The sequence below is a fragment of the Flavobacterium sp. genome (assembly GCF_027531705.1).
In the GTDB taxonomy this organism is placed as follows: Bacteria; Bacteroidota; Bacteroidia; order Flavobacteriales; family Flavobacteriaceae; genus Flavobacterium.
In genome coordinates this window covers 1-88172 of sequence record NZ_JAPZSP010000017.1, presented here as the reverse complement: position 1 = coordinate 88172, position 88172 = coordinate 1, and the positions used below count along the sequence as shown (strand labels likewise).

Annotated in this window: 74 protein-coding genes, 1 other RNA gene and 1 pseudogene; 36 read left to right on the top strand and 40 right to left on the bottom strand. The window is 31.1% G+C overall.

Annotated features, from left to right (window positions below; genetic code table 11):
* From O9267_RS05730 to uvrA, 5 genes and pseudogenes are all read right to left on the bottom strand, one after another.
* Window positions 1-1438, bottom strand: a pseudogene (locus tag O9267_RS05730) (aminopeptidase); the annotation flags it as partial.
* Between the two features lie 18 nt (window positions 1439-1456).
* Entirely contained in the window at window positions 1457-2182 is a 726-nt protein-coding gene (locus tag O9267_RS05725; protein WP_298177046.1) for a TIGR00730 family Rossman fold protein, read from the bottom strand.
* A 91-nt stretch (window positions 2183-2273) separates the two neighbouring features.
* Complete coding sequence (locus tag O9267_RS05720) at window positions 2274-2495, bottom strand: hypothetical protein (RefSeq protein WP_298177045.1); 222 nt, start codon at window positions 2493-2495, stop codon at window positions 2274-2276.
* A gap of 31 nt (window positions 2496-2526) precedes the next feature.
* On the bottom strand, window positions 2527-3042 hold the full coding sequence (locus O9267_RS05715; protein ID WP_298177050.1) for a BRO family protein: 516 nt from the start codon (window positions 3040-3042) through the stop codon (window positions 2527-2529).
* Between the two features lie 67 nt (window positions 3043-3109).
* Window positions 3110-5944, bottom strand: coding sequence for an excinuclease ABC subunit UvrA (uvrA, locus tag O9267_RS05710; RefSeq protein WP_298177043.1), 2835 nt, complete (start codon window positions 5942-5944; stop codon window positions 3110-3112).
* Between the two features lie 112 nt (window positions 5945-6056).
* Between uvrA and O9267_RS05705 the strand changes: the two genes are divergently transcribed.
* A complete protein-coding gene (locus O9267_RS05705; protein WP_298177041.1) occupies window positions 6057-6578 on the top strand; it encodes a hypothetical protein in 522 nt (173 codons plus the stop codon).
* A 110-nt stretch (window positions 6579-6688) separates the two neighbouring features.
* Here the strand turns inward: O9267_RS05705 and O9267_RS05700 are convergent, their stop codons facing one another.
* The 3 genes from O9267_RS05700 to O9267_RS05690 form a co-directional block, all read right to left on the bottom strand.
* Entirely contained in the window at window positions 6689-7675 is a 987-nt protein-coding gene (locus O9267_RS05700; RefSeq protein WP_298177039.1) for a tetratricopeptide repeat protein, read from the bottom strand.
* Between the two features lie 58 nt (window positions 7676-7733).
* Window positions 7734-9554 (bottom strand): chloride channel protein, encoded by a 1821-nt coding sequence (locus tag O9267_RS05695; protein WP_298177037.1) that lies wholly within the window; start codon window positions 9552-9554, stop codon window positions 7734-7736.
* Window positions 9555-9662: 108 nt separating this feature from the next.
* Entirely contained in the window at window positions 9663-10670 is a 1008-nt protein-coding gene (locus O9267_RS05690; protein ID WP_298177035.1) for an SIMPL domain-containing protein, read from the bottom strand.
* A 174-nt stretch (window positions 10671-10844) separates the two neighbouring features.
* Here O9267_RS05690 and O9267_RS05685 point away from each other — a divergent pair, with 174 nt between their 5' ends.
* Both O9267_RS05685 and O9267_RS05680 read left to right on the top strand, forming a co-directional pair.
* Window positions 10845-11768: a hypothetical protein gene (locus O9267_RS05685; RefSeq protein ID WP_298177033.1), complete on the top strand. Its 924-nt coding sequence runs from the start codon at window positions 10845-10847 to the stop codon at window positions 11766-11768.
* A gap of 1 nt (window position 11769) precedes the next feature.
* Entirely contained in the window at window positions 11770-12333 is a 564-nt protein-coding gene (locus tag O9267_RS05680) for a hypothetical protein (RefSeq protein WP_298177031.1), read from the top strand.
* A gap of 211 nt (window positions 12334-12544) precedes the next feature.
* Here O9267_RS05680 and O9267_RS05675 read toward each other — a convergent pair whose 3' ends face one another.
* Window positions 12545-13213, bottom strand: a complete 669-nt coding sequence (locus O9267_RS05675; protein ID WP_298177028.1) for a DNA alkylation repair protein — start codon at window positions 13211-13213, stop codon at window positions 12545-12547.
* Window positions 13210-13797, bottom strand: coding sequence for an acyl carrier protein phosphodiesterase (locus tag O9267_RS05670; protein WP_298177026.1), 588 nt, complete (start codon window positions 13795-13797; stop codon window positions 13210-13212). Before O9267_RS05670 ends, O9267_RS05675 begins: the two co-directional genes overlap by 4 nt.
* Window positions 13798-13973: 176 nt before the next feature.
* Between O9267_RS05670 and glmM the strand changes: the two genes are divergently transcribed.
* The gene (gene glmM, locus O9267_RS05665) at window positions 13974-15362 is read left to right on the top strand and encodes a phosphoglucosamine mutase (RefSeq protein WP_298177024.1); all 1389 of its coding nucleotides are present in this window, start codon (window positions 13974-13976) and stop codon (window positions 15360-15362) included.
* 125 nt (window positions 15363-15487) lie between these two features.
* Window positions 15488-17077 carry a S41 family peptidase gene (locus O9267_RS05660; RefSeq protein ID WP_298177022.1) on the top strand — a complete coding sequence of 530 codons (1590 nt, stop codon included), beginning with the start codon at window positions 15488-15490 and terminating at the stop codon, window positions 17075-17077.
* 33 nt (window positions 17078-17110) lie between these two features.
* Here O9267_RS05660 and O9267_RS05655 read toward each other — a convergent pair whose 3' ends face one another.
* Both O9267_RS05655 and O9267_RS05650 read right to left on the bottom strand, forming a co-directional pair.
* Window positions 17111-18361 carry a DEAD/DEAH box helicase gene (locus O9267_RS05655; protein WP_298177020.1) on the bottom strand — a complete coding sequence of 417 codons (1251 nt, stop codon included), beginning with the start codon at window positions 18359-18361 and terminating at the stop codon, window positions 17111-17113.
* Between the two features lie 64 nt (window positions 18362-18425).
* Complete coding sequence (locus tag O9267_RS05650; protein WP_298177018.1) at window positions 18426-19475, bottom strand: formimidoylglutamase; 1050 nt, start codon at window positions 19473-19475, stop codon at window positions 18426-18428.
* A gap of 95 nt (window positions 19476-19570) precedes the next feature.
* Here O9267_RS05650 and O9267_RS05645 point away from each other — a divergent pair, with 95 nt between their 5' ends.
* Window positions 19571-20455 (top strand): hypothetical protein, encoded by an 885-nt coding sequence (locus O9267_RS05645; protein WP_298177016.1) that lies wholly within the window; start codon window positions 19571-19573, stop codon window positions 20453-20455.
* A gap of 62 nt (window positions 20456-20517) precedes the next feature.
* Here O9267_RS05645 and hutI read toward each other — a convergent pair whose 3' ends face one another.
* Window positions 20518-21756 (bottom strand): imidazolonepropionase, encoded by a 1239-nt coding sequence (hutI, locus tag O9267_RS05640; protein ID WP_298177014.1) that lies wholly within the window; start codon window positions 21754-21756, stop codon window positions 20518-20520.
* A gap of 70 nt (window positions 21757-21826) precedes the next feature.
* Here hutI and corA point away from each other — a divergent pair, with 70 nt between their 5' ends.
* The gene (gene corA / locus O9267_RS05635) at window positions 21827-22897 is read left to right on the top strand and encodes a magnesium/cobalt transporter CorA (protein ID WP_298177012.1); all 1071 of its coding nucleotides are present in this window, start codon (window positions 21827-21829) and stop codon (window positions 22895-22897) included.
* A 65-nt stretch (window positions 22898-22962) separates the two neighbouring features.
* Here the strand turns inward: corA and fumC are convergent, their stop codons facing one another.
* On the bottom strand, window positions 22963-24354 hold the full coding sequence (gene fumC, locus O9267_RS05630; RefSeq protein WP_298177010.1) for a class II fumarate hydratase: 1392 nt from the start codon (window positions 24352-24354) through the stop codon (window positions 22963-22965).
* A 249-nt stretch (window positions 24355-24603) separates the two neighbouring features.
* On the opposite strand from fumC, the gene O9267_RS05625 reads away from it, so the two are divergent.
* Window positions 24604-24771 carry a hypothetical protein gene (locus O9267_RS05625; protein WP_298177008.1) on the top strand — a complete coding sequence of 56 codons (168 nt, stop codon included), beginning with the start codon at window positions 24604-24606 and terminating at the stop codon, window positions 24769-24771.
* 217 nt (window positions 24772-24988) lie between these two features.
* On the opposite strand, the gene O9267_RS05620 is transcribed toward O9267_RS05625, so the two are convergent.
* Both O9267_RS05620 and arsC read right to left on the bottom strand, forming a co-directional pair.
* Window positions 24989-27439, bottom strand: coding sequence for a TonB-dependent receptor (locus O9267_RS05620; RefSeq protein WP_298177006.1), 2451 nt, complete (start codon window positions 27437-27439; stop codon window positions 24989-24991).
* A gap of 79 nt (window positions 27440-27518) precedes the next feature.
* Complete coding sequence (gene arsC / locus O9267_RS05615) at window positions 27519-27860, bottom strand: arsenate reductase (glutaredoxin) (protein WP_298177004.1); 342 nt, start codon at window positions 27858-27860, stop codon at window positions 27519-27521.
* A gap of 118 nt (window positions 27861-27978) precedes the next feature.
* Between arsC and O9267_RS05610 the strand changes: the two genes are divergently transcribed.
* Together O9267_RS05610 and O9267_RS05605 are read left to right on the top strand one after the other, a co-directional pair.
* The gene (locus tag O9267_RS05610; RefSeq protein ID WP_298177003.1) at window positions 27979-28941 is read left to right on the top strand and encodes a CPBP family intramembrane glutamic endopeptidase; all 963 of its coding nucleotides are present in this window, start codon (window positions 27979-27981) and stop codon (window positions 28939-28941) included.
* On the top strand, window positions 28934-29974 hold the full coding sequence (locus tag O9267_RS05605) for an AMP-binding protein (protein ID WP_298177001.1): 1041 nt from the start codon (window positions 28934-28936) through the stop codon (window positions 29972-29974). The genes O9267_RS05610 and O9267_RS05605 overlap by 8 nt, the downstream gene beginning before the upstream one ends.
* 180 nt (window positions 29975-30154) lie before the next feature.
* On the opposite strand, the gene O9267_RS05600 is transcribed toward O9267_RS05605, so the two are convergent.
* Window positions 30155-30781, bottom strand: coding sequence for a hypothetical protein (locus tag O9267_RS05600; protein WP_298176999.1), 627 nt, complete (start codon window positions 30779-30781; stop codon window positions 30155-30157).
* 367 nt (window positions 30782-31148) lie between these two features.
* Here O9267_RS05600 and O9267_RS05595 point away from each other — a divergent pair, with 367 nt between their 5' ends.
* From O9267_RS05595 to O9267_RS05585, 3 genes are read left to right on the top strand one after another with little or no spacing between them, the layout of a single operon-like run.
* On the top strand, window positions 31149-31379 hold the full coding sequence (locus O9267_RS05595) for a hypothetical protein (RefSeq protein WP_298176997.1): 231 nt from the start codon (window positions 31149-31151) through the stop codon (window positions 31377-31379).
* An 11-nt stretch (window positions 31380-31390) separates the two neighbouring features.
* On the top strand, window positions 31391-31804 hold the full coding sequence (locus O9267_RS05590; protein WP_298176995.1) for a protein-export chaperone SecB: 414 nt from the start codon (window positions 31391-31393) through the stop codon (window positions 31802-31804).
* Window positions 31805-31811: 7 nt separating this feature from the next.
* Window positions 31812-32378: a hypothetical protein gene (locus tag O9267_RS05585; RefSeq protein WP_298176993.1), complete on the top strand. Its 567-nt coding sequence runs from the start codon at window positions 31812-31814 to the stop codon at window positions 32376-32378.
* 86 nt (window positions 32379-32464) lie between these two features.
* Here O9267_RS05585 and O9267_RS05580 read toward each other — a convergent pair whose 3' ends face one another.
* Both O9267_RS05580 and O9267_RS05575 read right to left on the bottom strand, forming a co-directional pair.
* Window positions 32465-34084: a M1 family metallopeptidase gene (locus O9267_RS05580; RefSeq protein WP_298176991.1), complete on the bottom strand. Its 1620-nt coding sequence runs from the start codon at window positions 34082-34084 to the stop codon at window positions 32465-32467.
* A gap of 47 nt (window positions 34085-34131) precedes the next feature.
* Entirely contained in the window at window positions 34132-35760 is a 1629-nt protein-coding gene (locus tag O9267_RS05575; RefSeq protein ID WP_298176989.1) for a carboxyl transferase domain-containing protein, read from the bottom strand.
* A gap of 149 nt (window positions 35761-35909) precedes the next feature.
* On the opposite strand from O9267_RS05575, the gene O9267_RS05570 reads away from it, so the two are divergent.
* From O9267_RS05570 to O9267_RS05550, 5 genes are all read left to right on the top strand, one after another.
* The gene (locus tag O9267_RS05570) at window positions 35910-36554 is read left to right on the top strand and encodes a DUF47 family protein (RefSeq protein ID WP_298177048.1); all 645 of its coding nucleotides are present in this window, start codon (window positions 35910-35912) and stop codon (window positions 36552-36554) included.
* 25 nt (window positions 36555-36579) lie between these two features.
* Window positions 36580-37908, top strand: a complete 1329-nt coding sequence (locus O9267_RS05565) for an inorganic phosphate transporter (protein WP_298176987.1) — start codon at window positions 36580-36582, stop codon at window positions 37906-37908.
* Window positions 37909-37994: 86 nt separating this feature from the next.
* Window positions 37995-39218, top strand: coding sequence for a porin (locus O9267_RS05560; RefSeq protein WP_298176985.1), 1224 nt, complete (start codon window positions 37995-37997; stop codon window positions 39216-39218).
* Between the two features lie 147 nt (window positions 39219-39365).
* Entirely contained in the window at window positions 39366-39875 is a 510-nt protein-coding gene (locus tag O9267_RS05555) for a hypothetical protein (protein ID WP_298176983.1), read from the top strand.
* Between the two features lie 151 nt (window positions 39876-40026).
* A complete protein-coding gene (locus O9267_RS05550) occupies window positions 40027-40374 on the top strand; it encodes a membrane-binding protein (protein ID WP_298176981.1) in 348 nt (115 codons plus the stop codon).
* A gap of 70 nt (window positions 40375-40444) precedes the next feature.
* Here the strand turns inward: O9267_RS05550 and O9267_RS05545 are convergent, their stop codons facing one another.
* Both O9267_RS05545 and O9267_RS05540 read right to left on the bottom strand, forming a co-directional pair.
* Complete coding sequence (locus O9267_RS05545; protein WP_298176978.1) at window positions 40445-41572, bottom strand: hypothetical protein; 1128 nt, start codon at window positions 41570-41572, stop codon at window positions 40445-40447.
* A 154-nt stretch (window positions 41573-41726) separates the two neighbouring features.
* On the bottom strand, window positions 41727-44474 hold the full coding sequence (locus O9267_RS05540; RefSeq protein ID WP_298176976.1) for a TonB-dependent receptor: 2748 nt from the start codon (window positions 44472-44474) through the stop codon (window positions 41727-41729).
* 342 nt (window positions 44475-44816) lie between these two features.
* On the opposite strand from O9267_RS05540, the gene O9267_RS05535 reads away from it, so the two are divergent.
* A complete protein-coding gene (locus O9267_RS05535) occupies window positions 44817-46352 on the top strand; it encodes a YifB family Mg chelatase-like AAA ATPase (protein WP_298176974.1) in 1536 nt (511 codons plus the stop codon).
* A gap of 59 nt (window positions 46353-46411) precedes the next feature.
* On the opposite strand, the gene O9267_RS05530 is transcribed toward O9267_RS05535, so the two are convergent.
* The 6 genes from O9267_RS05530 to panB form a co-directional block, all read right to left on the bottom strand.
* Entirely contained in the window at window positions 46412-47269 is an 858-nt protein-coding gene (locus O9267_RS05530) for a neutral zinc metallopeptidase (protein WP_298176972.1), read from the bottom strand.
* Between the two features lie 35 nt (window positions 47270-47304).
* On the bottom strand, window positions 47305-51267 hold the full coding sequence (locus tag O9267_RS05525) for a PAS domain S-box protein (protein ID WP_298176970.1): 3963 nt from the start codon (window positions 51265-51267) through the stop codon (window positions 47305-47307).
* Between the two features lie 69 nt (window positions 51268-51336).
* Window positions 51337-52122, bottom strand: a complete 786-nt coding sequence (locus O9267_RS05520; RefSeq protein ID WP_298176968.1) for a hypothetical protein — start codon at window positions 52120-52122, stop codon at window positions 51337-51339.
* Window positions 52123-52149: 27 nt separating this feature from the next.
* Entirely contained in the window at window positions 52150-53529 is a 1380-nt protein-coding gene (locus tag O9267_RS05515) for a hypothetical protein (RefSeq protein WP_298176966.1), read from the bottom strand.
* 88 nt (window positions 53530-53617) lie between these two features.
* Window positions 53618-54313 (bottom strand): RluA family pseudouridine synthase, encoded by a 696-nt coding sequence (locus O9267_RS05510; RefSeq protein ID WP_298176963.1) that lies wholly within the window; start codon window positions 54311-54313, stop codon window positions 53618-53620.
* A 33-nt stretch (window positions 54314-54346) separates the two neighbouring features.
* Window positions 54347-55165, bottom strand: coding sequence for a 3-methyl-2-oxobutanoate hydroxymethyltransferase (gene panB / locus O9267_RS05505; RefSeq protein ID WP_298176962.1), 819 nt, complete (start codon window positions 55163-55165; stop codon window positions 54347-54349).
* A gap of 156 nt (window positions 55166-55321) precedes the next feature.
* Here panB and O9267_RS05500 point away from each other — a divergent pair, with 156 nt between their 5' ends.
* The 7 genes from O9267_RS05500 to O9267_RS05470 all read left to right on the top strand — a co-directional run bounded on the left by O9267_RS05500 (window position 55322) and on the right by O9267_RS05470 (window position 62790).
* On the top strand, window positions 55322-56068 hold the full coding sequence (locus tag O9267_RS05500; protein WP_298176961.1) for an NUDIX domain-containing protein: 747 nt from the start codon (window positions 55322-55324) through the stop codon (window positions 56066-56068).
* 85 nt (window positions 56069-56153) lie between these two features.
* Window positions 56154-57263, top strand: coding sequence for an ATP-binding protein (locus tag O9267_RS05495; RefSeq protein WP_298176959.1), 1110 nt, complete (start codon window positions 56154-56156; stop codon window positions 57261-57263).
* Window positions 57256-57942 (top strand): response regulator transcription factor, encoded by a 687-nt coding sequence (locus O9267_RS05490; RefSeq protein WP_298176956.1) that lies wholly within the window; start codon window positions 57256-57258, stop codon window positions 57940-57942. Before O9267_RS05495 ends, O9267_RS05490 begins: the two co-directional genes overlap by 8 nt.
* A gap of 101 nt (window positions 57943-58043) precedes the next feature.
* Window positions 58044-59981: a KUP/HAK/KT family potassium transporter gene (locus tag O9267_RS05485; protein WP_298176954.1), complete on the top strand. Its 1938-nt coding sequence runs from the start codon at window positions 58044-58046 to the stop codon at window positions 59979-59981.
* A gap of 12 nt (window positions 59982-59993) precedes the next feature.
* The gene (locus O9267_RS05480; RefSeq protein WP_298176951.1) at window positions 59994-61052 is read left to right on the top strand and encodes a porin; all 1059 of its coding nucleotides are present in this window, start codon (window positions 59994-59996) and stop codon (window positions 61050-61052) included.
* A 114-nt stretch (window positions 61053-61166) separates the two neighbouring features.
* Complete coding sequence (locus O9267_RS05475) at window positions 61167-61490, top strand: hypothetical protein (protein WP_298176949.1); 324 nt, start codon at window positions 61167-61169, stop codon at window positions 61488-61490.
* Window positions 61491-61731: 241 nt separating this feature from the next.
* Window positions 61732-62790: a DUF389 domain-containing protein gene (locus tag O9267_RS05470; RefSeq protein ID WP_298176947.1), complete on the top strand. Its 1059-nt coding sequence runs from the start codon at window positions 61732-61734 to the stop codon at window positions 62788-62790.
* Between the two features lie 9 nt (window positions 62791-62799).
* Here O9267_RS05470 and O9267_RS05465 read toward each other — a convergent pair whose 3' ends face one another.
* Complete coding sequence (locus tag O9267_RS05465) at window positions 62800-64401, bottom strand: T9SS type A sorting domain-containing protein (RefSeq protein ID WP_298176945.1); 1602 nt, start codon at window positions 64399-64401, stop codon at window positions 62800-62802.
* Window positions 64402-64642: 241 nt separating this feature from the next.
* Between O9267_RS05465 and O9267_RS05460 the strand changes: the two genes are divergently transcribed.
* Window positions 64643-65065 (top strand): lipocalin family protein, encoded by a 423-nt coding sequence (locus O9267_RS05460; protein WP_298176943.1) that lies wholly within the window; start codon window positions 64643-64645, stop codon window positions 65063-65065.
* 61 nt (window positions 65066-65126) lie between these two features.
* Here O9267_RS05460 and O9267_RS05455 read toward each other — a convergent pair whose 3' ends face one another.
* Entirely contained in the window at window positions 65127-66551 is a 1425-nt protein-coding gene (locus tag O9267_RS05455; RefSeq protein ID WP_298176941.1) for an L-serine ammonia-lyase, read from the bottom strand.
* Window positions 66552-66821: 270 nt separating this feature from the next.
* On the opposite strand from O9267_RS05455, the gene dnaK reads away from it, so the two are divergent.
* Window positions 66822-68711 (top strand): molecular chaperone DnaK, encoded by a 1890-nt coding sequence (gene dnaK, locus O9267_RS05450; protein ID WP_298176939.1) that lies wholly within the window; start codon window positions 66822-66824, stop codon window positions 68709-68711.
* 136 nt (window positions 68712-68847) lie between these two features.
* Window positions 68848-69432: a hypothetical protein gene (locus O9267_RS05445; protein WP_298176937.1), complete on the top strand. Its 585-nt coding sequence runs from the start codon at window positions 68848-68850 to the stop codon at window positions 69430-69432.
* A 64-nt stretch (window positions 69433-69496) separates the two neighbouring features.
* Here the strand turns inward: O9267_RS05445 and O9267_RS05440 are convergent, their stop codons facing one another.
* Window positions 69497-70198 carry a carboxypeptidase-like regulatory domain-containing protein gene (locus O9267_RS05440; protein ID WP_298176935.1) on the bottom strand — a complete coding sequence of 234 codons (702 nt, stop codon included), beginning with the start codon at window positions 70196-70198 and terminating at the stop codon, window positions 69497-69499.
* 7 nt (window positions 70199-70205) lie between these two features.
* Complete coding sequence (locus tag O9267_RS05435) at window positions 70206-71273, bottom strand: glutaminyl-peptide cyclotransferase (RefSeq protein WP_298176933.1); 1068 nt, start codon at window positions 71271-71273, stop codon at window positions 70206-70208.
* Window positions 71274-71358: 85 nt separating this feature from the next.
* On the opposite strand from O9267_RS05435, the gene ffs reads away from it, so the two are divergent.
* The 4 genes from ffs (at window position 71359) to fsa (ending at window position 74256) form a co-directional block, all read left to right on the top strand.
* An RNA gene (ffs, locus tag O9267_RS05430) (signal recognition particle sRNA small type) lies at window positions 71359-71457 on the top strand.
* Between the two features lie 65 nt (window positions 71458-71522).
* On the top strand, window positions 71523-72521 hold the full coding sequence (locus O9267_RS05425; RefSeq protein ID WP_298176930.1) for an enolase C-terminal domain-like protein: 999 nt from the start codon (window positions 71523-71525) through the stop codon (window positions 72519-72521).
* 139 nt (window positions 72522-72660) lie between these two features.
* Complete coding sequence (locus O9267_RS05420) at window positions 72661-73464, top strand: SDR family oxidoreductase (RefSeq protein WP_298176928.1); 804 nt, start codon at window positions 72661-72663, stop codon at window positions 73462-73464.
* A gap of 135 nt (window positions 73465-73599) precedes the next feature.
* Window positions 73600-74256, top strand: coding sequence for a fructose-6-phosphate aldolase (gene fsa, locus O9267_RS05415; protein ID WP_298176926.1), 657 nt, complete (start codon window positions 73600-73602; stop codon window positions 74254-74256).
* A gap of 102 nt (window positions 74257-74358) precedes the next feature.
* On the opposite strand, the gene O9267_RS05410 is transcribed toward fsa, so the two are convergent.
* From O9267_RS05410 to O9267_RS05390, 5 genes are all read right to left on the bottom strand, one after another.
* Entirely contained in the window at window positions 74359-75771 is a 1413-nt protein-coding gene (locus O9267_RS05410; protein ID WP_298176924.1) for a thioredoxin-like domain-containing protein, read from the bottom strand.
* A 129-nt stretch (window positions 75772-75900) separates the two neighbouring features.
* On the bottom strand, window positions 75901-77451 hold the full coding sequence (locus O9267_RS05405; protein WP_298176922.1) for a SulP family inorganic anion transporter: 1551 nt from the start codon (window positions 77449-77451) through the stop codon (window positions 75901-75903).
* Window positions 77452-77512: 61 nt separating this feature from the next.
* Window positions 77513-77725 carry a hypothetical protein gene (locus tag O9267_RS05400; protein ID WP_298176920.1) on the bottom strand — a complete coding sequence of 71 codons (213 nt, stop codon included), beginning with the start codon at window positions 77723-77725 and terminating at the stop codon, window positions 77513-77515.
* Between the two features lie 10 nt (window positions 77726-77735).
* The gene (locus O9267_RS05395) at window positions 77736-79136 is read right to left on the bottom strand and encodes a radical SAM protein (RefSeq protein WP_298176918.1); all 1401 of its coding nucleotides are present in this window, start codon (window positions 79134-79136) and stop codon (window positions 77736-77738) included.
* The gene (locus O9267_RS05390; RefSeq protein ID WP_298176916.1) at window positions 79126-79863 is read right to left on the bottom strand and encodes a prolipoprotein diacylglyceryl transferase family protein; all 738 of its coding nucleotides are present in this window, start codon (window positions 79861-79863) and stop codon (window positions 79126-79128) included. The genes O9267_RS05395 and O9267_RS05390 overlap by 11 nt, the downstream gene beginning before the upstream one ends.
* 293 nt (window positions 79864-80156) lie before the next feature.
* On the opposite strand from O9267_RS05390, the gene O9267_RS05385 reads away from it, so the two are divergent.
* Window positions 80157-81773 (top strand): ABC-F family ATP-binding cassette domain-containing protein, encoded by a 1617-nt coding sequence (locus O9267_RS05385; RefSeq protein ID WP_298176914.1) that lies wholly within the window; start codon window positions 80157-80159, stop codon window positions 81771-81773.
* Window positions 81774-81868: 95 nt separating this feature from the next.
* On the opposite strand, the gene O9267_RS05380 is transcribed toward O9267_RS05385, so the two are convergent.
* The 3 genes from O9267_RS05380 to O9267_RS05370 are packed head-to-tail and all read right to left on the bottom strand — an operon-like array spanning window position 81869 to window position 84641.
* Window positions 81869-82903, bottom strand: a complete 1035-nt coding sequence (locus O9267_RS05380) for a M28 family metallopeptidase (RefSeq protein WP_298176912.1) — start codon at window positions 82901-82903, stop codon at window positions 81869-81871.
* 1 nt (window position 82904) lies between these two features.
* Complete coding sequence (locus O9267_RS05375) at window positions 82905-84104, bottom strand: DUF3667 domain-containing protein (protein WP_298176910.1); 1200 nt, start codon at window positions 84102-84104, stop codon at window positions 82905-82907.
* Between the two features lie 12 nt (window positions 84105-84116).
* Window positions 84117-84641 (bottom strand): hypothetical protein, encoded by a 525-nt coding sequence (locus tag O9267_RS05370; RefSeq protein ID WP_298176908.1) that lies wholly within the window; start codon window positions 84639-84641, stop codon window positions 84117-84119.
* Window positions 84642-84750: 109 nt separating this feature from the next.
* On the opposite strand from O9267_RS05370, the gene O9267_RS05365 reads away from it, so the two are divergent.
* Complete coding sequence (locus tag O9267_RS05365) at window positions 84751-87072, top strand: UvrD-helicase domain-containing protein (RefSeq protein WP_298176906.1); 2322 nt, start codon at window positions 84751-84753, stop codon at window positions 87070-87072.
* Here the strand turns inward: O9267_RS05365 and O9267_RS05360 are convergent.
* A complete protein-coding gene (locus O9267_RS05360; RefSeq protein ID WP_298176904.1) occupies window positions 87069-87899 on the bottom strand; it encodes an alpha/beta hydrolase in 831 nt (276 codons plus the stop codon). The two genes, O9267_RS05365 and O9267_RS05360, sit on opposite strands and share 4 nt — an antisense overlap.
* 62 nt (window positions 87900-87961) lie before the next feature.
* On the opposite strand from O9267_RS05360, the gene O9267_RS05355 reads away from it, so the two are divergent.
* The coding region (locus tag O9267_RS05355) for a Sua5/YciO/YrdC/YwlC family protein (RefSeq protein ID WP_298176902.1) at window positions 87962-88172 on the top strand (211 nt) is incomplete at its 3' end.

Genomic DNA, 88172 nt, shown 5'->3' with positions numbered 1-88172 from the left:
ATTTTAAAATGGTTTCAAAATCTGATCTAGATGATTGTTTTGTAGAACTTAACGCATAAAATTCTTTGATGGAAGTTGGAATAATGTTCTGTTCTAAATAACTGTCTAAATAGTTAAAACTTAAACCTGCTTTATATTTAGAAGCAATTCTTTCGTTGAATCTTATTAACTTATCTTTTGGTTCATTTAATGCTTGATCCAAGTTTTTTCTAACCATTAATAGATAATAGTAGCTGTATTGCTGGTTAAAATCAAGATTAACAAGATTGAAACTTTTCAGAATTTTGAATCTTGCAATGCTGCCCATCATTTTGCTTTGCGGATGAAATTCGTCCATGTATTTCATCATCATATAAACCTGAATTCCGTCGCTAATCCAGTAATCGTTTCTTTGATTTAAGTTTACAGAACTTCTTAAAAAGTTGTTTATGTAGGTTTTTAGAAATTTTAATTCGTATAAAAATTCATTTGAAAATGGACTTAAAAATGAAGGTAATTGGTTTAATCCGTAAAAAGGATTTCTATCGTAATCAGCTTGGGAAACTGTAATTTTTTGATACGGATAATTTCCAATATTATCATTTATAAAACTAACAATTCGGTCAATTACAATTGCTTTTTTTATATCGTCTAATTTGCTGTCATCAATGTTAGTAAGTACTTCTATTGTACCATTGCTATAACTGAAATAATTTGATTTTTTACCCAAAAGAAAACTAAAACTTTGTCTGTTTTTTCCTGAAAGCGTATAAGAATTTGTAACAGGATTTTCTATGTAACTATCTTGATTTAAATCAGTTGTTAGTTCAAGACCTTTTGGAATTGATACTTCCAATTCATAATCAGAAAGCGAATTGGCAACATCATCAATATTGGCATTACTATTGGTTACAAAAGCTCCATTTTCATAACGAGCTGGAGTCAAAAAAAAGTCTTTCAGGTAAAAACTATTTTTTTTACCAAATCCATAACCTGTAAACGAATCATTTGGAATTTTAAGTGAGTAAATAAGAATTAATTTTACCGACTGATTTGGAGCTAATTTATTCTCTAATCGAATTCTGATTAAATCAATTTTATTTTCAATTCGACACCAATCTAAAGTTGATTTGTTTTGATCTAAAATGATGACATTATTAGTAAAGCCTTTGTCTTCATCCTTTGCCAGTAGAAAACTGCGTTCAAATTCGTCAGAAAAACGTTTTCCTAAAATTGAATTTTTATCAGAATAAGCATTATTCCAATCGTTTAGAATAATAGTATCTAAAGTGTCATTAGTTTGATTATTGAAAGTCAATTCTTGGTAAACACTTACTAATTTTTTTTCAGCATCAAGAGCAACAGTCATTTTGGAATGATGTTGTGCACTTAAATTTGAAATTACTAAAACTAGTAAAAATGATATATGTTTGAAATTCAATACTTTAATTGTTTGCAAAATGAGATAAATTTCTATTTAGAAATTCGGACTCAAATTGTATTTTTTATAGAAATTATCCAATGCTTCAACCACTTCATCTTCGGTATCAACCACTTTTATTAGGTTCATATCATTAGGATTGGCATTTTTTTGTTTGTCAATCATAACGGTTTTAATCCAATCTAAAAGTCCAGACCAAAATTCAGTTCCAACCAAAATAATTGGAAATTTACCAATCTTTTTTGTTTGAATTAAAGTAACAGCTTCAAATAATTCGTCCAATGTACCAAAACCACCTGGCATTACGACAAAACCTTGTGAATATTTTACAAACATTACTTTGCGAACAAAGAAATAATCAAAGTTTAAGTTTTTATCTTTATCTATATATGGATTGAAATGTTGTTCAAAAGGCAATTCTATGTTTAAACCAACCGAAGTTCCTTCGCCACGATGAGCGCCTTTATTCCCAGCTTCCATTATTCCCGGACCACCACCAGTAATGACGCCATAACCAGCTTTACTGATTTTGTAGGCAATACTTTCGGCTAGCAAATAATATTTATCATCTGGTTTTGTTCTTGCCGAACCAAAAATAGAAACGCAAGGTCCAATTCTAGCCATTGATTCATAGCCATTTACAAACTCGGACATAATTTTAAAAATCGCCCATGAGTCGTTGGTTCTAATTTCGTTCCAAGTTTTTTGTTTTAATTTATCTTGTATTTTTTCGTCTTCGTTTTCGTAATTGTTAAATGACATTTTTATTCTATTTTTTTATTTTTATTAAATACTAAAGTAGTTCTTTTTTTAAAAACTGCCCAGTATAGCTTAGTTTTTTAATAAAAAGAAGTTATTTTATTTTATTATCTTTTTTAGGTGCTAAAAAATTCTCACCTGTTACAACACTTTTCCCAGTATTTTGTTCTAATTCTATACGTGCATTTTTTGCAACTGCACCACCTTTTTTGCTAGCTTTTGCGTTGTCAATCAATCCTTTTGCTTCTTCTTTTTCTGCGATTTGCCTTGTTGATAATTCGGCTAATGCTGTAAAAATTAACTCCGCTTCACTCATGTGATCACGAAGATTTTGTGATTTTAAGTTTTTACTTCTTTATGTTTTTAACACTCAATCCTGTCCATTCTTGATGAATAATATTGGTTAAAATTGCAAAATCTTTTTTCTCATCAATTCCAGCCTCTTTCCAATAATCAGTTAATTTATTGCGGGTTTCTTGTCCCATCATTCGTTGCTGAATCCATTTTTCACTTCTTCCGTGTTGTTTCCAGTTTTCTCTTGCTCTGTCTATACTTTGAGCTGGATCTTGAATTTCTTGAATTCGTTCATATCCAACTTTTGCCAACCATTTCTTGAAAGGTTCAGCCTTTGGAGAAGGAATAGATTGTACAATCCGTAAAACATTTTTTACATTGCCTGCTAGAGTTTTACGATTTTTTCCATTTATTAGCATTGCTACCTGGGGACAATTTGTCCCTATGTAGTTTCCAAGTTCTAAATCTCTTTTTCTAATTTTTTTTAAATAATCTGTGGGATTTACTGAATCGGTAAGTGCCTCAATAATATCAACTAATGAAAAATACCACGTTTCAGTTTCTTCTATGTAACTTCTTCTTATTTGTTTACTCTCAAAAATGGCTAAAGAATTTTTGTTTTACATTTTAATAAAATTAATTTTTCAACTCTTTTTTCAAAAATTGAGCCGTATAGCTCTTTTTATTCTTTATAATTTCTTCAGGAGTCCCTTTACAAAGTATTTCTCCACCAGCTTTTCCGCCTTCCATACCAACGTCAATAATGTAATCGGCAAGTTTAATTACATCTAAATTATGCTCAATAATTAGCACCGAATTTCCTTTATCTACCAATTTATTTATAACATCCATTAATACTCGAATATCTTCAAAATGCAAACCAGTTGTTGGTTCGTCCATGATGTAGAAGGTATTTCCAGTATCTTTTTTAGACAATTCTGTTGCTAATTTTATTCGTTGTGCTTCACCACCAGAAAGTGTTGTACTTTGTTGACCAAGAGTAATGTAACCTAATCCAACATCTTGAATAGTTTTAACTTTTCTATGAATTTTAGGAATTAATTCAAAGAAATCTACAGCTTCATCAACTGTCATATTCAATACATCAGAAATTGATTTTCCTTTGTAACGAATTTCTAAAGTTTCTCTGTTGAAACGTTTACCCATGCAGGTTTCACATTCTACATAAACATCTGGCAAGAAACTCATTTCGATAGTTCTAACACCCGAACCTTCGCAGGTTTCGCATCTTCCGCCAGCCACATTGAAACTGAATCTTCCTGCTTTATAACCACGAATCATCGCTTCTGGCGTCATGGTAAACAAACTTCTAATCTCTGAAAAAACATCTGTATAGGTCGCAGGATTACTTCTTGGCGTTCTACCAATCGGACTTTGGTCAATATCGATTACTTTGTCAATATGTTCTAAACCTTCAATTCTCTTGTAAGGCATTGGTTTTTTGACACCATTAAAAATATGAGCGTTCAAAATAGGGTAGAGCGTTTCGTTAATCAAGGTTGATTTTCCACTACCAGAAACACCCGTTACGCAAATTAGTTTTCCTAATGGAAATTCTACCGTAACATTTTTAAGATTATTTCCGTTGGCACCAGTTAATTTTATTGATTTTCCGTTACCTTCTCGACGTTTTTTTGGAACTTCAATCTGCATTTTACCATTGAGATATTGCGCTGTAATTGTATTTTCTTTCAGCAATTCTTTTGGTGTTCCTTTACTGATAATATTTCCACCAAATTTTCCAGCTTTTGGACCAATATCAATTACATAATCGGCACATTCAATCATGTCTTTGTCGTGTTCTACAACTAGGACAGAATTTCCAATATCACGAAGATTTTTCAAAGAATTAATCAATCGTTCGTTATCGCGTTGGTGTAAACCGATACTTGGTTCGTCCAAAATATAAAGTACGCCAACCAATTGCGAACCAATTTGTGTTGCCAAACGAATACGTTGCGCTTCACCACCAGAAAGTGATTTGGAACTTCTACTTAATGATAAATAATTCAAACCAACATCCATTAAAAACTTCAATCGGTCGTTGATTTCTTTTAGAATTTCTGTTGCAATTGTTTTTTGTTTTTCGGTTAGAACTTTTGGTAAATTTTCAAACCAAACTGTCAATTCTGAAATATCCATTAATGATAATTCAGCTATGTTTTTATCGTTTATTTTGAAGAAAAGTGATTCTTTTTTCAATCTAGAACCATTGCATTCCGGACAATTAATTTCGTCCATAAAGTCTTTTGCCCAACGTTTTATAGTAGTTGAACCACTTTCATCATGCTGATTTTTAATAAATTTAGCAATTCCTTCAAAATCAATTTTGTATTCTTTAGTTACACCAGCTGCTTTTGAAACTACTGAAAATTTTTCATTTCCACCATTCAAAATCATTTCCATTGCTTCATCTGAAATAGTTTCGATGGCATCAGTCAATTTGAAGTTATATTTTTCACCAATAATCTCTAATTGCTTGAACATCCAAGAACTTTTGTACTCACCAAGTGGCGCAAATCCTCCTTTTTGAATAGATAATTTTGGATTGGGAATGATTTTATTTTTATTAATTTCATTTACAGTTCCCAAACCATTGCAATGTTCACAAGCACCTTTTGGAGAATTGAACGAAAATAAATTGGGTTCTGGATTTTGATATGAAATTCCAGTTGTTGGACACATCAAAGTTCTACTAAAAAAACGAACTTCTTTGCTATCATGTTCAATCACCATCATGATATCATCGCCGTGATGCATTGCCGTTTTGATGCTTTCTACTAATCGTTTATCAGTATTCTCATCTTTCTCGATTTGCATTCTATCAATCACAATTTCAATATCATGCGTTTTGTAACGATCAAGTTTCATACCAGGAACGATGTCTTGAATTTCGCCATTTACACGAACTTTTAGGAAGCCCTGCTTCCCAATTTGTTGAAAGAGTTCAGCATAATGACCTTTTCTGGCACGAATTACTGGCGCTAAAATATTAATACGTTTACCAATGAAATTTTCGGTAATCAATTCTTTGATTTGCTCATCTGAATATGAAACCATTTTTTCGCCCGTATTGTAGCTATATGCATCAGCAGCACGAGCAAAAAGCAAACGCAGGAAGTCATAAATTTCGGTAATGGTTCCAACTGTCGAACGAGGCGATTTACTTGTAGTTTTTTGTTCAATAGCAATTACTGGCGAAAGTCCGTCGATTTTATCTACATCTGGACGCTCCAAACCACCAAGAAATTGACGAGCATATGCAGAAAAAGTTTCTATGTAACGGCGTTGACCTTCAGCATAAATAGTGTCAAAAGCCAATGATGATTTTCCCGAACCCGAAAGTCCAGTAATCACCACTAATTGCTCACGTGGAATGTTGATATCAATGTTCTTAAGATTGTGAACTCTTGCACCTATAACTTCAATAAAATCGTTTGTGTCTTGCATAATTTTTGGCAAAACGCAAAAATACAATTTTATGAGCAAATTTCAGTTAGTCGGTTAAGAAGAATTTGTTAAAGATTTTTATATTTGGCAAAAACAATATTTATTTAAAACTATGAAAATTTTAGGAATAGGATCACGCATTAAACATTCAGAATTTGGATTGGGAGTTGTAACCAATGTGACTTCTAAACATTATTGGGTAACTTTTATCGAAAATGGATTGGAAACCATTGATGTTGATAGTGAATTTGAAGTAATAGAAGCAGTTGAAGACGAAGTAGATTCAGTAAGTTTTTATGAAGTTGAAAAAACGTTGAAAAATATTCTTCAGAAATGGAGTGATGTTACTCAAATTGTTCCCATTGCAGACAAATGGAAAGGTGGGAAATTAATCATGGAACCAGGAACACCAACTCAAAATAAAGAAGTGCCAGTTGATACTTTTTTCAATAAGATAATTATGGTTAGAGATCGACTTCGTGTGATGGAGCAAAAAATTAATTCAAGTAATTTAGATAATGCTGAAAAAGTGGAATTACAACAATACATTACAAGATGTCACGGAAGTTTGACGACTTTTAACGTCTTGTTTAAAAGTACCAATGATTATTTTGTTGGTGAAAAGACGAAATAAAAAAGTCTCAGTTTGCAGTCGCAGTAATCAGATAGTTCTGAAAACTGAGACTGCAACTGAAAACTAAAGAACTTTTTTCAAGTTTTATACTTTAAAAGTTTTTTAATGTTTTAATTTTGAGAAATATTGTTTTTTTCAAGGATTTCATTAAAAACATTCTCTTTACCTTGTTTTTTTAATTCACGATAAACATTTTGGATTAAAGTTTCTGCGTCTGTTCTATAAGGTGATTTTTGTTTCACATAAATATTATAAGCTTTGCATAAATTATCAAGAGCTTTTTCATAATCAAAAAGATAACTATTGTAAATTAAGCCAATCCCATAATATACCTCTGGATTTTCTTTATCTAATTTAGCTAGGTTTTCATATGCTTTAACAGCTTTTTTGAATTCTTTTTTGTATTGGTAAGCAACGGCAATATTTTGTAAGGGCATAGTTCCGTTTGGATCAATTTTCAAAGACTTTTCATAGGCATCAATAGCTTCATCATATTTGTTTAATCTTCTATAACATATTCCCATATTGTCATAAGCGAAGGCGAAGTTTTTATCAAAAACAACAGCTTTTTTATAATATTCTATTGCTTTGTCAAAGTTTTCATTTTTAGATTCATCAAGCCCTAATTGATAGTATTTCATAGCTTCATGATTGCGTGATAATGATTTTTCTCCGACAATATCATTTGAAGCAATTTTATTCTTTATAGCTGGACAATTTTCTACTAAATAGCGCTCCATTTCATAATAATACTCTTTGTATTCTTTAGAATCTTTATTAATGTTGATAGAAATATTAAATTCTTTTTTTACATCAGATTCTTTAGAATTTTCATCATATATTGGAATATTAGAAAGTTTTGCAACCATTTGATAGGCTCCAACTTTATCGTCAATACAAGCATGGATTTCTGAAGAAATACTATCATTTGTTTTATATCCAGTCTCAATTGAATCAATGCATTTACATGCTTTTTCAGATAACTCTGCAAGAATTTTCTTTTTGTCAAATTTAAAATCAGTTTTTGTTTCATCAACTTGTGAGTTTAAAACATTTGAAAACAAAATTAATAACAATAGAGAAGTGATTTTTTTCATTTTGTAAGGAATTAGTCCCAAATATAAATAAAATTAGTTGAATATTGAGAATTTTATTTTATTCAATAACCATTTCCTTCAATTGCTCACGATAGGCTTCAAGAATGGTAATTTTAGAAATTAATCCAAAGAATTTTCCGTTTTTGGTAACAGGAATCAGATTTTGATTGGAAGTTTCAAATTTTTCCATAATAGTTTCCATTCCATCGTCATGGTATATGATTTCTTGAGGTTGCGAAAGGATTTCTTTAATTTCAGTGAATTTTATTCGATATGGATTAAAGACGATAGAACGTATATTTTCAAAATCAACAATTCCAAGTAGTTTGTGTTTTTCGTCTAAAACAGGAATTATTTGCTGATTTACATTTGACAAATGTTCAATAAGATTTTCCAACGATTTTTCTAAAGTAATTGTTTTAACATCAGTTTCAACCAATTCAAGAAAATCAATACTTTGCAAGATATTTTTATCTTTATCACTTGTAAAAACGTCACCTTTATCAGCCAATGCTTTAACATCCATTGAATGTGGTTCCATTTGTTTGGAAACGGCAAAACTTATTGAAGAAACAATCATCAATGGAACCATCAAATCATAACCGCCAGTAATTTCACCAATTAAAAATATGGCTGTTAATGGTGCATGAAATAAACCACTTAAAATTCCAGCCATTCCTACAATGGTAAAATTTGTTATAGGAAGATGCGAATTGATATTGGTCAAATCCATAAATTTTGCTACAAAAAAGCCAAGGTACGAACCCACAAATAGAGAAGGAGCGAAGTTACCTCCATTTCCGCCAGAACCTAAAGTTAAACCAGTTGCGAAAGATTTTAATAAGACAATTAAACCAACAAAACCTAATAAAATCCATTCATTACTTTTATGATTTTCTAATAAAGTATTTTCTAGTAAACTTTCAGGATGAGCTGTTGAAAGTGTTTTCATGCTTTCGTAACCTTCACCAAAAAGTGTTGGAAAAAAGAATATTAAAACAGCTAAAATAGTCGCACCAAATAAAGCTTTTTTATAAGTATTACTTTTAAATCGACTAAAAAAATGTTCTACTTTTCTGAAATTTCGAGCATGGTAAACAGACACAAATCCAGCTAAAAGTCCAAGTAGAATGTAGTAAGGCGTGTTGTGAAAGTCAAAATTTTGTTCTTGTTCAAAACTCAGCAAAATATCTTGACTTAATAATACTTTAGAAACCAATGCACCTGTTGCAGCAGAAATCATGATGGGTATAAATGCCGAAATGGCAACATCGGTCAAAACAACTTCTATTGCAAACAAAACTCCAGCGATTGGAGCATTAAAAGCCGCACCAATTCCAGCAGCAACTCCACAAGCTAATAGTAAAATCCTATCCTTTTGAGAAAGTTTATATTTTTGAGCAAAGTTAGAACCAAAAGCAGCTCCAGTAATTGTAATCGGACTTTCCAATCCAGCAGAACCACCAAGTCCAACGGTTAAGGAACTTGTTATAATTTGGGCATACATTTGTTTTTTTGGAATAATTCCACCTTTTTTGGCAACAGCGTAAAGAATTCGCGAGCTACCTTTTTCTATTGAACCATCAAGGAATTTTTTGATAACAAAAACAGTCAGCAAAATACCTATAATTGGAAAAATACTATTGGCATAAGGTAGCTTTAAATATTTATTAGCATAATTGGCAAAAATGAAAACATTATGCGCAAAACTTTTAAGAATAATAACAGCCAAAGCACATGAAATAGCAACAGCAACAGCCGATAAGTATATAAAATTACGTTCAGACAAAATTGTTTTTGCCAAGAAGAATAAAGATTCTAAGCGGCGAGCAATTTTTCTGAAAAATAATTGAAATATGGCTGACTTTCTGTTTGGCATTTTGATTTATTCACTGCGAAAGACAAAAGTAGTGTTTTAAAATTTTACATTAAAAAAATCCGATGAAGGTTATTTTCATCGGATTTTTTATCTTTTAAATGTTTTTTTTTATAAAGCCAAAGGTTTAACATCTCCAGCTGCGGTGATGATATAGTATCTATTGTTTCTGATAATAGTGTTTTTAGGCAATTGGTCTTCTTTAAGTTTGATTCGAATTGTGATATCGTAAAACGCTTGAATAGTTGGTTCAGTAATATCAGGATTCATAACAAAATTGTGATCTTTCACTAAAGCTTGGTTGTAATATTGTGTTGTGTTTTTCTTAATATTATGAATTTCTCCTTTTGGGTCAAAATTGGCATCAGCTTGAGAATACGCCTGATAGCTTCTATAGCTTTCCATTGGATAGGTTACATTAAAACCTTCTTGAAGTATTTTTTCTTTTTTATTCAAATCGGTATTCATAATAAGTGAATAATTTGCCATTTGGTCTTTAAAAACTTCCAAAGCTTTTCTTTGCATTGAGCTTCTAACTTGGTCAAAATTGGTAGTTACATAATCTACTTTTGCGATATCATAAATTTCATTTTTACCACAAATTGATAAAATTTTATCAAAGTCATTGTTATTTCTAAATTTGATTAAGATGTTCTTTTTCAATTCAAATCCAGATGGTTTTTCGTTATACGTTTTTGGATTAAAAATCTTTTTATCAACTGCATAATCATAAGTTGGAACAAATGAAATCATATCGGTTTCAACTACAATTTCTTTATTGAATAATGCTAATTCTTTCATAACATTTCCAATTCTTTCATCAATTAAGTTGGTGGCTTCTTCGGCAGTTTTTCCTAGTTGAAGCACTGCAAATGTTGCAATTTGAGCTGTTGCACGTTCGTTATAAATTCCTTTAATCGTTAAAACCATTTCGTCTTGACTGCTTGAAGTGGTTTGAATTGTGTTTACTCTATTAATAGTATAACCACCATTTCCGTAAGCGCCATTTCCATAATCGGCGTTTCCTTTTTTCTCGTATTGAGCATTTCCCATATCTTGCGCATTCGCAAAATTTAAAGCCATTGTAAGTGCGATTGTTGTAATTAAATTTGTCTTCATTTTTTTAAGTTTTTAAAATTAATGATGCAATGATAGGCTCGTTTTTCAAAGTTGGTTTGGTAAAACTACTTTCAACTAACTGTAAAGTTTTTTAATTACATTTACAGCACTTTTACAGTTGGTTTTCAGTAGAAATATCGAATTGTAGCTTTACTTTTGAATCGAATAATTAGAATGACAGAACTTGAAAAATTTCAGGAATTGAAACAAAAAGTGCTTTTGAAATATCAAGAGCATCATCCTTTTTTTCAAGGAACTTGGAAGACATTTAGTTCGCAGGATATTCAAAATTTGATTGGTTTAATCGAAGAAAAGTGTAAGCAAACGATTAGTGAAAAATGGATTTACACGCATTTAAAACCCGAAACCAACAACAAGATTCCACGAAAAGATATGCTGAATATTCTATCGGAATTTGTAGGTTTTTCAGGTTGGGATGAGTTTACATTTGAAGAAAAAAGTGTTCATACAATTCAAGGAAGTCAATCAGAAAAATCGAAAATATCTAAAAAATGGCTTTTACTATTGTTTATTCCATTGGCTTTGGTTGTTGTATTTTTTAGCAAAAAAGAAGAGTCAAAACCTAAAACAATTCAATTAAACAATGAATATACGAATGAAAAAGTCAATGCAGAAGAAGTTAAGGTTTTTGAAGTTAAAGATTCAGTCAAACAAGAATTAGAAATAAAAGAAGGTAAAGTTCAAGTTTCAAATAATGGTAATGAGAAATCAAAATTGGTCATTCAAAGTCCGTTTTACTTGCCAAAGACAATAGTAATTAATCCAAATGGAACAACAACAGAACCTCCAAAACGAATTGATTTAAAACCAGATGATTATGCAATGATGCTTAAGGCTTTTATGTTATCAGATATTAAAGATTGGCAAACAAGAAAAGAGCAATTGAATAAAATATTATCAGATAATTTGGAAGTAATTGTAATGTTAAAAGACGATTTGGGAGCCGAATATTTCAATAAAAGCGAGTTTTCTCAAAAGTTGATTGTACCAACGGCTTCGTTAAAAAAGATGAAGATTGTTGAAATTAAAAACGATGCTACTGATAAAATTCAGTTCATTAGAATTAAACAAGAATAGAATGAATAAGAAATTTTTATTTATAGTTATTTTATTATGCAACTTTTTTGTTAATGCTCAAGATGTTATGAAAGAAAGTGTTTCAGAAAAGAAAGCCGCTTCAACAATGTCTTTAAATAAAAGATTTTCAGCCAAAGTTTTGAATGTTTATCAAGAAAATTCTAAAACCAAAGTGGAAGATTTGTTTTCTTATTTTCAGATGCTTACTGATGTTACATTGAATGATGATTTGAAGAAAGAAGTTGTAAAAAACATTAATTTGTTGTTTCTAAATCCCAATACAATGGTGGTTGATTTTACTTCGGATTCTTTTGATAAAATCACGTTACAACAGTTTATTCAAAAGCTTTTAATTTCTGAACCCATTTTATTTTCAGTTTCGGATGAAAGCAGATATGATTCTGTTGAATATCAAAGTTGGAAAACTGGATATACTGTTTCAAGAACAAAATCGGGCATAGTTTTAAAAACTAAAATTGTTCAAAAAGTGTATTTTTTCGAAACTCCAAAAATGTTTGGTGAAGAAACTAAAGTGGTTTTTTCTACACTTCTAGGTGAAATGTAATTGTTCAATTAGATTTTGAAATAACTGTTTTTATAAGATTTGACACGAATTGCACAAATTGACACGAATTTTAATTTTACTTTATATATTTCACGAATCATTATCTGATTTATCAGATTCCATTAGTGTAATTTTCCATTTTCAATTTGTGTAAATTTGTGCAATTCGTGTAAAAGATGATTGTTTATTTGGCTTTAATATTTAACTCACGTTACTTTATATTTCTCAATGCTTCACGCTGACTTAAAGGTTTTAAATTGGTTGAATTTACATATTCTGAAACTCCACTTGGATTAAAACGACTGTAATCTCTCAAAGCCCAACCAATTGCTTTTTGAATAAAAAACTCTTTAGATTCTTTATGTTTTTCACATTCTGATTTTAGTAAATCGAAATTGGTTTTTTCTTTATAACTCAACTGAAAAATAATGGCACTTCGATTCAACCACATATTATTGGAATTCGAAAAGCGTTCAATTACTTCATAAGTTTCATTTGGAAATTGTTGTAAATAGCCACCGAGCAAATATTTGGCAACAACATCAACTGAATCCCACCAAGAGTTTGTAATAATTAGATTTTCAATTAATTTAATATCCTCTAAAACATAGTTTTTCTTGAATTCCTTAACCAATAAATCGATAGCACATTGATGAAATTCGCGTTCTTTTTTCTTGAATAATTCCCAAGCAATAGTTTTGAAATTTGCTTTTATTTCAGATTTGGATTTTTCGTAATTCTCTTTAAAAATTGCTCTTCTTTCTTCGGTTTTTATTCCTAAGAAAGAGAAATTATTTTTCATATAATTCTCCATCGGAATGGCTAGTTCTCGATTGGCTTTTCGATGTAAATTTTGTCCTAAATTTCGTATAAAATTCATTCTAATTCTTTTAATTTCTCTTCGCAATGATTACGTAATTCTTCAAAAAACAAAGTAAATTCTTCTTCAAATTCGGAATAAAACTCTTGAACTTCAACAATCGATTCTTGCATATTGGCGCGATGTTTAGTTCGATAATCCATTTGGAACAAAATCATTTCTAAGCCAGCTAATGACGCATAACTTACTAACCAATTTCGAGCAATCATATAAGGTAACATTCCTTTTGTTTTTTCTGTTAGAATGTCGTAATTATCTTGAAGTAATTTGTAGAATTCATCTGCATAATCTTCTAATTTTTCATCAGAGTAGTTGTTCCAATTTTTAGCTAAAAAATGGTCATAAACAATATCCATAATCACACCAGAATAATGTCCGTATTTTTCGTGTAAACGATGTTTGCTTTTACGGTAAATAGGATGCGCGTCTGTAAAAGTATCAATATAACGATGCAAAAGAATACCTTTTCGAATTTCATCAGGATAATCCAAATAATGGTGCCCACGAACACTATCAGCCATAAAATTTCCAATTTTAAGCAAATCGTTGTTTCCAGAAAGATATATGTGAGCTAGGAAATTCATTATAGGTTGTGGGTTGTAGGTTTTGGGTTTTAGGTTTTTTTTGGTTTAGTAGTTTGTAACTAGGTAAATGTACTAAATTAATTCAAATTTTTTTATTGCTTTCAACTTGTTATATTTGTATAAATTTAAAAGTAGGTAACCTAAAACCTACAACCCATAACCTAAAACCTTTACAAATGACTTTAATCAAATCAATATCAGGAATTCGTGGAACTATCGGTGGAAAAGTAGGTGATAATTTAACTCCAGTTGATGCTGTAAAATTTGCTTCTGCTTATGGAACGTTTCTGAAAAATAATAGTTCAAAAGAAAAACTAACCGTTGTAATTGGTCGTGATGCCAGAATTTCAGGTTCTATGATTCAAAACTTAGTGCAAAACACTTTACTTGGATTAGGTATAAATGTTATCGATTTAGGACTTTCTACAACACCAACTGTTGAAGTAGCAGTTCCATTGGAAAAAGCTGATGGTGGAATTATTTTAACAGCTTCGCATAATCCAAAACAATGGAATGCACTTAAATTATTGAATGAAAAAGGTGAGTTTTTGAATGGTGATGATGGTGCAAAAATTTTAGAAATTGCAGAAGCAGAAGCTTTTGATTTTGTTGATGTTGATTCGTTAGGCGAAATCACTACCAACGATTCTTATATGGATATTCACATTGATGAAGTACTAGAGTTACCTTTAGTGGATGCTGATTTGGTAAAAACCAAGAAATATAAAGTAGTAGTAGATGCTGTAAATTCTACAGGTGGAATTGTAATTCCGAATTTATTAGAACAAATGGGAGTTGAAGTAGTAAAATTATATTGCGAACCAAACGGTCATTTTCCTCACAATCCAGAACCTTTGAAAGAACATTTGGGCGATATTTGTAAATTGGTTGTAGAAGAAAAAGCCGATTTCGGAATCGTGGTCGATCCAGATGTTGACAGATTGGCTTTTATATCGAATGATGGCGAAATGTTTGGCGAAGAATATACTTTGGTAGCGATTGCTGATTATGTTTTGAGTAAAACTCCAGGAAATACGGTTTCTAATATGAGTTCATCTCGTGCATTGAGAGATATTACGAATAAACATAATGGAAGTTATCAAGCAAGTGCTGTTGGTGAAGTGAATGTAGTAGAATTGATGAAAGCTACAAATGCTATAATCGGTGGTGAAGGAAACGGCGGAATCATTTATCCTGAATTACATTACGGAAGAGATAGTTTGGTAGGAGTAGCGTTATTCTTAACTTATTTGGCAAACCAAGACAAAACAGTTGCCGAACTTCGTGCAAGTTATCCGCAATATTATATGAGTAAAAATAAAATTGAATTGACACCTCAAATTGATGTAGATGCCATATTAGTTGCGATGACTGAAAAATATAAAAATGAGGAAATCAACACAATTGATGGTGTGAAAATTGATTTCGCTACGGAATGGGTTCATTTAAGAAAATCAAATACGGAACCAATTATCAGAATTTATACCGAAGCTCCAACTCAAGCCGAAGCTGATAAATTAGCTTTTAGAATTATTGATGAAATAAAAGCAGTTGCTGGAATATAGAAAAATAAAAAATTTAAGAATACCTTCATCCTTGATTTGTTTCAGTTTGAAGGTTTTTTTTGTATACTATTTTGATGTCATTTATAAAAGAAATTTTATATTTGAAAATCTAAAACCTATAACTTATGCTGAATTTTATAAAATCTCCATTTAAAATCATATTTATTTTTGCAATAACTTTATTGTTGATGAATTGTTCTTCTGCAGATAAGTTCAATCAAAAAATGGCACAACCTATTCCTGTAGCCAAATTGCAAAATGATATTGATTACGTTCAACATAAATTAGATAGATATTATCCTAGTATCGATTTGTATATTCCTAAACAACAATTAGACGCAAAATTTGATAGTTTGCGAAATGCTGTAAAACAACCAATGACTAGTAAAGAATTTTATTTTGCTATAAGTCCAATAATTGCGTCGGTCCGTCAAGGTCATATGACAATGGCTCAAGTTCCTTATAAACTTTCTAAAAAAGAAGCCAAGCGAATCAAAAAAGCTGGTGATGGACCATTATCACAATTTGCCTACGAATGGCTTGATAATAAGCTATATGTAATTAAAAATAAATCTAAAAATGATAAAATAAAAGTTGGAACAGAGGTTGTTTCGGTCAATAAAATAACACCTCAAGAACTTCATTCAAAGTATAGAAAAACATTTACTTCTGATGGTTTTAATACTACATTTTTACCAAAAATATTTTCAAAGCGATATGCAACTTTTATGACTTATGAATTAGGAGTAAATGATAGTTTGACCTTTGTCTTAAAACAAAAAGATTCATTATTTTCTCAAGTAATTTCAAGAAAAAAGCCAACTGAAAAAGTAAAAAAGAAAGTTGCTGATTCGGTAAAAGTTGCCACAAAACCTATAGTTGATAAAGCCAAGCTTAAAGCTGATAAAAGGTTTAAAAAAGTTTATGGGTTTGATGAAAAAGAGAAGGAGTATACTAAAGAATTTAAGATTCTTCCAGCTGATAGTTCTGTGGCGGTTTTAAAAATTAGAAATTTTTCAAAAGGTTATTATGATGAAATTTATGAAGAAGTTTTTGATTCAATAAAAAAAGCAGAAATAAAAACATTAATTATTGATCTTCGCGATAATCCAGGTGGGCGAATGGCTGAGATACAAAATCTGTATTCGTATTTAACGAATGAAAAGTACCAATTGACAAAACCATCAGTTGTAACTTCTAGAACTAGTTTGTGGCGACCAGGTGTTGTGAAAAAACTTCCAATTTATACTTATCCATTCGTAGCGGTCGGGTATCCTTTTTATATGGGACTTACTTATTTTAAAGCCAATAAAGTTGCCGATAGAGTCTTTACTTATAAATCAAAATTTAAAAAGCCTAATAAAAATAATTTTTCTGGAAAAACATACGTATTAATTAACGGAATGAGTTTTTCTGCTTCATGTGTTTTATCAGCAGCTTTACAGCAAAATTCAAATGTGACTTTTGTTGGAGAAGAAACTGGTGGCGCATTAAAAGGAACAGTTGCAGGATTTATGCCAGTTGTAAAGCTTCCAAATTCAAAACTTTCGTTACGATTGGGGTTAATTGATATTCAATCTGTAAACCAAAGTGGTCCTGATGGAAGAGGAGTTTTTCCTAATGTAGAAATAAAACAAACTATCCAAGATAAAGTTGAGAAAAAAGATCCTGAAATGGAATGGGTTATGAAACAGTTGGGAGTTAAGAGTTTGTAGTTTGCAAACTTCCAACTCCCAGCTTATTACCTATTAATACCAACGTTTTTTATTCTGTTTAGAAGTCGCCGATTTTCTCGATTTTACTTTTTCACCACTTCGGTTTGAATTGCTTTGCGGTTTTGCAGCTATTTCAGGACTTCCAGCATGCCAAGGATAGGGATGTTCTGAAACTGTTTTTACATCAACTTTTATCAATTTCTGAATGTCTTTCCAATACGGATGTTCGTCTTTGCTACAAAATGAAATTGCAATTCCGCCATTTCCAGCACGACCAGTTCTACCAATTCGATGAACATACGTTTCTGGAATATTTGGTAAATCGAAATTGATAACATAAGGTAATTGATCAATGTCAATTCCACGAGCGGCAATATCGGTTGCTACCAAAACACCCACTTCTTTATTTTTGAAAGCATCCAAAACACGTTGTCTAGCCGATTGTGATTTGTCACCATGAATGGCTTCGGCAGCAACTCCATGTTTACGAAGTGCTTTTACAATATTATCAGCTCCATGTTTGGTTCTTGAAAAAACTAATAAATCTGATAAATGTTCATTGCGAATTAAATGATATAACAAAGCGCGTTTGTCTGTTTTTTCGACAAAATAAACACGTTGTTCTACATTTTCAGCCGTTGATGAAACTGGAGAAACTTCAACTTGCGCAGGACTTTTCAAAAACATTTCTGCTAATTCTCTAATAGCCAATGGCATTGTTGCAGAAAACAAAAGTGTTTGTCTGTTGTTTGGAGTTAATTTTACAATTTTCTTCACATCGTTTACAAATCCCATGTCAAGCATTTGATCGGCTTCATCTAAAACCAAAACGTGTAAGTGATCTAAATCGATATAACCTTGTTTGTGCAAATCAAGTAATCTTCCTGGTGTTGCGATTAAAATGTCAACACCTTTTCGCAATTGATCAACTTGTGGAATTTGAGAAACACCACCAAAAATAGTAAGTTGAGTTAGATTGGTATATTTTCCGTAATCGTCAAAATTTTGTCCAATTTGAACAGCCAATTCACGAGTTGGCGTAATGACAAGTGCACGAATTTGTTTCGACTTTTTAGACGAACCAACAATTCGGTGCAACTGATGTATAATTGGAATAGCAAAAGCAGCTGTTTTTCCGGTTCCTGTTTGAGCACAACCTATTAAGTCGCTTCCAGCTAAAACGATTGGAATGGCTTGTTCCTGAATTGGAGTAGGTTGGGTATAACCTATTTCATAAATAGCTTTTTGAATGCTTTTGGATAATGATAAATCTTCGAATAACATAAATAAAATAGCTTAATCGATTAATTTTAGTGATTAAGACGCTGCAAAGATAGTTTATTTAGTTTTAATCAATTTTTTGGTGAAACGAACTATTTCCTTTGATAAAATCTGTTATCATGTAGCCAATTAATTTTCCGATCAGATGTTTGTTTTTTTCCTCGCCAAGTTCTGGTGCGCCTTCGCAAATATGAAGGTAAGAGACATTTTTACTTTTGGCAAAATGATAAATAAACTGACGCACTTGTTCTACAGAAAAACCACTTGGTCCCATAGCGCTACTAGCAATATTCGGAATAGCATCTAAGTCAATTTCTAATCCGTAAAAATCATTGTTTACAAATTGAAATGCTTTGTAAAGCTCATTTTCAAATGTTTTTTCTTTTCTAATTGCTATTTCATCGTAAGTATTGTAGGTTACTCTATCATCAATATTTTTTAGAATATGTAAAACGTTTTTGGAAGTATAATTTTCATGTAAACCAAAAATGAAATATTTTTTCAAAAAACCTTCTTCATAAGCATAGTTAAATCCATTGCCACTGTGTCTTCCTTCCAAAATTCTGAAATCGGAATGTGCATCTAGATTAATTGCATTGATTGGTTTTCCTTTTGCAAGTGCTGTGCCTTTTATATTTCCGTAGGCGTTGTTATGTCCGCCACCAATGACGATTGGCGTTTTACCAGATTTGACGATAGTAGAAATAATGTGAACAACTTCTTTATCAATTTTTTCAACCAAATCGCTAAATTTTTTTCTGTGTTCAATATTGGTAAAGTCCAACTCTTTCACAGCTTCCATTTCATCACTTACATCCAATTTTCCTAGTACAATGATTTGACTTCCTTTGCAAAAACGATTATGCTGAATATTTGCAATGCTTGCAATAGCACAATCCCAAGCGGAAGCTGCTCCTGGACGACCAAAATTAGCTCTAACACCAATGTCTTCGGGAATTCCAAATAAAACATATTGTGCTTCACTTTCCTTTAGAAACAAACTTATTTCCTTATCTTTGGGCAACGTAATCATTTTCTCGCCAAACTTTATTTCGCCATTACGATGATGGGTTACTTTTGCTAAGTCATTGATTGTGAAAGGAATTAATTTTTCCATTGTTATAAATTTGTTTTTTCAAAAATATACTTTTTTGCTAATATTTACGTTATATAATCTAAATCATGTTTCACTTAACCTAAAAATAAAAAAATATGGAAAATTCACAGAGTAATTCAAAGTTAAAAGCCGTCATCTTAGTACTGGCTTTATTGTTAGTTGGAAGTTTGGGATATATCTACAAATTGACTTCTGATGTAAAATCAACTCAAGCTCTTTTAACTACTACTAAAACTGAAAAAGAGACAGTCGTAGAAAATTTGGAAGCTTTAAAAGCTAAATATGATGAAGCTATTGCTGAAAACACAACAATTTCGGATGATTTAGTTGCCGAAAGAGAAAAAGTGGTTGGATTATTAGCAGAAGTAAAAAAATCAAAAGGTGATGCTTCAGCTATGGCAAAGTATAAAAACCAATATTTTGCACTAGAATCTAAAATGAAAACATTAATTCAAGAAAATGAAGTGCTGAAAAACGACAATCAAAAATTGGTAACACAACGAGATAGTACTACAACGGTACTTGGAGAAGCTCGTAAAACCAACGAAGATTTATTGGCAATGAATGACGGCTTGACTAAAACTGTTGAAAAAGCTGCTAAACTGAAGGTTTTAAATACAAAAGGAGTTGCCTTTAAAGTAAAATCGTCTGGAAAAGAGATAAATACAGATAAAGCGAGTAGAGCAAATATGCTTAAAATAAGCTATACAATAGCAGAAAATGAAGTAGCAAAATCAGGAACAAAAAGCTATCAAGTTCAAGTAATTGATAGTAAAAACAATGTTCTAGGTGATAAAAAGACAGAAGTGTATGGTGATAAAACCTTGACTTATAGTTTTGATTCATCAGTGAATTATGAAAATAAAACGGTTGATGTTGTTCAAAATTTGCCAGGAAAAGATTTTGAAAAAGGCGTTTATTATGTAAATATTTTTGATAAAAACGAACTAGTTTCTTCTACAAGTTTTACGCTGAAATAAATTCCTGTTTTTGCTACATTGGACCACGATTTTACTTTTAATTAAGTTAAATCGTGGTTTTTTTAGTAAATTATTTTCCCTTCAATCATAACATTTTCAATTAGATTGCTTCCAAAAGCATACGGTAATTGATAATAAGAAGTTATTGGTTTTGTAATAATAAGATTTGCTTTTTTGCCAATAGTAATGCTTCCGTGCGTATCAGAAATTCCCATTGCATAAGCACCGTTTATTGTAGCTGCATTTATGGCTTCTTCTGGAGTCATTTTCATTTTGATACAAGCTGTTGCAACCACAAAATTCATATTTCCTGAGGGTGTTGAACCCGGATTAAAATCGGTAGCAAGAGCTAATGGTAATCCTGCTTGAAGCATTTTTCTTGCCGGTGTATAAGGAATACTCAAAAAATAGGAGCAAGAAGGCAAAGCAACGGGCATCGTTTCCGAATTTTTTAATGCTTCAATATCTTCATCAGTTACAATTTCTAGATGATCTACTGAAAGTGCTTTGTGCTTTACACTTGCTGCAATTCCGCCAATAGCGTTGAATTGGTTTACATGAATTTTCGAAATCAGACCATATTTTTTTCCAGCTTCCATTATTTTTTCGGTTTCTTCTACTGAAAAGTAACCCGTTTCACAAAAAACATCGATGTATTCTGCTAAATTTTCTTGAGCAATTTTCGGAAGCATTTCATTAATAATCAAATCAATATAGCCTGAATGATTGTCTTTATATTCTGTTGGAAAAGCGTGTGCACCAAGAAAAGTCGCTTTGATTTTGATAGGATAATTTTCGGCTAATTTTTTGATTACTCGAAGCATTTTTAGTTCACCTTCTACAGTCAATCCGTAACCCGATTTTATTTCGACAGCACCAGTTCCTAGTTGCATTACTTCTTCTAAACGAACTTTTGATTGGTTGTAAATTTCTTCTTCTGAAGTTTCATTTAGTTTTTTTGCCGAATTCAGGATTCCGCCGCCACGATTAGCAATTTCTTCGTAAGATAATCCGTTTATTCTATCCACAAATTCGCTTTCTCTGTTGCCTGCATAGACAATATGTGTATGACTATCGCACCAAGTTGGAAGCACAATTTTACCCGTTGCGTCAATGGTTTTATCAGCATTTATTTTGGGACAATTATCCATCGTTCCAAAGTTGGTAATATATTCATTTTCAATTACTAAAAAAGCATTTTTTATAGTTGGAAGCGTTGCCATTTCTTTGCCAGAAACTTTTTTGATATTGCTTTCTCTTATTTGTAAAAGTTCTTTAATATTGGTGATTAGCGTAATCATGGATTTTATTTTTTTGTAAAAATACTTTTTAAAAAATAATTCTTTATAAATTTAGACAAAATTTGAATCCGTGAGAAAGATTAAGTATAAAAAAGGTAGAAAAGTACAACCGAGTTTTTTTGATTATACTGGAATTCATAAGCAAATTGAAACTGAAATTCAGTTATTTGTTTACAATGACCATGATTTAACAGAGTTTAAAGAGATAAATGTCAAAGATTTAGAAAAAAATATTGATTTATCAAAAGTAAATTGGCTAAACATTCACGGATTGAATAATGTAGAAATCATCAAGTCTATAGGTGAATATCTAAAAGTTGATAATTTTATGCTTGGAGATATTTTGAATACTACCAAACGTACCAAATTAGATGAATACCATGATGTTCTTTTTTTCAATATAAAATCATTGCTACCAACTGAAAATGAAGAGAATATTAATGTTGAACAAATAAGTTTTTTGCTAAAAAATGGTGTTTTAACTTCATTTCAGGAAAAAAGAAGCGATTATTTTACTCATATTAGAGAACGAATTAAAACGCATTCAGGTATTGTAAGAGAGAAAAAAGCTGATTATTTATTATATCTATTACTTGATGCAATAATGGAAAATTTTTACATAACACTTGAAAATGAAGAAGATAAAGTTGAAGAAATAATCAATTTATCAAAAACTGGCACAAGTCCAGAAATTCTAGAACAGATTGAAAAACATCGCGACAATTTTAATTTTTTAAAACGATCCATTATTCCGCTTCGTGATTCTTTGTATTCTATAAAAAGTATGAAAGATGACAATGTTTTTAATTCGATTGAGCATGAAAATTATAGTTTTTTTGATCGATTACATCAAAAATGTTTAGAGCTTTTAGAGCAAATAGAATACGATTCTTCAACATTAGATAGTGCCACCAATTTTTTCTTTTCGACTCAAAATCATAAGATGAATGATGTTATGAAAACATTGACCGTTGTGTCGGTTTTCTTCATGCCATTGACTTTTATAGTTGGTGTTTACGGAATGAATTTTGACAACATGCCCGAATTGCACTGGAAATATGGCTATTTCATTATTTTGGGCTGTATGTTTTTCCTTTTGTTGGGAATGATTTATTATTTCAAGAAAAAGAAATGGTATTAATTTTTGGTTTAAAAGTTTAAGAGTTTAGAAGTTTAAAAGTTTTGGAATAAACGGACTTCTATTCTTTAAAATCCAACCATGTCTTCGGGTTTTACCCAAGCATCAAAATCTTCGGCTGATATGTAACCTAAACGAATGGCTTCTTCTTTTAAAGTTGTGCCGTTTTTGTGTGCTGTTTGAGCAATTTCGGCAGCTTTGTAGTAGCCTATTTTGGTATTTAAAGCTGTTACAAGCATTAACGAATTATCAACTAATTCTTTTATTCGAGGATAATTTGGTTCAATTCCGATGGCACAATGTTGGTTGAATGATTGGCATGCATCGCCTAACAATCTGGCTGATTGCAAAAAGTTGGCTGCCATAACTGGTTTGAAAACATTTAGTTCATAATGACCTTGCATTCCTGCGACTGAGATTGTTACATCGTTACCCATAACTTGCGCACAAACCATAGTAAGAGCTTCGCATTGAGTTGGATTTACTTTTCCAGACATGATGGATGAACCAGGTTCATTTTCGGGAATTAAAATTTCTCCAATTCCAGAACGCGGACCAGAAGCTAGAAGTCTAATGTCATTTGCAATTTTGTTTAAAGAAACTGCAACTTGTTTCAAAGCGCCGTGAGTTTCAACAATAGCATCATGAGAAGCTAATGCCTCAAATTTGTTTGGAGCTGTTACAAAAGGAAATCCAGTGAATTTTGCTATATATTCTGCGACTTTTACATTATAACCTTTTGGTGCGTTTAGTCCAGTTCCAACAGCTGTTCCGCCAAGAGCTATTTCTGAAAGATGGGCTAATGTGTTTTTTAAAGCTTTTAATCCGTAATTGAGTTGCGCTACATAACCCGAAATTTCTTGACCTAATGTTAAAGGTGTTGCGTCCATAAGATGCGTTCGTCCAATTTTTACAACTGTTTTGAACTTGGTAGCTTTTGCATGAAGTGTATCTCTGAGTTTTTCTATGTTTGGAATTGTGTTTTCTACTACCATTTTGAAGCAAGCAATGTGCATGGCCGTTGGAAATGTATCGTTCGATGATTGTGACTTATTTACATCATCATTGGCTTTGATAATAGGTTCATCTTCTCCAATTCTGAATCCAGCAATTACTTGTGCTCTGTTTGCTATGACTTCGTTTACGTTCATATTGCTTTGAGTTCCCGAACCTGTTTGCCATATTACTAGCGGAAATTCATCGGTTAGTTTTGCTGTAATTATTTCGTCACAAACAGTTGCTATTAAGTCTCTTTTTTCTGTTGAAAGTACACCTAAATCGCAATTGGTAAAGGCAGCCGCTTTTTTTAGAAAGGCAAAACCTTCAATAATTTCTTTTGGCATGGATGCAGATTCTCCGATTTTGAAATTGTTTCGAGAACGTTCTGTTTGTGCTCCCCAATATCGGTTGGCTGGAACTTTTACTTCACCCATTGTATCTTTTTCTATTCTGAATTCCATTTTTGTTGATTTAAGAGATGAATTTGTTTTTTTACGAGATGCCCTAGCCCCGATAGCAGTGGAAATCCTTTTCTTTTTTTCTTTAAAAAAGAAAAGATTGCAACGTATAGCGGGAAATAGCTCCTAAAAAATATTGTTTAAATTTACTGATTTAAGTTTTTGAATGAAAATATTTTGGAAGTTTTTATTGTGAAGTAAAAATATATGAATTACCTTTGAACCTGTATATACATCAAATTCTGTAAAAACATGTTTACATTTCAACAGTATTTAGGTTTTTTAATGTTCTTGACCATTTTAACCATTGGTTTTTGGTTGATGATTTTCTTGATTCACTTTGTATTCTATTGGGTATTTGGTGCTACTAGAGAATTATTGAAAGAAAGAAAAGCCGCTAGAGAATTAGAGCAAGCTTAATTGATTGTTCTACTAAAAAAAGTCCTGAATTTCAGGACTTTTTTTTTGTTTAGTAAAGTTAAAAAAACACGAATTTACTTCGTCTGTTCAACCTTTGGTCTCGGGTCACTAATTAACACGAAAACAAAAACTTAAAATTAAATTTCACAAAGCTAAAAGTTCGTGTAATCAAAACATTGAATTTGTGTAAATTGGTGAAATTTGTGTTAAATTATTTTTAGAAACCTTCGCCACCATTATCTTCTTGTTGTTTCTTAGGTTTTTCTTTTTCGTTTTTAGCACGGTTTATTCGGTAGGTAAAAGAAAGTGTAATTTGTCTTTCGCGCCATTGCATTTCGGTATATGAATCGACACTTCCAGAAATATATGTGTCAAAAATTCTTTTTCTTGAATTGAAAACATCGTTTACGTTTAGTGCAATTGTTCCTTTGTCTTTTAGTACATCTTTGCTAAATGCTAAATTAGCACTAAAATTTCCGTAAACTCTACCTTGGGCATTATTTTGTGGACCATTGTAATTGGCATTGGTTTGCCAATCAATTTTGTATGGCAATGATACTTTTGAATTAATACGAGCAAACCAAGAACTAGTTTTATTATCAAAATTTTGATTGACAAGTTTACCTAGAAAATCAGTGTATGTGTAATCACCTTGGGTATCGATATTGAAATAGTTGAAATTACTATTTAATCTCCACCATTTATAAGGTGAATAATTAAGTGTGAATTCAAATCCAGCTCTATATTCAGTAGCTAAATTAATTGGTGTTGCTGTAATAATTGGAATTCCATCGCTTGTAAATTTTCCAGAATTTTTTCTAACAAATTGAAAAACATCTGTTGTTTTGTTTACATATAGTGATGAACTGAACGTTAATTTATCCCATTTTTTCATGTAACCCAAATCGATAGCGTCTGTCATTGCTGGATTTATATCTGGATTTCCTTGAAAAATATTGATGTTACTCGAAATATTATTAAACGGAATAAGTTGTCTTCCTCTTGGTCGCTGAATTCTTCGACTGTAACTAATTGACGTACTTGAGTTATTTTTTAATTCATAAGTTAAAAATGCGCTAGGGAAGAAGTTATCGTATTTTTTATTGATGAAAGTTGATTTTTGTAACGAATTAATATCAATATCTGAATCTTCCCAACGTAAACCAACTAAAACAGAAAGCTTGTTGAATTTTTTTCCAAATTGAGAATAAAGTGCATTTACTTTCTCTTTGTATTGAATTACATCAGTAAAATCGTTGTTAGCAAGTCCATCATTGACTACTGAAAAATCGGTTAATAGCTCACTAAAATCACCTCGATAACCTAATTCTAATTGATTGCCTTTTCCGAAAGGTAAAACATAATCAGATTGAATTAAATCTCGAGATTGATTTTGAACATTGAAAGATTGATCAAATCCAACAGTAGCATCATCTGTATTTGTGTCAATTATACTTGCTGTGTTATCATCTTTATTTCTTGAGAATGATGCGTCGATTGATAATTTGTGACCATCTTTTTTAAATTTCTTCAAAAAATTAGAAGTAAATTCGGTGTTAACACTAAAGCTATCTTCGCTACTAATACGGCTTCTAGAAAAATCAAAAACATTGTTTGCATCTAAATAATCTTGGTAAACATTGTCAACATTGTCGCCATTATTTCTTCTGTAGTTAAAAGCATTTGACCATGTAATATCTTTTGTTAAGAACCAATCGAATCCAAAGTTTCCGTTGTAGCCTTTACCTAAGCGTTTGTTTTTTCGGGTTTCGTAAACATAACTTTTGGTTGTGTTGTCAGCATTCAAATATTCTGAATCAAAAAGTCCGTTTCCAGGATTATCTCTATAATTATAACCTTGCGTTGTAAAAAGGTTGAAATTATCCATTTTATAGTTCAATGTTCCGCTCAAACCATGATTGTCTGGATAACCAGTTGTGGCAATAAAAGTTCCGTTAAGACCGTTTGTTTTACCTTTTTTGAGTACAATATTCAAAATTCCACCGCCACCTTCTGCATCATATCTTGCTGATGGATTGGTAATTACTTCCACTTTATCAATCGCATCAGCTGGAATTAATTTTAGTGCTTCGGTGATATTTATCGCATTCGATGGTCGTCCATCAACTAGAATTCTCACGTTTTCATTTCCACGAAGTGCAACCGTTCCTTCTGCATCAACCGTTACCGATGGAATATTGTCTAAAACATCGCTTACCGTTCCGCCTTTTACCATTAAATCTTTTCCAACGTTGTAAACTTTTTTGTCTAGTTTAATTTCGACTGTTGTTTTTTCGGCTCTAATTTCAACTGCTTGTAATTGTGTTGCATCTTCTTCTAACGAAATTGTTCCAAGATTGGTGTCTTCTGTAAGTTTTTGAGCTTTAAGTTCGGTACTTTTAAAAGAAATAAATTCGATTTTTACATCATACATTCCAGCATTGGCATCTACAACAAACTCGCCATTTGCGATTGTAATTCCTCCGAAAATTATTTTTGGATTTTTAGTATTGATAAGTGTAATTGTAGCGTATTCTAACGGTTGCTTGCTGATTTTCTCTACAACTTTCCCCGTTATTTTTATTTTTTTGCGTTCAGGTTGTTGAGCAAATGTTAGAAAAGTTAGTAGAAATAAAGCAATTGAAAATAGTCTTGAAAAAGGTCTCATATAAAAAGTTTATTGTAAGACCACAAAGCTAGATAATGGTTTAAAGACTAAATCACAAATGTTTGTTAAAAGCAAAAACTTACAAAATAGACTTAGCATTTTCCAATGGTCGTGCAATAACAGCTTTCTCGCCATTAATGACAATTGGTCTTTCAATAAGAATTGGATTTGCCACCATAGCTTCAATGATTTCGGTATCTGACAACGTTTTGTTTTTAAAATTTTCGAGCCAAATAGGTTCTTTTTTTCTAACTAAATCGATTGGTTTGATTCCTAATTTTGAGATGATTTCTTTTAATTCTTCAAAAGTAGGAACGGTTTCAAGGTATTTTATTACTTCAAATTCTTTTCCAGATTCGGTTAAAAATGCTAAGCAATCTCTTGATTTTCCGCAACGTGCATTGTGTAAAATTTGTATCATGATTTTAGTTGAATTTTTTATACAAAGTAATTGAAATATATTTTAAAAAAGGCGTAACTTGTGCGTAACAAATTTAGTTTTTTCAGAACTAATCTTAAAACTTTAAATTTTAGATAATATGTTTATAGAACAGGGAATTAAACCCGAAAACAAATTTTGGAAATACATTGTTGGCTCATTAGTTGTCATTTTAATATCAAGCTTCGGACAGATTCCGTTGATGATTGGAATTTTTGCCAAATCATTTTCTGATGGAAAAGGAATGCCGCAATTAGACGAAAAAAGTTTGATGACATATCTCGAGCCAAATTTGACCTTATTTTTGATAATGCTTAGCTTTGTTTTCGCCATGTTTGGGATTTATATTGTTGTAAAAAACATTCACAAACAAACCATGTTATCTGTTACAACTTCAAGAGCAAAAGTCGATTGGAGTCGTATTTTATTTTCATTTACAATTTGGTCACTTTTTACCATAATTTCAACGGCAATTCTTTATTATACTTCGCCTGAAAGTTTTGTAATGAACTTCAAATTAGTTCCATTTTTGATTTTGGTAATCATTGGAACACTTATGATTCCTATTCAAACCAGCTGTGAAGAATATGTTTTTAGAGGTTATTTGATGCAAGGTTTTGGAAATTTAGCTCGCAATAAATGGTTTCCATTGATCACGACATCTTCAATTTTTGGATTAATGCATATTGCCAATCCCGAAGTGACTAAAATGGGTTACATCGTCTTAGTTTACTATATAGGAACAGGTTTTTTTCTAGGAATTTTAACGCTCATGGATGAAGGAATGGAACTTTCTCTTGGTTTTCATGCTGCCAATAATTTGGTCGGAGCTTTGTTAGTTACCGCAGATTGGTCAGCGTTTCAAACACATTCAATTTTAAAAGATATTTCCGAACCATCAGCAGGTTTCGATGTTATTGCACCTGTTTTAATAATATATCCAATTTTGCTATTTATTTTTGCTAAAAAATACAATTGGACGAACTGGAAAGAAAAACTTACTGGTGAAATTCATTCAACAAATTCTAATCTAATCAACGAAATACAAGGAACTAATGATTAATCCAACTTACAACAACGTTCACAACAAATTCAAGTTAAACGGTTTCCATTTTAGCGCAGATGATATGTTGCGTGTAGCTTATAGTTTCATAAAAGAAGGTGCTGATTTTCAGAAACCTGTTGGAAATTTCTTTTTAGATTGGTTTGATGACAAACCCTATTTAGAAGTTAAAACATCTGGAACAACTGGTGCACCCAAACTGATTAGAATAGACAAACAAGCTATGGTAAATTCGGCATTAGCGACAGGTGATTTCTTTGAATTAAATCCTGGTGATAAGGCTTTACATTGTTTACCAACCAAATATATTGCTGGAAAAATGATGTTCATCAGAGCTTTTATTCTAGGTTTAGATATGGATTTTGTAGCGCCAAGTGCCAATCCATTGTATAATAATGATACTTTTTATGATTTTGCTGCTATGGTTCCGTTGCAAGCAAAAAGTTCTATGGCTGGTTTGAAAAGAGTTAAAAAAATGATTGTTGGTGGTGCCAAAATCAATCCAGATTTGGAAAAACAATTGATGAAAGTTTCGACTAAAGTTTATGAAACCTACGGAATGACCGAAACCATTACGCATATTGCAGCAAAATTAGTAGGCGAGAAGGCATTTACCGTTTTGCCAGAAGTTACTATTTCGTATGACGATAGAAATTGTTTAGTGCTTCATGCGCCAAGAATTTCAGATGAAGTTATTGTAACAAACGATATTGTTGAATTGGTAAACGAAAACCAATTTAAGTTTATTGGTCGTTATGATAATGTGATAAACAGCGGTGGCATCAAGTTAATTCCTGAAGAAATTGAGCAAAAATTATTTGACAAAATCGAGCCAAGATTTTTCATTGCAGCCAAAGAAGATAAAGAATTAGGCGAAAAAGTAATTTTGGTAATTGAAGGCGAAAAATTGGAGTTGGAAAGCACTCTTTTTGATGATTTAGACAAATATGAAAAACCAAAAGAAGTAATTTTTATACCAAAATTCAAAGAAACGGCTACTGGAAAAATCTTAAGAAAAGAGAGTTTGGAGTAGGATTTTTAACGCTGTTTGGATGAAAATGATTTGACTTATAAAATCTAACGTTATCTAGCTTGGCGAGGTTGCGAACTTCGGAACTGATTATTTTATGTTAAAGTAATAAATCTTGCGAAAGAAATACGTCCGACTTGCTAAAGTTTCGCAATTTTTGCAAACAGCTGTTAGCAGCAGTATTTATTTTTTATTGATTGTATCCTTCATTTGTTTGCCATACATAATCAACTGAGGAACACAAAACAGAAATATAAAAAGCAATTTTGGTTGAAATCCTTTTATAAACACGAGTGAAATAAATATAATACCAACAAGTATTAAGACAACTATATTTATTTTATAGAATGAGTTTAATCTACTTTTTGAGATATTTTCCCAACTATTAATTACAGTATATTTTGATTTGAAATAAGAAATTAATTTAGAGGAATCTTTGGGTTTTATTCTGCTTGTACCAAGACTAATGGATATGTTTGATGTACTAATTTGTCTGAGATACTTTCCATCATCAACGACAATTTTCTCAATATCTGATTCCTTGATTGTTTCAATATCACGGTAATTAAAAAATAATTTCTTTTTCCATTCAAAATGAATTTTTTCGTCATAAATCGAGACAGTTAATTCTCCAATTAAGAAATAATAGCTTAAAAAAAGGAAAAATAATAATGCTGTTCCACCTAATATGAAACTATCTGATTCAAATTTAATAACAATAGAAATAAATACAATAATTGGCAATAAGAAAATCACAGTAAGTGCTCTACTTTGTTTTGTGATTGTTAAGTTAAATGTTCGTTTGCTCATTTTTAATATTGCTGCTAACGTGTCGCCGCTTCACGAAGTTGCGGATTTTCAACACTTTTGATTACAAATATAGACAAAATTTAGTTTCAAAAATTACCAATTCTGATAAATCCCAAACCCCGCAATTTCGTGAAACGGCTGTTAGCTGTTGTAGTTTATGTTAAAAATAAGCATGATTATCAAGAAAATATTAATTAAAATTTAGCGTTATATAATAGTGGTATAGTAGTTGTTAGTAAAGATTCTATAAGAGATAATTGAGGACTTAGTAATTTAGAATCAGTATAAATTGTTAAAGATGGTTATATATATGAACAATATATATACCTTTGTTGAAGGTAACATACAATAAAAGAAAGGAAATATTATGAGCGAAATGTTATTAAAACTTAAGAAGTACTTTCAAGATAATTCTCGTGAAAAAATTGAAAGTGATTGGGAGAGAACAAAAAAAGAGTCTCCAAAAGGACCTAAACTTAAAGAATTTTTAGATGTTACTAAAATGTTCTTTAAGTGGCAAGAAGAAAAATATTTTATTATTAAAGAAAATAACGATAAATTAGCAACTCCGAAGTACTCTTCGGAGTTTTTATTTTAATTATATTAGATATGAGTAAAAGTGCATCATTTCAATTGATAAGCTATATGTTTACGAAAGTAGCAATAGACTTTGAGACACAACAAACAAAAAAAGTCGATGTTAATTTTGAACCACATGGAGTTTTTAATCAAAAAACTTCTGAATATGAATTAAAATTAGATTTTACAGTTATTGATACAGAAAACGATAATTACCAATTTATTAAAGTAACATGTGTTGGGACTTTCAAAATAGAAGGAGTTACGTCTAAAGATGAAATACCTTCATTTTTCTTTACAAATTCAATAGCTATTGTATTTCCGTATTTAAGAGCATTCATTAGTACAATAACATTGCAAGCAAATATTCCTGTACTTGTATTACCGACTTATAATCTTTCGGAGCTAGAGCCAGTATTGAGAGCTAATACAATAGTTAAATAGTTTAGTTTTGTCTCGAAAAATTCTTTTTCAAACACTTAAGGATAAAAATCCTCAGGAAGTAATAAATAGTGGGCCATTCGAATGTAAATCGGATGACGCATGGCTTGGTTATGGTTTTTATTTTTGGGATACATTTGAATATTTGTCTCATTGGTGGGGCAAAGTAAAAATGAAAAATAATTATATTGTATGTAAAGCAAAATGTGATTTTAATACTAAAGAATGTTTTGATTTAGTAGGTGAGCCAGAACATATGGATTTATTTGGTTCAATTATTGATCTTATGAGGAGTGAAGGATTAATTGATGATGAAACAACAACTGTATCTGATATTTTCTATTATTTAAAATATACATTAGACATTTTTGATTATTCTTCTTCTAGGGCTGTTGGGGTAAATAGTATTTCGCCAGATAAAAGTCCTGAGTATACTTATAGGATGATACTTGAGCCTAATAATAAAAAACAATTTATAGACTATAGACCAGCTATACAAATATGTCTTTATGATAAAAAGGCTTTAAATTTAAGTGAATACGAAATAGTTTATCCTGATAAATATGTTCAAAAATAATATCTTGTTATTGGGTTGATTTTTTTTGCTCATTTTTTTGTACTATAACAGCTAACATATTGATTTGTGCCATGGAAATCACTTTTCTACTTCTCAACATCCACAAAAAACTCATTGGTCAAGACTTCAATTTCTTTCATTTTTTTTACTTTGAAAGTTGATTTTTGCCATTCGTTTGTAGGTTGTAAGCGCGTTTCTTTTCCTTTTATTTTGATGTCGATTGGCATTGTTAAATTAGGTTCGTCTGTTTTCCAGCGGTATTCTAATTGTTTTTTAGTGACTTTTAATTCAAGAACTGGAATGTTTTTATACTTTAAATATTGATTGAAAACGGGTTTCAAATTTAATCCTGTTTCACGTTCAAAATAAGCCACTACCATTCGATTGTCAATAATTCTATGACGAAATTTTTCTGAGTAACTTAATAGCAATTTCCACCATTTAGCATCGTCGTTTAGTATATGTCTTATGGTATTTAGCATCAACGCACCTTTATAATACATATCGCTTGAACCTTCGTTGGCAACACCAAATTGTCCCATTATAGGTTTGTCGTTCAGTACATTTCGTTTCAATCCGTTGATGTATTTTTGCGCTTTTTCGTAACCATATTGGCATTCTAAAAAAACTGATTCGGAGTAGCAAGTAAAACCTTCGTGAATCCACATATCGGCTACATCTTTGCTGGTTATACTGTTACCAAACCATTCGTGACCACTTTCGTGAACAATGATAAAATCGAATAGTAAACCAATTCCAGTATCAGACAAATCCGTTCCGCGATAGCCTTTTTGATACCCATTTCCGTAAGCAACGGCACTTTGATGTTCCATGCCCAAATAAGGCGTTTCAACTAACTTGTAACCATCTTCGGCAAAAGGATATTTCCCAAATTTACTCTCAAAACAATCTAACATTGGTTTGACTTCTTCAAAATGAGTTTTGGCTTTTGCTTCATTTTCTTTTAATACATAATAATCTAAATCTAAACCATTGTGAGTATCATGAATATGCGCATAATCGGCAATATTTACCGTAATATCGTAATTGTTTATTGGATTTTTAACTTCCCAATCCCAACGAGTATAGCCGTTTTTCAAATCTTCACTACCAATCAATCTTCCGTTGGAAACGTTCATTAAACCATTTGGAACGGCAACTTTTATTGAAACACCATTATCGGGTTCATCACTTTGAGAATCTTTGCAGGGAAACCATAAACTGGCACCATCGCCTTGACAAGCAACACCAACCCAAGGTTTTCCTTGTTTATCATTGGAAAAAACAAAACCGCCATCCCAAGGAGCACGTTTTGCAATGGTCGGTTTACCAGAATAGTAAACCCTGATTTTTTTTTCAAATTTTTGAACTAAAAACTGTGGAAAAGTTAAAAACACAGCATTAAATTCTCTAGTAAAAGGAATTTTTTCGTTATTGTGAATGATACTATCAATTACCATATTTTCAAACAAATCGATTTGAATATTTTTGGTTTTATTAATGGCTGCTTTGAAAGTGATATCGTTATAACCCGAAATAGATTTTTCGTCAATATTTACTTTTATGTTTAAATCATATCGCAATACATCATAATTACCTTTTCCGTATTGTAAACCACCACGAAGCGAATCTTTTCGTGTAAATGTTTCCTGTGCAAAAAGCGATTGAAAACCTAATAAAATTGTTATAAAAAATAATTTTTTCATTAATTTATAATCAGTTTAATTTCTAATAACTCCCATCTTCTAACTTCCTAAACCTGAATAACTCCCAAGTTAAATTTCTTCTCAATAGGTGAGTGGTTTGCTGCTTCAATTCCCATAGAAATCCAAGTTCTAGTTTCTAATGGATCGATTATCGCATCTGTCCATAAACGAGCGGCTGCATAATAAGGTGAAACTTGTGCGTCGTATCTTGCTTTGATTTTATCAAATAATTCTTGTTCTACTTTTTCGTCAACTGTTTCGCCTTTTGCTTTTAGCGATGATGCTTCAATTTGTGCTAATACTTTTGCAGCTTGTGTTCCGCCCATAACGGCTAGTTCTGCACTTGGCCAAGCTACAATTAATCTTGGATCATAAGCTTTTCCGCACATGGCGTAATTTCCTGCACCATAAGAGTTTCCTATAATAATGGTGAATTTTGGCACAACCGAATTGGAAACCGCATTTACCATTTTGGCACCATCTTTAATAATTCCGCCGTGTTCCGATTTGCTTCCTACCATAAAACCTGTTACATCTTGCAAGAAAACCAACGGAATTTTCTTTTGATTACAATTGGCAATAAAACGAGTTGCTTTGTCAGCCGAATCAGAATAGATGGCACCACCAAATTGCATTTCGCCTTTAGCGTTTTTCACCACTTTTCGTTGATTAGCAATTATTCCAACTGCCCAACCATCGATTCTGGCATAAGCTGTTATGATTGTTTTTCCGTAATCGGGTTTGTATTCGTCCCATTCTGATTTGTCGACCAATCGTTTGATAATGTCGTACATGTCATATTGATCGGCACGTGATTTTGGTACAATTCCAAAAATATCGTTCTCTTTTTCAGTAGGTTTTTCGGCTTTTTCTCTGTTGAAACCAGCTTTATCGTAATCGCCAATTTTGCCAACAATACTTTTTATTCTGTCTAAAGCATCTTTATCATCTTTTGCTTTATAATCGGTTACACCTGAAATTTCGCAATGTGTAGTTGCACCACCAAGTGTTTCATTATCAATATTTTCACCAATTGCTGCTTTTACTAAATAACTTCCAGCGAGGAAAATACTTCCTGTTTTATCCACAATCATGGCTTCGTCACTCATAATTGGAAGATAAGCGCCACCAGCCACACAACTTCCCATAACGGCAGCAATTTGGGTAATTCCCATACTACTCATAATGGCATTGTTTCTAAAAATTCTACCAAAATGTTCTTTATCAGGAAAAATTTCGTCTTGCATTGGCAAATAAACGCCTGCAGAATCAACCAAATAAATTATTGGGAGACGATTTTCCATTGCAATTTCTTGCGCACGAAGATTCTTTTTTCCTGTAATTGGAAACCATGCACCCGCTTTTACTGTAGCATCATTTGCTACGACAATGCATTGTTTACCAGAAATATAACCGATTTTTACTACCACACCACCAGAAGGACAACCGCCATGTTCGGCATACATTCCGTCACCAACAAAAGCACCAATTTCGATAGATTTTGATTTGGCATCTAACAGGTAATCAATGCGTTCTCTAGCTGTCATTTTGCCTTCGGAATGCAGTTTTTCGATTCTTTTTTCGCCACCGCCAAGTTTAACTTTGGCAAATTTTTGCTTTAAATCGGATAGTAAAAGTTTGTTATGATCTTCGTTTTTGTTGAAGTTTATGTCCATAAATTGTTACTTATTTTATTGTGGCTAATGTACGAAAACGTTTTAAATTTTTTATAAAACTAAATTTAGCGGTTTTTATTAACTTTTTATATAAATTAATATTCACTTAACATTAGATGAATACTTTTGCGGCATTAAATCACACAGAAATGACATTAAATAGTATTTTTCAGTTTTTAGTTCCTAAGGATAAAAAGTTCTTTCCATTATTTCAACAGGCTTCTGCAAATTTAGTAATTCTTGCTAGAACTTTGCATGAAGGTGTTAATGCACCAAAGGAAGAACGTGAAGAATATTTTAAGAAAATTGAAGAATTAGAAGCTACAATTGAAGAAATTACACATAAAACTCACTTAGAGTTAAGTAGAAATTTTATCACGCCATTTGACAGAGAAGATATTCACGCATTAATCAAATCTATTGATAATGTGGCTGATAATATGCATGGTGCTGCTAGTAGAATTCGTTTATATCAAGTTGATAAAATCACAAAATCTATTAGAAAATTAACTGAAATCAATCTTGAAGCTTGTGAACTTATTAATGAAGGTATTGGTCAATTAAAAAATATTGATAATACCAAACTTATTAAGGAAACATGTAAAAGAATTAATAAATTAGAAAGTAAAGCAGATGTTGTTTTTGATAAAGCAGTTGCCGATATTTTTGAAAATGAAACTGATGCAAAAAATATTATAAAATACAAAGAAGTGCTTTCAGCTTTAGAAATGGCTTCTGACAAATGCAAGAGTGTTTCTAATGTTATGGAACAAATTTCTGTTAAACATTCATAAATAGTAGTACTTTCAAATAATATTTATGGATTTTACTTTACTCATTATAATAATTGTTCTTGCTTTAATCTTTGATTACATCAATGGTTTTCATGATGCTGCAAACTCAATTGCCACTATTGTTGCTACAAAAGTATTGACACCATTTCAAGCAGTAATGTGGGCAGCTTTTTTTAACTTTTTAGCGTATTGGGTTTTCGGTTTTGGTGTTGCAGATACTGTAGCTAAAACAGCTCATACAAGTAGTATCAATTTGAGTGTAATTTTAGCGGGTGTAATTGCTGCTATAATTTGGAACTTATTTACATGGTGGAAAGGAATTCCTTCATCTTCATCACATACATTAATTGGTGGTTTTGCTGGAGCTGCTGTTGCTCATGGTTTTCTTGATGTTACTGATTTAGAACATGCTGGTTTTAAAATTGTAAATTGGTACAAAGCAGCTAAGGCTGGGGAATTGTTACCATCGGGAGTATTTATTGTAATTTTATTTATAGTTCTAGCACCATTACTTGGAATGATAATTTCTTATTTCATTTCACTATGGTTAATGTATTCTTCTAAAAAAAATATATATCCTAAAATACTAACTGTTGTATTAATGTTGTTGGTAGGATGGTTTTTGTTTTCAGTAATGATTTCATATGAAGATATTAAAAAGCCTAGGTTTGAAAATCATTTTTGGAGTGTTATAACTGAGCCTCATAATATAAAATGGTTTTTGGTAGCCTTTATATTTTATGCTTTGGCAATTTTTAATCTTTTATTTAGTAGTTTTTCAACAGCTACAGCTGAAAAAGTTTTAAAGAAAATGCAATTGTTATCTTCTGCAGCTTTTAGTTTAGGACATGGTGGTAATGATTCTCAAAAAGTAATGGGTATTATTGCGGCTGCTGTGGCCGTTTTTATCAAAGACAATCCAAATTTTAATTTATCAGGATTTATGTTGGATTTGAATGTTCAACTACCTTCTGATGTAAATGGTGTTCATATTGATGGTATAATGCCTGAGTGGATTCCATTAACATGTTATACAGTTATTGCTTTAGGAACATTAAGTGGTGGTTGGAAAATTGTGAAAACAATGGGTTCAAAAATCACAAAGGTAACAGCTTTTGAAGGTGTAGTAGCTGAGTCAGCAGGTGCTTTGACATTGTTTACAACGGAACATTTCAAGATTCCAGTTTCAACAACACATACTATTACAGGTTCTATCATTGGAGTAGGTGTGACTAAAAGAGTTTCTGCTGTTCGTTGGGGCGTAACTGTTAAACTGCTTTGGGCTTGGATTTTGACTATTCCAGTTTCAGCTTTACTTGCTGCCTTAGTATATTACTTTATGCTTTTGTTTTAATGTAAATAACATATTCAATATAAACTCCTAAAGTTCTTAGTTCTTTAGGAGTTTTTTTATATTTGCAAAACACGAAATAAAAAAAAATGAAGTTTTACAGTACAATACTATTATTGCTTTTTATAACTATTTCTAATTCGCAGGTTACTATCAAACAATCAAAAAGTGATAACGATTTAAAATTATCTGCTTTGCCTTATTATAGTTTTGGTAAAGGTTTGGGATTGACTTCTCCAGATAGTTTATTTCAACTGAATATTCGATTTAGAATGCAAAACAGAGTCACTTACATCGAAAATGATGGCGAAAATGGAGCTTATGATGGACAAATTCGTCGTTTGCGATTACGTTTTGATGGTTATGTTGGAAATCCGAAGTTTTTGTATGTTATTCAATTATCTTTTGCTCCTGGTGATGTTGGAGAAATTAAAGAAGGAGAAAACATTAATATAATTAGAGATGCAGTTGTTTTTTATAGACCAAATAAAAATTGGAATATTAGTTTTGGACAAACAAAATTACCAGGAAATCGACAACGTGTTAATTCATCAGGAGGATTGCAATTAACAGATAGAACGATTAACAATTCAAGATTTACAATAGATAGAGATTTTGGATTTCAAGTCCATAATATAAACGAGTATATGGATAAATTCTCTTATAATTTTAAAACAGCAATTTCTTCAGGTGAAGGCAGAAATAGTACCGATAAACCTGATGATGGAATTGCAGTAACTGGAAAAGCAGAGTTATTTCCGTTTGGAGCTTTCGCTAAAGACGGAACTTATTTTGAAGGTGATATTGTTAGAGAGAAAAAGCCTAAAGTTATGTTTTCAGGTGCATTTCAACAGAATAATCATGCTAGAAGAACGCAAGGACAACTTGGAAATGATTTGTTTGAACAACGAACCATGAAATCTGTTTTACTTGATGCTATGTTTAAATATAATGGTTGGGCTGCCATGTCAAGTTATATGTCAAGAACTACCAATGATAATGCTGTAACAATAAATCCTCTAGATAGTACTGAATCAAACTATGTTTTTGTTGGAAATGGATTCGATTATCAATTGAGTTATAATACTAAAAGTAATTATGAATTTATTAGTCGATATTCTATACAAAAAGTCGGGAATGACATAAAAACATTTGCTCCAAATACAAAGCAGTTTAGTTTAGGACTTACTAAATATATTTGGGAACATTCCTTTAAAATTCAAGGTGAAGTCAATTATGACATTCTAGATTTCTACGATGGAACTTCAAAAAATAATTGGTATTTGCGCTTTCAAGTAGAGATAGGTATTTAAAAATTAAAAACTTCAATTTTATTGTCCAATGTTAAGTTTTCACCTAAAACGAAAACTTAACATTGGGCAATTGTTTTATATTGTATTTTTGTTAACGTAAAATTTACATTGAATTTACATTTAATAAATATTAAAAATAATCTCACAATGATAAATAAAGAAGAAACCACAGAAGACAATAACTTGGAAACGAATGAAAATGCGCAAGAATCAACAACTATTGTTGTAGATTCTAAAGAAGAAGTTTCAGAAAAACCAAAAACACGAACTAGAGCGACTAGAACTTCAACAGTTAAAGCAACTCCAACTCGAACAAGATCAAAAGTTGTTAAAGAAGCAACAGTAACAGAAGCAAAAGCAGAAGAAGTTTTAGAAGAAACAGTTTCTGTAAATAGCGAAAACACAGAAATTATGAAAGACTCAGAAAAAGAAAAAAAATCTAAATCGAAAGAAAAAGAGAAAAAAGAAATAGCTAAGAAAAAAGCTAAGGCAAAAAAAGAAAAGCAAAAAGAAAAAGACAAGGAGAAAAAGAAAAAAGCTAAAAAGAACGAACAAGCCAAAAAACAAAAAGCAAAAGATAAAGCCAAAGCAAAGAAGAAAGAGAAAGCTAAGAAAAAAGCAAAAGCTAAAAAGAAAGCTAAATCTAAAAAGAAATAGCATATATGAAACCGGTGATTATCATCGGTTTTTTTATTATATTAAATGTTAAATTTTTCTAATGTTACTAAATTGTTAAGTAAAAGTTTTTTTATTGTAAAATAGTTTGTATATTTGTTATCGAAATATTAATTATAAACCCAAGCTACTTATGAAAAAGATAATTTTAATCGCGTTAATGATGGTTTCAGGAATGATTTTTGCGCAAGGAGAACCACAATTAGAAGCAGTAGGACAATTAGTTAAAGCAACTTATTTCTATGATAATGGAAATGTACAACAAGTAGGTTACTTTAAAGATGGAAAGTTAGAAGGAAAATGGACTTCATATTCTGAAAATGGTGCAATTCAAACTATTGCTGAGTATAGCAATGGAGATAAAACAGGAAAATGGCAATTTTTTGATAATGCTGTTGCAGTAAAAGAAGTTGATTATTCTAAAAATCAAATAGCAGTTATAAAAGATCTTAACACTAAACCAATAGCTGTTAAAAATTAATTCAAAACGTTTTGTAAATAAAAAAGTTCGTCTAGAGATAGACGAACTTTTTTTATTAATTTATTTTGGTTTACAAACCCATCCAACTTGTCCATGATGGAAGAGTAGCGCCATTTCCTGCTCCTGTAGTTGTTCCGGCAGTGAAATATGTACCTGTATTTGAATTTGCAGTAACATTAAGTATTGTTACATTTGAAATTGGATTTGCAGTAAAAAATGTCTGAGAATCAGTTCCATCAGCATAAATTGCAAAACCAGAACCAGATGTTGTACTTTTAAAATCTGCAATATAGGCATTTGAGATAGTTGCTTTTGTACCTCTTCTTAACCACATTCCAGCTTCTTTTGTTACAGCAGCATTATTTCTACCAATTAAGGTAATATTACTTAAAGTAGGAAATGATATTGGAGTTAATGTTGCATTTGTAGCATTATTGTCACCTTCCATTCCACGACTATCAGCAGAAAAAGAGGTAGCAGATGATTGATTTGAATACATGTTTGAAACTGTTCCATTCCATCCTTCAGTCCAATCGAAAGAATCATCTTGACATCCTATAGCTGCTAGGTTAGTTGCATTAACTGAACCACCAAACCATTCGATAGCATCATCAGAACCTTGGTAGACTAAAATGTTATTTACAACAGTTTGAGAACCTACCGCATAAAATGTTAAACCATTAAATTCAGCTTCATCATTTATTAAGTTACCAGAGTATTCTATGATCACATAAGAAAGTGTTCCTGAATTATCTGCAGAATTTGTTCCACCATAGTTTAATCCAGTAACTTCAGCAGTTACATTAGTACCCAAATTTGTTACTGCATTTCCACAAATTACTAATCCACCCCAATCACCTGCTTCCGGACTATTACTATTAGAAGTAAAAGTTATTGGTTTTGCTGCTGTTCCTTGTGCATTAATTTTTGCTCCTCTTTCAATAGCTAAAAATGCTACTTCTTGATAAGCCGCATCAGCTTCAATTACTGTTCCAGCAGGAATAGTTAAAGTTGCGCCAGATTTTACATAAGTTGCCCCTTTTAAAGTATAAACAGTTTCTGCATTAAGTGTTAAATTTGAAGTAATGTTGCCAGAAAGCTCAGCAGTAGCTGGAACAGTTGGAGTTGTTTCTTCATCATCACTACAACCTACAAAAAGTGTGCTCAAAATAGATAAACTTAAAAGTAATTTTTTCATTGTTTTTTAATTTAGTTAGTTAATGTTATTTATTGCAAAGATGAATAATTGACTTTTTATACAAGTTATTTAAAAATTAATGATTCATTATCAATCTATTTTTTTATTGTAAATTAATAGTTAAATAGGTAATCTTTATTTAACATGATAATTATTAGAAAATAGAATATTTCACACCAATACTAAAGTCTAAACCTGTTTTAAATGAATAAGTTGTAAAATTACCATCGTTGTTTTTTTGGTATCTTTCAATTTTGCTGTCAAGTAAATTTTTCACATTTAAACTAATATTTAAATTTTTTCCAATAGTTGCACTTGAAATTAGGTTTAGAGTTGGAATTCCTTTTTCAACTACATTTCCTCCAGATTGAATATTTCCTAGTGAATAAATTCTATCATGAAAATAATTTCCAACTAATGAAACAATAGGTTTGAATGTTTCATTCTCCAATTTATATGTTAAATCTAAATTTAATAATAATGGAGACGCACCTTGTAAACCATCTTTAGAATCATTGAAACTAACACTTATTGTATTTTTTGTATCTGTAGCCACTTTTTGAGTACTTAATTTTTGTTCAGAGTACATGTAAGTTAAGTTCATTCCACCGCTTAAGCTACTTTTGTTTTCAGTAGCCCAAATATTTTTTCTTATTTCAAACTCAGCACCTGCTACCATTGCATTTTCGCCAGCATTAATAAATGTATTGTCATTCAACGCAGAATTTAATCTTGCTTTACTAATTGGATTATTGATAATTTTTCCAAAACCAGTTATTGAGATTAGTTCATCTTTTTCTGGAAATAATTCCCATTTAATATCAAAATTATAATTTTCAGATGGTTTGATAAATGGATTTCCCACTGTACTTTCTCCAATAACTTCAAATCGGAATGGTGCTTTTTCTATAAATTGTGGTAATGTATAAGTTTTGCTTGCTGCTGCTCTCAAATTTTGCTTGTCATTTAAGCTATATTTTGCAGTTATAACAGGTAAAATATAAAGTTCATCAATTTTTGCATCTTCATAATTTACATTCGGTAAAGAAATATTTGTATCCCATTTCATTTCTTGTGTTACTTTTTCAGCTCTAACAGAAAGAGTATATGTTAGTTTTTCGTTTGGAGAATTTTCAAAATTTACATAACCTGCATTAATCATTAAGTCAGCATTATAAGTAAAAGGTTTTAGGTTTCCAGCGTTTCTAGCGGTAAGTATTTTAAATGTATTCAATACATTGTTTTTTAATGATTGATTATCTGCATTTAAAAAAGCATCAATGTCATTCTCTGAAATGTTAATTGCACCATTGATCTTGAAGTTAAATTGTGTAGCTTCAAAATCACGTGATTTAATTTTAGTATTCAACCCAAAATGTAATTTTGATTTATAATTAGATTCGTTATCAGTATTAAATTTATAGGTTAAAACTGCTTTCCCAGAAATTTCATTTTCTTCTAATGATTGAAAATAACGACTATTGATAGATGGTGTATTTGTGTTAAAAATAAATCCGTTTGTTCCTTCAACCAATGTATTTGTGATTCTGTCTGGCATATCAGAATTTACTATTCCGTAAGAGCCTCCCCAATTTAAATCAAATTTTTCACTAAGTTTATTTGAAATTAATAATTGATTTACAAATAATTTATTTTGTTCGTTTATAGTTTGTCTTGAAAAACTTTTTGACTTATTTTCATCAATGAAATAATATTCATTTACATCACTTTTAGAAGAATTTATAAAAATGCTGTTTACTTTAATTGTGTTATTTTTATTAAAATTAAATCCAATGTTTGCTAAACCTGAAGTTTTTGTACTAAACTCATATTTTTGAACATCATAAAAATCTTCAATAATATTATCGTTTGAATTACCAACATTTAGTTGATTTCCTGTTTTATTTTTGAAACTATTCTCGTGTGATGCAGCTAAAAATAAATTTATTTTTTTTGTTCCACCAAATGAAAAACTTTTTCCACCAGAAATGCCAATATTGGTTCCGACTGGTTTTTCTTCATAATTTGGTGTCCATTTATTTTCAAATTGGTACTTATTGATATTCGTAGGTTTTTTTATAGAGTAAAAGCCATGTTTTTCTATACCATCAGCTATTTTATATTCGTTAGAAAAAGCATTTCCATTGTAACTACTTCCAAATTCAACTGTCAATTTTCCTTTTCCTGAATGTTCTTTTGAATTGATGTCTATTGTTGCACCACCAACATCTCCATAAGTATCAGTGTAATAAGTTTTGCTTACACCAATTGATTGTATAACATCAGTAGAGAATAAATCTAAAGCAACATTTTTATTCGTAGGTTCGTTTGAAGGAAGCGGTAATCCATTTAAACTAGTGCTATTATAACGGTCTCCAAGACCTCTAACAAAAATTCCACTTGAACCTTCTTGTTTTGAAATTCCTGACACTTTGCTTACAGCTGCTGCTGCATCACTAACACCTTTTCTACTCATTTCCTGAGCTCCAATGCTTTGTTTTATTTCAACCGCTTTCTTTTGTTCAAGTAACAATGCTGACTCTTTTTCTCTGTTTTTTCCAGCAGATTTTACAACTACATCTTTCAATGTATAATTCCCTGAACCAAGACTACAATTTAGTGTAGCAGTTTCTCCAGTTTTTATAGTTACAGATTTTTCAACGTTTTCATAACCAATAAAACTAAATTGAACTACGTAATTTCCAGGATTTAAAGAAATTGAATAGTTTCCTGTTTCATTTGTGGTAACTGCAATAGAAGTTCCTTTTATTGCCACATTTGCGAATGGTAATGCTGCATTACTAGCTTCTTTATCGGTGATTGCACCAGTTAGTGTTCCTTTTGATTGTGAAAATGAGAATGTTACAAAAAGTAGTGTTGTAATAAGTAAGTTAAATTTCATCGTTTAGCTCGTTAAATTTTTTTGCAAAGAACGGCTTGAAATGTAAAATTGAAGTTACTTAAAGTTTATGATTTGGTTTAGTTAATATTACCTAAAAGTTAAGGCGTTAAATTAAATCAACATTTGATTAGGTATATAAAATACAAAAGCCAATCTGGAGCGATTGGCTATTGTGGTGAGGTGTAACTTCCTTTCGGAATCCTCATTGCAAATATAGAATTAAAAAATGGATTTTCTTTTGAAATATTTTAAAAAAGTAAACTTTTTAGTCAACTTAAAATTGAGTTTTCAAAAAACTTTTTATATTTGCATCATTATAAGCCATTTAAAAAAGTATAAGCCATGTTAGTAAAAGTATTCGGTAGCGCCGTCTTTGGCGTTGAAGCCACAACAATCACTGTAGAAGTAAATATTGATAAAGGTGTTGGGTACCATCTTGTAGGTTTACCCGATAATGCCATCAAAGAAAGCAGTTACCGCATTGCTGCTGCACTCAAAAACAACAACTATCAACTTCCCGGAAAAAAAATAACCATCAATATGGCACCTGCCGATTTGAGGAAAGAAGGTTCTGCTTATGATTTGACATTGGCAATTGGAATTCTCGTTGCTTCTGGTCAAATTCGAGCTGATGATGTTGCAAAATATGTCATTATGGGCGAATTGTCATTAGATGGCGGTTTGCAACCAATAAAAGGTGCGTTGTCTATTGCAATTAAAGCTAGAGAAGAGGGTTTTAAAGGCTTTTTTCTGCCAAAACAGAATGTAAAGGAAGCCGCAATTGTTGATGGATTGGAAGTTTACGGAATTGAAAATGTGACTGAAGTCATCAATTTTTTTGAAGGAAAAGGTACGATTGAACCAACAATTATTGATACTCGTGAAGAATTTAATAAAACACTAGACTTTCCCGAATTTGATTTTTCGGATGTAAAAGGGCAGGAGAGCATCAAACGTTGTATGGAAATTGCTGCTGCTGGTGGTCATAATATTATTTTGATTGGGCCGCCAGGTTCAGGAAAAACGATGTTGGCAAAGCGTTTGCCCAGTATATTGCCACCAATGACTTTGAAAGAAGCTTTGGAAACCACCAAAATTCATTCAGTTGCTGGAAAAATTAAAGATGCTGGTTTGATGAGTCAACGACCTTTTCGATCACCACATCACACAGCTTCCTCCGTTTCTTTAGTTGGTGGTGGAAGTTATCCTCAACCAGGTGAGATTTCGCTTTCGCATAATGGCGTTTTATTTCTTGATGAATTACCAGAATTTAAAAGAGAAGTTTTAGAAGTAATGCGACAACCATTAGAAGATAGAGAAGTTACTATTGCAAGAGCAAAATTTACTATAACATATCCTTCATCTTTTATGTTAGTGGCAAGTATGAACCCGAGTCCGAGTGGTTTTTTTAATAATCCTGATGCGCCTTTGACATCTTCTCCAGCAGAAATGCAACGTTATATGGGAAAAATTTCAGGTCCATTATTAGACAGAATTGATATTCACATTGAAGTTACACCAGTTCCATTTGAAAAATTGACAGAAACTAGAAAAGCCGAAAGTAGTGTTGAGATTCGTAAGCGAGTTATAGGAGCAAGAGAAATTCAAACGAGACGTTTTGCTGAATTTGATAATATACATTATAATGCGCAAATGAGCTCAAAACAAATAAGAGAATATTGTGCTTTAGATGATGCTTCTTTGCAATTATTAAAAACAGCTATGGAAAGATTAAACTTGTCTGCTAGAGCTTACGACAGAATTTTAAAAGTAGCTAGAACAATAGCCGATTTGGATGCATCAGAAAATGTAGTTCCTAACCATATAGCCGAAGCAATTCAGTATAGAAGTTTGGATAGAGATGGTTGGTTGGGATAAAAAAAATCGTCTAGTTTTATAGCTAGACGATTTCTAATTTTTTTATTAATACAAAAAGATTATTCAAACAATGCTGAAAAAGTATCGCCTTGTTCTATATCACCAGTTTGAAATCCTTTTTTAAACCAGTAGATTCTTTGTTCTGAAGTTCCATGTGTGAAAGAATCTGGAACTACATGACCTTGCATTCTACTTTGAATGGCATCATCACCAACTGCATGTGCAGCACTTATAGCTTCCTCTAAATCTCCTACTTCAAGATATTGGCTATTGTGTTTTGCCCAAACACCAGCATAAAAATCTGCTTGAAGCTCTAATGCAACCGAAAATTTATTGGCTTCAGCTTCACTTTTTCCTTGTTGTAGTTGACGAACTTTTCCTGAAGTTCCTAATATAGTTTGAATATGATGACCAACTTCATGCGCAATTACATAAGCTATTGCAAAATCTCCACCTTTGGCACCAAATCTTGTTTTTAATTCTTCAAAAAAACGTAAATCCATATACACTTTTTTGTCGCCAGGGCAATAAAAAGGACCAGAAGCAGCAGTGGCACTTCCGCAAGCAGTTTCTACAGCATCAGAAAATAACACCATTTTAGGTTGTTCGTATTGCATTCCATTTTCTTTGAAGATTTTATCCCAAGTATCTTCGGTATAAGCAAAAACGGTACTTGCAAAGTCACCAATTTCTTTTTCTTCTGGAGTTAATGCTCTTTCTTCTGTTGGAGCAGATTGCTGCCCTTGATTCATTTGTTCTAAAATAGGAGTGAGCATTTGGGCGTTTTCTCCACCGAACATATTAACTAATAGAATAATGATACCAAGAACACCTCCTCCTACAATAGCTTTTCCTCCACCAGACATTCCTCTACGGTCTTCAACGTTATCACTTTTACGATTTCCTATCCATTTCATAGTTTATAATTTTTTACAAATTAACAAATTATTATTTAATTTTTTATCCACTTAGTGACTATGTTTTCAAGTGTTTCTTTTATAATAGGTTTGGAAACATAATCATTCATACCAGCATCTAGACATTTTTCTTTTTCACCAATTACTGTGCCAGCTGTTAATGCAATAATTGGAATATGTTTTCCAGTTGGTTTTTTTCTAATTTCTATAGTAGCTTCATAACCATTCATTATTGGCATTTGAATGTCCATCAAAATCAAATCTGGTTTTAAAATTGAAAACTTATCTATTGCTTCTTTTCCGTCAACGGCTTCATAAACGGTTGCTTTTGGTATAATGTGCTTAATCAATGTTTTTGCCAAAAGCATATTTATTTTATTGTCTTCAACTATTAAAATTTTGATGTTTTCTTGTCCAAAATCTGGTTTTATTATTTCTTTAAAATTTGATTCAATTTTATCTTCTATAAGATTTATGCAATCAGTAGTTTTGAAAATAACATCAAAATAAAATTCACTTCCTTCTTTGTACTTACTATTTAGTTGAAGATGACTTCCCATTAATCCAAGTAATTGATTTGAAATTGTAAGTCCTAATCCTGTTCCTCCAAACTTTCTTGTGGTAGAATTATCTCCTTGAGAAAAAGCATCAAAAATTTTGTCAAAATATTCTTTTTTAATACCAATTCCAGAATCTTTTACTGAAAAACGCAATTTGTGTTCACTAGTATTTAAGCTTTCAATAGCATCAATTTCTAATATGATATAACCAGTTTGAGTAAATTTTACGGCATTACTTAATAAGTTTACAATTATTTGTTTAAGTCTTATTGAATCTGCATAAATAAATTTAGGAACATTTTTATGAATGTTAAGTTTTAAGTCTAATTTTTTTAGATTTGACTGGTATTTTATAAGGCTAATTACTTGATCGGCAAGTTCTACAATATCACATTCTGTAATTTCTAGTTCCAATTTTCCTGATTCTATTTTAGAGAAATCTAGAATATCGTTAATAATTTCCATCAATGATTGAGCCGATTGATTGATGGTAGTCATGTATTTTCTTTGAATATCTTCGAGATTTGTGTTTTTTAATAGGTCGGTAAAACCAATAATCCCGTTTAGAGGTGTTCTTATTTCATGACTCATATTAGCCAAGAAATCTGATTTTGCTTTGTTAGCTGCTTCAGCATAATCTTTAGCTTTTAGAGCATCTTCTGTGAGTTTTTTATTTGTTATGTCAAAGTAAATTCCTCCTATGTAATCAATCTCATTGTCTTTTAAAATAACATCACCAAATTCTTCAACCCAAATATAGTTTCCGTTTTTTTGTTTTATTTGATATATCGAATGGAATGGTTTTTTGTTTATAACATTGTTTTTTTGATAGTTAAAAACTTCATCTTTCTGATCAGGATGAATAAGCTCAAAAAAGGAAATTTTATTTTCTAAGAAATCAATTTTTGAATAGCCTGTTAAATTTTCAATTTCGTCATTTACATATACTTTTGACGATTTTTCATCAAACTTGGTTAAGTAAACAGTTCCAGGAATATTATTGGCAATAAGTCGGAATCTTTCTTCACTTTCAGAAATAATGTTCTCATTAATATTTCTATCAATTGCAAACGAAATGTTATTAGAAAGTGTTTGTAAAATATTAATCTCATCTTCTGACCAAATGCGTTCTTGGCTTGAATCATCAAATGTAAGTACTCCATACAATTGATTTTTTACAAAAACTGGCAAAAATAATATTGATTTAACTCCTAATGACGATAATAAATTTTTTAATTCTAAATTTTTTATTTTATCAATTAAATTAAAATAATATTTATTATTATGTAAAAGTTCGTACACGTCGTTTAAAAGTGTATGGGGAACAGTTTTTAGAATTGGGTTAATTTCAGCTAAAGATTGTGTTTCTTTAATCCATCTATATTTTTGATTTAGACTATGATTTAGTGTATCATTCTCAAAAAATGATAGTCTATCTACACCAAGAACTTTACCTATAGAATTAAAAGTAGCTTCAAAAATCTGGTCATTATTTTTATTAATTAGAAATTGCTCGGTATTTTTAGCTATTTCAGATAGCATATCACTTTTATAGGCTAGTTTTTTCTCAGCAATTATACGTTGGTTTGTTTCAATTGCAATTGCAATAAAATCCGACATTGCTCTAGCAAAATTTATATCTTCATTATCCCAATTTTTTCTTTTGGTAGAGGTTTCAAAACATAAAATACCTACTAATGTTCCATTAATATAAATAGGTGTATCAAGTAATGAATGTATATTGTTGTTTTGGAAATAAACAGTTTGAAATTCATTGAAATCTTTAGATTTATGAATGTCTGAGGTTACTATTTGATGTTCGTTTTCTATTGATTCAAAGTATTTTGGAAAGTCTTTTTTGTATAAAACGGATCCATTTTCGTATGAGTTTTGATTTGCTATATACATTTTCGAACAAACTATTGCATCTAAATTATATATCCAATAGCTAACTCTATCGATGTCAACATTTTGGGCAATAATTTTTAATAAATGTTCTATAAATAAGTCAAAATCTTTTTTAGCATTAAAATCACTTAATGTTAATTGTTTAATTGTTTCATTGTATTTTTTTATTTTTTTCTCGCGTCTTAAATTTTCAACTTCAATTTCTCTTATTTGTGTTATATCTCTGGCAATAACTGTATATCCAATAATTTTCCCATAGTCATTTTTCTTGTAAGACACATTTTGAGAAAGCCAAATTATAGCACCATTTTTATTGACAACAGGAAATTCTAGAGTTGGGAAATTTAATGTTTTTTTGTTAACCTTGCTGTAAAAATCAAATACTTTCTGCTGGAAATCTGATCTAATTAATTCAGTAAAATATAGTTGGTATAATTCTGAAGCAGAATAACCCATTATCTTTTCTGAATATTTATTTATGAATGTATAGTTTCCGTTTTTATCTAATTCATAAATTAAATCGGCTGCATTTTCAACTAAATTTTTATACTGATTTTGAATCGTTATTTGCTCCGTTACATCTTGACCAATTCCGATTGTTAAATCTTCAGAAAATTTCTTGTCTTTCCATTGAATGTATTTAAATTCTCCGCTTTTGCATTTTAAACGTCTGACATAAAGCCTATTGTCAGTATAGTTAGTGTGGTAGGCTTCTCCAATAAATTCTGGGTCTTCGGTTAATTCCCAAAATTTCATACCAAGAACTTCATCAGGTTTATACCCTAAAAAATCAATTATTTGATCACTACAAAAAGTAACTTCGCCTATCTTGTTGGTAGCTATTGTTAGAGAATTCCCTTTGTTTACTATTTGATTGGCAAACTGAAATTTATGCTTGGTATTAACAAAAGCTAGATGTCTTGCCATTTGAATAGCAGTAATTGCTAAAAAAGTATTAAAAAGAATAACAACAGTATCATTATCCATTAAGTTTTGATTGTACAAACTAATTGTAAAAAGCATTACAATAACTGAAAATACCCAATATTGAACAAAACTTTTTAAAACATTATATGAAATTGAAAATCCGATAGTAAGTTCTAGAAATATTGGAAATTCAAATTCATAAAAAATTACTCGGTAGAATGAAAAACTGATATATGTTAAATATAGAATAATGAAAGTATAAGAGAAATGTTTTTTTAGGATGTTAGTACGAGTATTTATTATATAGAGAATAATTAATATGGTTCCAAAAAGACTTTTTTCAACAAAAAAATCGGTTATAGGAATATTGAAAATCTTATTAATAAGTTCAATAAGAGGAATAACTATTCCCAGAAAAACCAAAAGCATATTGTACAATTGTTCTTTTGGTTCAAATTGTGAAAAATTTTCGTCAAATTTTATTTGAATTTTTTTGGTTTTGCTTATTACTATATAGATAAAGTACAATAATAAAATTAGAACGGCCAGAAACATCCATCCATTAGAAAGATAAAGGAATAATTTTTTTTGTGAGTAGTTCACGAGCAATTGCACTTTAATTGGATTAAAGAGTAAGTATATACTGGATGTTATTTGAAAAATATAATTCATTTAATCTTTTGATATCCCAATTTCATCTAATTCGTCAGTGTTTTCAATTGGAATTATATTTTTATAAATTACATAATACAACGAAAACATAAATGGAATTGTAAATAATATTCCAATACAAAATGCAAAAATTCCTAGTGACACGAATAGAAATGCAACAATAAATAGAGCTAACAATATAAATGGACGTTTAGCAACTAATTTGACACTCATAGTAATTGCTTCGAATGCTTTTAAATCAGAAAAAATGATTAATGGAATTGTTAGAATTGTGAAAAAAGAAACTAAAATTGAAATAAAATTTCCAACAAAAATTACCTTGTAATATTCCAAAACATAACCCAAGCCTGAACCTATTAGTGTTATTGCAGATGCAGAAATAAACAATTCTTTAAAATGGCTTGTTTTGAAATAATCAAAAATTGTGTTTATCCCAAATGGTTGATTGGTATCGGCTAAATAAGCCATTTTTATAAATCCAGCATTAATTGGACTGAACAAACCAGCAAAAATTATAGAGCCTACTATTAAACCAATTATAGCAGAGCTTGTCATAAATTGCGGATTCAAATCAGTTAAAAGATTTGTAAAATCAGTGAATCCAACAAATATTCCAGCAACACTAAACATCACTACTAAAAGTACAATTCCAACTAGTAAAAATGAAACTCCAGCAATTCCCCATATTTTTTTGAAGTTGTCAAAAGATTTTTCAAAAACCAATCCAAAATCTAATTCATATCCTTCGTTTGCAACTTTTGCAACCTTATTATAATTGTTTTCCATGTTTTGTTTGTTGTTGTTTAGTTGTTTTTACAAAAATCCCCAACGGAATCCTGTATAAATATCAGCTTGTTTACTGTTTTTTTGGTCTAATAACGAGGTAATTGCAGAACCCGAACCTAAGTAAAAACCGCCAAGTCTAAAACCAAAACCTGCATTAAAACCAGATATTTCGCTATCAGATAATGGAACATAAGCTTCAAAAAAACCTAAGTTAATTCGAGGTGTAATTGTTATATAATCTTGCGCTGTAATTTGGTCATTATTAGAATCATCAGAAAGTTTTTGCTGAATGTAACCAGAAATATAAAGTTTAGAAATTAATTTTAAATCGGCATATGCGACCAATGTTGTTGGAAGTTTTACAACAAAGTCAGTTTTGTTAGCACTGTTTGCCAAATAACCTTTGTCTTTTAAAATTGTTTCAATTTGGGTAAGATTATCTACACTTTGAAGATCAGCTAAATTCAACCCGTTTGGATTTGCAATAGTGGATTGAATATTCAATTGATAATTTGTGTTATAATTATTATCGTCTTTAAAAGTCATTGAACCTATATTTTTGATTGATGCTCCAATGCTTAATTTGTATTTATTTCTATTTTTCACAACATCAAGAATACTTTTGTCTTTTCTTTGGTAACTAACTCCAATATCTCCAACAAAACCATTTAAACCTCCAAAAATAGATTTTGAGTAATCGCTAAAATCTGTAAAACTGTTAGCCAAATTTCCAGAATAGGCAATGTTTAGTCCAGCTGTAGCATTGTTTAAATAGACATCAGTTCCAACCTTGCTAACAGTTCCTTTAAAAGCTGATAGACCAACATTTGAATAAGAACCTGGAAACATTAACTTGAAAGTAGCACCAACACTAAATTTGTTTTTGTCAGTATCTATAATTGTTCTTGCTATTGAAAGACCAACTTCACCCCAAGTTGTACCCACAACTCTCTGATTATTTGGATAGTTAATCGTTGTGCTTAAGCCATTTGAAATAACATCATTTATCAGCGCTTCTCCGAGATTCGCATCAACATCAACAACATTTAGTTTCCCGTTTACTTTTGTTGAAACTCCAAATCCCCAGCCAAAAAGTTTTACACCAACACTAGGACCATAGACTTCAGCATCTAATCTTGCATTTACAGCTTCGCCAGGTGCAAAAAGTATTGTTTCAAGATTTTTCCCAGAAATAATGTCTTCAAAACCAATTTTGTTATTAGAACCATTAACGCTAAGTCCATATAAGTTAACTTCAATTTTTTTATTTGCATTAGCAAACTCAGCAGGATTCATTGCGCCAGCTAACAAACCGCCTCTGCTTGAAGTAGTTAAACCTGTAAAATGCTCTTGAGAATAAGAGTTGAAACCTATAAAAACGAGTGAAATAAAAAGAATTTTTTTCATATATATTATAATTGGTTACTGTTTATTTTATTATTAAATACTAGGCTTTTGCTACTAGTAAATAGAATTGTAGTAAAACTAAGTTAAATTAAATTGATTTCCAAATACTATCGGAAGGAGTTGGTGCAATAATTTCAATATTTTCTTTTGAAACTGGATGAACGAATGCTAATTTTCTTGCATGAAGATGAATTCCGCCATCAGGATTGCTTCTGTCAAATCCATATTTTAAGTCGCCTTTTATGGGACAACCAATGGCTTGAAGTTGAGCACGAATTTGATGATGACGACCTGTATGGAGATTAATTTCTAAAACAAAATAATTATTTAGTTCCTTAATTATTTGATAATCTAAAGAAGCTATTTTACTTTCAGGAACTTCTTTTGAATGTGCTTTTGAAGTATTGTTTTTTTCATTTCTTTTTAGAAAATGAACAAGCTTATCTTCCGTCTTAGGTGGTTTGTTTTTGACAACTGCCCAATAGGTTTTTTGAGTTTCTCGTTCACTAAACATTTTGTTTAAACGTTCAAGAGCTTTACTTGTTCTGGCAAAAACAACAATTCCAGTTGTTGGTCTATCTAATCTATGAACAACACCCAAAAAGACATCACCAGGTTTGTTATATTTATCTTTGATATATTCTTTTACAATTTCTGAAAGTGGTTTGTCACCCGTTTTATCGCCTTGCACAATATCTCCAACACGTTTATTAATCACAATAATATGATTGTCTTCATGAAGAATTTGAAGATTGGATTTGTTGGAAACGATTTTTTCTGCCAAAATTACTATTTACTAATTACTATTCACTAATTACTAGTATTGTTCATTCGCATTAGGAAAATCTTGACTTTTTACATCTGCAACATAACTTCCGATTGCTTTGGTCATTTGATCATATAAATCTAAATAGCGACGTAAAAATCGTGGACTAAATTCGTTGTTCATTCCTAGCATATCATGAATTACTAATACTTGTCCGTCAACACCGCCTCCAGCGCCTATTCCTATTACAGGAATTGAAATACTTTTGGCAACTTCTTCGGCTAAATGTGCAGGAATTTTTTCTAATACCAAAGCAAAGCAACCTAATTTTTCTAGTAATTTGGCATCCTCTAAAAGTTTTTCTGCTTCAGCATCTTCTTTTGCACGAACCGTATAAGTTCCGAATTTGTATATAGATTGAGGAGTTAAGCCTAAATGTCCCATTACAGGAATTCCGGCGTTTAATATTTTTTTGATTGAATCTTTTATTTCACTTCCACCTTCCAATTTAACTGCATGTCCGCCGCTTTCTTTCATAATTCTGATAGAAGAACGTAACGCTTCTTTTGAATCTGATTGGTAGCTACCAAAAGGCAAATCTACCACTACCAAAGCTCTTTCTATAGCACGAACAACACCTGATGCGTGATAAATCATTTGGTCAAGTGTTATCGGTAAAGTTGTTTCATGACCAGCCATAACATTACTTGCCGAATCACCAACAAGAATTACATCAACACCAGCAGTATCAACAATTTTTGCCATGGTAAAATCATAAGCAGTTAGCATTGAGATTTTTTCGCCATTGGCTTTCATTTCAATTAATGATTTGGTTGTAATTCTTTTATAATCTTTTTTTGCTACTGACATGAATAGTATATTTTAGATTTAAAATAGTAATTTTTAAAGGTGTAAAAGTAGTAAAATCGATTAGTAAACTAAATTTTATAACCTATTTTATATTCTAATATTGATAAAAGCGTTAATTTGAAATCAGATTTTGTAATTTTGTCTCAATATTATCTTATGGAATTAGTTAAAATATTACAAGAAAAATCAGATATTGCTTGGGAAATCTATATTCCAAATCTATCAATAGATTCAGTTGTATTTGGGTTTGATAAAAGTTCACTAAAAGTCTTACTTGTAAAAATGAAAGAAACAGCTTTATGGGCTTTACCTGGTGGATATATAAAAAAAGAGGAGCATCTTATTGAAGCTGCAAATAGAATATTAAAGGATAGAACTGGAGCAGAAAATATTTATTTGCAACAGTTTAGAGTTTTTGGAGATTTAAATCGTTCGGAATATTTTTTTGATGGTTTACCAGATAGTTTATGGCATAAACAAAGGTTTGTTTCAATTGGGTTTTACGCTTTGGTTGATTATACAAAAGTTAATTTGATTATTGATGACACATCTGATGCTTGTGAATGGAAATCGATTGATGCTTTGCCTGAACTCATGATGGATCACAGAAATATTTTTGATAAAGCATTAGTAAGACTTCGTAAAGAATTGAATCACAAGCCAATTGGTCTTAACTTGTTACCTGAAAAATTTACAATGCCCGAACTTCAAAAACTGTATGAAATAATTTTGGACAAGAAACTAAATAGGGGAAATTTTTATAGAAAAATGCTTCGCTATGATATTCTTGAAAAATTGGACGAAAGTAGAAAAGGTGGAGCACATAAAGCTCCTGATTTATATAGATTTGATATTGAAAAATACCAGAATGCTTTAAAAAATGGTTTGAATGAAGGTTGGTAATCTTTATAAAATCTTTATACTTTCTATTCAGAATACTATTTTTTACTTATAACTATCGCCGTAACTTTGTCAAAAATTAATAACAATGGACAAGTTATTTAAAAAGAGTTCTGTTAATCCTTATCTAATCAGTTTTTTATCGGTTGGAATTTTTTCCTTATTATGTTTATTTGTAAGGGATAAAATTGATTATCGAATTGTAGGTTACCTTCTTTTAGTTCTAGTTTCAATTCTTGCCATTTTTCTTGAAATCAAACCTGTTTTATTAGCTGCTATTTTAAGTGCTTTAGCATTGGATTATTTATTTATAAATCCATACTACACTTTACACATTGATAGTGCTGAAGATGCTTTTTTGCTAATCATGTTTTTTATAATTGCTTTAATTAATGCGGTTTTGACCAACAAATTTAGAATTATGCAAAAGGCAATTCATATTAAAGAAACTCGTGCAAGTACATTAAAATTATATAATACTTTGCTTGATTCACTTTCTCACGAGTTAAGAACGCCAATTGCTGCCATTCTTGGTTCGATAGATACATTGCAACAAAAAGACGTAAATTTATCTTCTGAAACGCAACAAAAATTGCATAATGAAATTGAAAAGGCATCCATGAAATTGAACTATCAAGTTGAAAATTTACTGAATATGTCTCGATTGGAATCGGGTTATATCCAGCCAAAATTGGATTGGTGCGATGTAAAAGAGATTATTTATAATGTTTGCAATCGACTTTTAGAAGAAACAAGTGATCACAAAATAAACTATTTAATCGATGAAAATTTGCCGCTTTTCAAACTTGATTATGGCTTGATGGAACAAATTGTTTACAATTTAGTTTACAATTGTTCGCAACACACTCCAAAAGGAGCAACAATTGAAATTCAAGTTAAATATGATGTTGATGTAGATTTTGATAGTCATATTGATTTGATAAAAAAATGTATAATTACAATTTCAGATGATGGTTATGGTTTTCCTTCTGATGAAATTGACAGAGCTTTCGATAAGTTTTACAGATTTAAAAACTCTAAAACAGGCGGAACAGGTTTAGGTTTGTCAATTGTAAAAGGATTTGTTGAGGCTCAAAACGGAACAATAAATTTAAGAAATAATGAAAACGGCGGCGCAACTTTTGAGTTGAGTTTTTCGGTAGATTGTTTGCCAATTAATTCTTTAAAAAATGAATAACGGATATTCCATATTGGTAATTGATGATGAAATTCAAATAAGAAAATTATTAGAAATTTCTTTGGAAGCTAACAACTATAGAGTAAATTTTGCTGAAAACGGAAAAGAAGGCATTACCATGGCAGCAAGTCACCAACCTGACTTGATTTTGTTAGATTTGGGTTTACCCGATGAAGACGGACAAGAGGTTTTAGTAAAATTGCGCGAATGGTTTCAAAATCCAATAATCATTTTAACTGTAAAAAGCGCCGAAGAAGAAATTGTAAGAGCTTTAGATAATGGTGCTAATGATTACTTAACAAAACCTTTCAGAACACAAGAATTATTAGCTAGAATGAGAACTGCTTTACGCAAAAATACTATACAAAATGTTGAGCCAATCACTTCATTCGGAAATGTTTCTATTGATTTATCTTCACGAATTGTGAAAGTAAACAATGAAATTTTAAAACTGACCGCAACAGAATATGCTCTTCTAATTTTATTATTCAAAAACGACGGACGTGTTTTAACACATCAATATATACTAAAAGAAATTTGGGGACAAAGTTATTCTGAACAAACTCAATATTTAAGAGTTTTTGTGGCTCAATTGCGAAAAAAAATCGAAGAAGATCCCAACCGTCCAAAATATATCATAACCGAATCTGGAGTAGGTTATAGGTTCAATACCAGTTAATTAAAATCTAAAAATTTATTAATAATACCATGAATTGTATGTGAAAACATAACAATCAGGGAATCTTTTGTCCTATTTAAAAATAATTTAAACTAAATAAAATGAATATATCCGTAAAACAAAAAGTAACAGCGGCTACATTATTGGTAGCATTAGGAATAATTTATGGTGATATTGGAACATCACCTTTGTATGTAATGAAAGCGATAATTGGTGACCGACCGATAAATGAATTGTTAGTTTATGGCGCTATTTCATGTGTGTTTTGGACATTAACTTTTCAAACTACATTCAAATATATTTTTCTCACACTTTCTGCCGATAATCATGGCGAAGGCGGTGTTTTTTCACTCTATGCTTTGGTAAAACGATTCGGAAAGGGAAAATTAGTAATTCCAACTATTCTTGGCGCAACATGTCTTTTGGCAGATGGAATTATTACGCCGCCAATTTCTGTAGCGTCAGCTGTTGAAGGTTTGGAAGCTATTGTACCTAATTTGCCAACGATTCCAATTGTAATTGCCATATTATCAGGAATTTTTCTGTTTCAACGCTTTGGAACACAAAAAGTAGGTAGCGTTTTTGGACCAATAATGGTGGCTTGGTTTACGATGTTGTTGGTTTTAGGAGTTTCTCAAATTGTTCAGCATATTGAAATATTGAAAGCATTAAATCCTATGTATGGTTATGAATTACTGACACAATATCCAAAAGGGTTTTGGCTTTTGGGTGCCGTTTTTTTATGTACAACTGGTGCTGAAGCCTTATATTCTGATTTAGGACATTGTGGAAAAACTAATATTAGAATCACTTGGATATTTGTAAAAATCGCCTTGGTTTTTAATTATTTAGGTCAAGGTGCATGGCTGATGAGTCAAGGAAATGAATTTTTAAATGGTCAAAATCCGTTTTATGCTATTATGCCACAATGGTTTTTAATCATCGGAATTATTATCGCTACAATGGCTACAATTATTGCTTCTCAAGCATTAATAAGTGGTTCATTTACATTGATTAATGAAGCAATATCATTAAACTTTTGGCCAAGAGTAGCCTTGAAAAATCCAACCAATTTAAAAGGTCAAATTTACATTCCATCAGTAAATACTATTTTATGGATAGGTTGTGTATTGATGATTTTATATTTCAAGAATTCATCCAATATGGAAGCTGCTTACGGATTTTCTATAACGGTTGCTATGCTAATGACTACGGTTTTATTATCTTATTATTTAATTTTCATCAAAAAAGTGAAAACGACTTGGGTGGTAATTGTTCTTGTAATTTTCTCAATAATTGAAGTGTCGTTTTTTATTGCCAATGTGGTTAAAATAAAAGAAAGATGGATGTTTTTATTCTTCGAACTATTCATTTTTATGGTAATGTATGTTTGGTATTATTCGAGAAAAATTAACAATAGATTTTTGAAATTCACCAACCTAAAAGAACAAACTACTTTGTTAAACGAATTGAGTGAAGACGATGCTATTCCGAAGTATGCAACTCATTTAATTTATTTATCAAAAGCAGATAAAATTTATGAAATTGAAGAGAAAATCATCAAATCTATTTTCGCAAAAAAGCCAAAGAGAGCTGATGTATATTGGTTTTTACATATCAATAGAACCAATGAGCCATTTACATTAAATTATGAAGTTGTTGAATTGTTAAATGATAAAGTCATAAAAGTAGTTTTGAACGTTGGCTTCAGAATTCAACCAAAAGTAGAATTATATTTCAAGAAAATCGTTCAAGATTTAGTGAGTCGAAAAGAGTTGAACTTGCATATTCGACCTGATGGTTCTACTAAATATAACAATGAACCCGATTTTAAATTTGTTATTATAGAGAAATTTATTTCTGTTGAAAACGAATTTGCTTTGAAAGAAGGTTGGCTTTTAACATCTTATTTCTGGCTTAAAAAGCTATCACTTTCAGACGAAAAAGCATTTGGACTAGACAAAAGTGATGTAGCAATTGAAGAATATCCAATGGTTTATTCTCCAACAACAAAACTAGAATTAAACAGAAAAAATTAATATTATTGCACTATGAAAAACACATTTACAATTTTAGCGCTACTTATTTTTAGTCAAGTATTTTCTCAAGAAAAAAGCGAACTAAAAACCACTTTTTCAGGATTTGTTGAAACATACTATTCCTATGATTTTAATCAACCAACAACTGATTCAAAATTGCCATTTATGTACAATTACAATCGTCATAATGAGTTTAATATCAATATTGGATTACTACGTGCAAAAGTAGAATATGAAAATGCTTATGCTGTATTGTCATTACAATCAGGAACTTATGTTGATGATAATTATGCTAATGAAAAGATAAAATATCTAAACGAAGCCTATGTTGGTTTGTATCTTGATAGATCAAAAAAACAATCTATAGAAGTTGGAATTTTACCAAGTTATTTAGGATTTGAATCTTCAACAACTGCGACTAATTTAACCTTAACACGTTCAATTTTAGCTGAAAATTCGCCTTATTTTATGACAGGTGTAAAGTACAATTACAAACCATCAGACAAATGGAATTTTGCTGCATTATTGACTAATGGTTGGCAACGAATCAACAAACCTCAAAAAGATGTTGCGCCTTCATTTGGAACTCAAATTGTTTATAAATCATCAGTAAATTCCACTTTAAATTGGAGCACTTTTGTTGGAAAAGAATTCAACGGAATTGATTATTCAATGCGTTATTTCAGTAACTTATATTTTGATAAAAAATGGAATGATAAATGGCGTACTATTGCAGGTTTTGATTATGGTTTGCAAGATTTGAGTTCAAAAAATAGTACATCAGAATCTTGGTTAAGTCCAGTTTTCATTGCACAATATGTAATAAACCCAAAATGGCAAACGGCTTTTAGAACCGAATATTACCAAGATGAAAAGAATGTAATTATTGCCACAAATGATGAGTTTAAAACACTTGGATTTTCATTAAACTTCGATTATATACCTAATTCAAAAGTAAAATTAAGAACTGAAGCACGTTACTTTGATAGTAAGAAAGAAGTGTTTGCAAAAGGTTCTGATGTAGTTAATTCCAATTTCTTTTTGACAACTAGTTTGAGTTTTGAGTTTTAAGTTATTAATTTTCAGGAGCTAAATCTCGTAATTCTGAAACAATAATTCAAAATTGTATAATTTTTTTTGAAGATTTGAATTTAGTTTTACCGTAATCTTTTAAATAAAAAAATTATGGAAAATCAAGATTTAGGTTCCCAAAAAATCAATAACAAACAAATTAGTACTGATTTGATTCCTGTAAATGATGAAAACACAGCTTCAGCTATGAATTCAGAAATGGAAGTAGATAAAAACGGAGTTAAAAAAATTGTTGAAAGAGTCAGAAATATTGACCATATCAACAATGTAGTTCAGGCTACTGCTGATAAAAGATTGAGTACTAAGCCAAGTTTGGCATTAGAAGAAATTGGAAAAAAAATGGTTGAAAACCAAGATTTAAATTCTGATATTACGGCACATCGCTATCCTAATTCTAGTTCAGAAAATTCTAAATAATTCCAAATAAGAAAATTAACAATTGACACAACCAAAATATAAGTGCTAAGTGTTTAAAATCTATTTCTTTTCTCTTTGAGACTACATTAATACACTATCAAAAATTTTAGTAACACTAGTAATACATAGTTAATAAAAACTGTTGTCTAATAATAATCTTCTATTTTTCAAATTTCTTTTTTACAACTAGCTTGAATTTTGAGTTTTAATTCTAAATTAGCGTTTCATTCTAAAAAGAAAAATGAGTACAAAAATTCAAATCATAAAACGTTATTTTCGTTCCCTTTTTGATCTAAAAGGAAGTCAGGAAGATGAACTAGAAACCGATAGAGAAGTAAGAGAAGGTGTTGTTTTTAAAGGAAAAAACCTTTGGCTTCTTGCTTTTGCGATATTCATCTCTTGCATTGGTTTAAATATTAATTCGAAAGCTGCTGTCATTGGTGCAATGATAATTTCGCCGCTTATGGGACCAATTTTCGGAATAGGTTTTTCATTAGGAGTTTCTGATATAGACTTGTTGAAAGTTAGTATTCAAAATGCAATTAGAATTGTTTTGATAAGTCTTTTGGTGGCAACAATTTATTACTTAATTACGCCTTATGCCATTGCAACAGATGAATTATTGTCGTTTTCAAATCCAACTATTTTTGATGTTTTACTAGCTTTTATTGGCGGAATGGCTGGTTTTATAGCCATTTCTCGTCATAACGGAACGCAAGTTTTAATTGGAGTTGCTGTTGCTACTTCGTGTATACCGCCATTATGTACAGCAAGTTTTGGATTGGCTACATTGCAATGGCAATACTTTGTTGGTGGACTTTACACTTATTTTATCAACGCACTTTTTATCTGTGTTGGAAGTTATATTATTGTCAAATATTTGAAATTCAGTCCACATTCTAAGGAAAATGTAAAAAATGTAAATAGTTGGTTTGGGATTTTGATATTTCTTGCTATAATTCCTGCGGTATATTTAGCCTATAATTTTGCAGTGACCAATATTTTTACATCTAAAGCAAATCAATTTGTAACTAATGAAATTGATTCAAAATACCATGTTGTTCAGACCAAAATAAATAATAAAACTAAATTAATTGAAGTTGATGTAATTGTTGAAAGATATGATGATTCGCTTCAATACTCAATTCAAAAACAACTTCCAAAATATGATTTGAAAGATTCAAAATTAAAGATATATCAAACCATCGAAGCAGGAAAAACCAATTTTAAAGAATTTGATAAATTAAATTCAGAAATCGAATTATTGAAAAATGAAATCAATAAAATGAAAGCTAGATAATTTTTAAAATTAGTTTTTTATGAATTTGTATGTATAAGATTTATTGTTTTCATCTGTAAGTCTAGCAATATATAAACCTGCATCAAATTTTTGAATGTCAATTTTCTTTATGTTATCATTTTCAAATTTCTGAATTATTTTACCTTGTAAATCGTATACTACTACTTTTTTTATAATAGAGTTTTCAGCTTTAAATTCTAAGTAAGAAGATGCTGGATTTGGCGAAATAGTTATTTGCATTAAATTGAAATCCTCTACACCAACTGTTGGTCCATCAAAGCCATAAATTTTTGAACTATATTGTATATTGTCAAAACTTATGTTATAATATATATTTGTTATCAACTTTTTCGATAAGTTCGGTATTTCGCTTAAAAAAATACTAGAAGCGCCAGGAATATTTAATAAAACTGTACCGTTTTCATTAATTATGTTTGACTCATAATGACCGCCATCTAAAGTATTAGAATAGCACGAATAGGCTAATTCAACTAGATTATCAGAATTGAATTTTGTTTCTGATGCGTGAACACTAATAATCGAACCAAATTCAGAAAATTGTATTGGTGTAGTAATTGTTTTCCATAGAGTATGATTACTGTTGTAAATTATTGTTTCAGCCACAACAGGAACATTTGAATTAATACTATATATTTTATTGTCATAATATTTTTCACCTGAAATTTCAAGTTTAACTCTTTCAATGCTTCCATCATAAGTATGTTCTAAAACTAAACTTGGGCAGCTATATATTTGAGATAAATTTGTGGTAGTGTATGCAATTAGTTTTTTAGCTAAACCATCAATATCACTAATGTCGATATAACGAACATTATCAAGTGATAATAGTGTTATACCTTCTTCGTTAATAATCTTAGATTGATAAATTTGATTTTCTCCAATACCGTAATAACCATATCCTATTTCTAATAAATTGTCATCATTAATCTGATTTTCAGACAAAAAAGAAATTCCTGAAAAAATATAATCATCAGGTTTTGTCAAAGTTATGTTTTTCCAAAAAGTATGATCGTTATTATAAATTGTTACAATGCCAGTAGTTGGATTGAAATTGTAATATTTTTCGCCAGCGTTTTCAAAAATAATCCTTTTAGTTTCATTTGAAGCATAAGTATGTTCCAATAATAATTCAGGTACGGAATATATATTACTTTCTGTAGAAGAATAAGAAATAATTTTAGTAGGTAAACCTTGTTTTTCGTCTATTGTCAATGAATAACAATTATCAACTGTTAATAAAACGGTTCCTTCTTCATTAATTATTTTACTTTGTCTAATATTTGGAGCAGAATAAGTAGAATATACAATTTCTAACAAATTATCATTATTTAGTTTATTCTCAGAAATATTTGAAATACCTATTGAATAATAATTTTCTGAAATTGGAAGAACAATTGATTTCCAAAAAGTATGGTTGGCATTATAAAAATCTATTTTATGGTTGGTAAAATCAACTAAATAGTATTTTTCTCCAGAGTTTTCTAAAACAATTCTAGAAGCAAATCCATTGTAATAAGTGTGTTCGTAAGTTATTTGACCTGAAGCAATTGAAGAAAATAATAAGACGAAAAAAAGTATTTTTTGTTGCATAATAATCTTTTTTTATCAAAAATAAGAATTTTTAGCACACAAAACTATTTTTAGGATAAAAATTACAAAAAATAATTTTAGAATATCATCGAAATCTCAACATTCATGTCAACAGCCAATCCATTCTGCATTGGTAGTAATTATATAACTAATAAAAACTATTATATAATGAACACCGTCAATCTCTCGGTTAACTTTGTAATTAACAATTTAATAAAGAAATAGTATGAAAAATGTAAGTATGAAAAGTAGAAGTTTGACGTTGGTAATGTTGATTGCCGTTTTTGGTTTCTTCACAGTTTCATGTAGTGATGATGACAATGAAGGGGAAACATTAGCTCCTTTGACAGGAAAATGGAGCATTAGTAAAGTCGGAACAACTGTTTCAGGTACAGAAACCTTAATTGATGCACCGCAAAATCAAACAGGTTGTGAAAAAGATTTTATGAATCTAAAATCTGACAATACAGTTGAAGAAGGAAACTATGATTCAACAATCGATCCATGTGCTTTGTTTACTGATCAAGGGATTTATTCTAGATCACACAATAATTTGACAAGAGTCGTTGATGGAGTTACAACAACTCAAGATATTGTTAATCTTACACTCAATGAGCTAAAATTAAAAGATGCTAATGGTGCTATTGAAGTGTACATTAGATAAATTTTATTTTGATAAATTAAAAAGGAGATGATTTTTAAAAAATTGTCTCCTTTTTTTTGTTTTAACAATCCGCAACATTCACGGCAACTGCCAAGCCACCTTCTGAAGTTTCTTTATATTTAGAATTCATGTCTTTAGCGGTTTGCCACATGGTATTGATGACTTTATCCAAAGGAACTTTTGCATTTTTTGCGTCTGTTTCCATAGCTAATTCTGCTGCATTTATTGCTTTAATGGCACCCATTGTATTTCTTTCAATACACGGAATTTGAACCAAACCACCGATAGGATCACAAGTCAAACCTAAATGATGTTCCATTGCAATTTCTGCTGCCATTTGCACTTGGTCCGGAGTTCCACCCATAACTTCACACAATGCTGCTGCTGCCATAGCGCTAGAAACTCCAATTTCTGCTTGACAACCACCCATGGCTGCCGAAATGGTCGAACCTTTTTTGAAAATACTACCAATTTCACCAGCAACCATCAAAAATTGTTTGATTTCTTTTTCGCTAGCGTCATGATTTTCAATTACCAAATAATACATTAAAACTGCAGGAATTACACCAGCACTTCCGTTGGTTGGTGCCGTTACAACTCTACCTAAAGCGGCATTTACTTCATTTACAGCTAATGCAAAACACGAAACCCATTTTAAAATCTGACGAAATTTGACTTCTGTTTTACGAATACATTCTAACCATTCTTGCGTATTATTATAATTAGATAAACCAATCAAACCTTGATGCATATCAAAAGCTCTTCGGCGAACATTTAATCCGCCAGGCAAAATTCCTTCGCTGTGGCAACCAATGTACATACATTCTAACATGGTATTCCAAATGCGCATTAATTCTTTATCAATTTCTTCTTCCGAACGCATCGATTTTTCGTTGTCATAAACAACTTCTGATATTTTTCTGTTTTGAGTGGTGCAATAATCTAATAATTCTTGTGCATTCTGAATTGGATAAGGAAAAGCACATTTTATTTGAAGCTTCTTTTTTGCATTAGCACGTTCTTCTTTTACTACAAATCCGCCGCCAATAGAGTAGAAGGTAGAAGTATATTTTTTGTCAGAAGTAAATGCTGTAAAAGTCATTCCGTTTGCATGAAAAGGCAAAAAGTTTTTATTGAAAACAATATCTTTTTCAAAATCAAATGGAATTAATAGCTGATTTCCTAAGTTGATTTGATGTGTATTTTTTATGGAAGTTATGATTTTATCAATGTTTTCAACAGGAATATATTCAGGATCTTGACCGCTCAAACCTAGCATAACAGCCAAGTCGGTTGCATGCCCAACACCAGTTAATGATAGCGAACCATATAAATCAACTTTAACACGAGTGGTAGTAGTGAGTATATTTTCTTGATTTAATTCAGCCAAAAATCGTTCTGCGGCACGCCAAGGTCCAAGTGTGTGCGAACTCGATGGTCCAACACCAATTTTTAACATATCAAAAACCGAGATGCATTCTTCCATAAAGAAAAGTTTAATTTGAAAGACAAATATAAATGAATAACTGAAAAATAAATAGTTTTGTTGGTATATAAATATGAATTTGATAATTTTCAATAAAAACCTCATTCAATCAACCTTGTATTTAGCACCTGAAAATGTCAGTTTGTCATATAAATAACTGTCATAATTCTCTAAAACTGACAATTAATTCTCTTTTTGGCTATGGCACAATCATTGCTTTTTGTCAGACAAGTTTAAAATCGAATTTTCTAAAATTAATTAAATATAAAAATGGGAAAAATAATTGGAATTGATTTAGGTACGACCAACTCATGCGTTTCTGTAATGGAAGGACAAGAAGCTGTTGTAATCCCTAACTCTGAAGGAAAAAGAACAACGCCTTCAATCATTGCATTTGTAGAAGGTGGCGAAATCAAAGTAGGTGATCCTGCCAAAAGACAAGCCGTTACTAATCCAACAAAAACGATTGCATCTATCAAACGTTTTATGGGACACACTTTTTCTGAAACTACTGATGAAGCAAAAAGAGTTCCTTATTCAGTTGTAAAAGGTGATAACAATACGCCACGTGTTGATATCGATGGTCGTTTATATACTGCTCAAGAATTGTCAGCTATGACACTTCAAAAAATGAAAAAAACTGCTGAAGACTATTTAGGTCAAACAGTTACAGAAGCAGTTATTACTGTTCCTGCTTACTTTAACGATGCGCAACGTCAAGCTACTAAAGAAGCTGGAGAAATTGCAGGTCTTAAAGTAATGAGAATTATCAACGAGCCAACTGCTGCTGCTTTAGCTTATGGTTTAGATAAAAAAGGACAAGATCAAAAAATTGCTGTATACGATTTAGGTGGTGGTACTTTTGATATTTCTATCCTTGAATTAGGTGACGGAGTTTTTGAAGTATTATCTACAAATGGGGATACTCACTTAGGTGGAGATGATTTTGACCAAACTATCATTGACTGGTTGGCAGATGAATTCAAAGCTGAAGAAGGAATTGATTTACGTCTTGACCCAATGTCATTACAAAGAATTAAAGAAGCTGCTGAAAAAGCTAAAATCGAGTTGTCATCTTCTGCTGAAACAGAAATCAACTTGCCTTATGTAACAGCTACTGCATCTGGACCAAAACACTTAGTTAAAAAATTATCAAGAGCTAAATTTGAACAATTATCTGACTCTTTAGTAAAACGTTCTATGGAACCAGTTGCTAAAGCGTTGAAAGATGCAGGTTTATCTACTTCAGATATTGACGAAGTTATCTTAGTTGGTGGTTCTACAAGAATGCCAAGAATTGCTGACGAAGTTGAAAAATTCTTCGGTAAAAAAGCTTCTAAAGGTGTAAATCCTGATGAGGTTGTTGCAATTGGAGCTGCTATTCAAGGTGGAGTTTTATCTGGAGATGTAAAAGATGTATTGTTACTTGACGTTACACCTTTATCTTTAGGTATCGAAACTATGGGTGGTGTTTTGACAAAATTAATTGAGTCTAATACAACTATTCCAACTAAAAAATCGCAAGTTTTCTCAACGGCTGCTGATTCTCAACCATCTGTTGAAATTCACGTGTTGCAAGGAGAAAGAGCAATGGCTGCTGATAACAAAACTATCGGTCGTTTCCACTTAGACGGAATTCCACCAGCACCAAGAGGTGTTCCACAAATTGAAGTTACTTTTGATATTGATGCTAATGGTATCATCAAAGTTTCTGCAACTGATAAAGGAACTGGTAAATCACACGATATCCGTATCGAAGCTTCTTCTGGATTAACAGCTGAAGAAATCGAAAAAATGAAAAAAGATGCTGAAGCAAATGCTGACGCTGATAGAATTGCTAAAGAAAGAGCAGAAAAATTGAACGAAGCTGACAGTATGATTTTCCAAACAGAAAGTCAATTGAAAGAATTGGGAGATAAATTATCTGACGAACACAAAACAGCAATTGAATATGCATTAACTGAATTAAGAATGGCTCACCAATCACAAGATTTACAGGCTATTCAAAAAGGTTTAGACAATGTAAATGCAGCTTGGAAAACAGCTACTGAAGCAATGTATGCACAAGGAGATCAAGGCGCTCAAGGACAACCTGCTCAACCACAGGGTGAAGCACAAGGCGACAATGTTCAAGATGTTGATTACGAAGAAGTGAAATAATTAGATGATTTTTCAATTAGAAAATTAGATAATTAATTTTTATAGAAAACCGAGTTAGTAATAGCTCGGTTTTTTTTATTTAACATTTTTCGGATAGAATATTTTGTATATTGGCAATCTCAAATACTATAAAAACATGAAAAACGGAATTTACATTTTAGCCTTTTTGGTTTGTCTAACAAGTTTTGGTCAAAAAAAGAAAAGTGCTACACCAAAAGCTACTGCTGGATTAGCAAAAGTTGACAACCTTATTGCCGAAATCAAAAACGGAAACTTTCAAGTTACAATTACTGAAAAAGGAAAAGAAATTGATACAATAGTTGTAAAAAGTGCTGACAAATCATTTGCGCCAACAGGTTGTAAATTAACTTCTTTCAAAGCTAGTGGAGTTTCTTTATATTTACTTTCATGGCAAGAAAAAACGAATACTAAAACACCAACTAAAACAGAAGATATCGTAACTATTTACACAAAAGTATATGATATTACTACCAAAAAAGAAGTGTTTTCAAATTACCAAATCACGAATAATATAACCGAACAAGTTTTTCTTGATAAAAACAAAACTGCTTCTGAAACACAAAACAAAATTAGAAGAGAAGGTTTTGAATTTACTTTAAATCCTGATGGTTCGATTACTCAAAAAAGTAAAAACCAAGAGAATAAATGGGTTTATGATGCTACTAAAAAAGAATATTTAGACGCTAAAAAGAAAAAATAAAAGATAATTTTTACTGCATAATCGCAAATTGTAATTCTTTGAAGATTTATAATTTGCGATTTTTTTATCGAAACCAATTTCCTATTGAATGAAACATTCTTCCGAAGAAAGTGCGTTTTTTGCAAATTCCACCAGTTACAATTGTTTGATATAATTTTTCTGAATCAATTGAAAGTTTCATTTTACAAATATAATTATTTGATTTAGTTATAATTATTTCAGATGTTTCATAGCCGTTGTAAGAAATCAATAAATAATCATTTTTTCTTGCAAGAATTGAAAACTTACCATCAAAATCTGTTTGAACACTTCTCAAAGAACTTTTTAAAGAAACTTTTGCATTGAGTAAAACTAATCCAGTTTCGTCATAAACAATGCCATTAATTAGCTTTTCGATTTCATCTGAATTTTCAATAGAATCAGTCAAAACCTTTTTATCAGTTTGTTCAACTTTTATGGTTTCTTGCGATTGAACTTCGTTGGTTCCAAGTCCTAGAAAACTAACAATAGCTGAGGTAGCGGCTACCCAAATGGAGCTTTTTTCTTTGCGAATATGCAAATCTCTATTTAACTGAGAAGTAGTGAATCGTCCGCAAAGTTGTTGGTCTTTGTTATAAGCAACTAGAATTTCTCTATCAGATGCAGTTGTAAAATCAAATACATTCTTTTGGCATAATTGACAAAATCGTCCTTGTTCCAAAGGTGTCATTTCTAACCAATTTTCTTGGCAAGGCTTTGGAATAGTGATTTTGGTTTTACTAGCCATAAAGTTTTTATTTGTTTATTTTTATCTCAAACATTTTGTCCCAATTTTTACCAGTTACAAACAATGTTTTGGTTTTAGGATTGTAGGCAATTCCATTTAAAACGTCAGTGTCTGGAAGTTTTGTGATTTTATTTTTTAAATCAGAAAGATTAATAATTGCTTCAACGGAACCATTTGATGGATTAATAATTACAACAGCGTCTTTTCCATAAATATTACTATAAATCTTTCCATCAATCCATTCCATTTCATTTATACTTGGAATTTTTGTGGTTGAAGAATAAACATTTACATAATCAAGTTGTTTAAAAGTAGCTGGATCTATAATGTGAATTCGCTCTGAACCATCATTCATGTATAGGTTTTTACCATCTGTTGTCAATCCCCAGCCTTCCATTGTTTTGAAATAAGGAAACGTTTTTTCTTTCACAAAAGTGTCAGCATTGTAAACATATGCTTCATTATTTTGATAAGTCAATTGATATACTTTATTGTTCAAAATAGTAATTCCTTCTCCAAAAATGTTTTCTGGAAATTCTATTTTTTTATAAACTTTTCCTGTTTTATAATCTGTTTTTCTCAAACTTGAAACGCCTCTAATTCCCGTTGAATTTCCAGCTCCATTTCCAGTTCCTTCATAAAGAGTATCTCGGTAAAATTCTAAACCTTGCGTATATGCGGATGTATCATGCGGATAGGTGTTTATAATTGAGTAACTAATCAATTTTGGTTCAATATCTGAAACAACTTCAATTCTAGTTGAATCTTGCTCAATTTCTCCATCAAAATAAGTAGATGCTTTTATGCTATGATAACCTAGTTTTTGATCTTTTAATGCAAATGAAAATTTAGCTGTTCCTTTACTTGAACCTATTCTGATGTCATCCATATTGTAAACAACACTATCAATTTTTTCCGATTTTGGATTCAAAATTTCTAATGAAAGTTGGTCTTTTTGGAAGTATTGTGCTTTTAATGCATTTTCATTTATGCTAAATAAATCTTCTTTCTCATCATTACAACTTGTAACAAAAACGGCTAATAAAATGACTACTAATAGGTTATAATTTTTCATTTATTCTTATAATTTTAAACTTCACAAATATATTTATAAAGCTGTTAATTTCTTGCAAAAATATAAAAAGATTGTATCTTTGCACCGGCAAGTCCTACACGACCAGCTCCTGCAGACTCCTCCAGGATGGGAACATAGCAAAGGTATGTGGTTGTAGCGGTGCGATGTAGGTCGCTTGCCATTTTTTTATTCCGAACTTGATTCGGAATTTTTTATTTATATTTGATTTTAAATTTTAACTTTCCTTTGATGAAATTATCTTGGCAACTTGTTCAACTAAATTTAAAGGAAACATTTTCAATTGCTTACGGAAATTATTCTTTCAGAGAAGCATTAATTATTTCATTGCAACAAAACAATTTTTCTGGCTATGGCGAATGTACTGCAATTGATTATTATCAAATAAATCTAGCCGATTTTGTTCAAAAATTAGAATTGATTCAAAGCCAAATTGAAAATCAAAAAATCATTCATCCAACTGAATTTTATGTTTTTCTTCTAAAATTAGAATTACCAAGTTTTCTGCGATCAGCTCTTGATTGTGCTTACTGGGATTTATTTGGAAAGTTAGAAGACAAAAGTTTTTTAGAATTAAATTCGATTGAAATAAAAAATCTTCCAGAATCTTCCATAACGATAAGTGTTGCACCAATTGAAGAACAAATTAAAAAAATTAAAGCTTCTTCGTGGAATAAATTCAAAGTAAAATGCAATGGTTTTAATCAAAATGAAATTCAATCTTTATTAAAATTAGATTATCAAATTGCTTTAGATTCTAATGGAAGTTTTAAAAAAGAAGATTGTAGTTGGCTTGAAAATCAAGAAATAGTTTCAAAATTTTTATATTTGGAACAACCAATGCAAAAAGGTTCGGATAATTACCATTCACTGCACGCTGATTTATATGCTAATTGGATGGCAGACGAAGATTGTCAAGATGAAACGAGTTTGGAAAAATTGAAACCGTATTATAAAAGTGTCAATATCAAACTTGTAAAATGTGGAGGCTTGACACCAGCATTGCAAATGATAGCCAAAGCCAAAAGTCTTGATTACAAAATCATGATTGGATGCATGACAGAATCAACAGTTGGAATTTCGGCAGGTGCAGTTTTAGCGCCATTATGTGATTTTGCCGATTTAGACGGCGCAAATTTGGTAGCAAATGACATTGCAAACGGAACAAAAATTGTAAACGGAAAAATTCAATTATCAGAAAAACCAGGATTAGGAATAATTATCATTTAGTTGGAATTGAATAAAGAGCATAGAATATAGAATAAAGAAAATAGAATAAAGAAAATAGAATTTTAAAAATTGTGTATAGATTTTATCTTGAACTATCTATTTTCTATTCTCTTTTTTCTATACTCTTAAAAACATAAAAATGAAAAAAGTTGTACTTATAACAGGTGGTTCATCAGGAATAGGAAAATCTATTGGAGAATTTTTACACAACAAAGGTTTTATAGTGTATGGAACAAGTCGCAATCCTGAAAAAATAACCAATTCAGTATTTCCGCTATTAGCTTTAGATGTTAGGAATGTTGAAAGTATTCAGAATGCAGTTGCCGCAATAATTTCAAAATCGGGTAGAGTAGATGTAGTGATTAACAATGCTGGTGTTGGTATAACTGGCCCAATTGAAGAAATTCCAACCGTAGAAATCAAAAATAATTTTGAAACCAATCTTTTTGGACCAATCGAAGTTATGAAAGCTGTTTTGCCACAAATGCGTTCTCAAAAATCGGGTTTAATTATCAATATTACTTCGATTGCAGGTTATATGGGCTTGCCTTATCGCGGAATTTATTCAGCATCCAAAGGCTCTTTAGAACTAATTACCGAAGCTATCCGTATGGAAGTGAAAGGTTTTGGAATAAAAATTACCAATGTTGCACCAGGTGATTTTGCAACCAATATTGCGGCAGGTCGTTATCATGCGCCAGTCATCAAAGGTTCTGCTTACGAAGTTCCATATGGAAATACGCTCAAAATGATGGATGAACATGTTGATAGTGGAAGTAATCCAAATGAAATGGCAGAAGCAATTTATAAGATTATTCAAAATCCAAATCCGAATGTTCACTATAAAATTGGCGTTTTCATGCAGAAGTTTTCTATAGTTTTAAAGAGAATTTTGCCTGATAAAGTCTATGAAAAAATGTTGATGAATCATTATAAGCTTTAACAATTGCAAAAATCAAATTCAATGGCAATATCAATCAGTATATTTTATTTTTACAATTGATTTTTGCAATTGTCATTGCTATTGAATTTTGAATTCGTAATTTTGCATTTTATATAAAAACACAACTCACATATTATGAAATTTTTTATTGACACAGCCAACTTAAACGACATTAAAGAAGCACAATCACTTGGAATTCTTGATGGTGTAACAACCAATCCTTCGTTGATGGCAAAAGAGGGAATTACTGGAAAAAACAACATTTTAAAGCATTATGTTGACATTTGTAACATTGTTGATGGCGAAGTTAGTGCCGAAGTAAATGCTGTTGACTACGATGGAATGATTAAAGAAGGTGAAGAATTAGCCGATTTGCATCCTCAAATTGTAGTTAAACTTCCAATGACAAAAGAAGGTGTAAAAGCATGTAAATACTTCACCGATAAAGGAATTAAAACTAATGTAACGTTAGTGTTTTCAGCTGGTCAAGCACTATTGGCAGCAAAAGCAGGTGCAACTTTTGTTTCTCCTTTTATTGGACGTTTGGATGATGTTTCTACAGACGGTTTAAATTTGATTCAAGAAATTAGAGAAATCTATGATAACTATGGTTATGAAACGCAAATTCTAGCAGCTTCTGTTCGTCATACAATGCATATTGTAAATTGTGCCAAAATTGGAGCAGATGTCATGACAGGACCATTATCGGCTATTTTAGGATTGCTAAAACACCCACTAACCGATATTGGATTAGCACAGTTTATTGCTGATTTCGAAAAAGGAAACAAATAAAAGTACTAGGTACGAGATACAAATTACGAGGAATAAAAAAGCGATTTTCATTTTTTGAAAATCGCTTTTTTTACTTTATACTCAAAACTTCGTAACTCGTACCTATTTAAGTTCTTCTTCAAATTTCACATCAAAAATGTTGGTAAAGGCATTTTTTATCAATCCTTTTTTATCTAAAATTATAGTGCGATGTACTTTGGTTATAGCCCATTTTTCTTTTAAATCTTCAAAATCGGTGCATCGATATTCTGAAATTCCGTTGAACTTGTACTTTGCTAATGTTTTTGTCCAAGCTTCTTGATCTTTGTCAAGATTGACAGCAACAAACTGATAATTAGGATATTTTTGTTTTAATAAAAGTAATTTTTTGTGAGTTGCTTCTAAATGTGAAGATAATTTTTGTGTCCAAAAGAAGATAACAGTTTCTTTGGTCGAAATTTTATCACTCGAAATCATTTTGCCATTTGCGTCGATAAGATTCACAATTGGAAGCTCAAATTTTGGACGTAATAACTGAATGGCATTTCCAATTTTTAGGATTTCGTTTTTATGACTTTTATCGGATGAAAGTTTATAATATTTATCTATAAAAATGTTATTATTCACCACATTTTGATCTTCTAACAAATATTGAAAGGCAATATTATTTAGAATTTTATTTTTTACTTTTTCATTTTTGATAAGCGTATCAACAATGTTTAATTTATTGATATTGGTTTTTAATTCTTTGTCAACATCAGTTAAATGATTGTGATATAGTATTGTAGCTTTGTTGTTTAGCATGTGCGAAACATACATGATAAACGGTGCATAATCAGAAAATTGACTTTCATTAAAATTTATTTCCTTTCTAAAAGCATAATAATTTTCAGGAATTTTTTCGTAAACATCTACTCCAGTTCTTACTCCATGAACTTTTGGATAGAGTTCTTTTTTGGTATAATAATTAAAATCTAGAGCTGCTTTTGCAAACTTATCAAAATCTTCACTCCATTTAATTTCTTCTTTTTTGCTTTCGTAAAATCTAGTATTTGCTTTTTGAGTAGAGTCTATTTTTGTATTGAATTTATCAAAATCATATTCAAAAAGGGAAAACATAGTGTTTTTATCGGCTTCGTTTTTCAAATATAATTCCATTAAGAAATTATTTTTTTGATCACCACGACCACAAAAAGCTAGTGAATTATCAAAATCTTTTGCATCAATATGAACCATCAAACTATCATTTTTATCAAAATAAATATATTGATATTCAGGTTCATTTTTAAAACTATATAAACCTGGAGCAAGTGAATCAAAAGAAAAGAAAAATCGATTTTTTTCGTCAAGTTTTACACTATCAATTACTTCAGAATCTTTCAAAAAAAGTATATATTGGCTTGTTGGATTGGTTACTTCACCACCAAAATAGGCTTGATATTCTTTTATGTCAGCTGTTTTTTTACAGGAAAAAAACGTTGAACACACTGAAATAGTTGTAATTACAATAAATTTTAATTTAATAAAATCGGTCATTTTTGCTATCATCTTAAAACAAATATATTCTGTTGAAATGATTATTTCTGTTAAGGCATCGTTAAAGTTAGTAATACCAGTAATTTAGAAACTTTCTAAAATAATAATTTGAAAAAAAACGAATAGTTTTTAGTGTAAAGCAGTTGTTGAAACTACCTCTATTCCTTTCAAGTTCAGTTGAATATGTCTGTCGTGAGCTTTGAATGCATACTCACTAATGACTTCTAAAATATCATAATCTATAAAATTACAATTGGTACCATCAATAGTCAAAATACTGTATTGTGGAATTTGATCAAGTACTTTTCTGAATTTCACTTTGTTTAAAAAAGACACATTATCGTTCAAGTTGATTGTAAAAACTTCTGTTTCATGTTGTTTGGTTTTAGAAACTTTATAATCTGCTTGAAAATTATTTTGAATGATAAAATACAGCGAAATTGACAATCCGATTAAAACACCAATTAACAAATCGGTTGCCAAAATAAAAATAATTGTAATGATAAATGGAAAAAATTGCTTCCAACCTAAACTAAAAACATTTTTGTATAATCTTGGTTTGGTCAAATTGTAACCTGTTATCAATAAAATTGCCGAAAGTGAAGCATACGGAATCATATTGAGAGCAAAAGGTAAAAATAGAACCGCTAAGAGCAAAAATAATCCATGTGTAAAGGCAGAAAGTTTGGTTCTGGCTCCAGCATCAACATTGGCAGAACCACGAACTACAACAGCTGTCATCGGAATTGCTCCTAGCAAACCACATGTTAAATTACCAATTCCTTGCGCCAAAAGTTCTCTGTTTACGGGTGTTATTCGATTTCTTTTGTCTAATTTATCAACTGCTTCAACACATAATAAGGTTTCAAGTGAAGCTAATAATCCGATTAGAATTCCGGCTTTCCAAATTTCAATATTTGAAAATAATTTTGAAAAATTCGGAAAAGTTATATTGCCAAAAATATTATCCGGAATTGCCACAAGTTGTGTTGGTTTTAATTGAAAATTTCCAGATAAATTAGAGAGTACAAAATTTATTGCAACTCCAACCAAAACCACTAAAAGTGGCGCAGGAATGACTTTTAAATTTTTCGCAAATGATTGATTAAATAAAATCAAAATTGCTAATGAAACAATAGAAATGATAATAGTTCCTCGAGTTAAATGCTCATTAAAATTTTGAATATTTCCTGGAATATTATTGGCAGAAAAAAGTTGGGTAAAACCTCCAGTCCAAAAATCGGGTTGATTGTATCCTAAAGCAATAGGAATTTGTTTTGAAATCAGCATTATCCCAATAGCGGCAAGCATTCCTTTGATAACGGCAGATGGGAAATAATTGGCGATTAAACCCAATTTGAATAATCCTAAAACAATTTGAAAAAGTCCAGCAACCATTACCGCTAGCAAAAAAGTTTGAAAATCACCAAGTGAAACAATCGAAGCAGCGACCAAAGTTGTCAAACCAGCTGCTGGACCAGAAACACCAAGCTGTGAACCACTAACAACAGAAACTAAAATTCCACCAATAATTCCCGATAAAAGTCCCGAATATAATGGTGCTCCAGATGCTAATGCGATTCCTAAACATAAAGGTAAAGCCACCAAAAAAACAGATAAACCTGCTGGTAAATCATGTTTGAACCAAATGAGTTCGTAGTATTTTAATTTTCTGTTCATTTCTTCAAAATGTACTGCAAATGTAGTCAGTTTACGTGCATTCGTTTATGATAAGTATCATTTAATGCATTGGTCCCAAAGTAAAATTCGCAGTGCAAGCACTAAAACCAATTACAAAAGCTATTACTGAACCAATAATTAGTTTTAAACCTAACTTTTTCTTGCTTTCAATAAAAAGAAAAACGATTCCAATAAAAAATACAGCAACGCTTATCATTTCAATAATTATGGCAGCAGAAACTATAAAGTCACCCCAATTGTTAAATCCTAACATACTTCAATTTTTATAAGTTATTAATTGCGTTTATTTTTTCTCTAATTGCTTCAATTTTGTTATCTCGATAAAATAAATTCATCGTTTCAAAAGGCACAATTTTATAGCGTTTGTCAACAATATGAACGCATGATTTTTTTACAGCTCGAACATCAAAATCGTTGGCATCCATAAAGTTCATAATAATGATTCTGAATAAGTTATCATAATGCAAATTATCCGATTTGACTCTTGGTAAACAGCACATCAATTCTCCAAAAGTATCTTCGGCACAATCAACCGAAATTCCGGTGCTGAACATTGTTATTAAGTGATTTTTCAAATCTTCATCGTTTTCATAAACAATGGTATTCTTGGTTGTGTTTAATAAATCTTCAGGATTCAATAAATTAGTCATTGGAATAACTTGATCATCAATTTTCAACGCATAAGCCATGCACAAAGCATCAGGATTACAAGGTACAGGAATTAAATCTTGTGGTGTAAAAATTGGATATTGCTCATAGATTTTTCTTCGAACTTCGGTTAATGTAATTCTTCCAGTTTCATCGTCGTAATTATCAGTTCTTCCAGCCACTTGTGTAGGTTGAAATGTTACACCACGCACACATTTTTGTTTCACAGCATATTCAAGAATTTTACCAATTTCATCATCATTTTCGCCTTTTTGCAAAGTAATTACTAAAGTTGTAGAAAGATTAAAATGATTCAAATTTTCAATAGCTCTCCTGCGAACTTCGGTTAAATCTTCGCCACGTAATTTTTCTAAAACTTCTGGTTTGAAACTGTCAAATTGCAAATAAATTTCGAAATCGGGCATATAGCTTGCCAATTTTTCTACGAATGAAATATCTTTTGCAATACGAATTCCGTTGGTATTTAGCATCAAATGCTTGATTGGTTTGCTTTTGGCAATATCCATGATTTCAAAAAACTGCGGATGCACCGTTGGTTCGCCACCAGAAATTTGAACCACATCGGGTTCGCCTTCATTGGCAACTATTACATCAAACATTTTTTCAATTTCTTCCAACGTTCGGTGTCGCCCGTAATTTGGTGCTGAAGAAGCATAACAAGTTGGACAAGCCAAATTACATCTATCAGTAACTTCTACAATCGACAAACACGAATGTTGCTCGTGGTCGGTACACAAACCACAATCATAAGGACAACCATAATGCACTTTGGTATTAAATTTCAAAGGAACTTCCGATTGCTTGTTGTAATTTCTAATTTGTTTGTAATATTCCACATCGTCTGCAATCATGGAACGCATATTGCCGTGGGTTTTGCAATGTTTGAGCATCCAAACTTTTTCGTCTTGAAATACAATTTTGGCATCGACCAATTCTAAACAAGTTGGGCAAAGTGATTTGGTGTAATCGTAGTATATGTAAGGTCTATTTGGCATAATTAAATAATCGTAAAATAAATTTATAATAGTAAATAAATATAAAAATCGCACTCCATTGAATACTACTCAAATATAAGAATAAAGGTTGATATGGCTTGAAAAATTCAACGGAAAATCGATACAAAAAATATAAAACCATGAATAATTTAAATCGGTCACCATTTACAAAATCCATATTTTTAATTCTTCTGAAAAGAAAGAAAAGCAACACCATATAAATCATTTCATATAAAGCCACAGGATGTCGTAACTTTCCGTCGCCAAGATTCATTCCAGTGAAAAAAGTAGTTTCTATTCCGTAAGTTGCTTCGGCAATTCCCATCGAAAAACAGCCTATTCTTCCAATAAAAAGCGCAACTATTATCGGAATTACATAAATATCGCCAGAAGCAATTTTTACTCCAATTATCTTTTTGATAATTTCTACACCAAATAAGCCACCCAAAAATCCGCCAGCAACGGTTTTGTTTTGGTAAAAAGTAAGCCAAGTTTGATTTGCAATTTCAGAAGGATTTTCGAGCATAGCAATCACTCTCGAACCGATAAGCGCACCAATCATAGCACCTAACATAATCCACAAACGATTGATGTCGGAAATGGAATCTGTTATTCTTTTTTTGTGGTAATAATATAAGCGAACGCCAATGAAAAATGCCAACGTTTCAAAAATAAAATGGTAATGAACTTTTTCGCCAAAGAAATCAAATTGAAAAGGAAAGGTCATAAAGGTTTGTAAATTTTAGCTAAAGTAGGATTTTTAATTTGATTGTGAATATGGATTTATTTGACCTATTTTTTTTTATTCAATAGATGAAAATTTCCAACAACTTAAACTTAAATATAGCTTGATAACACAATATTAATTAGTATTAAAATTTCTTGCAACCTTTAAATGCTTGTTTTTTGTTGTTTATGAACAAGATTGCGTACAAATAGGTTTGAAAAAAAACTAATTACTAATCACTAAAAACTAATCACTAATGCTTACTTTTGCACCCAAATTAAAATACCTAATTCATGTTAACAGTTAATAATTTATCAGTTCAGTTTGGCAAAAGAATCTTATTTGATGAAGTAAACACAACCTTTACACAAGGTAATATTTACGGCGTAATTGGAGCAAACGGAGCTGGAAAATCTACTTTTTTAAAAATTATTTCGGGCGATATCGATCCAACTTCTGGTCATGTTCATTTAGAATCTGGAAAAAGAATGTCGGTTTTGAACCAAAATCACAACTTGTTTGACGAACATACAGTTCTCGAAACGGTGATGATGGGAAATAAAGTATTGTTTGCTGTAAAACAAGAAATGGATCAATTGTATCTTGATTATACTGATGAAAATGCCGATAGAATTGGAGAATTGCAAGTTCAATTTGAAGAAATGAATGGCTGGAACGCCGATTCTGATGCGGCTGCGATGTTGTCAAATCTTGGAATTACCGAAGACAATCATTACACGATGATGGCTGATTTGGATGGTAAATTGAAAGTTAGAGTGTTGTTAGCACAAGCATTATTTGGAAATCCTGATGTGTTGATTATGGATGAGCCAACCAATGACTTGGATTTTGAAACCATTGCTTGGTTAGAAAATTTCTTGGCTAATTATGAAAATACCGTAATTGTTGTTTCGCACGACAGACACTTTTTAGATGCTGTTTGTACGCATATTTCTGATATCGATTTTGGAAAAATAAACCATTACTCAGGAAATTATACTTTTTGGTACGAATCTAGTCAGTTGGCAGCAAAACAACGTGCGCAACAAAACAAAAAAGCCGAAGAAAAGAAAGCCGAGTTAGAAGAATTTATCCGTCGTTTTAGTGCGAATGTTGCCAAATCTAAGCAAGCGACTTCTCGTAAAAAAATGATTTCTAAATTGAATATTTCTGATATAAAACCATCAAGTCGTCGTTATCCTGCAATTATTTTTGACCAAGAGCGTGAAGCAGGCGATCAAATTTTGAATGTGCAAAATTTGAGTGCTTCTGTTGATGGCGAAACGTTATTTTCAGGAGTTGACTTGAACATGGCAAAAGGTGATAAGATTGTTTTGTTCTCAAAAGACTCAAGAGCAACTACAGCTTTTTATGATATTTTAAATGGAATTCAAAAAGCCGATTCAGGAACGTATGATTGGGGAGTTACAACTAACCAAGCTTATTTACCAGTTGATAATCATTCTTTTTTTGAAAACGATTATTCATTAGTAGATTGGTTGCGTCAATGGGCTAAAACCGAAGAAGAGCGTGAAGAAGTAAACATACGTGGGTTTTTGGGTAAAATGATTTTTTCTGGAGAAGAAGCATTAAAAACAAGTCGCGTATTATCAGGTGGCGAAAAAGTGCGTTGTATGTTATCTAGAATGATGATGGAAAGAGCCAATGTATTAATGATAGACGAACCAACCAATCACTTAGATTTGGAATCGATTACGGCTTTCAATAACTCATTGAAAAACTTTAAAGGTTCTGTAATTTTCACAACACATGACCACGAGTTTGCACAAACTGTTGGAAATAGAGTAGTGGAGTTAACACCAAAAGGAGCAATTGACCGTTACATGACTTTTGATGATTATCTTGATGATGAAAAAGTACAAGAATTAAGAAAAACAATGTATAGTTAAATAAAAGCACAAAAAAACAAATCCCAAATTCCAATTTTAGGAGTTTGGGATTTTTTTATTGTAATTTGGGTTTTGAAATTTGGAATTTTTCCAATCTATTTTCCATCTTTATCAACAACAAGTCTGTCTTTTCTATTTGCGATTTCCCACGCTATTGCAAATGCAAGTTTTGTTCTTTTGGTTAAAGCGTCAAATTCAATTTTTTCTACGTCATCGGTTGGTTTGTGGTAATCGGCATGTGTTCCGTTGAATAAAAATACAGATGGAATTCCGTTTTTAGCAAAATTGTAATGGTCTGAACGATAGTAAAAACGGTTTGGGTCTTTACGGTCGTTGTATTTGTAGTCTAATGTTAAGTTCGTAAACGTTTTATTTACGTTTTCACATATATTGAATAAATCAGTAGACAAATAATCGGAACCAATAAGGTAAACATAATTATTTGAATCTTTATGAAAATCATCTCTTCGACCAACCATATCAATATTAACATCGGCAACGGTTTTTGCTAAAGGAAATAAAGGATTTTCAGAATAATATCTAGAGCCATGAAGTCCGTGTTCTTCGCCTGTTACATGTAAAATTAATACCGAACGTTTTGGTCCAAAACCATCATTTTTTGCTTTTTGAAACGCTTTTGCAATTTCGATTAGAGCAACTGTTCCCGAACCATCATCATCGGCACCATTGTAAATTTCGTCATTTTTTACTCCAACATGATCATAATGTGCCGAAACTACCACAACTTCATCTGGTTTTTCAGAACCTTCAATATAAATCCAAATATTTTCTGAATCATTTAGCTTTGGACTAAATCCTTTTTTCATGAATTCAGAAGGCACTTTTTGATAAAAATTGGTTGCACCTTTTGGAAAAGAAAGTCCATTGGCTTTATGCTGATTTATAATATATTCACCCGCTTTTTTTTGTCCTAGTTCGCCAGTATTTCTGCCTTGCATTTCATCGGAAGCTATAATAGTCAAATTGGTTTTTAAACTTTCAGATGAAATGACATTTATGTAATTGTTCTCATCAAAAACTTTTGTTTCGGATTTTTTTGGTTCTACATTTTTAGAAGTTGAACATGAAATCGCTAAAAATGATATAATTAAAAGAGTTATTTTTTTCATTTTAATGAATTGTTACTAATGTATATAAAAAGAAAGCGACAAGTAAAATTATTATAAAAATCATATTGATAAAAAACAAGATTGAACTTTTTATAAAAGAAACAATCCTAGTTTCGCCATAAAAACGATGATGCGCTGGATAAAAGTAATAGAACATCCATAGATAACCCACAAACGAAATTATGATTTCAATAACAGAGATAAATTGATTTTCTCCGCAAGAACTTATGAGTTTTCGCAGCACAAACATGATCAAATTTATTAATAATAAAAAAGAAAAATAATGCAATGTAAAGATGCCATGATCAAAATAATACCATCTTTTTTTGCTATGGAAAAGCCATAGTAATAATGCAAAAATTGGCATGTAAATCAGTAACACTTTTGGAAAATTACTTTTAGCAGAAGCGATTCCTGTCTCAATAATTTGCTCTTTTGTATTTTCTTTTTTTACTTGAAGTGTTTTTTTGGTAATCCAATAGGTAAAAGCATCTTCTTTATCTTCTTCTTTACCATATTTCTGAACAGAATCAAGCTCTTCAATTGAATTATATCCAAAATTTATAAAACCATCTTCAGCTTCCTTTTCGACTTTTGATTTTTCTAAAAGGCTTAATATTGTATCTTTTGTTGATTTTGAAACTTTACTATTTTTTAGTAGTTGTTGAATCTCTTTTTCTTCTTTAGTAGGCTCTTTTTTTGCATCTTCGACAGCTTTTATGCTATCGTAATTGTAATATTCGTTTTTATCATCTTCATCTTCAAAATCATCATTAGTATTGCCTATACCTTCTTTACCTATAACTAAATGTTTTTTTATTGAAATATTTTTATTTGTTGAAGCTTCTTTTTTTTCTTTTTGTAATATTGAATCTTTAATGTTTTTTCCTGGTAAAACCGCAATTAAGAAAAAGGTCAAAAAACTAATAAAAATATACAATCTAATCGGGGCTAAATAGGACATTCTTTTGCCCGATAGATATTCTTTTGTAAGTGCAGAAGGTTTGAAAAGTAAATTTCGAATTGTTTTCCAAAAGGAATTTTCATAATGCGTCAAATCTTCAAAAAAATGAAAAAATAGTTCATGAAATGATTTTCGACTGTCAGTGTTTTCTTGACCACAATTAGGACAAAAACGTTCTGCAACAACATGATTACAGTTTAGACAAGTCTTATCAATACGAATTTTACTTCTGGACATAACGTTATTGATTTAAGCTAAAAAAGATTTTACTTCACTATTTATAAAAGCCAATGCAGTACTACTTGGCGATGGTCTATCAAAAGTATCGTTCAAAATGGTTTCACGAAGTTTATCGGCATTTTCAATTTTTTCGCTCATACTCGTTTTTCTAATCATTTGAATAGTCGCATTTTTTGCCGTCATAACAATAGTCCAACATTCCTCAGAAACGTAAATTTGTTGTGTCAAATTATGTTCAAATTCTTGCTCAATTTGGGCAATAACATAATTTTCATAATCGTTTTTATTTTGCGAAATCGGAGCAATTCTAATCAATAATTTGGTCGGATTGATTCTTTCCATAAACAACGTTAATCTTTCATAAGCTTGTAAACGCAAGGGTAAAGCATCTTTTTGATTTTCTTTCATCAATAAGAAACGTCTTCTGTTATCTTCATTTACAACAAATTGTTGAAAGAAATAATAGGCAACAGCTCCAGTAATCAAGGCTGGTAAAGTGTAAAAAGCTAATTCGATGATTTTTTCGGTATTCATAAATAAAGATGTAATTAGTAATTGTTGACAAATATAATAGAATAAACTATAAAAATATATTGCAATTTGAATGTACTAAGCTTAATTTTGGATTTTTATTTTCATTTCTATGCAAAAGTACATTAGTCAACTTAACGATGCCCAACAAGAACCAGTTTTACAAAAAGACGGACCAATGATTATTATCGCTGGTGCAGGTTCTGGCAAGACGCGTGTTTTGACTATACGAATTGCCTATTTGATGAGCTTGGGTGTTGATGCCTTTAGTATTTTGGCACTAACATTTACCAACAAAGCGGCTCGCGAAATGAAAAAACGTATTGCTGATATTGTCGGAAACAACGAAGCCAAAAACCTTTGGATGGGAACTTTTCACTCTGTTTTTGCTCGAATTTTGCGTTCAGAATCGGACAAATTGGGCTATCCTTCAAATTTTACCATTTATGACACGCAAGATTCTGTGCGATTGATTTCGGCGATTATCAAAGAAATGCAGCTGGATAGAGATGTTTACAAACCCAAACAAGTTCTTGGTCGAATTTCTTCTTATAAAAATTCATTGATAACTGTAAAAGCCTATTTCAATAATCCAGAATTGCAAGAAGCTGATGCGATGTCAAAAAAGCCGAGATTAGGCGAAATTTATCAAAATTATGTGGATAGATGTTTCAAAGCTGGAGCAATGGATTTTGATGATTTATTGCTGAAAACCAATGAGTTGTTAAATCGTTTTCCAGATGTTTTAGCCAAATACCAAGATCGTTTTCGCTACATTTTGGTCGATGAGTACCAGGATACCAATCATTCTCAATATTTGATTGTGCGAGCTTTGTCTGATAGATTTCAAAATATTTGCGTAGTTGGTGATGATGCACAGAGTATTTATGCTTTTCGTGGTGCGAATATCAATAACATTTTGAATTTTCAAAAAGATTACGAAAATGTAAAAACCTACCGATTAGAACAAAATTACCGTTCGACAAAAAATATTGTAGAAGCGGCCAATAATATCATTGATAAAAATAAAACCAAATTAGAAAAAGTAGTTTGGACAGCCAATGATTATGGAAACAAAATAAAAGTCAACCGAAGTATTACCGATAGCGAAGAAGGCAGATTTGTAGCCAGCACTATTTGGGAACAAAAAATGCAAAACCAGTTGATGAATGGGCATTTTGCGATTTTGTATAGAACCAATGCGCAATCAAGAGCGATGGAAGATGCTTTGCGAAAACGCGATATTCCGTATCGAATTTATGGTGGTTTGTCTTTCTATCAAAGAAAAGAAATTAAAGATGTTCTTTGTTATTTGCGATTGGTTGTAAATCCGAAAGATGAAGAAGCATTGATTCGTGTTATCAATTATCCAGCTCGTGGAATTGGTGATACAACTGTTGAAAAACTGACGATTGCCGCCAATCATTACAAGCGTTCTATTTTTGAAGTAATGCAAAATATTGAAAAAATAGATTTGAAATTAAATTCGGGAACCAAACAAAAATTGCTTGATTTTGTTACGATGATTCAAAGTTTTCAAGTAATAAATGAAAATCAGGATGCTTTTTTCTTGACCGATCATGTAACCAAAAAAACAGGTTTGGTGCAAGAATTAAAAAAAGATGCTACACCAGAAGGAATTGCTCGTATTGAAAATATTGAAGAGTTGTTGAATGGTATAAAAGATTTTACCGAAGGTCAAAAAGAGGTTGATGGCGCTCGTGGTGCATTAGCTGAATTTTTGGAAGATGTAGCACTGGCAACAGACTTAGACAAAGATACTGGCGATGATGACAGAGTTGCCTTAATGACAATTCACTTGGCAAAAGGGTTAGAGTTTCCTCATGTTTTTGTGGTTGGTCTAGAAGAAGATTTGTTTCCAAGTGCTATGAGTTTGAATACCCGAAGTGAATTGGAAGAAGAACGTCGTTTGTTTTACGTTGCTTTAACGCGAGCTGAGCAACAAGCTTATTTAACGTATGCACAATCGCGTTACCGTTGGGGAAAACTAACAGACAGCGAACCTTCTCGATTTATCAATGAGATTGATTCTCAATATTTAGAATATATAACGCCAGAAGAAACCAATTATCGTTACAAACCAATGATTGATACCGACATTTTTGGTGATATTGATAAATCGAAACTACGATTGGCAAAACCAACTTCGGGAACGCCACCAAAAAAATATGGTGAAGAACCAACAGTAACTATCAGAAAATTAAAACCACTAAATTCAGGAAGTCAATCAAATAATAACTTGTTTGATAGCGGATTAACTGTTGGAAATGTCGTAATGCACGAACGTTTTGGAAAAGGCGAAATCTTAAACTTAGAAGGAGCAGGCGCCGACAAAAAAGCCGAAATCAAATTTGAAGTAGGCGGTATCAAAAAGCTATTATTGCGTTTTGCTAAATTGGATGTGATTGGTTAGAATTTATTTTTAATAAAATCCACCATTCTGTTATAAGCATCAATTTGATCATTTATTGCCCAATCACCGTGACCACCATTGTATAAATAAAATTCGTTGTAAACGCCGAGTTCATTTAATTTGGCATGCATATCTTGACCTTGTGTAGTTGGAATCAATGGATCTGCATTTCCATAAAGTAAAATGGTTGGTTGAGAATTTGCAGTTGCTCTGTGAAAAGGACTAATTTGTTGATAAAAGCCAATGTTTTCTGAATAAACCAATCCAGTTGCCGATTGAAACATAGCAACCATAAAAGGATTTGAAGTATAATTTACATCCGTAAAATTTGTTGGGCCAACGATACTGCAAACAACTTTTATATCCGAATTATAAGCATAACTGTATAACATTGACAAATGAGCACCAGCACTTACACCTATAAAACCAAAATCATCCGAAATTTGATAATCTTCTGTTTTTAGTTTTGTAATGACACTTTCAATATCGTCAATTTGCATTGGAAAAGCTGGGTTTCCAGTGGTTGCTAATCGGTAATTTATATTGGCTATTGCATATTCTGGTAAATACTGTTTTACGATATCAACGGCATAATTCATATCTGCTTTGTCACCTTCAATCCAACCACCGCCATGAACAAGAATCAATGTTTTGGTATTTGTAGTTCTATTGGCAGGAAGATATAAATCGAATTTTTGCTGAACATTATTTCCATAACTAACATTTAAAATCGTTTTTGCATCCAAGTTTTGATTTATAGTTTCCTCTGAATTACAGGAGAAAAATAGAAGTGCAATAAATCCGAAAAAAAGAAATTTAATTTTCATAGGTTGCGTATCTTTGTAATAATAACGTAAAAATAGATGTTTTAATATTTTACAGCAAACAAATGAGTCAGTTTATCAAAATATACGAAGACAAACCAAACGAAGCGGCTGTTAAAAAAGTAGTTGAGATTCTTAGAAATGGTGGTTTGGTTATTTATCCAACCGATACGGTTTATGGCTTAGGATGTGATATCACCAACCATAAAGCATTGGAAAAAGTCGCTAAAATAAAAGGAATCAAATTAGAAAAAGCCAATCTTTCTTTCATCTGTT

What these genes read in the sequence shown, in the direction of transcription:
- O9267_RS05725 (WP_298177046.1), bottom strand. Translation starts at nt 2,182, where the DNA reads ATGTCATTTAACAATTACGAAAACGAAGACGAAAAAATACAAGATAAA.
- O9267_RS05720 (WP_298177045.1), bottom strand. Translation starts at nt 2,495, where the DNA reads ATGAGTGAAGCGGAGTTAATTTTTACAGCATTAGCCGAATTATCAACA.
- uvrA (WP_298177043.1), bottom strand. Translation starts at nt 5,944, where the DNA reads ATGCAAGACACAAACGATTTTATTGAAGTTATAGGTGCAAGAGTTCAC.
- O9267_RS05705 (WP_298177041.1), top strand. Translation starts at nt 6,057, where the DNA reads ATGAAAATTTTAGGAATAGGATCACGCATTAAACATTCAGAATTTGGA.
- O9267_RS05700 (WP_298177039.1), bottom strand. Translation starts at nt 7,675, where the DNA reads ATGAAAAAAATCACTTCTCTATTGTTATTAATTTTGTTTTCAAATGTT.
- O9267_RS05695 (WP_298177037.1), bottom strand. Translation starts at nt 9,554, where the DNA reads ATGCCAAACAGAAAGTCAGCCATATTTCAATTATTTTTCAGAAAAATT.
- O9267_RS05690 (WP_298177035.1), bottom strand. Translation starts at nt 10,670, where the DNA reads ATGAAGACAAATTTAATTACAACAATCGCACTTACAATGGCTTTAAAT.
- O9267_RS05685 (WP_298177033.1), top strand. Translation starts at nt 10,845, where the DNA reads ATGACAGAACTTGAAAAATTTCAGGAATTGAAACAAAAAGTGCTTTTG.
- O9267_RS05680 (WP_298177031.1), top strand. Translation starts at nt 11,770, where the DNA reads ATGAATAAGAAATTTTTATTTATAGTTATTTTATTATGCAACTTTTTT.
- O9267_RS05675 (WP_298177028.1), bottom strand. Translation starts at nt 13,213, where the DNA reads ATGAATTTTATACGAAATTTAGGACAAAATTTACATCGAAAAGCCAAT.
- O9267_RS05670 (WP_298177026.1), bottom strand. Translation starts at nt 13,797, where the DNA reads ATGAATTTCCTAGCTCACATATATCTTTCTGGAAACAACGATTTGCTT.
- glmM (WP_298177024.1), top strand. Translation starts at nt 13,974, where the DNA reads ATGACTTTAATCAAATCAATATCAGGAATTCGTGGAACTATCGGTGGA.
- O9267_RS05660 (WP_298177022.1), top strand. Translation starts at nt 15,488, where the DNA reads ATGCTGAATTTTATAAAATCTCCATTTAAAATCATATTTATTTTTGCA.
- O9267_RS05655 (WP_298177020.1), bottom strand. Translation starts at nt 18,361, where the DNA reads ATGTTATTCGAAGATTTATCATTATCCAAAAGCATTCAAAAAGCTATT.
- O9267_RS05650 (WP_298177018.1), bottom strand. Translation starts at nt 19,475, where the DNA reads ATGGAAAAATTAATTCCTTTCACAATCAATGACTTAGCAAAAGTAACC.
- O9267_RS05645 (WP_298177016.1), top strand. Translation starts at nt 19,571, where the DNA reads ATGGAAAATTCACAGAGTAATTCAAAGTTAAAAGCCGTCATCTTAGTA.
- hutI (WP_298177014.1), bottom strand. Translation starts at nt 21,756, where the DNA reads ATGATTACGCTAATCACCAATATTAAAGAACTTTTACAAATAAGAGAA.
- fumC (WP_298177010.1), bottom strand. Translation starts at nt 24,354, where the DNA reads ATGGAATTCAGAATAGAAAAAGATACAATGGGTGAAGTAAAAGTTCCA.
- O9267_RS05625 (WP_298177008.1), top strand. Translation starts at nt 24,604, where the DNA reads ATGTTTACATTTCAACAGTATTTAGGTTTTTTAATGTTCTTGACCATT.
- O9267_RS05620 (WP_298177006.1), bottom strand. Translation starts at nt 27,439, where the DNA reads ATGAGACCTTTTTCAAGACTATTTTCAATTGCTTTATTTCTACTAACT.
- arsC (WP_298177004.1), bottom strand. Translation starts at nt 27,860, where the DNA reads ATGATACAAATTTTACACAATGCACGTTGCGGAAAATCAAGAGATTGC.
- O9267_RS05610 (WP_298177003.1), top strand. Translation starts at nt 27,979, where the DNA reads ATGTTTATAGAACAGGGAATTAAACCCGAAAACAAATTTTGGAAATAC.
- O9267_RS05605 (WP_298177001.1), top strand. Translation starts at nt 28,934, where the DNA reads ATGATTAATCCAACTTACAACAACGTTCACAACAAATTCAAGTTAAAC.
- O9267_RS05600 (WP_298176999.1), bottom strand. Translation starts at nt 30,781, where the DNA reads ATGAGCAAACGAACATTTAACTTAACAATCACAAAACAAAGTAGAGCA.
- O9267_RS05595 (WP_298176997.1), top strand. Translation starts at nt 31,149, where the DNA reads ATGAGCGAAATGTTATTAAAACTTAAGAAGTACTTTCAAGATAATTCT.
- O9267_RS05590 (WP_298176995.1), top strand. Translation starts at nt 31,391, where the DNA reads ATGAGTAAAAGTGCATCATTTCAATTGATAAGCTATATGTTTACGAAA.
- O9267_RS05580 (WP_298176991.1), bottom strand. Translation starts at nt 34,084, where the DNA reads ATGAAAAAATTATTTTTTATAACAATTTTATTAGGTTTTCAATCGCTT.
- O9267_RS05575 (WP_298176989.1), bottom strand. Translation starts at nt 35,760, where the DNA reads ATGGACATAAACTTCAACAAAAACGAAGATCATAACAAACTTTTACTA.
- O9267_RS05570 (WP_298177048.1), top strand. Translation starts at nt 35,910, where the DNA reads ATGACATTAAATAGTATTTTTCAGTTTTTAGTTCCTAAGGATAAAAAG.
- O9267_RS05565 (WP_298176987.1), top strand. Translation starts at nt 36,580, where the DNA reads ATGGATTTTACTTTACTCATTATAATAATTGTTCTTGCTTTAATCTTT.
- O9267_RS05560 (WP_298176985.1), top strand. Translation starts at nt 37,995, where the DNA reads ATGAAGTTTTACAGTACAATACTATTATTGCTTTTTATAACTATTTCT.
- O9267_RS05555 (WP_298176983.1), top strand. Translation starts at nt 39,366, where the DNA reads ATGATAAATAAAGAAGAAACCACAGAAGACAATAACTTGGAAACGAAT.
- O9267_RS05550 (WP_298176981.1), top strand. Translation starts at nt 40,027, where the DNA reads ATGAAAAAGATAATTTTAATCGCGTTAATGATGGTTTCAGGAATGATT.
- O9267_RS05545 (WP_298176978.1), bottom strand. Translation starts at nt 41,572, where the DNA reads ATGAAAAAATTACTTTTAAGTTTATCTATTTTGAGCACACTTTTTGTA.
- O9267_RS05540 (WP_298176976.1), bottom strand. Translation starts at nt 44,474, where the DNA reads ATGAAATTTAACTTACTTATTACAACACTACTTTTTGTAACATTCTCA.
- O9267_RS05535 (WP_298176974.1), top strand. Translation starts at nt 44,817, where the DNA reads ATGTTAGTAAAAGTATTCGGTAGCGCCGTCTTTGGCGTTGAAGCCACA.
- O9267_RS05530 (WP_298176972.1), bottom strand. Translation starts at nt 47,269, where the DNA reads ATGAAATGGATAGGAAATCGTAAAAGTGATAACGTTGAAGACCGTAGA.
- O9267_RS05520 (WP_298176968.1), bottom strand. Translation starts at nt 52,122, where the DNA reads ATGGAAAACAATTATAATAAGGTTGCAAAAGTTGCAAACGAAGGATAT.
- O9267_RS05515 (WP_298176966.1), bottom strand. Translation starts at nt 53,529, where the DNA reads ATGAAAAAAATTCTTTTTATTTCACTCGTTTTTATAGGTTTCAACTCT.
- panB (WP_298176962.1), bottom strand. Translation starts at nt 55,165, where the DNA reads ATGTCAGTAGCAAAAAAAGATTATAAAAGAATTACAACCAAATCATTA.
- O9267_RS05500 (WP_298176961.1), top strand. Translation starts at nt 55,322, where the DNA reads ATGGAATTAGTTAAAATATTACAAGAAAAATCAGATATTGCTTGGGAA.
- O9267_RS05495 (WP_298176959.1), top strand. Translation starts at nt 56,154, where the DNA reads ATGGACAAGTTATTTAAAAAGAGTTCTGTTAATCCTTATCTAATCAGT.
- O9267_RS05490 (WP_298176956.1), top strand. Translation starts at nt 57,256, where the DNA reads ATGAATAACGGATATTCCATATTGGTAATTGATGATGAAATTCAAATA.
- O9267_RS05485 (WP_298176954.1), top strand. Translation starts at nt 58,044, where the DNA reads ATGAATATATCCGTAAAACAAAAAGTAACAGCGGCTACATTATTGGTA.
- O9267_RS05480 (WP_298176951.1), top strand. Translation starts at nt 59,994, where the DNA reads ATGAAAAACACATTTACAATTTTAGCGCTACTTATTTTTAGTCAAGTA.
- O9267_RS05475 (WP_298176949.1), top strand. Translation starts at nt 61,167, where the DNA reads ATGGAAAATCAAGATTTAGGTTCCCAAAAAATCAATAACAAACAAATT.
- O9267_RS05470 (WP_298176947.1), top strand. Translation starts at nt 61,732, where the DNA reads ATGAGTACAAAAATTCAAATCATAAAACGTTATTTTCGTTCCCTTTTT.
- O9267_RS05465 (WP_298176945.1), bottom strand. Translation starts at nt 64,401, where the DNA reads ATGCAACAAAAAATACTTTTTTTCGTCTTATTATTTTCTTCAATTGCT.
- O9267_RS05460 (WP_298176943.1), top strand. Translation starts at nt 64,643, where the DNA reads ATGAAAAGTAGAAGTTTGACGTTGGTAATGTTGATTGCCGTTTTTGGT.
- O9267_RS05455 (WP_298176941.1), bottom strand. Translation starts at nt 66,551, where the DNA reads ATGGAAGAATGCATCTCGGTTTTTGATATGTTAAAAATTGGTGTTGGA.
- dnaK (WP_298176939.1), top strand. Translation starts at nt 66,822, where the DNA reads ATGGGAAAAATAATTGGAATTGATTTAGGTACGACCAACTCATGCGTT.
- O9267_RS05445 (WP_298176937.1), top strand. Translation starts at nt 68,848, where the DNA reads ATGAAAAACGGAATTTACATTTTAGCCTTTTTGGTTTGTCTAACAAGT.
- O9267_RS05440 (WP_298176935.1), bottom strand. Translation starts at nt 70,198, where the DNA reads ATGGCTAGTAAAACCAAAATCACTATTCCAAAGCCTTGCCAAGAAAAT.
- O9267_RS05435 (WP_298176933.1), bottom strand. Translation starts at nt 71,273, where the DNA reads ATGAAAAATTATAACCTATTAGTAGTCATTTTATTAGCCGTTTTTGTT.
- O9267_RS05425 (WP_298176930.1), top strand. Translation starts at nt 71,523, where the DNA reads ATGAAATTATCTTGGCAACTTGTTCAACTAAATTTAAAGGAAACATTT.
- O9267_RS05420 (WP_298176928.1), top strand. Translation starts at nt 72,661, where the DNA reads ATGAAAAAAGTTGTACTTATAACAGGTGGTTCATCAGGAATAGGAAAA.
- fsa (WP_298176926.1), top strand. Translation starts at nt 73,600, where the DNA reads ATGAAATTTTTTATTGACACAGCCAACTTAAACGACATTAAAGAAGCA.
- O9267_RS05410 (WP_298176924.1), bottom strand. Translation starts at nt 75,771, where the DNA reads ATGACCGATTTTATTAAATTAAAATTTATTGTAATTACAACTATTTCA.
- O9267_RS05405 (WP_298176922.1), bottom strand. Translation starts at nt 77,451, where the DNA reads ATGAACAGAAAATTAAAATACTACGAACTCATTTGGTTCAAACATGAT.
- O9267_RS05400 (WP_298176920.1), bottom strand. Translation starts at nt 77,725, where the DNA reads ATGTTAGGATTTAACAATTGGGGTGACTTTATAGTTTCTGCTGCCATA.
- O9267_RS05395 (WP_298176918.1), bottom strand. Translation starts at nt 79,136, where the DNA reads ATGCCAAATAGACCTTACATATACTACGATTACACCAAATCACTTTGC.
- O9267_RS05390 (WP_298176916.1), bottom strand. Translation starts at nt 79,863, where the DNA reads ATGACCTTTCCTTTTCAATTTGATTTCTTTGGCGAAAAAGTTCATTAC.
- O9267_RS05385 (WP_298176914.1), top strand. Translation starts at nt 80,157, where the DNA reads ATGTTAACAGTTAATAATTTATCAGTTCAGTTTGGCAAAAGAATCTTA.
- O9267_RS05380 (WP_298176912.1), bottom strand. Translation starts at nt 82,903, where the DNA reads ATGAAAAAAATAACTCTTTTAATTATATCATTTTTAGCGATTTCATGT.
- O9267_RS05375 (WP_298176910.1), bottom strand. Translation starts at nt 84,104, where the DNA reads ATGTCCAGAAGTAAAATTCGTATTGATAAGACTTGTCTAAACTGTAAT.
- O9267_RS05370 (WP_298176908.1), bottom strand. Translation starts at nt 84,641, where the DNA reads ATGAATACCGAAAAAATCATCGAATTAGCTTTTTACACTTTACCAGCC.
- O9267_RS05365 (WP_298176906.1), top strand. Translation starts at nt 84,751, where the DNA reads ATGCAAAAGTACATTAGTCAACTTAACGATGCCCAACAAGAACCAGTT.
- O9267_RS05360 (WP_298176904.1), bottom strand. Translation starts at nt 87,899, where the DNA reads ATGAAAATTAAATTTCTTTTTTTCGGATTTATTGCACTTCTATTTTTC.